The sequence below is a fragment of the Sphingomonas sp. genome (assembly GCF_041661825.1).
GTDB lineage: Bacteria > Pseudomonadota > Alphaproteobacteria > Sphingomonadales > Sphingomonadaceae > Sphingomonas.
In genome coordinates this window covers 1-112,481 of record NZ_JBAZTU010000004.1, presented here as the reverse complement: position 1 = coordinate 112,481, position 112,481 = coordinate 1, and the positions used below count along the sequence as shown (strand labels likewise).

106 protein-coding genes, 1 other RNA gene and 1 riboswitch (1 of these 108 running past the window's edge) are annotated in these 112,481 nt (G+C 66.4%); of the genes, 61 read left to right on the top strand and 46 right to left on the bottom strand.

Annotation, left to right across the window (positions count from 1 at the left end; genetic code table 11):
* Positions 1 to 971: the 5' portion of a hypothetical protein gene (locus WC729_RS19095; protein ID WP_372855721.1), read on the bottom strand. The gene continues 697 nt to the left of window position 1, outside the view; only the first 971 of its 1,668 coding nucleotides appear in the window; the start codon lies at positions 969 to 971; its stop codon lies beyond the left edge, outside the window.
* Between the two features lie 597 nt (positions 972 to 1,568).
* On the opposite strand from WC729_RS19095, the gene WC729_RS19090 reads away from it, so the two are divergent.
* Positions 1,569 to 2,129, top strand: coding sequence for a hypothetical protein (locus tag WC729_RS19090; RefSeq protein ID WP_372855719.1), 561 nt, complete (start codon positions 1,569 to 1,571; stop codon positions 2,127 to 2,129).
* 352 nt (positions 2,130 to 2,481) lie between these two features.
* On the opposite strand, the gene nudC is transcribed toward WC729_RS19090, so the two are convergent.
* From nudC to WC729_RS19075, 3 genes are read right to left on the bottom strand one after another with little or no spacing between them, the layout of a single operon-like run.
* Entirely contained in the window at positions 2,482 to 3,348 is an 867-nt protein-coding gene (gene nudC, locus WC729_RS19085) for an NAD(+) diphosphatase (RefSeq protein ID WP_372855717.1), read from the bottom strand.
* Positions 3,349 to 3,358: 10 nt separating this feature from the next.
* Positions 3,359 to 4,729 carry a serine hydrolase domain-containing protein gene (locus tag WC729_RS19080; protein ID WP_372855715.1) on the bottom strand — a complete coding sequence of 457 codons (1,371 nt, stop codon included), beginning with the start codon at positions 4,727 to 4,729 and terminating at the stop codon, positions 3,359 to 3,361.
* Positions 4,726 to 5,766: an A/G-specific adenine glycosylase gene (locus WC729_RS19075; protein ID WP_372855713.1), complete on the bottom strand. Its 1,041-nt coding sequence runs from the start codon at positions 5,764 to 5,766 to the stop codon at positions 4,726 to 4,728. The genes WC729_RS19080 and WC729_RS19075 overlap by 4 nt, the downstream gene beginning before the upstream one ends.
* Before the next feature lie 14 nt (positions 5,767 to 5,780).
* On the opposite strand from WC729_RS19075, the gene WC729_RS19070 reads away from it, so the two are divergent.
* From WC729_RS19070 to WC729_RS19035, 8 genes are all read left to right on the top strand, one after another.
* Positions 5,781 to 6,329 (top strand): DUF721 domain-containing protein, encoded by a 549-nt coding sequence (locus WC729_RS19070; RefSeq protein WP_372855711.1) that lies wholly within the window; start codon positions 5,781 to 5,783, stop codon positions 6,327 to 6,329.
* Positions 6,329 to 7,006 carry a thioredoxin domain-containing protein gene (locus WC729_RS19065; protein ID WP_372855709.1) on the top strand — a complete coding sequence of 226 codons (678 nt, stop codon included), beginning with the start codon at positions 6,329 to 6,331 and terminating at the stop codon, positions 7,004 to 7,006. The genes WC729_RS19070 and WC729_RS19065 overlap by 1 nt, the downstream gene beginning before the upstream one ends.
* A 29-nt stretch (positions 7,007 to 7,035) precedes the next feature.
* Entirely contained in the window at positions 7,036 to 7,788 is a 753-nt protein-coding gene (locus WC729_RS19060) for a thioredoxin domain-containing protein (RefSeq protein WP_372855707.1), read from the top strand.
* A 22-nt stretch (positions 7,789 to 7,810) separates the two neighbouring features.
* Positions 7,811 to 11,212, top strand: a complete 3,402-nt coding sequence (gene smc / locus WC729_RS19055) for a chromosome segregation protein SMC (protein ID WP_372855705.1) — start codon at positions 7,811 to 7,813, stop codon at positions 11,210 to 11,212.
* Between the two features lie 157 nt (positions 11,213 to 11,369).
* Entirely contained in the window at positions 11,370 to 11,909 is a 540-nt protein-coding gene (locus WC729_RS19050) for a hypothetical protein (protein ID WP_372855703.1), read from the top strand.
* A gap of 4 nt (positions 11,910 to 11,913) precedes the next feature.
* Positions 11,914 to 13,266 carry a peptide MFS transporter gene (locus WC729_RS19045; protein ID WP_372855701.1) on the top strand — a complete coding sequence of 451 codons (1,353 nt, stop codon included), beginning with the start codon at positions 11,914 to 11,916 and terminating at the stop codon, positions 13,264 to 13,266.
* 16 nt (positions 13,267 to 13,282) lie between these two features.
* A complete protein-coding gene (locus WC729_RS19040; protein WP_372855699.1) occupies positions 13,283 to 13,462 on the top strand; it encodes a DUF4169 family protein in 180 nt (59 codons plus the stop codon).
* A gap of 264 nt (positions 13,463 to 13,726) precedes the next feature.
* Complete coding sequence (locus WC729_RS19035; protein ID WP_372855697.1) at positions 13,727 to 15,730, top strand: AAA family ATPase; 2,004 nt, start codon at positions 13,727 to 13,729, stop codon at positions 15,728 to 15,730.
* A gap of 14 nt (positions 15,731 to 15,744) precedes the next feature.
* Here the strand turns inward: WC729_RS19035 and WC729_RS19030 are convergent, their stop codons facing one another.
* A complete protein-coding gene (locus WC729_RS19030) occupies positions 15,745 to 16,914 on the bottom strand; it encodes a hypothetical protein (protein ID WP_372855695.1) in 1,170 nt (389 codons plus the stop codon).
* Between the two features lie 9 nt (positions 16,915 to 16,923).
* On the bottom strand, positions 16,924 to 17,607 hold the full coding sequence (locus WC729_RS19025) for a helix-turn-helix domain-containing protein (protein ID WP_372855693.1): 684 nt from the start codon (positions 17,605 to 17,607) through the stop codon (positions 16,924 to 16,926).
* 169 nt (positions 17,608 to 17,776) lie between these two features.
* Here WC729_RS19025 and WC729_RS19020 point away from each other — a divergent pair, with 169 nt between their 5' ends.
* The 3 genes from WC729_RS19020 to WC729_RS19010 all read left to right on the top strand — a co-directional run bounded on the left by WC729_RS19020 (position 17,777) and on the right by WC729_RS19010 (position 19,805).
* Positions 17,777 to 18,724: a LysR family transcriptional regulator gene (locus WC729_RS19020; protein WP_372855691.1), complete on the top strand. Its 948-nt coding sequence runs from the start codon at positions 17,777 to 17,779 to the stop codon at positions 18,722 to 18,724.
* A gap of 112 nt (positions 18,725 to 18,836) precedes the next feature.
* Positions 18,837 to 19,547 carry an SDR family NAD(P)-dependent oxidoreductase gene (locus WC729_RS19015; protein WP_372855689.1) on the top strand — a complete coding sequence of 237 codons (711 nt, stop codon included), beginning with the start codon at positions 18,837 to 18,839 and terminating at the stop codon, positions 19,545 to 19,547.
* A gap of 24 nt (positions 19,548 to 19,571) precedes the next feature.
* Positions 19,572 to 19,805 (top strand): 4-oxalocrotonate tautomerase family protein, encoded by a 234-nt coding sequence (locus WC729_RS19010; protein WP_372855687.1) that lies wholly within the window; start codon positions 19,572 to 19,574, stop codon positions 19,803 to 19,805.
* A gap of 114 nt (positions 19,806 to 19,919) precedes the next feature.
* Here the strand turns inward: WC729_RS19010 and WC729_RS19005 are convergent, their stop codons facing one another.
* Positions 19,920 to 20,516, bottom strand: coding sequence for an alpha/beta hydrolase (locus WC729_RS19005; RefSeq protein ID WP_372855685.1), 597 nt, complete (start codon positions 20,514 to 20,516; stop codon positions 19,920 to 19,922).
* Positions 20,517 to 20,807: 291 nt separating this feature from the next.
* Positions 20,808 to 21,154, bottom strand: a transfer-messenger RNA (tmRNA) gene (ssrA, locus tag WC729_RS19000).
* A 41-nt stretch (positions 21,155 to 21,195) separates the two neighbouring features.
* On the opposite strand from ssrA, the gene WC729_RS18995 reads away from it, so the two are divergent.
* Positions 21,196 to 21,627, top strand: coding sequence for an Rrf2 family transcriptional regulator (locus tag WC729_RS18995; RefSeq protein ID WP_372855684.1), 432 nt, complete (start codon positions 21,196 to 21,198; stop codon positions 21,625 to 21,627).
* A gap of 37 nt (positions 21,628 to 21,664) precedes the next feature.
* Here WC729_RS18995 and mscL read toward each other — a convergent pair whose 3' ends face one another.
* A complete protein-coding gene (gene mscL, locus WC729_RS18990; protein ID WP_372855683.1) occupies positions 21,665 to 22,096 on the bottom strand; it encodes a large conductance mechanosensitive channel protein MscL in 432 nt (143 codons plus the stop codon).
* An 81-nt stretch (positions 22,097 to 22,177) separates the two neighbouring features.
* Between mscL and WC729_RS18985 the strand changes: the two genes are divergently transcribed.
* The 5 genes from WC729_RS18985 to WC729_RS18965 are packed head-to-tail and all read left to right on the top strand — an operon-like array spanning position 22,178 to position 25,308.
* The gene (locus tag WC729_RS18985; protein ID WP_372855681.1) at positions 22,178 to 22,762 is read left to right on the top strand and encodes a LemA family protein; all 585 of its coding nucleotides are present in this window, start codon (positions 22,178 to 22,180) and stop codon (positions 22,760 to 22,762) included.
* Between the two features lie 23 nt (positions 22,763 to 22,785).
* Positions 22,786 to 23,271: a YgcG family protein gene (locus tag WC729_RS18980; protein ID WP_372856629.1), complete on the top strand. Its 486-nt coding sequence runs from the start codon at positions 22,786 to 22,788 to the stop codon at positions 23,269 to 23,271.
* Positions 23,268 to 24,116 (top strand): YgcG family protein, encoded by an 849-nt coding sequence (locus WC729_RS18975; protein WP_372855679.1) that lies wholly within the window; start codon positions 23,268 to 23,270, stop codon positions 24,114 to 24,116. The genes WC729_RS18980 and WC729_RS18975 overlap by 4 nt, the downstream gene beginning before the upstream one ends.
* Entirely contained in the window at positions 24,116 to 24,796 is a 681-nt protein-coding gene (locus WC729_RS18970) for a TPM domain-containing protein (protein ID WP_372855677.1), read from the top strand. The genes WC729_RS18975 and WC729_RS18970 overlap by 1 nt, the downstream gene beginning before the upstream one ends.
* Positions 24,793 to 25,308, top strand: a complete 516-nt coding sequence (locus tag WC729_RS18965) for an NUDIX hydrolase (protein WP_372855675.1) — start codon at positions 24,793 to 24,795, stop codon at positions 25,306 to 25,308. Before WC729_RS18970 ends, WC729_RS18965 begins: the two co-directional genes overlap by 4 nt.
* Positions 25,309 to 25,318: 10 nt before the next feature.
* On the opposite strand, the gene WC729_RS18960 is transcribed toward WC729_RS18965, so the two are convergent.
* Genes WC729_RS18960 through WC729_RS18945 form a run of 4 tightly spaced genes read right to left on the bottom strand, consistent with a single transcriptional unit; the run spans position 25,319 to position 28,796 of the window.
* Positions 25,319 to 25,663 (bottom strand): nuclear transport factor 2 family protein, encoded by a 345-nt coding sequence (locus WC729_RS18960; RefSeq protein ID WP_372855673.1) that lies wholly within the window; start codon positions 25,661 to 25,663, stop codon positions 25,319 to 25,321.
* On the bottom strand, positions 25,660 to 25,941 hold the full coding sequence (locus tag WC729_RS18955) for an ETC complex I subunit (RefSeq protein WP_372855671.1): 282 nt from the start codon (positions 25,939 to 25,941) through the stop codon (positions 25,660 to 25,662). The genes WC729_RS18960 and WC729_RS18955 overlap by 4 nt, the downstream gene beginning before the upstream one ends.
* A 30-nt stretch (positions 25,942 to 25,971) precedes the next feature.
* Positions 25,972 to 28,446 (bottom strand): ATP-dependent helicase HrpB, encoded by a 2,475-nt coding sequence (hrpB, locus tag WC729_RS18950; RefSeq protein ID WP_372856628.1) that lies wholly within the window; start codon positions 28,444 to 28,446, stop codon positions 25,972 to 25,974.
* Complete coding sequence (locus tag WC729_RS18945) at positions 28,443 to 28,796, bottom strand: hypothetical protein (protein ID WP_372855669.1); 354 nt, start codon at positions 28,794 to 28,796, stop codon at positions 28,443 to 28,445. Before WC729_RS18945 ends, hrpB begins: the two co-directional genes overlap by 4 nt.
* Before the next feature lie 30 nt (positions 28,797 to 28,826).
* Here WC729_RS18945 and WC729_RS18940 point away from each other — a divergent pair, with 30 nt between their 5' ends.
* Positions 28,827 to 29,825 carry a cation diffusion facilitator family transporter gene (locus WC729_RS18940; protein WP_372855667.1) on the top strand — a complete coding sequence of 333 codons (999 nt, stop codon included), beginning with the start codon at positions 28,827 to 28,829 and terminating at the stop codon, positions 29,823 to 29,825.
* 10 nt (positions 29,826 to 29,835) lie between these two features.
* Here the strand turns inward: WC729_RS18940 and WC729_RS18935 are convergent, their stop codons facing one another.
* Entirely contained in the window at positions 29,836 to 30,849 is a 1,014-nt protein-coding gene (locus WC729_RS18935) for a polyprenyl synthetase family protein (protein WP_372855665.1), read from the bottom strand.
* Between the two features lie 127 nt (positions 30,850 to 30,976).
* Between WC729_RS18935 and WC729_RS18930 the strand changes: the two genes are divergently transcribed.
* The 3 genes from WC729_RS18930 to WC729_RS18920 all read left to right on the top strand — a co-directional run bounded on the left by WC729_RS18930 (position 30,977) and on the right by WC729_RS18920 (position 34,532).
* Positions 30,977 to 31,261, top strand: coding sequence for a chorismate mutase (locus WC729_RS18930; RefSeq protein WP_372855663.1), 285 nt, complete (start codon positions 30,977 to 30,979; stop codon positions 31,259 to 31,261).
* Positions 31,262 to 31,489: 228 nt separating this feature from the next.
* Positions 31,490 to 31,720: riboswitch (cobalamin riboswitch) on the top strand.
* A gap of 111 nt (positions 31,721 to 31,831) precedes the next feature.
* A complete protein-coding gene (metE, locus tag WC729_RS18925) occupies positions 31,832 to 34,141 on the top strand; it encodes a 5-methyltetrahydropteroyltriglutamate--homocysteine S-methyltransferase (protein ID WP_372855661.1) in 2,310 nt (769 codons plus the stop codon).
* Positions 34,128 to 34,532: an acyl-CoA thioesterase gene (locus WC729_RS18920; protein ID WP_372855659.1), complete on the top strand. Its 405-nt coding sequence runs from the start codon at positions 34,128 to 34,130 to the stop codon at positions 34,530 to 34,532. The genes metE and WC729_RS18920 overlap by 14 nt, the downstream gene beginning before the upstream one ends.
* A gap of 230 nt (positions 34,533 to 34,762) precedes the next feature.
* Here WC729_RS18920 and pnp read toward each other — a convergent pair whose 3' ends face one another.
* From pnp to rimP, 14 genes are all read right to left on the bottom strand, one after another.
* Positions 34,763 to 37,153, bottom strand: a complete 2,391-nt coding sequence (gene pnp, locus WC729_RS18915) for a polyribonucleotide nucleotidyltransferase (protein ID WP_372855657.1) — start codon at positions 37,151 to 37,153, stop codon at positions 34,763 to 34,765.
* Positions 37,154 to 37,377: 224 nt separating this feature from the next.
* Positions 37,378 to 37,647 carry a 30S ribosomal protein S15 gene (rpsO, locus tag WC729_RS18910; protein ID WP_299913478.1) on the bottom strand — a complete coding sequence of 90 codons (270 nt, stop codon included), beginning with the start codon at positions 37,645 to 37,647 and terminating at the stop codon, positions 37,378 to 37,380.
* 14 nt (positions 37,648 to 37,661) lie between these two features.
* Positions 37,662 to 38,672: a tRNA pseudouridine(55) synthase TruB gene (gene truB, locus WC729_RS18905; RefSeq protein WP_372856627.1), complete on the bottom strand. Its 1,011-nt coding sequence runs from the start codon at positions 38,670 to 38,672 to the stop codon at positions 37,662 to 37,664.
* Positions 38,669 to 39,358 carry a site-2 protease family protein gene (locus tag WC729_RS18900; protein ID WP_372855655.1) on the bottom strand — a complete coding sequence of 230 codons (690 nt, stop codon included), beginning with the start codon at positions 39,356 to 39,358 and terminating at the stop codon, positions 38,669 to 38,671. Before WC729_RS18900 ends, truB begins: the two co-directional genes overlap by 4 nt.
* Before the next feature lie 42 nt (positions 39,359 to 39,400).
* Positions 39,401 to 39,775, bottom strand: coding sequence for a DUF6491 family protein (locus WC729_RS18895; protein ID WP_372855653.1), 375 nt, complete (start codon positions 39,773 to 39,775; stop codon positions 39,401 to 39,403).
* A 33-nt stretch (positions 39,776 to 39,808) separates the two neighbouring features.
* The gene (locus WC729_RS18890) at positions 39,809 to 40,390 is read right to left on the bottom strand and encodes a thymidine kinase (RefSeq protein WP_372855651.1); all 582 of its coding nucleotides are present in this window, start codon (positions 40,388 to 40,390) and stop codon (positions 39,809 to 39,811) included.
* Between the two features lie 29 nt (positions 40,391 to 40,419).
* Positions 40,420 to 40,581 carry an AbrB/MazE/SpoVT family DNA-binding domain-containing protein gene (locus tag WC729_RS18885; RefSeq protein WP_372855649.1) on the bottom strand — a complete coding sequence of 54 codons (162 nt, stop codon included), beginning with the start codon at positions 40,579 to 40,581 and terminating at the stop codon, positions 40,420 to 40,422.
* A gap of 53 nt (positions 40,582 to 40,634) precedes the next feature.
* A complete protein-coding gene (gene rbfA, locus WC729_RS18880) occupies positions 40,635 to 41,042 on the bottom strand; it encodes a 30S ribosome-binding factor RbfA (protein ID WP_372855647.1) in 408 nt (135 codons plus the stop codon).
* Complete coding sequence (locus WC729_RS18875) at positions 41,039 to 41,440, bottom strand: hypothetical protein (RefSeq protein ID WP_372855645.1); 402 nt, start codon at positions 41,438 to 41,440, stop codon at positions 41,039 to 41,041. The genes rbfA and WC729_RS18875 overlap by 4 nt, the downstream gene beginning before the upstream one ends.
* A 1-nt stretch (position 41,441) precedes the next feature.
* Positions 41,442 to 44,150, bottom strand: a complete 2,709-nt coding sequence (infB, locus tag WC729_RS18870; RefSeq protein WP_372855643.1) for a translation initiation factor IF-2 — start codon at positions 44,148 to 44,150, stop codon at positions 41,442 to 41,444.
* A 16-nt stretch (positions 44,151 to 44,166) separates the two neighbouring features.
* Complete coding sequence (locus WC729_RS18865; RefSeq protein ID WP_372855641.1) at positions 44,167 to 44,874, bottom strand: DUF448 domain-containing protein; 708 nt, start codon at positions 44,872 to 44,874, stop codon at positions 44,167 to 44,169.
* A 65-nt stretch (positions 44,875 to 44,939) separates the two neighbouring features.
* Positions 44,940 to 45,167 carry a 4-oxalocrotonate tautomerase family protein gene (locus WC729_RS18860; RefSeq protein WP_372855639.1) on the bottom strand — a complete coding sequence of 76 codons (228 nt, stop codon included), beginning with the start codon at positions 45,165 to 45,167 and terminating at the stop codon, positions 44,940 to 44,942.
* A gap of 6 nt (positions 45,168 to 45,173) precedes the next feature.
* A complete protein-coding gene (gene nusA, locus WC729_RS18855; protein WP_372855637.1) occupies positions 45,174 to 46,790 on the bottom strand; it encodes a transcription termination factor NusA in 1,617 nt (538 codons plus the stop codon).
* Positions 46,790 to 47,383: a ribosome maturation protein RimP gene (gene rimP / locus WC729_RS18850; protein ID WP_372855635.1), complete on the bottom strand. Its 594-nt coding sequence runs from the start codon at positions 47,381 to 47,383 to the stop codon at positions 46,790 to 46,792. The genes nusA and rimP overlap by 1 nt, the downstream gene beginning before the upstream one ends.
* A 254-nt stretch (positions 47,384 to 47,637) precedes the next feature.
* Here rimP and WC729_RS18845 point away from each other — a divergent pair, with 254 nt between their 5' ends.
* Complete coding sequence (locus tag WC729_RS18845; protein WP_372855633.1) at positions 47,638 to 48,789, top strand: PQQ-dependent sugar dehydrogenase; 1,152 nt, start codon at positions 47,638 to 47,640, stop codon at positions 48,787 to 48,789.
* Between the two features lie 76 nt (positions 48,790 to 48,865).
* A complete protein-coding gene (locus WC729_RS18840) occupies positions 48,866 to 49,999 on the top strand; it encodes a PQQ-dependent sugar dehydrogenase (protein WP_372855631.1) in 1,134 nt (377 codons plus the stop codon).
* Positions 50,000 to 50,002: 3 nt separating this feature from the next.
* On the opposite strand, the gene WC729_RS18835 is transcribed toward WC729_RS18840, so the two are convergent.
* Genes WC729_RS18835 through WC729_RS18825 form a run of 3 tightly spaced genes read right to left on the bottom strand, consistent with a single transcriptional unit; the run spans position 50,003 to position 51,269 of the window.
* Positions 50,003 to 50,458 (bottom strand): hypothetical protein, encoded by a 456-nt coding sequence (locus WC729_RS18835; RefSeq protein ID WP_372855629.1) that lies wholly within the window; start codon positions 50,456 to 50,458, stop codon positions 50,003 to 50,005.
* Positions 50,455 to 50,832, bottom strand: a complete 378-nt coding sequence (locus WC729_RS18830) for a PaaI family thioesterase (RefSeq protein ID WP_372855627.1) — start codon at positions 50,830 to 50,832, stop codon at positions 50,455 to 50,457. The genes WC729_RS18835 and WC729_RS18830 overlap by 4 nt, the downstream gene beginning before the upstream one ends.
* Positions 50,829 to 51,269, bottom strand: a complete 441-nt coding sequence (locus WC729_RS18825; protein WP_372855625.1) for a PaaI family thioesterase — start codon at positions 51,267 to 51,269, stop codon at positions 50,829 to 50,831. Before WC729_RS18825 ends, WC729_RS18830 begins: the two co-directional genes overlap by 4 nt.
* 124 nt (positions 51,270 to 51,393) lie before the next feature.
* Between WC729_RS18825 and WC729_RS18820 the strand changes: the two genes are divergently transcribed.
* Both WC729_RS18820 and WC729_RS18815 read left to right on the top strand, forming a co-directional pair.
* Positions 51,394 to 52,932, top strand: coding sequence for an acyl-CoA synthetase (locus WC729_RS18820; RefSeq protein WP_372855623.1), 1,539 nt, complete (start codon positions 51,394 to 51,396; stop codon positions 52,930 to 52,932).
* A gap of 24 nt (positions 52,933 to 52,956) precedes the next feature.
* Complete coding sequence (locus tag WC729_RS18815) at positions 52,957 to 53,739, top strand: crotonase/enoyl-CoA hydratase family protein (RefSeq protein WP_372855621.1); 783 nt, start codon at positions 52,957 to 52,959, stop codon at positions 53,737 to 53,739.
* A gap of 23 nt (positions 53,740 to 53,762) precedes the next feature.
* Here the strand turns inward: WC729_RS18815 and WC729_RS18810 are convergent, their stop codons facing one another.
* The 3 genes from WC729_RS18810 to WC729_RS18800 all read right to left on the bottom strand — a co-directional run bounded on the left by WC729_RS18810 (position 53,763) and on the right by WC729_RS18800 (position 56,308).
* Entirely contained in the window at positions 53,763 to 54,212 is a 450-nt protein-coding gene (locus WC729_RS18810; RefSeq protein WP_372855619.1) for an acyl-CoA thioesterase, read from the bottom strand.
* Between the two features lie 133 nt (positions 54,213 to 54,345).
* Positions 54,346 to 55,128, bottom strand: a complete 783-nt coding sequence (locus WC729_RS18805; RefSeq protein ID WP_372855617.1) for an SDR family NAD(P)-dependent oxidoreductase — start codon at positions 55,126 to 55,128, stop codon at positions 54,346 to 54,348.
* A gap of 10 nt (positions 55,129 to 55,138) precedes the next feature.
* Positions 55,139 to 56,308 carry an acetyl-CoA C-acetyltransferase gene (locus WC729_RS18800; RefSeq protein ID WP_372855615.1) on the bottom strand — a complete coding sequence of 390 codons (1,170 nt, stop codon included), beginning with the start codon at positions 56,306 to 56,308 and terminating at the stop codon, positions 55,139 to 55,141.
* 106 nt (positions 56,309 to 56,414) lie between these two features.
* On the opposite strand from WC729_RS18800, the gene WC729_RS18795 reads away from it, so the two are divergent.
* A complete protein-coding gene (locus WC729_RS18795; protein WP_372855613.1) occupies positions 56,415 to 57,080 on the top strand; it encodes a nitroreductase in 666 nt (221 codons plus the stop codon).
* 93 nt (positions 57,081 to 57,173) lie between these two features.
* Positions 57,174 to 58,373: an MFS transporter gene (locus tag WC729_RS18790; RefSeq protein ID WP_372855611.1), complete on the top strand. Its 1,200-nt coding sequence runs from the start codon at positions 57,174 to 57,176 to the stop codon at positions 58,371 to 58,373.
* Between the two features lie 22 nt (positions 58,374 to 58,395).
* On the opposite strand, the gene WC729_RS18785 is transcribed toward WC729_RS18790, so the two are convergent.
* Complete coding sequence (locus WC729_RS18785) at positions 58,396 to 58,662, bottom strand: hypothetical protein (protein ID WP_372855609.1); 267 nt, start codon at positions 58,660 to 58,662, stop codon at positions 58,396 to 58,398.
* A 68-nt stretch (positions 58,663 to 58,730) separates the two neighbouring features.
* Entirely contained in the window at positions 58,731 to 60,206 is a 1,476-nt protein-coding gene (locus WC729_RS18780) for a DEAD/DEAH box helicase (RefSeq protein WP_372855607.1), read from the bottom strand.
* A gap of 273 nt (positions 60,207 to 60,479) precedes the next feature.
* Here WC729_RS18780 and WC729_RS18775 point away from each other — a divergent pair, with 273 nt between their 5' ends.
* Together WC729_RS18775 and WC729_RS18770 are read left to right on the top strand one after the other, a co-directional pair.
* Positions 60,480 to 61,673 carry an ATP-binding protein gene (locus tag WC729_RS18775; RefSeq protein WP_372855605.1) on the top strand — a complete coding sequence of 398 codons (1,194 nt, stop codon included), beginning with the start codon at positions 60,480 to 60,482 and terminating at the stop codon, positions 61,671 to 61,673.
* Between the two features lie 80 nt (positions 61,674 to 61,753).
* Positions 61,754 to 62,095 carry a response regulator gene (locus WC729_RS18770; RefSeq protein WP_372855603.1) on the top strand — a complete coding sequence of 114 codons (342 nt, stop codon included), beginning with the start codon at positions 61,754 to 61,756 and terminating at the stop codon, positions 62,093 to 62,095.
* Between the two features lie 32 nt (positions 62,096 to 62,127).
* Here the strand turns inward: WC729_RS18770 and WC729_RS18765 are convergent, their stop codons facing one another.
* On the bottom strand, positions 62,128 to 63,282 hold the full coding sequence (locus WC729_RS18765; protein ID WP_372855601.1) for an acyl-CoA dehydrogenase family protein: 1,155 nt from the start codon (positions 63,280 to 63,282) through the stop codon (positions 62,128 to 62,130).
* 118 nt (positions 63,283 to 63,400) lie between these two features.
* On the opposite strand from WC729_RS18765, the gene WC729_RS18760 reads away from it, so the two are divergent.
* Positions 63,401 to 64,402 carry a fumarylacetoacetate hydrolase family protein gene (locus tag WC729_RS18760; protein ID WP_372855599.1) on the top strand — a complete coding sequence of 334 codons (1,002 nt, stop codon included), beginning with the start codon at positions 63,401 to 63,403 and terminating at the stop codon, positions 64,400 to 64,402.
* Between the two features lie 94 nt (positions 64,403 to 64,496).
* Here the strand turns inward: WC729_RS18760 and WC729_RS18755 are convergent, their stop codons facing one another.
* Positions 64,497 to 67,841, bottom strand: a complete 3,345-nt coding sequence (locus WC729_RS18755; protein WP_372855597.1) for an error-prone DNA polymerase — start codon at positions 67,839 to 67,841, stop codon at positions 64,497 to 64,499.
* A 57-nt stretch (positions 67,842 to 67,898) separates the two neighbouring features.
* On the opposite strand from WC729_RS18755, the gene WC729_RS18750 reads away from it, so the two are divergent.
* Positions 67,899 to 68,186 carry a type II toxin-antitoxin system Phd/YefM family antitoxin gene (locus WC729_RS18750; protein ID WP_372855595.1) on the top strand — a complete coding sequence of 96 codons (288 nt, stop codon included), beginning with the start codon at positions 67,899 to 67,901 and terminating at the stop codon, positions 68,184 to 68,186.
* Entirely contained in the window at positions 68,183 to 68,590 is a 408-nt protein-coding gene (locus WC729_RS18745; RefSeq protein WP_372855593.1) for a type II toxin-antitoxin system VapC family toxin, read from the top strand. Before WC729_RS18750 ends, WC729_RS18745 begins: the two co-directional genes overlap by 4 nt.
* Before the next feature lie 2 nt (positions 68,591 to 68,592).
* Here the strand turns inward: WC729_RS18745 and WC729_RS18740 are convergent, their stop codons facing one another.
* Positions 68,593 to 70,089 carry a DNA polymerase Y family protein gene (locus tag WC729_RS18740; RefSeq protein WP_372855591.1) on the bottom strand — a complete coding sequence of 499 codons (1,497 nt, stop codon included), beginning with the start codon at positions 70,087 to 70,089 and terminating at the stop codon, positions 68,593 to 68,595.
* A gap of 277 nt (positions 70,090 to 70,366) precedes the next feature.
* Positions 70,367 to 71,119, bottom strand: coding sequence for an ImuA family protein (locus tag WC729_RS18735; protein ID WP_372855589.1), 753 nt, complete (start codon positions 71,117 to 71,119; stop codon positions 70,367 to 70,369).
* 122 nt (positions 71,120 to 71,241) lie between these two features.
* Between WC729_RS18735 and WC729_RS18730 the strand changes: the two genes are divergently transcribed.
* From WC729_RS18730 to WC729_RS18695, 8 genes are all read left to right on the top strand, one after another.
* Positions 71,242 to 72,045 (top strand): glutaminyl-peptide cyclotransferase, encoded by an 804-nt coding sequence (locus tag WC729_RS18730; RefSeq protein ID WP_372855587.1) that lies wholly within the window; start codon positions 71,242 to 71,244, stop codon positions 72,043 to 72,045.
* A gap of 296 nt (positions 72,046 to 72,341) precedes the next feature.
* The gene (locus WC729_RS18725) at positions 72,342 to 73,631 is read left to right on the top strand and encodes a thiamine pyrophosphate-dependent enzyme (RefSeq protein WP_372855585.1); all 1,290 of its coding nucleotides are present in this window, start codon (positions 72,342 to 72,344) and stop codon (positions 73,629 to 73,631) included.
* A 62-nt stretch (positions 73,632 to 73,693) separates the two neighbouring features.
* Positions 73,694 to 74,698 (top strand): alpha-ketoacid dehydrogenase subunit beta, encoded by a 1,005-nt coding sequence (locus WC729_RS18720; RefSeq protein WP_372856626.1) that lies wholly within the window; start codon positions 73,694 to 73,696, stop codon positions 74,696 to 74,698.
* 1 nt (position 74,699) lies between these two features.
* The gene (locus WC729_RS18715) at positions 74,700 to 76,040 is read left to right on the top strand and encodes a dihydrolipoamide acetyltransferase family protein (protein ID WP_372855583.1); all 1,341 of its coding nucleotides are present in this window, start codon (positions 74,700 to 74,702) and stop codon (positions 76,038 to 76,040) included.
* Positions 76,041 to 76,042: 2 nt separating this feature from the next.
* Positions 76,043 to 76,696, top strand: coding sequence for an MAPEG family protein (locus WC729_RS18710; RefSeq protein WP_372855581.1), 654 nt, complete (start codon positions 76,043 to 76,045; stop codon positions 76,694 to 76,696).
* Between the two features lie 51 nt (positions 76,697 to 76,747).
* Positions 76,748 to 77,467 carry a hypothetical protein gene (locus WC729_RS18705; RefSeq protein ID WP_372855579.1) on the top strand — a complete coding sequence of 240 codons (720 nt, stop codon included), beginning with the start codon at positions 76,748 to 76,750 and terminating at the stop codon, positions 77,465 to 77,467.
* A gap of 85 nt (positions 77,468 to 77,552) precedes the next feature.
* Entirely contained in the window at positions 77,553 to 78,338 is a 786-nt protein-coding gene (locus WC729_RS18700) for a pyrroline-5-carboxylate reductase (protein ID WP_372855577.1), read from the top strand.
* Positions 78,339 to 78,910: 572 nt separating this feature from the next.
* Entirely contained in the window at positions 78,911 to 79,042 is a 132-nt protein-coding gene (locus WC729_RS18695) for a hypothetical protein (RefSeq protein WP_372855575.1), read from the top strand.
* A 241-nt stretch (positions 79,043 to 79,283) separates the two neighbouring features.
* On the opposite strand, the gene WC729_RS18690 is transcribed toward WC729_RS18695, so the two are convergent.
* Positions 79,284 to 80,549 carry an acetyl-CoA C-acyltransferase gene (locus WC729_RS18690; protein WP_372855573.1) on the bottom strand — a complete coding sequence of 422 codons (1,266 nt, stop codon included), beginning with the start codon at positions 80,547 to 80,549 and terminating at the stop codon, positions 79,284 to 79,286.
* Between the two features lie 125 nt (positions 80,550 to 80,674).
* Here WC729_RS18690 and WC729_RS18685 point away from each other — a divergent pair, with 125 nt between their 5' ends.
* From WC729_RS18685 to WC729_RS18675, 3 genes are read left to right on the top strand one after another with little or no spacing between them, the layout of a single operon-like run.
* Positions 80,675 to 81,004: an ArsR/SmtB family transcription factor gene (locus tag WC729_RS18685; protein WP_372855571.1), complete on the top strand. Its 330-nt coding sequence runs from the start codon at positions 80,675 to 80,677 to the stop codon at positions 81,002 to 81,004.
* Positions 81,001 to 81,435 (top strand): SRPBCC domain-containing protein, encoded by a 435-nt coding sequence (locus WC729_RS18680; RefSeq protein WP_372855569.1) that lies wholly within the window; start codon positions 81,001 to 81,003, stop codon positions 81,433 to 81,435. The genes WC729_RS18685 and WC729_RS18680 overlap by 4 nt, the downstream gene beginning before the upstream one ends.
* Entirely contained in the window at positions 81,435 to 81,986 is a 552-nt protein-coding gene (locus WC729_RS18675) for an SRPBCC family protein (protein ID WP_372855567.1), read from the top strand. The genes WC729_RS18680 and WC729_RS18675 overlap by 1 nt, the downstream gene beginning before the upstream one ends.
* Positions 81,987 to 82,110: 124 nt before the next feature.
* Here the strand turns inward: WC729_RS18675 and WC729_RS18670 are convergent, their stop codons facing one another.
* Complete coding sequence (locus WC729_RS18670) at positions 82,111 to 83,307, bottom strand: acetyl-CoA C-acyltransferase (RefSeq protein ID WP_372855565.1); 1,197 nt, start codon at positions 83,305 to 83,307, stop codon at positions 82,111 to 82,113.
* Positions 83,308 to 83,511: 204 nt separating this feature from the next.
* On the opposite strand from WC729_RS18670, the gene WC729_RS18665 reads away from it, so the two are divergent.
* From WC729_RS18665 to WC729_RS18655, 3 genes are all read left to right on the top strand, one after another.
* Positions 83,512 to 84,207, top strand: coding sequence for a response regulator (locus WC729_RS18665; protein ID WP_372855563.1), 696 nt, complete (start codon positions 83,512 to 83,514; stop codon positions 84,205 to 84,207).
* Entirely contained in the window at positions 84,204 to 85,760 is a 1,557-nt protein-coding gene (locus WC729_RS18660) for an ATP-binding protein (protein ID WP_372855561.1), read from the top strand. Before WC729_RS18665 ends, WC729_RS18660 begins: the two co-directional genes overlap by 4 nt.
* A gap of 136 nt (positions 85,761 to 85,896) precedes the next feature.
* Positions 85,897 to 87,072, top strand: coding sequence for an NAD(P)/FAD-dependent oxidoreductase (locus WC729_RS18655; RefSeq protein ID WP_372855559.1), 1,176 nt, complete (start codon positions 85,897 to 85,899; stop codon positions 87,070 to 87,072).
* 415 nt (positions 87,073 to 87,487) lie between these two features.
* Here WC729_RS18655 and WC729_RS18650 read toward each other — a convergent pair whose 3' ends face one another.
* Together WC729_RS18650 and WC729_RS18645 are read right to left on the bottom strand one after the other, a co-directional pair.
* The gene (locus WC729_RS18650; RefSeq protein ID WP_372855557.1) at positions 87,488 to 88,411 is read right to left on the bottom strand and encodes a sensor domain-containing diguanylate cyclase; all 924 of its coding nucleotides are present in this window, start codon (positions 88,409 to 88,411) and stop codon (positions 87,488 to 87,490) included.
* 83 nt (positions 88,412 to 88,494) lie between these two features.
* The gene (locus tag WC729_RS18645; protein WP_372855555.1) at positions 88,495 to 89,238 is read right to left on the bottom strand and encodes an HAD-IIB family hydrolase; all 744 of its coding nucleotides are present in this window, start codon (positions 89,236 to 89,238) and stop codon (positions 88,495 to 88,497) included.
* Between the two features lie 143 nt (positions 89,239 to 89,381).
* Between WC729_RS18645 and WC729_RS18640 the strand changes: the two genes are divergently transcribed.
* The 7 genes from WC729_RS18640 (at position 89,382) to WC729_RS18610 (ending at position 96,373) form a co-directional block, all read left to right on the top strand.
* Positions 89,382 to 89,762 (top strand): hypothetical protein, encoded by a 381-nt coding sequence (locus tag WC729_RS18640; RefSeq protein WP_372855553.1) that lies wholly within the window; start codon positions 89,382 to 89,384, stop codon positions 89,760 to 89,762.
* Between the two features lie 90 nt (positions 89,763 to 89,852).
* The gene (locus WC729_RS18635; protein ID WP_372855551.1) at positions 89,853 to 91,547 is read left to right on the top strand and encodes a DEAD/DEAH box helicase; all 1,695 of its coding nucleotides are present in this window, start codon (positions 89,853 to 89,855) and stop codon (positions 91,545 to 91,547) included.
* A gap of 174 nt (positions 91,548 to 91,721) precedes the next feature.
* The gene (locus WC729_RS18630; RefSeq protein ID WP_372855549.1) at positions 91,722 to 92,120 is read left to right on the top strand and encodes a hypothetical protein; all 399 of its coding nucleotides are present in this window, start codon (positions 91,722 to 91,724) and stop codon (positions 92,118 to 92,120) included.
* A 245-nt stretch (positions 92,121 to 92,365) separates the two neighbouring features.
* Positions 92,366 to 93,466, top strand: coding sequence for a histidinol-phosphate transaminase (gene hisC / locus WC729_RS18625; protein WP_372855547.1), 1,101 nt, complete (start codon positions 92,366 to 92,368; stop codon positions 93,464 to 93,466).
* Positions 93,466 to 94,179: a haloacid dehalogenase type II gene (locus WC729_RS18620; RefSeq protein ID WP_372855545.1), complete on the top strand. Its 714-nt coding sequence runs from the start codon at positions 93,466 to 93,468 to the stop codon at positions 94,177 to 94,179. The genes hisC and WC729_RS18620 overlap by 1 nt, the downstream gene beginning before the upstream one ends.
* A gap of 72 nt (positions 94,180 to 94,251) precedes the next feature.
* Positions 94,252 to 95,367 (top strand): DUF47 family protein, encoded by a 1,116-nt coding sequence (locus WC729_RS18615; RefSeq protein ID WP_372856625.1) that lies wholly within the window; start codon positions 94,252 to 94,254, stop codon positions 95,365 to 95,367.
* Between the two features lie 7 nt (positions 95,368 to 95,374).
* Complete coding sequence (locus WC729_RS18610; RefSeq protein WP_372855543.1) at positions 95,375 to 96,373, top strand: anion permease; 999 nt, start codon at positions 95,375 to 95,377, stop codon at positions 96,371 to 96,373.
* Positions 96,374 to 96,375: 2 nt separating this feature from the next.
* Here WC729_RS18610 and WC729_RS18605 read toward each other — a convergent pair whose 3' ends face one another.
* Positions 96,376 to 96,633: a hypothetical protein gene (locus WC729_RS18605; protein WP_372855541.1), complete on the bottom strand. Its 258-nt coding sequence runs from the start codon at positions 96,631 to 96,633 to the stop codon at positions 96,376 to 96,378.
* Positions 96,634 to 96,863: 230 nt separating this feature from the next.
* Between WC729_RS18605 and WC729_RS18600 the strand changes: the two genes are divergently transcribed.
* The 6 genes from WC729_RS18600 to eutC are packed head-to-tail and all read left to right on the top strand — an operon-like array spanning position 96,864 to position 105,527.
* The gene (locus WC729_RS18600) at positions 96,864 to 97,433 is read left to right on the top strand and encodes a TetR/AcrR family transcriptional regulator (RefSeq protein WP_372855539.1); all 570 of its coding nucleotides are present in this window, start codon (positions 96,864 to 96,866) and stop codon (positions 97,431 to 97,433) included.
* A gap of 53 nt (positions 97,434 to 97,486) precedes the next feature.
* A complete protein-coding gene (locus WC729_RS18595; RefSeq protein ID WP_372855537.1) occupies positions 97,487 to 98,659 on the top strand; it encodes an efflux RND transporter periplasmic adaptor subunit in 1,173 nt (390 codons plus the stop codon).
* A gap of 5 nt (positions 98,660 to 98,664) precedes the next feature.
* A complete protein-coding gene (locus WC729_RS18590; protein ID WP_372855535.1) occupies positions 98,665 to 101,856 on the top strand; it encodes a multidrug efflux RND transporter permease subunit in 3,192 nt (1,063 codons plus the stop codon).
* Positions 101,849 to 103,300 (top strand): efflux transporter outer membrane subunit, encoded by a 1,452-nt coding sequence (locus WC729_RS18585; protein WP_372855533.1) that lies wholly within the window; start codon positions 101,849 to 101,851, stop codon positions 103,298 to 103,300. The genes WC729_RS18590 and WC729_RS18585 overlap by 8 nt, the downstream gene beginning before the upstream one ends.
* Before the next feature lie 21 nt (positions 103,301 to 103,321).
* A complete protein-coding gene (locus WC729_RS18580; RefSeq protein ID WP_372855531.1) occupies positions 103,322 to 104,788 on the top strand; it encodes an ethanolamine ammonia-lyase subunit EutB in 1,467 nt (488 codons plus the stop codon).
* Entirely contained in the window at positions 104,781 to 105,527 is a 747-nt protein-coding gene (gene eutC / locus WC729_RS18575; protein WP_372855529.1) for an ethanolamine ammonia-lyase subunit EutC, read from the top strand. The genes WC729_RS18580 and eutC overlap by 8 nt, the downstream gene beginning before the upstream one ends.
* 23 nt (positions 105,528 to 105,550) lie before the next feature.
* On the opposite strand, the gene WC729_RS18570 is transcribed toward eutC, so the two are convergent.
* Positions 105,551 to 109,777, bottom strand: coding sequence for an SIR2 family protein (locus WC729_RS18570; RefSeq protein WP_372855527.1), 4,227 nt, complete (start codon positions 109,775 to 109,777; stop codon positions 105,551 to 105,553).
* A 356-nt stretch (positions 109,778 to 110,133) separates the two neighbouring features.
* Between WC729_RS18570 and WC729_RS18565 the strand changes: the two genes are divergently transcribed.
* Positions 110,134 to 111,978 (top strand): DUF885 family protein, encoded by a 1,845-nt coding sequence (locus tag WC729_RS18565; RefSeq protein ID WP_372855525.1) that lies wholly within the window; start codon positions 110,134 to 110,136, stop codon positions 111,976 to 111,978.
* Positions 111,979 to 112,481 lie beyond the last annotated feature (503 nt).

Below are 112,481 nucleotides of genomic sequence, written 5' to 3'. Positions count from 1 at the left end.
CGCTCATAGCCTGAACCCGCGCGGATTGCCGAACCGGGGTCTTCGACATAGCCGACCGCGGTGATGGCGTGGCCATCGGGCTCCTTCCCGTGTGGCGGCAACCCAAGAATCACAGGAAGCCCGGAATCGAGATATCGCAGGAGTACCTCGATCGACTTTTCCTGGTCAGCCTCGTCGCCCAGCTGAGCTGGGTCAGCAGACTGACTCGCCTCAATCTTGCCCCCCGCGACATGTTCAAAGATATCGCAAAGCGGCTGATGCCCCATGGCGCGTAACGCGCGCGTAATGTGGAGCGGGTTCAGCCCGCTTGAGCCATGCGGCAGCGACTGGCTTAAATCAGCGTCGGTCGGCGTGGTGGCAAATTTGGTGATCTGGCTGATCGAATGCCACGCCGACTGGCGATGTCTTTCGTGGATCGGTCGGCTGGCCATCCAGATCGCGGCCTGTGCGCATGCCCCAATTCGCCGATCTTGTTGAATGAAAGGCGCACCTTTCGCCTCGAGTTCAGTCGCGAGAAGATGTGTATCGACCTTGGAGCGTGAGGCCCGGCGTACAATGAGCTTGGGTCCAAGATCGGGGAACGGAAGCATCGTTCGGCCGATCGGGCCTTGGCGTATTGGCCGGACAACGACGAATCCGAGATACCCGTATTTGTCGGATTTGGTCGCCGCCTGCTGCGCGAAATCCTCCGCAAAAAGTCCGCTGGCGTCCTTTTCAAACAGGTGCAAGCGCTGCGTGTGGCGCGGATAGGATTTGAAAGCTGAGGAGTAGAAGGCAACGAAGTCCGCGGAGTAGTCGCGATCGATATAGGGTTCTTCGATCAGCAAAAAATTCGCCCCCAGGCCAACGATGTGGTCGAACATCGGCCTCGCGCAGCGGCTATCTGTATCGCCGCCAAGCAGGGTTAGAAGGACCTTCTTTCCCTTTTCGTCGAGCGTTACTGCTTTGAGATTGATCCGTTGGTCGCTCAACTACTGCCTGTTTTATAATGGACGGGCTTAGCGGAACGCAAAGCGGGCGGCCGTCGCGAAGACTCGGCCCGCGCGCGCCTCCACACGATTGATGCGCTCAATCGTCTGTTCCGACACACGGTATGCTCCACTTGGGCTGCTAAGCACGACGTCCTCCCCAGAGCTGCGCGGCGCTATTGGCCGGCAGACCATCTCTTGCGGCTTTTTCAAGCTCGGTCCCCTTTTTGAGATGTTTTTCGATTTGCTCATCGTTTCACCTCTATGTCAACTGTACTGACGAATCGGAAATGGCTCCGGTACCGGGCCCGCCCTGACAATGCGATTGTCAGACGGGCGCAAGAGTGGCGGTGTTCAAAACCGTTTGGGCTTGCGAACCTGGTCGCGGGTACTTATAACGTTTGTATGGCAAACAGAAGGCCCGTAACTAGCGCACCGCTGTTTGGTGCAGCCACTCCGTCGCAGATTCGGGACATTCAGTCGCGAATTCAGAGTGCGACTGCGAGGCATGGCCGCAGCGCGGAGAGCGCCCGTGCCATGCTCGAAAAGGTCGGAGCACTTCCGACGGAGCCGACTCACAGCTGAACACGCGAGGGCTCATTGCAACGTCTCTCGGCCGCGTTCGTCCTCGCTTACCATGGGTGTGACGAGACCGTTGCGCAGCAGCTGATCGCAGGCACGCCATTCGAGGAAAGCGCCAACACCTGGGATTGGCTAGGTGGTGGCATCTACTTCTGGGAAGGCGATCCGGTTCGAGGGCTTGAGTGGGCCCATGAGCTGAAAAGGCGCAATAAGGTCCAAAATCCTGCCGTGGTCGGCGTCGCACTCGATCTCGGTCTATGCCTCGACTTAATGACACGGAAATCGGTTCAGGTGCTTGGCTCAGCCTATGCCGGCCTAGAAAAACTCGCTCTAATAAGCGGTTCCGCGTTGCCGGAGAATAGCGGCCCTCTGCGCCGCGATCGCGATTGCGCGGTAGTAAACTATCTCTATGAAACAATGCCTGATCCCAAATTTCAGACCGTGCGTGCGGCTTTCCCGGAAGGTGAAGAACTGTATCCCGGAAGCGGCTTCGTCACAAAGTCTCACATCCAAATAGCCGTCCGTGACCACTCCTGCATAAAAGGCGTATTCCGCGTGCCACCTGACCAGCTCGTTTAGCGACGCTCGCCAGTTGCGGCGACGCGCCAGCCGCCACGACAAATTCTGGCGGTTGGGCTGGATTCGCTGGCCGCTTCGGCAAGATGCATCAGATTAGCGCATGGCAGGTGTTCGAGTGTTGATTGCTACGCGATCAGCAAGGGTTGGGCGCTAGAACGTTTTCAAGCTGCCTGGAGCGGCCAGTGACCGGAAAGCGCGGCAGAAAGAAGCCAGAGCGATTCGACCCTAGTCGGGCACCCTCCAAGCGATTGCCTGCCTTACAGTTCGGACGTCTATCTTTTTCCCCAGCCCCTTCCCGTTCACGAGGCGAATGGTCCCCCTCCCCGAGCAAGCTCGGGGAGGAATTAAGGGCTTACGCGTTCGCCCACTCCGTCAGCAGCGTAAACGCAATCGCATAAGGCGGCGGCGGCAGGAACGCGCCTTCGCCGCCGGCCAGCACCCTGAGCACTTCCTCGCGCGACACCCAGATCGCGTCTTCCAGCTCGTGCTTGTCGATCGTCAGCGCGTCGTCCTCGGCCATGCCGACACAGGCGATCATCAACGATGAGGGGAAGGGCCAGGGCTGGCTGGCGATGTAGCGCACGTCGGTCACGCGCACGCCGGCTTCCTCCATGATCTCGCGCGCGACGGCTTCCTCGATCGATTCGCCCGGCTCCAGGAAGCCGGCCAGCGCCGAATAGCGCCCTGCCGGCCAGGCCGGTTGGCGGCCGAGCAGCGCGCGGCCGGCATGTTCGGCGATCATGATCACCACCGGGTCGACGCGGGGGAAATGCTCGGCGTGGCAATTGGGGCATTTGCGGCCCCAGCCGGCGCGGTAGATGTGGGTTTCGGTCGCGCAATTGGCGCAGAAGCGGTGGCGCGTGTGCCAGTCGAGCAGGCTGCGCGCCGCGGCATAGGTCGCGGCCTCGCCCGGCGCGATCCGGTCGAGCAGGCCGAACATGCGCATCGGGCGGCCGGCGGGCGGCTTCATGCCCGGGGTCAGCGCGGCGAAATGGGGCTTGCCGTTGTCGAGCCCGAGCAGCAGCAGGTCCGATCCCTCGGGCGCATCGGCCAGGTTGGTCCAGACCAGCCGGCCTTCGCCGTCCAGCTCGGGTTCGAAATCGTTGAGCACGAGCAGCTTCGCGCGCCAGTCTCCCATCGCGGCGGCGAGCGCCTCCGGGTCCTGGCGAAGCGGATCGGCCCGGTCGAGCGTGCTGCCGGTGAAGCCTGGTGCGATCATAAGGGGGAACTCACTTGTAGCGGGCGAGATCGGTCATCAGCGCGGCGACGGCGTCCTTGCGCATCGACCATTGATCGGCGGGGAAGAAATTGACCATGATCGTGCCGCGCATCTTCCGTGTCGGATCGACCCAGGCGACCGTGCCCGCGGCACCGCCCCAGCCATAGGTTCCCTTGCCGGGGCCGCCGGGCTTGTCCGCGAGCGTGACGGAGCCACCGGCGCCATAGCCGCTCGGCGGCGCGAGGTCGGCGCCGTCCGGCATTGGGGTGTAGGTGACGCCCGGGGGCAGCAGGTTCGACATCATCAGCGCCGCGGTCTCGGGTTTCAGCACGCGCACGCCGTCGAGCGTGCCGCCATCCTGCAGCGTGTGGAGAAAGCGATCATAATCGCGCGCCGACATGACCAGCCCGGCGCCGCCATAAGGAAAGCTCGGCGGGGAGAGCCAGACCGAGCTGGCCGCCGGATCGATCGGCAGGCGGGCCTTTTCGTCGATGGTCGACACGTCGAACGAGCGCCCGGCCGAAAGCTGTTTCATCGCCTCGCGCTGGTAGATGTAATTGGTGGCGAAGCGGCCGACTTCGCTTTGCGGGACCGTCCAGTAGCTGGAGGTCATCTTGAGCGGATCGAAGATGCGTTTCTGCACGAAACTGTCGAACGGCATGCCGCCCGCGACCTCGATCACCCGGCCCATCACGTCGAGGCCGATCGAATAGCTCCATTTCGTGCCGGGATCGGCGATCAGCGGGGCCTGGGCGACGCGGTCGGCGAATGCTTCGAGCGACGGCGGGCGGGTCTTGCGCGCGGCGGCATCGAGCGGGCCGCTGAGCGCGCCGGGGGTGAGGCCGAGCCGGTTATATTCGTCGAGCAGCGGCCCCTTGGTGACGATCGAATAGCCGAGGCCCGCGGTGTGCGTGAGCAGGTTGCGGATCGTGATCGGGCGGGCGGCCGGGCGGCTGTCCAGCGTGGCCGAGTTGAGCTGCACGCGCATGGTCTTGAAGGCGGGGATGAAGTCGCTGACCGGCTGATCGAGCCTGATCTTGCCTTCCTCGAGCAGGATCATCGCGGCCATGGCGGTGACTGGCTTGGTCATCGAATAGACGCGCCACAGGCTGTCGGGGCCGGCCGTAGCGGCGCTGGGCTCGTCGGCGATCTTGCCGGCGCTGACGAACACCGTCGGCAAATCGCCCATGCCGAACGCGCCGACGATGCCGGGCATCTTGCCGGTCGACACATAGGAATCGAACAGCGCCTGCGTGGCGGGAAGGGGGGACTGGCTGGCCGGAGCGGCGCGCTGGGCCTGGGGGGCTGCTTCATAAGCGAAGGCCCCGCCGGCCAGGAGTGCGATCAATGCGCTGCCGGATACCAATGCCCGAAATCTCATTCCGCTCTCCTTATGGCGCTTGCGGCCTTGGCGAATACAGTCGGCAACCCCGCCGATTCGATGTCGGCGATCGGCCACCATTCTCCGGCATTCGAATGCGCTTCGGCTCGCGCGACCGCAAGCGCGAGTTCGAGCCGGAAATGCGTGAAGACATGGGCGACTGTCCCATCCCGCATCGTCCAGTCGGCGGCGATCGGCGGGTCTTCGAGTCCGGGCGGGGCGGGGGACCAGGGGCCGGTCGGCAGCGCAAGCATGCCGCCGAGCAGGCCCTTGGGCGGGCGGCGCACCAGCAGCACCTGGCCGTCGCGCTCGGCCCAGAAGATCGTGCCGTAGCGCTGGGGTTTGGCGGCCTTGGCCTTCTTTTCGGGGAAAGACTCGGGGTCGCCCGAGGCGAAGGCGCGGCACGACGGGGCGAGCGGGCAGATCAGGCAGCTGGGATTGCGCGGGGTGCAGATCGCCGAGCCGAGATCCATCATCGCCTGGGCGAAATCGCCCGAGCGGGCATCGGGGGTGATCGACTCGGTGGCGGCGCGGACCTCGGGCATGGCGCCGGGTAGCGGGGCGGTGATCGCGAAGAGGCGGGCGACGACGCGGGCGACATTGGCGTCGACCACCACCGCGCGTTCGCCGAACGCGATCGCGGCGATGGCGGCGGCGGTATAGGCGCCGACGCCGGGCAGGGTGCGCAGGCCTTCTTCGGTGGCGGGGAAGTGCCCGCCGGCCGCCACGACGGCGCGGGCGCAGGCGATCAGATTGCGGGCGCGGGCATAATAGCCGAGCCCCGCCCAGGCGGCCATTAGGTCGGCGTCGCTTGCGCTCGCCAGCGACTCGACATCGGGCCAGCGCGCGACGAATTCCTCGAAGCGCGGGCGGACGGTTGCGACCGTGGTTTGCTGCAGCATGATCTCGGACAGCCACACCCGGTACGGGTCGGCGCGCGGCGCGCCGGGCGGGCTGCGCCACGGGAGTCGGCGTGCGTTCAGGTCGTACCAGGCAAGCAGCAAATCAGCGATGTCGGAAGGAAGCTTGGCGGGCACGGCATCGCTATGGCATGGACAGGATAATGAGCAAGCGCGTCCCCGCTCCCAAGCCCGAACCGAAAGCGGAAAAGCCGCGCGGCGGTCGTGCGCGCGCGGTGTCCGAGCTGCTGCCCGATGTCGGGCGCGCCGCCTTCCGCAAGTTCGGCTTCGTGCAGAGCGCGATCGTCAGCCGCTGGCCGGAGATCGTCGGCAGCCGTTATGCCGGGGTCTCGGCGCCCGAATCGATCAAGTTTCCGCAGGGCGAACGGACGAATGGCACGCTCAACCTGGTCGTGCGCGGGGCGCATGCCACGATGATGCAGCATATCGCGCCGGAGATCGTCGAGCGGGTCAATCGCTTCTTCGGCTATGGCGCGATTTCTCGCGTCAATATTCGCCAGGGCGATGTCGCCGCGCCGCGCGTGCGGGCCGCGCCGCCCTCGCTCAAGCCGATCCCGGTCGAGCTGGGCGCGAGTCTCCGCACCATTGCGGATCCTGAATTGAAGGCGGTGCTCGAAGCGCTGGCGGCGGGTGTCGCCGCGACGCGCGGGGCGCCGGTGGTCGGCCAGCCGGAGGAATGATGAAGCAGCTACGTTTCCTGCTGGCGCTGGTCGCGCTCGGGTTCGGATCGATCGTCCTGGCGCAGGGGCGCGACTGGACGACGGTCGTCGGCAAATCGGCCAATGGCAGCTTTGTCGTCGGCAATCCCAATGCGAAGGTGAAGCTGGTCGAATATGTCAGCTATACCTGCCCGCACTGCGCGCATTTCATCGCCGAATCGGGCGCGGTGCTGCGCGGCAAGCTGGTGCGGTCGGGATCGACCAGCGTCGAGCTGCACAATGCGGTGCGCGACCGGCTCGATCTGACCGCCGCGCTGCTCGCGCGCTGCTCGGGTCCGAAGGGCTTTTTTGCCACGACTGACGCGATCTTCGCGGCGCAGGACGATTGGGTGCCGCGCGGATCGCGCTTCGAATCGATCAACGACGCGCGCATCTCGTCTTATCCCCGCCCGGCCCAGTTCCGTGCGCTGGCGGATGGATCGGGGCTGAGCGACCTGATGCGCAAGCGCGGCATGACCGATGCCGGCATCGAGGCTTGCCTCAACAATGAGGCCGAGCTGGCCGTGATCGTGAAGAACACCGATACCGCCTGGGCGAAGATCCACGGCACGCCGGCGTTCGAGCTCAACGGCAAGACCGTCGACACCACTGAATGGGCCGTGCTGGAGAAGAGCCTCCGCGCGGCCGGCGCCAAGTGATTCAAGACATTTCAACACGGAGAGTCCCCATGAAATTCCGCATTGCCTATGCCGTCCTGCCGGCCCTGATCCTCGCCGGCTGCGGTTCGGGCGGGACCGGCGGCAACAGCAGCGCACCGGCCGCGGCCCCCGTGGCGGCCGTTCCGGCGCCGGCCGGCAAGGCCTGGGTCGACACCGTCGAGAAGACGCCCGAGGGCGGCTATCGCATGGGCAACCCCAATGCCGCGGTGAAGCTGATCGAATATGGCTCGCGCACCTGCCCGCATTGCGCCGTCTTCGACGCCGAGGGTTTTCCCGCGCTGAAGAGCGGCCCGATCGCGTCGGGCAAGCTGTCCTATGAATTCCGCGACTATCCGATCCACGGGAGCGGCGATATTCCCCCGATCCTGCTGGGGCATTGTGTCGCGCCGGATCAGTTCTTCCCGATGCTCGATCAGATGATGCTCTCGCAGCAGCAGCTTCTGGGGGATGGCAGCAAGCAGGTTCCCGAGGCGGACCAGGCCAGGCTGGCGAATGCATCGCCGGAGGAAGTCGCCACCTATTTCGCGCAATTCTACGGCTATCTCGATTTCGTGAAGCAGCGGGGCGTCCCCGACGCCAAGGCGCGTGCCTGCCTCGCCGACAAGGCGATGCTGACGGAGATCGCCAAGAACACCGACGCGGCGAACCAGCAGTACAAGATCCAGGGCACGCCGACCTTCATCGTCAACGGCGATGTCGTGCCCGACGTGGCCGAGTGGAAAGCACTCCAGCCGGCGCTGAAGGCAGCGGGCGCGCTGTAACGACGGGGCAGGGGGCAGCCCGGTGCAGATCAAGCGGCTCAGGCTGACAGGCTTCAAAAGCTTCGTCGACCCGGCTGACTTGCGCATCGAGCCCGGGCTGACCGGCATTGTCGGGCCGAACGGCTGCGGCAAATCGAACCTGCTCGAGGCCCTGCGCTGGACGATGGGCGAGACGTCCGCCCGGTCGCTGCGCGGCGCGGGCATGGACGATGTGATCTTCGCCGGCACCTCGACCCGGCCCGCGCGCGACTTTGCCGAAGTCTCGATCCTGACCGAGATCACCGGCGAGGAGACCGAAGTCGTCCGCCGGATCGAGCGCGGGGCGGGCTCGGCCTACCGGATCGACGGGCGCGACGTGCGCGCGAAGGACGTCGCCCTGATGTTCGCCGACGCGGCGACCGGGGCGCACAGCCCGGCTTTGGTCAGCCAGGGCAAGATCAGCGCGGTGATCGCGGCCAAGCCGGCCGAGCGCCGTGCGATGCTGGAAGAGGCGGCCGGGATCGCCGGCCTGCATGTCCGCCGCAAGGATGCCGAGCAGAAGCTGCGCGCGACCGAGGCGAACCTGACCCGGCTCGACGAAGTGATCGCCGACCAGGACGCGCGCGCCGCCGCGCTGAAGCGCCAGGCGCGCCAGGCGGAGCGGTATCGCCAGCTTTCCGACGAGATCCGGGTGGCCGAGGCACGGATGATCTTCGCGCGCTGGCGCGATGCGTCGTCGGCGGCGGATGCGGCCAAGGCGGAAGCTGCGTCGGCCGAGACGCGCGTGGCCGAGGCAGCCGAGGCGCAGCGTGGTGCGGCGGCCTATCAGAGCGAAGCGACCGAGAAGCTCGCCGCTGCCCGGGCCGAGGCGCAGGGCGCGCGCGACCGGGCGAGCGATGCGGGACACCGGCTCTCGGCGCTGCGTACCGAACATGCCGCGGCCGAACGCCGCCTGGCCGAGTTGAGCGACAGCCGTACAAGGCTGACCGAGGACCGGGCGCGCGAAGGCTCGCTCGCCAACGACGCGGCGGAGGCGATCGCCCGGCTGGCCGACGAAGCGAAGGAGCTCGAGTCGCGCATCGCCGAAGCGGCGACACGCTCGCCCCAGCTCGATGCCGCGCTATCCGAGGCCGAACGTGCCGCGCGCGATGCCGAGGTGGCGCTGGCCCAGGCGCTGGCGGCGCAGGCGAGCGAGGCGGCGGATGTTCGCGTGGCCGAAGCGGCGCTGGCGGCAGCGCGGAACCGGGCCGAGCGCAGCGAGCGTGATCTTGCGCGGGTGACGGCCGAGGCGAAGGCGCTGGGCGATCCGGCACCGTTGGTTGCCGAGAAGAACAAGGCGGCGGAGACGCGCGCCCAGGCGCTGCGCCATATCGAGTCGGCGCGCACCGCGCTGGCCCGGGCGGATGCGAGCGAGCGCGAGGCGATCGGATCGCGCGACCGGGCGCAATCGGCCCGCGCCGGCGCGCATGCTGAACTGAGCGCGCTCGACAGCGAGGCGGCGGCGCTGGCCAAGGCGACGCGGCGCGACGGCAAGGACCGGCTGCTCGACCAGCTTCGCGCGGAGCCGGGCTATGAGCGTGCGCTGGCGGCGGCCCTGGGCGACGATCTCGAAGCCGGGCTCGATGCGAGCGCCGAACGCTATTGGGCCGGGGCCGCGCCCGCGCCGGGCGATCCTTCGGGGCCTTCGGGTACCGTCGCACTGGCGACTCACGTCACGGCGCCCGCGGCGCTGGCGCGGCGTCTGGCGCAGGTCTTTGTCGCCGACAGTGATGGCGGGCAGGCGCTTGCAGTCGGGCAAAGGCTGGTGACCATGGCCGGGTTGTTGCGGCGCTGGGACGGTTATGTCGCTAAGTCCGGCGGCGCCGAGGCAGCGGCGCGGCTCGAACGGATGAACCGGCTGCGCGCGATCGAGGCGGCGCGGCCGGCGGCAGTGCGCGCGGTTGATGCCTGCGATGCGGAGCTGACCCGGATCGACGAAGCGATCGCCGAAGCGCGCCGCGCCGCCGTCGATGCCCGTCGGCTGCTCGAAGGCGCGGAGACCAACGCCCGCGATGCCGCCCGTGCGGAGGACCGCGCCGCTGCCCAGATCGAACGGATCGAGGCGCAGCGCGCCGATCTCGACACGCGCCGCCAGCGCATCGTTGCCGAGAATGAAGAAGCGCAGGGCGAGGTGAAGCGCGCGACGGAGGTGAAAGCGGCGCTCCCAGACGGCAGCGCGACGCGCGAGCGAGTCCGGATATTGTCGGGCGAAGCGGAAGCGAAGCGCACCATTGTCGCCACCGCCCGTGCCGATCGCGGTGCACTGGAACGCGCGATCGGGCAGGATCGCGAGCGGCTCGCGGCGGGCAATGCCGAGAGCAAGGGCTGGAAGAACCGCGCGGGCGAAGCGGCACGGCGCATCGCCGAAATGGACAAGCGCGATGCCGATCTGGCGGCCGAAGCGGAGACGCTGGCCGGCAAGCCCGCCGAACTCGCTGCCGAGATCGCCGGGCTCGAACAGGCGCATGGCACGCTGCGTGCCGAAGCCGAGACGGCCATGGCCGCCGAGCGCGAGGCCGAGGTGGCGTTGCGCCTGACCGAGGAAGCCGCCCGCGCCGCGGCCGAGACCTTGGCCGAGGCGCGCGAGGCTCGGGCTGGGGCCGCAGCGCGGGCGGACAACCAGGAAGCGCGACGGATCGAGATGAACCGCCTCGCGGGTGAGCGCTTCCATTGCCCCTCGGTGCTGCTGCCCGAGCGCGTCGGGTTCGAACCGGAGAAAGTCGGCCAGCCTCAGGACGAATCGACCGCGCACGACAAGCTGCTGATCGATCGCGAGCGCATCGGCCCGGTCAATCTCGTCGCGGAAACCGAGCTGGCCGAACTGGAAGCAGCGAGTGTCGGCAATGCCGCCGAACGCGACGAACTGGGGCTTGCGGTCAACCGGCTACGCGGCTCGATCGGGACGCTCAATCGCGAGGGGCGCCAGCGCCTGCTGGCCGCGTTCGAGGCGGTCGACGGGCATTTCCGCCGGCTGTTCACGACGTTGTTCAACGGGGGTCAGGCGCATCTCGAACTGGTCGATTCGGACGATCCGCTCGAAGCCGGGCTCGAGATCATGGCGCAGCCGCCGGGCAAGAAGCTCCAGTCGCTCACCCTGCTCTCGGGCGGCGAGCAGGCACTGACCGCGGTCGCGCTGATCTTCGGCCTGTTCCTGACCAACCCCGCCCCGATCTGCGTGCTCGACGAAGTCGACGCGCCGCTCGACGACGCGAATATCGAACGCTTCTGCGACCTGCTCGACGCGATGACGCAGGAAACCGCGACGCGCTATCTGATCGTCACCCACAATGCCGTGACGATGAGCCGCATGCACCGGCTGTTCGGCGTGACGATGATCGAACAGGGGGTCAGCCGCCTGGTATCGGTCGATCTGGGCGGCGCGGAATCGCTGCTGGCTGCGGAGTAAATTCCCTCTCCTTCCAGGAGAGGGAAGGGGCCCATCGCAAAGCGATGGGAAGGGTGAGGTTGACATCACTCAGGTCCCGCACTCAACCTCACCCCGCGCTGCTTCGCAGCTTGCCCCTCTCCTGGAAGGAGAGGGGAGAATGGCTGGAGCAATGCCGATGCGCACCCTTCCAACCCTCCTCGCGGCGCTGCTGCTCTCCGGCTGCTGGTGGGAAGGCCCGGTCTTCTACCCGCCCGATCCCGCAGCCGAACAGCCGCTCCAGCCCGGGCTCTACGAGGTCACCGACTCCGACGGGAAGGTCGAGCGGACCCGCATCGTCCGTGCGCCCGATGGCAGCCTGGTTCCGGGGCCGGAGGAGCGGAAGAAGGACAACAGCAAGCTGTTCTTCGTTCGCCTGCCCGTGCCGGGTCGCGACCTGTGGATCAGCGAGATGATCTCGACCGATCCTGCCAAGGCTGGCGCGGCTTATGGCCTGGTCGAACCGCGCGGCGACATCATCACGCATAATATCGTGATCGACTGCGACAGCACCGCCGACCTGGTTCGTGCCGCCGGTGGCGTGGTCGAGGAAAAGGAAGGCGCGAACCTGACCTGCCGTTTCAACGATGCGGCCTCGCTCGAACGGGCATTACGCGCCTATGCGGCGGAGCATCCCGTGCTCGACCAGGAGCTCGGATTGAAGCGCGTCGGAGACTGACTGAATGACCGTACGGACTGACGACACCGCCTTTCTCGGCCACCCACGCGGCCTCGCCTATCTCGCTTTCACTGAGGCATGGGAGCGGTTCAGCTATTACGGCATGACCGCGCTGCTCGCGCTCTACATGGTCCAGCAGCTGCTCACGCCCGGCCATGCGGAGAATGTCCTCGGCCTTGGTGCGCTGCGTCACCTGCTCGAGTGGCATGGCGCGATCAGCAACCAGGCCTTCGCCTCGCTGATCTTCGGCTGGTATTCCGGCCTCGTCTATTTCACCCCGATCCTTGGCGGCATGCTCGCCGACCGGCTGCTCGGTACGCGGACGACCGTCGTGCTGGGCGCCGTGCTGATGAGCGCGGGGCATATCGCCATGGCGTTCGACGCCAGCTTCCTGATCGCGCTGGCGCTGCTGATCGCCGGGTCGGGCTGCCTGAAGGGCAATATCTCGGCGCAGATCGGTCAGCTCTATGCGCCCGAGGAGGAATCGCGGCGGACTCAGGGCTACACGATCTTTTCCGCGGGCATCAATATCGGCGCGGTCGGTGGGCCCCTGGTCTGCGGCGGGCTCGCTGCGGCTTATGGCTGGCATGTCGGCTTCGGTGCAGCGGGCGTGCTGATGATCGTCGCGCTGATCACCTATCTCGCGGGCACGCGGCACATCCCGGGCGGGCGGACGCGCAAGGAGCACATCGTCTATCCGCCGCTCACGCGGGAGGAATCCGTCCGTACCTGGCTGCTGATCGCGGTGATCCTTCTCACCGTGCTCCCCAACATCGCTTATCCGATGATCTGGAATATCGGCGTGGTATGGATCGACGGCCATGTCGATCTCGCCACGCCGTTCGGCACGGTGCCCGCGAGCTGGTTCAACTCCGTCGATGCCTTTGCCAGCGTTATCGCCGTGCCGCCGCTGGTCGCCTTGTGGCGCTGGCAGGCGGCGCGCGGGCGGGAGCCGGGCGATGTCGCCAAGATCGGTATCGGCTCAGGCCTGACTGGCGTATCGGCCGGGATCTTCGCGGTCGGATGCCTGCTGGCCGGCCCGGATGGCCGCGTGCCGGTTTACTGGGCGCTGCTCGGCTATGCCGGCATGGGCGTCGCGTTCCTCTATTTTTGGCCGGTGCTGCTGGCGCTGATCTCCCAGGCGGCCCCGCCCCGGGTGAACGCCACGCTGATGGGTGGCGCTTTCCTGTCCTTCTTCGTCGGCAGCGTGATGATGGGTTGGATCGGCAGCTTCTACGACCAGATGAGCCCGGCCGCTTTCTGGACGCTCGACGCGGCGATCGGCCTGGCCGGCGGGCTGATCGTGTTGCTGATCGCCCGGCCGCTCACCCGGGCGCTGGCGCCGCCCGCCGCCTGACTGCTATCACCAGCTTATGGCCGAGATCATCAACCTCCGCACCGCCCGCAAGGCCCGCGCCCGTGCCGACAAGGAGGCGGCGGCCTCAGCCAATCGCCGGGCATTCGGGCAGACAAGGGACGAGAAGCGGGCGTCGCGCGAGGAGCAGGCGCGCATCGACCGCACCCTCGACGGCGCAAAACGCGACCCCGATTGAGTCCGTGCAACTGGTCGCATCCGTTACGATCTTGACGAAACCCGCGCACGCGCCTAGTGCGCCACCCGCCCCAATGTCGGGGTGCAGGAAGGCTGACATGTTCGCCACGGCAATCATATTCGGGCTTGAGCCCGCCGCCGTCCGGACCTCGCCGAAGCGCTAGTCGCGCCCGGCCGGGTCGTTGGACCCGGCATGTTCAAATCCCAAAACTTAAGGTTCGCAAACCGACGCCACGCGTCCGTTTGCGGCACATGGATGAGACACATGGGCACGACGGTGACGTCGCGGCGCCTGGCGACGATGCTGCGCGCGACTTTGACGAAGGATGGGCGGGCCGGTCAGGCGCTGCTCGCATGGGTGGAAGAGCATAAGTCGGTCTTCTGGCCGGCGCCGAAGCCGCGCGTGAAGGACACGCCCAAAGAGGGCGGGCGCAAGATCAGCTGGTCGAAGCTGTCGACGATGCTCGCCGACATGGCGGAGGACCCGTTGACGCCCGAGCTGGCTGAAGCGGCGGAGAATATCGGGGCGGTGCTGAGCCTGAACGATCAGGACAGGGCCGTGCTGGAGGCAGGGCTCGCGCTCTCCTTCCATCCCCGTATCGCGCGGCTGCGCTGGGCGCTGGAGATGGCGCATGAGGACATGGCGCGCATCGCCGGCATGCTGGCGGGCGCCGACGCGGTCCATGCCGGTACCGTCGCGCGCAACAGCATGGCGGTGCAGCTCGGTCTGTTCGAGGTGGACATGGCGCATGGCGGCGGCGTGTCGTTCGATGCGAGCTGGTGGTTTGAAAGCCTGCTCGCGCGTGGCGGGCATGATCCCGAGCGGCTGATCGAGGCGCTGGCGGGCAAGCGCCAGGTCTCGACGCTGTCGCTCGGCGATTTTCCGGCGATGCAGGGCGATGTCGATTTCGTCGCGCGGCTGCTCGCCGGCGCGGTGGAAACGCGTGCGCCCGGCATCAACGTGCTGCTCCACGGTCCGCCGGGGGTCGGCAAGACCGAGCTGGCGCGCGCGCTCGCCGGGCATGTCGGCGCGGCCTTGTTCGCGGTGGGCGAGGCCGACAGCGACGGCACCGAGCCGCGCCGGCACGAGCGCGTCGCGGCGCTGCTCCGTGCGCAACGGGCGCTCCAGCGCGACGAGCGCGCGCTGCTGCTGTTCGACGAGCTGGAGGATCTGATCGGCGATGCGAACAAGGTCGATGGCGGCAAGCGCTTCGCCAACCGGGCGGGGTCGAAGATCTTCGTCAACCGCATGCTGGAGACGAACGGCGTGCCGATCATCTGGACCAGCAATGCGATCGACAATGTCGATTCGGCCTATCTCCGCCGGATGAGCTTCGTGCTGAAGCTCGATCATCCGCGCGGGAGCGAGCGTGACCGGGTGCTGGCGCGCATGGCGGCGATGGAGGAATGCGCGATCGGCGAGGACCTGAGCGTGCTGGCGCGGCAGGCGCCCGAAACGCCCAGCGTGGCGCGGGTCGCGATGCGCGCCGCCCGGATCGCCGGCGCTGCCGCGGGCGATGACGAGCGCGTCGCGCGGGCGCTGGTCGGGTCGCTGCGCGGCCAGGCGGTGACTCTGGCTGAAGCGTCGGGAAAGGTCGATCTGTCGCTGTTCGAATGCGACACGCCCGTCGCCGGGCTGGTCGAGCGGCTGACGCGGCCGGGCGCGGTGCAGGCCTTCTCGGTATTGCTGGCGGGGCCGCCGGGCACGGGCAAGACCCAGCTCGCGGGCGAGGTGGCGGAGCGACTCGGCCGGCCGCTCGCCACTCGGCGCGCGTCCGACCTGTTGTCGAAATGGGTCGGTGAGACCGAGGCGAACATCGCGGCGGCCTTTCGCGAGGCGGCGGCGGAGGGCAGCGTGCTGTTCTTCGACGAAGCGGATTCGCTGCTGTTCGACCGCAAGACCGCGCGGGTGAGCTGGGAGGTGACTCAGGTCAACGAGCTGCTCACCTGGCTCGACCGCCACCCGCTGCCGGTGTTCGCCGCGACCAACGATCAGGCGCGGCTCGATCCGGCCGCGCTCCGGCGTTTCACCTTCAAGCTCGCGCTGCAGCCCTTGTCGGCGGCATCGGCGGCACGCGCGTTCGAGCGCTTCTTCGGCTGCGCGGCGCCCGCCGGGCTCGCCCGGCTGAGCGCGCTCACACCCGGCGACTTCGCGGTCGTCGCAAGGCAGGTGAAGGTGACCGGGCCGCTTCCCGCGGGCGACCTGCTCGCCCGGCTCGAGGCGGAACTCGCGGTAAAGCCGGGCAGCATGGCGACGATCGGCTTTTGAGGAAGCCGATCCGCCTAGCTCCTGGTTTCCGCTGGCAGCGGCCACAGCGCATCGACTGGCCGCTCCAGCACGCGCGCGGCAACCGGATGGAACGCCGCCGGCGCCAGCCGGCCCTTGGCCGCGGCGTCGGCGAGCCATTGCTCGATCGACCCGCCAACGCGGATCCAGCGATCCTGCCGCAGCAGGCCGTAAAAGCCGGCCGCCAGCACATGCATGCCGTCGTCCGACCGGTGCCAGCGATCGGCCGGATTACGTGCGACACCCAGCGCTTCGCTGATCAGCTGGTCGAGCGCCTGGACGAGATCCTCGTTCAGCATGCCTTCCAGACTGGTGTAGCCCCAGCGCGGATCATGCTCGCGGACGATCTTCGTGATCAGCGGGTCGCGCCCAAAGATCGCGAGCGCGGCGGTGGCGGCCGGGCCGTCCATCCGGACCGGCGGGTGCAGCATCTCGTGCGCGGCGATCCGTACCGTGGTGGCCGTGTCATACTCGGCCGATTGCAGGAACATCTGGCCCTGCACCTTGATGCCGTGCGGCTTGCAGAACTGCAGCAGGACGATCTGGATTTCGGGGTCGAAGGTCCGGCCGGTCAGTTTTTCCTGCAGCGAGATCACGTCGAAATCCTTGAGCGCGCGCGCGACCTCGCCAATCCGCGCCTCCAGCCCGGCACCCATCCGCCCGGCCCGGAAGGCGGCAAAGCCTGCCGCGCGCATCGCGCTGAAGATCGCGTCGAGGCGCGGCGCCGCTGCCTCGAACCACGCCCAGTCCTTCGCCTCCCAATAGGGGCTGGCCTTGTAGCTCGGCAGGATCAGCGTGCTGCGTCCGCGGAGCGCGGTCAGCAGCGAATCGATCGTCGCGTCGTTGCCGTTCGCGGAGAACAGCACGGACAGGGTCGGGCCGAGCAGCCCGAAACCGGCTGTCCCTGCCTCTGCCCACAGCTTGGGAATATCGTTTCGCACTGCCTCGGGCAGTTTCGGTGCGAAGGCGGCGACATCCTCGCCATAGATGTCGGTGTAGAGCTTGGTGCCCGACAACGGCCCGAGAAAGGCGATCGCGTCGAACCCTTCGGACGACCGCACCTTCCATTTCGTGCGGTTGACCCGGGCCTGGCCCAGGGCTGGCGAGGTGATGGTCGAGGCAAGCAGCGCCGCAAGGGCGCCGGCGATGAAGGAACGGCGATGCATGCCCCTTCGCTAGCGGGGTTGGCCCGGGGTCTCTTGTACGGACTTGACCCTCAGCCGGTTCGGCGTGCTGCCGGTCAGCGCGACCATGGCATGAGTCAGGTGCGCCTGGTCGGCAAATCCGGTCTCGGCGGCGAGCGACGCGATCGACCCCTGCCAGCCAGGCAGCAGGCGCACGGCGCGCAAGGCGCGTTGCTCGAGGCGATAGCGCTTCGGGCTCGTTCCATAAGCACGCCGGAAGCCCCGGCTGAGCGATTCCGGCGCGAGCCCCAGGCTGTCGGCCCAGTCGGCGAGATGGCGATCTGGCTCCTCCGCCAGCGCAGCCGCGAGCAGATCCGGCCAGTCGTTCAGCCGCGTCGACGATGGCTCGAACATCGCGCGCAGCAAAGCGGCCGCGCCGTGCGGGTCGCGTTCGGCGAGCCGCGCCACCGCGTCGGGATTTTCGACCACGCCCATCGCCGCATCGATGCCCGGCCCGAGCAGCGGCAGGTTCAGCACGCTGGCGCCTGCGCGATCGAATCTATCCTGATGCGATTCATGCGCGCCGTGGATCACCGCATGACCCGCCTCGACCCGCACCCGGCCGCGATCCCCGGCCTCGATATAACCACCCGCCAGCACCAGCGCGACATAGCCCTCGCTATGGCGATGCCGCGCCATATGCTCGAACGCGCCGTGACGGGTGACACCGGTCATTGAGGATCCTTCGATTGCTCCCCGCAAGCTAGCATGGTGATCTTGATCCCAAAATCGGTGGACGTTCGAACGGCACGGATTACCGGCCGGGCGCACGGTGTATCCTTGTCTGAATGGGCAGAATGTCGGACGATGGTGCTCCACTATTCCGCCAACCGGAAGGATCGGCATGGACCGGATCGATGCGATGAAGGTCTTCGTCGCCGCGCTCGAAGAGGGCAGTCTTGCCGGTGCCGGCCGGCGGCTCGGGCGGTCGCCCGCCGCGGTCAGCCGCGCGATCGCTTTCCTGGAGAACCATGTCGGTGCCGAACTGCTGCATCGGACGACGCGCTCGATGAAGCTCAGCGAAGCGGGCGAGCGCTATGCCGCGGCGTGCCGGCGCGTGCTGACCGATCTCGAAGAGGCGGACCTGAGCGTCGCGGACGAACGCGCCGCCCCGCGCGGCGTGCTCACGGTGTCGGCGCCGCCGATCAGCGGCGAGGAGATATTGCGCCCGATCGTCGACGCCTATCTGGAAGCCTATCCGGCGGTGTCGGTGAACCTCGTCCTGCTCGATCGCCACGCCAATCTGGTCGAGGAAGGGATCGATATCGCGCTCCGCGTCGGCGAGCTGCCGGATTCGTCGATGATCGCGGTCCGGATCGGCGGCGACGTCAAACGCGTGATCGTCGCCTCGCCGCGCTATCTCGCGGCCAATCCGCGCATCGTCGAGCCCGGCGACCTGGCCCGCCACCGGATCGTCACCACCACGCATTTCGGGCAGGAGGCCTGGATATTCCCGCCGGCCGCCGGCAGCTCGGTCCCGCGCTCGATCCATTTCAGGCCTAGGCTGGTGGTCAACAGCGTGCGCGCCGCGCTCGCCTCGGCGGTCCAGGGCATCGGGGTCACGCGGCTCTATACCTATCACGTCGCCGAACAGGTCGAGCAGGGCGCGCTGCGCATCATCCTGCGCGATGCCGAGCCGCCGGCCCTGCCGGTCCATCTGCTCACCCCGCATGGTCGCACCTCGGTACCCAAGGTCCGCGCCTTCATGGATTTCGCGGCCCCGCGCCTCCGCGCCGAATTCGCCCGCCTGTCGGCCCAGGCCGGGGCTTTGGCGGCGAATTCTTCCGTTTAACGGAAGAGTATCCACCGAACAGCGAATATTCTGCCGGATATCGCGCGGTCCTAAATGATGTCCACCGGCGGCACCCCGCCAGCCGGAGCATCATTTCGAGGCCCATTTTCCCATGAACGAAGCACAGAAAGTCGCCGTCGTCACCGGCGCATCGCAGGGCATCGGCGCCGCGCTGGTCAAGGCCTATCGCGACCGCAATTACCGCGTGATCGCCACGTCGCGCTCGATCGAGCAGGGCAATGACCCCGATATCGTCGCCGTCGCCGGCGATGTGGGCGATCCCGCCACTGCAAAGCGAGTCGTGGCAGAGGCGCTGTCGCGCTTCGGCCGCATCGACACGCTGATCAACAATGCCGGCATCTTCATCGCCAAACCCTTCACCGACTACACGGCCGAGGATTTCGCGGGGAAGGTCGCGACCAACCTGGCTGGCTTCTTCCATGTCACCCAGGCGGTGGCCGCCGAGATGCTGCAGCAGGGCAGCGGCCATATCGTCAGCATCACGACCAGCCTGACCGACAACCCCATCGCAGGCGTGCCGACCGCGCTCGCCAATCTCACCAAGGGCGGGATCAACTCCGCGACCAAGGAATTGGCGATCGAATATGCCCAGCAGGGCATCCGCGTGAACGCGGTCTCGCCGGGCGTGATCAGGACGCCGATGCACGCGCCGGAGTCGCTCGACTTCCTCGCCGGCCTTCATCCGATGAAGCGGTTGGGCGAGATCCGCGATGTGGTCGACGCCGTGCTGTACCTCGAATCCGCCGGCTTCGTGACGGGTGAGATTCTGCACGTCGATGGCGGCCAGAGCGCCGGTCATTAAGGTTCAGCACAAGGAGAAGTCACCATGCCGATCGTCACCATCCAGATCACGCGCGAGGGGGCCGGCCCCGGCCGCGACTCCGTCACCGCCGAGGAAAAGGCCGCCCTCATCGCCGGGGCAAGCCAACTTCTGCTCGATGTCCTTCACAAGCCGGTCGAGTGGACCTTCGTCGTGATCGAGGAAGTCGATACCGAAAATTGGGGCTGGGGCGGCTTGCCGGCCCTGGAATATCGCAAGCGCCTGGCGAGCGGCGGCTGACCCGGCCCTAGCAGCGAAAACCCAGCTGGATGAATCGCCCCCTACCTTTCCCCGGGTTTCATGAAGGTGCCAGCTTCATGGAACCCGACGGAAAGGCCCGATCCTGGCGATCGGTTACCGAACGCTTTCGAGCCGCGCCGCCACCGCCGTGTCGAGTGCGGTGCCGGTGCCACTGGTCGCCGCGGCGTCGAACAGGCCCAGCAACTGCAACAGCCGGTCCTCGGCCGCCGTCCCGCCGCCACGCCGGTTGCTCGGGTGAGATCCCGGTACCGCGCCGGCATCGACGAAACGGCTGCCCCAATTATCGGCCAGCGCCAGCACCTGCTCGATCATCGACGACGGGTCGCTCGCGACGACGGAGGGGAAGGGCAATTTGGTCGCCGGGCTCACGCGCGCCTTGGCCGCGATCGCCGCCTGGCCGAAGCCGATGCTCAGCGGCGACAGGAACACCGCGCCGCGGATATGCTCGAGATAACTGCGCGGCGAGAGTTGCGCCCACCACGCCACGGCCAGGCAGGCCACGCCCTGGGCAAGCAGGACGATCGGCTCGCGCGAGCGGGTCATCGCCGTATCGAGCTGCTGTGCCCAGCGACCGCTATGGAATTTCGAGAGGTCGAGCTCGACCTTTTGCACGGGCAGCGAGAGCGTGGGATCGCCGCGTGCCACGATCAGGATTGGAAGCGGACGGTCGGCAGACGAATCAAGGTCCATGACAGCTCTCCCGGTATCGGGCGTAGCCGCGGCCGCTTTTTTTGAGCGTGCCGACTCGACTTCGCCCCCGTCCACAACGCTATTCCTACTGGCCGGGTGGGCAATAGGCTTGCGCCAGAATGAAGGCAGGTCGAGCCAAGCTGCCGGGAGTCCGGCGGCGCGCCGCGCAGAGAGGAAACAACCACTGCTCTGGCTGCTTCAGGGGAGGAGCCACGGGGCGTCCCCATGGGGAGAGGTTCAAGAAAAAAGGAAAGTGGGGAGCTTCTGTTGCTCGGTGCCCCCCGTACCGCCGGTGTCCGCTTCTGTTGCCCGGTGCGGCCCGAACCGCGCTTTCGTCCTTAGTAAACTAGACCGTTAGGTCCGGTTTACGCGGCAATCGCGAGTGCTTCGTTATCGTTAGCACTTGTGGTTTTGAGCCTTTTACAGGTTACTCAGCCCGGGCAAAAACAGCGCTTTTCAATACACGTCGATCCTGGTTCGACCCCGTCATGACCGGTCCCGAAGGGCCGGTTGTGGTGGAGTCGCCGGGTACTGCCCCCGGGTCCGCTGCATCTATTGTACGCCGCAATTTATCACCATAGCCGACGGCGAACCGGCGGCATGCTCAATATAGGCGTTGTAAACATAATGAAAAGCCCGCCTTTCGCTCGCCACAATATGAGTCCATATCGGTCATGCTATGTTGACTCAGCGTTCCCGTTACGCGCTCCGCGCGATGATCTTTCTGGCTGAGGCGCCCGCGGGCGGTCCCCCCATCCCGATGAACCGTATTGCGGCTGAGGCGAATGTCCCGCGCAAGTTCCTCGAGCTGATCCTGGCCGATCTGCGCGAGGCAGGCTTTCTGCACAGCCACCGCGGCAAGATGGGCGGTTACTGCCTGTCGCGCCCGACTCACCTCATTTCGCTCGGCGAGATCATCCGCGTGATCGAAGGGCCGCTTGCGCTGGTGCCCTGCGTCAGCCGTACCGCCTATCGTCCCTGCCGTGACTGCAAGGACGAGGCGAGCTGTGCCATCCGTCATGCGATGGCCCGTGTGCGCGACGAGACCGCGCGCATCCTCGACGGCACCAGCCTGGCCGATTCCCGCGCCGAGGACCTCGCCGCGGCATAAACCCTTCCCTCTCCCGCAAGGGGAGAGGGCGTGAGGCTCAGCGCTTCTTCAGTTCGTCCCGGATCTCGCGCAGCAGCGTGACGTCCGCCGGCTCGGCGGCGGGCTCGGCAGGTGCTTCTTCCGGCTTCGCGATCAGCTTGTTCGCGGCGCGCACGATCAGGAAGATGATGAAGGCCAGGATCAGGAAATTGACGGCCTGGGTGATGAACGCGCCATAGCCGAACACCGGCACGCCGGCCTTTTTCAGCGCGGCATAATCGGTCGATCCGGCCAGCGCCTCGGGTACCTTGCCCAGCACGACGAAATAGCTGGAGAAGTCGAGCCCGCCGAAGATCTTGCCGATCACGGGCATCAGCACATCGTCGGTCAGCGAGGTCACGATCTTGCCGAAGGCGGCGCCGATGATCACCGCCACGGCGAGATCCAGCACGTTGCCCCGGGCGATGAATGCCTTGAACTCCTTGAACATGCGACGCCTCCATCCGATTTCACTTCCGCGTGCCTAGGCTAGTCGCCTATCATGGGCGCGCAAGGGTTGGAGGGATTGTTCATGAAATACCGTGCCGTCTTCGCGCTGATGTCCGCCATCGCGCTCTCCGCCTGCGGCCTCAACAGCGTCCCCACGGCCGAGGAAAACGCCAAGGCGCGCTGGGCCGATGTGCAGAACACCTATCAGCGCCGCGCCGATCTTATTCCCAATCTCGTCGCCACGGTGAAGGCCGCCGGCGCGCAGGAAAAGGATATCCTGGTGCAGGTGACGCAGGCGCGCGCCTCGGCATCGCAGGTCAAGCTGTCGGGCGACGATCTCACCGATCCGGCCAAGGTGGCGGCCTATGAGCGGGCGCAGGCCGGCGTGACGCTGAATCTCCAGCGCCTGCAGGAGGCCTATCCCGAGCTGAAGAGCCAGGGCAATTACACGACCTTGATGAGCCAGCTCGAGGGTACCGAGAACCGCATCACGATCGCACGCAAGGACTATAACGACGCGGTGCAGGCCTATAATACCCGTATCCGCACCTTCCCTGACGCGATCGGTGCGAAGGTGTTCTACGGTTCGAAGCCAATGGCGCCCTTCCAGGCGACCACACCGGGCGCCGAAACGGCCCCGACGGTCAATTTCGGGAACGCCAGCTGATCCGATCGCTCGCCCTGTTGCTGGTGCTGACCGGGTGCGGAACATCCGCCCCGGCCAAGCCCGTCGCGCCCGCGGGATATGATTTTCCGACTCTGTCGGATCGCGTCGTCGATGCCGCGAATCTCATACCGGCCTCGTCGCGGTCTTTGCTGTCCGACAGGTTGGCGAAGCTCGAAAAGGACACCGGGCACCAGTTCGTCGTCGTCACGGTCACTGGTCTGGGTGGCCACACGATTGAGGATTACGGGGTTACCATGCTGCGAAGCTGGGGCATCGGCCGCAAGGGCATCAACGACGGCGTGATGCTCATCGTCGCGCCGAACGAGCGCAAGGTTCGTATCGAGGTCGGCTACGGCCTCGAGAAGGCACTGCGCGACGAAGAAGCGAAGACCATCATCGACACCGCGATCCTGCCGGCATTTCGCGCGGGCGACTATCCGCGCGGCATCGCCGTCGGGGTGGACGGCGTGATTCGTGAGATAACGCCTGCACAAAGGCTCGCCGCATGAACCGTTTCCTTCGCCTGATGCTGGCAGTGGCCTTGACGCTGCTCTTTGGGCTTCAGGCTGCGTCCGCCCAGACCATTCCCAAGCTCACTGGCCGGGTGGTCGACGACGCCAAGCTGCTGTCGCCCGAGCAGGCGGCTCAGCTAACCCAATTATCCGGCGACATCGAAAAGGCATCGTCGCGCCAGTTCGTGGTCGCGACGATCCCGGATCTCCAAGGCTATCCGATCGAGGATTATGGCAACAAGCTGATCCGCGGCTGGGCCATCGGGCAAAAGGGCGCGAACAACGGCATTATCCTGATCGTTGCCCCGAATGAACGCAAGGTCCGGATCGAGGTGGGCTATGGCCTTGAACCGATCATGACCGACGCGCTGTCGAGCATGATCATCAACGAGACGATCCTGCCGAGATTCAAGGCCGGGGATATGGCCGGCGGCATTGTCGCCGGAGCCGAAGCGGTCAGCGAGCAGATGAAGCTGCCGCTCGAGGCTGCGGAGGCGCGGGCCGTGCAGCAGGTGAGCAAGCCCGCCGCACGGTCCCGATCGAACGACAGCGGAACCAGTATCCCGTTCGTCGTGATCTTCTGGATCATCGTGGTCGCGTTCATTGTCCTGTCCCGTTTCCGGCGGGGTACGAGCGGTCGGCGCTATCGAAGCGGCGTCGCTCCGGTGATCCTGTGGGGGCCGGGGCTGGGTGGTGGATCCGGCGGCGGCTGGGGCAGCGGCTGGAGCAGCGGCGGCGGTTCCGACTGGGGCGGTGGTGGCGGTTCCGACTGGGGCGGCGGCGGAGGCTTCTCGGGCGGCGGCGGCTCCGGCGGGGGCGGCGGGGCGTCGGGGAGCTGGTGATGGCGCGAATCGAGCATTTGAACGCCGAGGGGCACAAGCTGGTCGCCGATGCGGTCACCCGCGCAGAAGAAGGTACTGACGGCGAGATCGTGACGATCGTGAGCGAGCGATCGGACCAGTACCATGATGCTGCTCTCCATTACGCCTTTGCCGCGGCGCTTGCGGTGATCGCGCTTGCGGCGATGAGCCCGGGAACGTTCGAGGCGAAATTCGCCTGGTTCTCCAACGGCTGGGGCGAGGTTAGTGCTCGCACTATCCTCTTCTCGGTGCTGATCGCCGAGACGATCGTTTTTCTGATCGTCCGCTACGCGCTGGCCTGGGCGCCGTTGCGCATGGCCCTGACCCCGCGCGCCACGCGGGCGCGGCGCGTGCGGCGGCGGGCGATCCAGTATTTCAAGGTCGGGGCGGAACGCCGCACCCAGGCGCGCGTCGGCATCCTGCTCTATCTCTCGCTCGACGAGCGCATGGCGGAGATCGTCGCTGACGAGGCGATCCACAAGGTAGTGCCGGCCGAGCGCTGGGGCGACGCGATGGCAGCGTTGGTCGACGAAGTACGTCTCGGCCGCCCGGCCCAGGGCATGGCCGCGGCGGTCGCGCAGATCGGCACGATCCTGTCCGAGAATTTCCCCAAGACCGAAACCGACCGCAACGAACTTCCGGACAGGTTGATTGAGCTATGAGTGAACCCGCCGAGACGGTCTGGGCTGGCAAATACATCGTCGTGAAGAAGCAGGGGACCTGGGAATATGTCTCCCGCGCGCGCGGCATCCAGGCGGCGGTGATCCTCGCGATCGACGACGGCGAGGTGATCCTGGTCGAGCAGTACCGGGTGCCATTGGGCAAGCGCTGCATCGAGCTTCCCGCGGGCCTGGTCGGCGACGAGGAGGAAGGCGAGGCTCCCGAGGCGTCCGCCGCGCGCGAGCTGGAGGAAGAGACCGGCTATCGCCCGGACAAGGTCGAGACGATCGGCTATTTCCAGTCTTCGCCCGGCATGGTCTCGGAAGGTTTCACCCTGGTGCGTGCGACCGGGCTGACCAAGGTGAGCGAAGGCGGCGGGCACGGCGATGAGGACATCACCGTCCACCGCGTGCCGCTGGATGGGATCGTCGATTTCGTCGCGGCCAAGCGGGCCGAGGGCGTCGCGATCGACGTTCGGATGTTCCTGCTGCTGAGCCCGTCGATCCTGGGGTGACGTCGCAGGGCTAGGCCTTCTGCGCCGCCTCGAAACTGAGCCGGTCCCAATAGCCGCGCTGAAGCGCGATATGGCCGTCGATCACATGGAAGAAGCCGCAGCCGCGCAGGCCGTTCGGGTCGCGCCATTCCAGGATCGCCCATTCGCCGTCCTCGAACAGGTTTTCGGGCACGCATTCCATCGTCGCAGCGGCGAATTCGCGTTCGAACATCGCGCGGATCGCGTCGCGGCCATGGACGGGTTCGAGCGCTACCTGGTGATTGGTCGCATCGGGCCGGTACAGGGCGGCCAGTGCGTCGACATCGGCATTATTGAAAGCGGCGATCCAGCGCCGCACCAGCAGCTTGGGCGTCACCGGAAATTGTCGGCATAGGCCTGGAGCTTGAGTTTCCGTTCGGGCGCCGCGATCACGGTGAAGGCCAGGCCTTCGCGCTCGGCATAGGCGATCGCCGCTTCCTGCGTGGGGAAGCCGAGCCGGACCTGCTCGCGCGTGTCGCCCGAACCTGCCCAGCCGGTCAGCGGGTCCGGGCGCTTGGCTTCGGCGGGCGAGAATTCGAGCAGCCACGCATCGGTGCGCGCGCGGCCCGATTGCATCGCGTTCTTGGGGCGCTGGTAGATGCGGGCGGTGGCCATGGTCTTGTCCTCGAAACTCTCCTGCGCCCTCTATCGCGGTTGGGCGCGGCGTGCATCCGCATTTTTCGTCCGGGTAGTCGGCGCCGCCCCGGCGGGGTCGTCGGGCCAGGGATGACGGGGATAGCGCCCGCGCATCTCCCTGGCGACTGCGGCCCAGCTGCCCGCCCAGAAACCGGGCAGGTCGCGCGTTGTCTGGATCGGCCGGCCGGCGGGCGAGGTGAGGCTCAGCACCAATGGCACGCGCCCGCCCGCGATGCTGGGGTGGGCCGCGAGGCCGAACAGCTGCTGGGGGCGGAGCTCGACCCGGGGGCCGCCTTCGGCTGCATAGTCGATCGGGTGGCTGGTCCCGGCGGGCGAATGGAAATGCGTCGGTGCCAGCGTGTCGAGCGTCCTGAGCGTATCCCAACCGATCACCGCACGCAGCGATTCGGCCAGCACGCCGGTATCGAGTGCGTCGAGGCGCCTTTTGCCAGCCAGCAGCGGAACCAGCCATTCGTCGGCGCGGGCGAGCAGGTGCGCTTCGTCGATCTCGTCCACTGACCCGCCTGCCTCGCGGACAAAGGCGATGCGATCGAGCAGTGCGCGGGCCGCCTCGCTCCAGGGCAGCAGGGAGAAGCCGCCGGCTTGCACACCGGCGAGCAAGGCAGCAGCGATCTCCTCCGGATTGGCGTTTGAATCCGGCCCGCTTGAGAGCCGGATCGCGCCGAGGCGACGTTCGCGCAACGCCTGCACCCCGCCGGTCGCCGGATCGAAGCGGACGCTGCGCCGGGTTTCGATGCGGTCGCCGAAGAGCGACTCGACCGTGGCGAGGTCGATCGGCGCGGCGGAGAGGATGCGCGCGCCGGAGGCCATGCCTTGCGTTTCGGCGACGGCGAGCCATTCGTTGCGGGCGAGCGAGGAGGTGGGATCGAGCTTGAACCCGCGTCCGCCCGCCGAGGCCCAGGTCTCGCCGCTGGAGTCGCGGCGCTTGGCGATGCGGTCGGGGAAAGCGAGAGAGACCGCGACGGCTACTGCTTCTCCTCCTCCCGCTCGCGGGTCGGGGGTGAGAGGGACCAGGAGAGAGGCCCACCGCTTCGCCAATTTCCGTCCGCCTTCGGCTCGTGGTCCGCGTTCCGTGCGCCAGCGCCTGAGGCGACTCTCCAGGTCCACATCATTGCCGCCGAGCCCGCGCTCACCGAGCAGCACTGCAACCTCGGCCGCCGTCCCGGCCAGCCCGATCTCGCCGGCGCGCACCAGCATGTGCCCGAGTCGCGGCGGCAGCGGCAGGCGAGCGATGGCTTTGCCATGCGGGGTCGGCCGGCCATCCGCGTCGATCGCCTCCAGCACGGTCAAGCGGCTGCGCGCCTCGTCGATCGCGGCGGCGGGGGGTGGGTCGAGCCAGGCGAGGGTACGCGGATCGGCCACGCCCCACAGGGCGCAGTCGAGCGTCAAGGCCGACAGGTCCGCTTCCAATATCTCGGGCGGATCGAAGCGCGGGAGGCCGGCGGTCGCCGCTTCCTCCCATAGCCGGTAGGCGACGCCTGGCATCTGCCGCGCGGCGCGACCGGCACGCTGGGTCACGGCGGCCTGGCTCGCCCGTTCGGTGACGAGGCGGGTCATGCCGGCCGCCCGGTCGTAGCGCGGCCGACGGGCCAGCCCCGAATCGACCACCACGGAGATGCCGTCGAGCGTCAGGCTGGTCTCGGCGATCGAGGTGGCGAGCACGATCTTACGCCGCCCCTGTGGGTCGGGTGCGATCGCGGCGCGCTGGGCGCCGGGGTCGAGGCTACCGTGCAGCCGGTGCAGCACGATGTCGCCGCCCAGCCCGTCGATCCGCTCGGCGGTGCGCTCGATCTCGGCCACACCGGGCAGGAAGGCAAGCACACCGCCTGTCTCTTCGCGCAGCGCCAGTTTGATTGCGCCCGCGACTGAATCTTCGATCCGCGCCTCCGCCGCGCGGCCGATATGGCGGAGCGTCAGGGGGTGGCTGCGGCCCTCGCTTTCGATCACCGGCGCGCCGCTCATCAGGGTCGAGAAACGCGCGCCATCGAGCGTCGCCGACATGGCGACGATCCGCAGGTCGGGCCTGAGCGCACCCTGCGCATCGAGGGCGAGCGCCAGCCCGAAATCGCTGTCGAGGCTGCGCTCATGCACTTCATCGAACAGCACCGCGGAGACGCCGGCCAGTTCCGGATCGGCCTGGATGCGGTTGACGAAGATGCCCTCGGTGACGACCGTCACGCGCGTCTCGGCCGAGCGCTTCGAATCCATCCGCGTGGCGTAACCGAAGGTCTTGCCGACCGGCTCGCCCGCCAGCATCGCCATGCGCTCGCCCGCCGCCCGCGCAGCCAGGCGCCGCGGCGAGAGCAGGAGGATTTCGCCGGTGCACCATGGCTCGCCGAGCAAGACAGGCGCCACCGCCGTGGTCTTGCCCGCACCCGGCGGCGCGACCAGCACGGCGTTGGACCCGACCCGCAACGCGGCGAGCAGGTCCGGCAGCACGGCATGGATCGGGAGGGAAATCAGCGGAATTCCTGCGTCACGACGATCTCGCCGATGATCGCCGCGTTGAACGCGGGCAGGTCCTCGGCCGGGATCCAATATTCCAGATGCGCGCGGCCGCCCGCTTCCTGAACGGCATGCGCGTCGAGATAGTCCTTCCGCACCTCGAAGCGCGTGACATAGCCCGATCCACTCGCCTTCACGTTCCAGTCGCGCGCGATCTTCACGGCATAGGCCTCGGTCAGCACCGGATAGAAGATCGGCTGTTCGGGCAGACGCGGCGGGAAGGCGCGGAAGCCTGATTGCTCGATCAGGGCCAGTTCCTTCGGCCCGACGGGTCGCCACAAGGTGACGGTTTCGATCTCGTCGCTCATTTCGATGTCCTAGCATATCGCGGGCGAGCGATGGTACGTCCCTGGCAACAGACGGAGAATCGCGTGGCCGACCACAGCCATCATCACGGCCATTCGCATAGCCATAGCCATGGGCATCACGGCCATTCCCACGCGCCTGCGTCCGGCCATGACCGCGCCTTTGCTATCGGCATCGCGCTCAATCTGGGCTTTGTCGTCACCGAGGCGGCGTTCGGTTTCATCGCGGATTCGGTCGCGCTGCTGGCGGATGCGGGGCATAACCTGTCCGATGTGCTGGGGCTGGCGGTCGCCTGGGGTGCGGTCGCGCTGGGGCGCAAGGCGGCGACGAAGCGCTTCACTTATGGACTGAAGGGCACGACGATCCTCGCCGCGCTGACCAACGCGCTGCTGCTGCTCGTCGCGCTCGGGGCGATCGTGCTGGCGGCGGCGCAGCGCATGGCCGCACCGGCGCCGGTCGAGGGCGGCACCGTCGCGATCGTCGCGGCGATCGGCATCGTGGTGAATGTCGCGACCGCCCTGTTATTCGTGCGCGGGAGCAAGAACGACATCAACATCCGCGGTGCCTTCCTGCACATGGCGGCCGATGCGGCGGTGTCGGCGGGCGTGGTGGTCGCCGGGCTTGCCATCCTGTGGACCGGCGAGCTGTGGATCGATCCGATCGTCAGCATCGCCATTGCCGCGCTGATCTTCTGGCAGACCTGGGGCTTGCTGCGCGAATCGGTCGAGATGTCGCTCGGCGCGGTGCCGCGGCAGATCGATTACGACAAGGTGCGCATGTCGCTGCGCACCTTGCCGGGCGTCGCGCGGGTCCATCACGTCCATATCTGGCCGATGAGCACGACCGAGACGGTGCTGACCGCGCATCTGGTGATGCCCGACGGCCATCCGGGCGACGCGTTCCTGGGCGAAGCGCAGGAGATGCTGAAGCACCGTTTCGATATCGGCCATGCGACGTTGCAGGTGGAGATCATCGGCAGCGAGAGCGACCCGCTACCCTGTGCACCGGCGGTGGAGACTCACCGGCACTGACCGGCGCGGCCTAGTAAGCGCGCGCCACCGCGAATTCGACGGCTTCGACCATCGCGTCCTTGGCCTGGCTCGGGGCGAAGCTGCCGATCGCGTCGATCGCGCGCTGGCCGTAATGGCGCGCCCGGGCGAGCGTGTCGTCGACCGCGCGGGTCGAGCGGATCAGCGAGACCGCGTGCGCAAAATCCTCGTCGCTGGAACGGTGCCCCTCGATCGCGGCCTTCCAGAACGCCCGGTCCTCGACGCTGCCGCGCGCATAAGCGAGGATGACGGGCAAAGTGGACTTGCCTTCGCGGAAATCGTCGCCGGCGTCCTTGCCCATCGTGCCCGCGTCCGAGACATAGTCGATCGCGTCGTCAACGAGCTGGAAGGCGATGCCGAGATTGCGGCCATAAGCGTCGAGCGCCATTTCCTCGGCCTCGGGGCGTTCCGCGACGACCGCGGCGATGCGGCAGGCGGCGGCGAACAGGGCGGCTGTCTTTGCGCCGATGATGTCGAGATAGCGTTCCTCGCCGATGTCGATCCGGCGCGCGGCGGTGAGCTGATTGACCTCGCCCTCGGCGATGATCGCGCTGGCGCCCGACAGGATCTTCAGCACCTTGAGGCTGCCGTCCTCGACCATCAGCTCGAACGAGCGGCTGAACAGGAAATCGCCGACCAGCACGCTGGCCGGATTGCCCCAGATGAGGTTGGCGGTGCGCTTGCCGCGGCGCAGGTCGGATCCGTCGACCACATCGTCGTGCAGCAGCGTGGCGGTGTGGATGAACTCGACCGCGGCGGCGAGGCGGTGATGCCGCGCGCCGGTATAGCCCAGCAGGCGCGCGCTCGCGAGCGTCAGCATCGGGCGCATGCGCTTGCCGCCGCCGGCAATCAGGTGACCGGCCAGCTCCGGGATCAGCGGGATCTCGGACTGCATCCGCGACAGGATCACGGCGTTGACGAGGTTCAGGTCGCCAGCAACCAGTTGCACCATCGGTTCGAGCGACGGCTGGCGCTGGGCATCGAGGCGGTGGATCGTGGCGCTCATGGTGCCTGCGATGTGGCCGCATGGCCGGGCAAAGGCAAGCCTTTGCGGGCGTGAACGTCAGCCTTTCGGGGTTGCGTGTCGCCGCGCCTATCCGCAAAAGGCCCGGCGAACTGGTGGGGACGGCAAGGTGACCGACGAAACGCTCAGCGGCTATCGCCAGAGCATCGACAATATCGACGCGGCGCTGGTCTTCCTGCTCGCCGAGCGGTTCAAGGTGACTCAGGCAGTCGGCCGCTACAAGGCGACCGCGGGGCTGCCCCCGGCCGATCCGGGCCGCGAGGATGCGCAGATCACCCGGCTGCGCGGGCTGGCCAAGCAGGCGAACCTCGATCCCGATTTCTCCGAGAAATTCCTGCGCTTCATCATCGACGAAGTGATCCGCCACCACGAGCGGGTGCGCGACGAGGGATAACGCGGCGGAGATCGCCGCGACCTCGGCGCCCGGGCCGATGCCGGCGTGTGACAAAATTCGGTGCCGATTTCTGCGCCCCTGTTGGATTTTCACGAGGGAGAAGGCCGCGAAAGCGCGCCTTTTCTGTTGGAGACTTTTGTCACACCCCTGGAGGGGTACGCGCATTTTGCATCATATAACGATATAAAGAATTCTTTATATGATGCTTGACGCGGCGCGCGCGATGGCTATCCTTGTGACTGTCGAGGTTCTCCGTCCGGTTGTCGGGCGGAGCTAAGACGGGAAGCCGGTGACGGCGCGCGCTCGCAAGGGTTCGCGTCCATTCCGGCGCTGCCCCCGCAACTGTGAGCGGTGAGCGGCGATCCATTTCGTGTCACTGGTCCAGGCAAGGGACCGGGAAGGCCGGATCGTCGCATCGACCCGCGAGCCAGGAGACCTGCCTCGTCAGATAACGTCCTCCGGCGGGGTGTCCGGTCAGGCCGCGTGCAGCACCGCGCCCTGGCTTGCCATGGGGCGTCGGCCCGTTGTCGCGCGTCCGGCCGTCACCTTGCCCAACGCAAGGCCAAGACGATGACCATCTCAGTCGCAACCCTCGGTTTCCCCCGTATCGGCCCGCGCCGCGAGCTGAAGTTCGCGCTTGAAAGCTTCTGGTCGGGCAAGTCCGACGCCGACGCGCTGTCCCTCGCCGCACAGGGCCTGCGCGCCGCTGCCTGGGCGCGGCAAAAGGCACTGGGTGCCGACATCATCCCCAGCGGCGATTTCTCGCTCTACGATCATGTGCTCGATACCTCGGCGATGCTCGGCGCGGTCCCGGCACGTTATGGATGGAGCGGCGGCAAGGTCGGCCTCGACACCTATTTCGCCATGGCTCGTGGTGCTCAGAGCGCGAAGGGCCATGAAGGCTGCGCGCACGGGCTGGACAGCACGGCGCAGGAAATGACGAAGTGGTTCGACACCAACTATCACTACATGGTGCCGGAATTGAGCGCGGGGCAGGCCTTCGCGCTGTCGTCGAGCAAGGCGGTGGACGAATTCCTCGAGGCCAAGGCGCTCGGCTATCACACACGGCCAGTGCTGCTCGGGCCGGTGACCTGGCTGACGCTCGCCAAGGGCAAGGATGTCGCGCCGCTGGCACTGCTCGAGGCGGTGCTGCCGGTTTATGAGGAAGTGCTGGCGCAGCTCGCCCGCGCCGGCGCCGACTGGGTGCAGATCGACGAGCCCTGCCTGGTGCTCGATCTCGACGACGAGCAACGCGCCGCGCTGCGCCAGGCGTATAAGCGCCTTTCAGTGAACGGGCCGAAGGTGATGCTGGCGACCTATTTCGGCGCGCTCGGCGACAATCTGGAGCTGGCGACCGACCTGCCGGTGCACGGCCTGCATATCGACCTGGTCCGCGCGCCGGAGCAGCTCGACGCGGTGTGGCAGCGCGCCCGGCCCGACCTGCTGCTGTCGCTCGGCGTGATCGACGGGCGCAATGTCTGGCGCGCCGATCTCGACGCGCTGATCGAACGGATCGCGCCAATCGCGGGTGAGCGTAACCTGGTGCTCGCGCCGTCCTGCTCGCTGTTGCACGTGCCGGTCGATCTGGCGATCGAGACGGCGCTCGATGCGGAAGTGAGGCAGTGGCTTGCCTTTGCCGTGCAGAAGATCGGGGAATTGTCAGTGCTGGCGCAGGCGCTGAACCAGGGCGCCGAGACGGTCGCCGAGCCGCTGGCCCTGGCCCGCGCGGCGGTGGAAGCGCGCAAGACCTCGCCGCTGATCCACAATCCCGCAGTCGCGGCGCGGCTCGCGGCGGTCGATCTCGACATGAGCAAGCGCACCTCGCCCTTTGCCGTACGTCGCACGGCGCAGCAGGCGCGGCTTGGCCTGCCGAGCTTTCCGACGACGACGATCGGCTCCTTCCCGCAGACGCCGGAAGTGCGCAAGGCGCGCGCCGCGCACATCAAGGGCGAGATCGACGACCTGGCCTATGAGCAGTTCCTGCGCATCGAGACCGCGGCGACGGTCGAGTGGCAGGAGAAGATCGGCCTCGACGTGCTGGTGCACGGCGAGTTCGAGCGCAACGACATGGTCCAGTATTTCGGGGAGCAACTCTCCGGCTTCGCCTTCACCCGCAGCGCCTGGGTGCAAAGCTATGGCTCGCGCTGCGTGCGGCCGCCGATCCTGTTCGGCGATGTCGCGCGGCCCAAGCCGATGACGGTCGAATGGTGGCGCTATGCCCAGTCGCTGACTGACAAGCCGATGAAGGGCATGCTGACCGGCCCGGTCACGATCCTCAACTGGTCGTTCGTGCGCGACGACCAGCCGCGCAGCGCGAGCTGCCGCGAGATCGCGCTGGCGATCCGCGACGAGGTGATCGATCTGGAAGCAGCCGGTGCGGCGGTGATCCAGATCGACGAGGCAGCCCTGCGTGAGGGTCTTCCGCTGCGCCGCGCCGACTGGCAGGCCTATCTCGACTGGGCGGTCGAATGTTTCCGGCTGACCGCGTCGGGCGTGCGCGACGACACCCAGATCCACACCCATATGTGCTATTCGGAATTCAACGACATCCTGCCCTCGATCGGCGCGATGGACGCCGACGTCATCTCGATCGAGACCGCCCGGTCGCAGATGGAGTTGCTCGATGCCTTTGCCGATTATGCCTATCCCAACGAGATCGGGCCGGGCGTGTACGACATCCATGCGCCGCGCATCCCGGCCGAAGCCGAGATGACCGAGCTGCTGACGCTCGCGGGCAAGCGGCTGCCGGCGGAGCAGCTCTGGGTGAACCCGGATTGCGGCCTGAAGACGCGTAAGTGGGAGGAGGTCCGTCCCGCGCTGATCGCAATGGTCGCGGCGGCGCAGCGCATGCGCGTGCGGGGCGCTTATGACGCTGCCTGAAGCCATGCCGGAGGAGCAGCCCGCCGTCCGCGTGACGGCGGTGCCTGCCGACGCCAATGTTTACGGCGATATCTTCGGCGGCTGGCTGATGAGCCAGATGGACCTCGCCGCTTCCTCGGTCGCCTCGCGTCATGCGGGCGGCCGGGCAGTGACGATCGCGGTGGAGGGCATGGCCTTCCACCGCCCGGTCTTTGTCGGCGACGAGGTGTCGGTGTTTGCCCGGCTGATCAAGGTCGGGCGGACCTCGATGCGAGTCCAGGTCGAGGCCTGGGCGCGCGACCGGCATTCGGAGGCAGCGAACAAGGTGACCGAGGCGGAGTTCGCATTCGTTGCGGTCGGGCAGGATCGGCGGCCGCGGCCGGTTCGGGCGATGGTTCTCACTCCTCCCTGAAGGGGAGGGGAAGGGGGTGGGTGCGCGCGTCTGCGCGCCTAAAGAATCCTTGCGCCCAGTCCATAGCGGCGGGCCGGGCATCGAGCCCGCCCCGCCGCTCACCCCCCTTGCCCCTCCCTTGAAAGGGAGGGGTGAAGAAGGAAGTCCCGTCCGGCGACGGTACTCCGCCCAACAAAAAAGGGGCCCGGTTTCCCGGGCCCCTTTTCTTGTCCTTGCGGAACCGGGATCGCTTAGTCGCGGTCGCCGGTCAGGAAGGCAGGTGCGAATTCCGGCGCGGGGCCGTCATCGTTGCCGCCGCCCGAGCGCTCGGGACGGGGACCACGGTCACCGCCGCCATCGCGACGCGGACCACGATCACCACGGTCGCCACGACCGCCGTCACCGTCGCGGCGCGGGCCGCGGTCACGGCCACCGCCGTCGCCACGCGGGCCACGGCCGCCGTCACCGTCACGGCGGGGCCCTCGCGGACCACGATCGCCGCGGTCACCGCCTTCACGGGGCTCGCGGGCAGGACGGGTGTCCTCCAGCTCGGCACCGGTCTCCTGATCGACGACGCGCATCGACAGGCGAACCTTGCCGCGCGGATCGATCTCGAGGACCTTGACCTTCACGGCCTGGCCTTCGCTCAGCGCGTCGCTGACCTTCTCGACCCGCTCGTTGCGGATCTCGGAGACGTGGACGAGGCCGTCCTTGCCGCCCATGAAGTTCACGAACGCACCGAAATCGACCAGGTTGACGACCTTGCCGTCATAGATCTTGCCGACTTCGGCTTCCTCGACCAGGCCCTTGATCCACTTGATCGCGGCTTCGATCTGCGCCGAATCCGAGGAGCTGACCTTGATCACGCCCTCGTCATCGATGTCGACCTTGGCGCCAGTGGTGGCGACGATCTCGCGGATGACCTTGCCGCCGGTGCCGATGACGTCACGGATCTTCGACTTGTCGATCGTGATCGTCTCGATGCGCGGTGCGTGCGCCGACAGCTCCTCACGGGTGTGATCGAGCGCCTTGGCCATTTCGCCCAGGATGTGGGCGCGGCCTTCCTTGGCCTGGCTCAGCGCGACGCGCATGATCTCTTCGGTGATGCCCGCGATCTTGATGTCCATCTGCATCGTGGTGATGCCCTCGGACGTGCCCGCCACCTTGAAGTCCATGTCGCCGAGATGATCCTCGTCGCCCAGGATGTCGGACAGGACGGCGAAGTCCTTGCCTTCGAGGATCAGGCCCATCGCGATGCCCGAGACCGGGCGCTTCAGCGGCACACCAGCATCCATCATGCTGAGCGAACCGCCGCACACCGTCGCCATCGACGACGAGCCGTTCGACTCGGTGATGTCGGAGAGAACGCGGATCGTGTAGGGGAACTCGTCCTTCGATGGCAGCACCGGGTGCAAAGCGCGCCAGGCGAGCTTGCCATGGCCGACTTCACGACGGCCCGGCGCACCGAAGCGGCCGACTTCACCGACCGAATAGGGCGGGAAGTTATAGTGAAGCATGAAGTGCTCGTAGGACAGGCCGGTCAGCCCGTCGATCATCTGCTCGCTGTCGCGCGTGCCGAGCGTGGTGGTGCAGATCGACTGAGTCTCGCCGCGCGTGAACAGCGCCGAGCCATGCGTGCGCGGCAGGAAGTGCACCATTGCCTCGATCGGACGGATCTGGGTGGTGGTGCGGCCGTCGATGCGCTTGCCGTCCTTCAGGATGGCGCCGCGAACGATCTCGGCTTCCAGCTTCTTCATCAGCTTGCCGGCGGCCATCTGGTCCTGCGGGGCCGCGTCGGCGAACGCCGCCTTGCCCTTGGCGCGGGCTTCGTTGAGCAGATCCGAACGCTTGGACTTGTCGGTCACCTTGTAGGCGGCGGCGATGTCCTTGCCGATCAGCTTCTTGAGCTTGTCCTTGGCGGCCGACAGATCGGCCTGCTCGGCCATTTCCCAAGGCTCCTTGGCGGCCTGCTCGGCCAGGTCGATGATCGCGTTGACGGCTTCGCGGCAGGCCTTGTGGGCGAACTGCACGGCGCCGAGCATCACGTCTTCCGACAGCTCCTTGGCTTCGGATTCGACCATCATCACGGCGCCACCGGTGGCGGCGACGACGAGGTCGAGATCGCCTTCCCTGGTCTGCTCGAGGGTCGGGTTCAGGATATATTCGCCGTCGATATAGCCGACGCGTGCTGCGCCGATCGGGCCCATGAAGGGCACGCCGGAGATGGTGAGGGCGGCGGAAGCGGCGACCATCGCGAGGATGTCCGGCTCGTTCTCGCCGTCATAGCTCAGCACCTGGGCGATGACGTTGATCTCGTTGTAGAAGCCTTCCGGGAACAGCGGGCGGATCGGGCGATCGATCAGGCGGCTGGTCAGCGTCTCCTTTTCGGTAGCGCCGCGCTCACGCTTGAAGAAGCCGCCGGGGATGCGGCCCGATGCCGAGAATTTTTCCTGGTAATGGACGGTGAGCGGGAAGAAATCCTGCCCTTCCTTGACGGAGCGTGCAGCGGTGACCGCGCACAACACGACGGTTTCGCCAAGCGTCGCGATGACGGCGCCATTGGCCTGGCGGGCAACGCGGCCCGTTTCCAGCGTGAGGGTCTTGCCGCCCCACTGGATGCTTACGGTTTTGGTATCGAACATTTTATTTCCTTCAACTCCGGCCGCCAAATGCGTGCCGGGGCCTATGTGCGGGCTTGACCGGCCCGCGCGGTTTGAGGTCTTTCACGGCCTCCGGACAATCAGCCGAATTGCGTCCTGTCCTTTTTGTCCCCTTGATGGGGTCCAGTCTCGTTGATGAGCTGGCGGCCCCGCGCGTGGCGGGGTTTATTTGAGATATGAAAACGGCGCCCGAGGGCGCCGGTTTCTTACTTGCGAAGACCGAGCTTCGCGATGAGATCGGTGTAGCGCGCACCGTCCTTATGACGGAGATAGTCGAGCAGCGACCGACGCTTGTTGACCATCATCAGCAGCCCGCGGCGCGAATGATTGTCCTTCTTGTGGTCCTTGAAGTGTTCGGTCAGGTTGCGGATGCGCTCCGTGAGGATCGCGACCTGAACTTCGGGGGAACCCGTATCGCCTTCGGCGCGGGCATGGTCCTTGACGAGCGCTTCCTTGCGCTCCTGAGTGATCGACATCGTGATCCTTTCGCTTAGAGGTTGAAACCGCGAACGACGCGGACCTCGCGGTCCAGAACTTCCACCAGAGCGACCGGAACATCGTCCGATATCGCGAAGTGGAGGCCATCGTCTGCGGCGGTCCCGATCAACACCCGCCCCTGTCGGAGCAGCCCTGCCTGATCGGGGGTGAGGGATAGAGCCGGGATGTCGTCCAGCCCCGCCCTCAATGGCAGGAGTTTGTCTTCAAGGGCGCGCCCATGACCGAGTTCGTCCAGTTTGTCCAGCGATATCGAGTCCGCCAGGGTGAACGGACCGGCCTTGATGCGGCGGAGCATGGTGACGTGGCCGACCGTTCCGAGGGCCAGCGCGATGTCGCGCGCGAGGCTGCGGATATAGGTGCCCTTCGAAACATGGGCGGTGAGCGTAGCCTCTTCCAATTCCTCCCCGGCACGGGGAGGGGGACCATTCGCCTCTTCCGGCGAATGGTGGAGGGGGGCTTCCCCAAGCGTTCCGTCTGCGGAGCCCCCCTTCCACCATCCTTCGGATGGTCCCCCTTCCCGTGCCGGGGAGGAGTTTAGGGCGTGGATCGTCACCGCCCTACTCGCCAGCACCACCTCTTCGCCGGCCCGTGCCAGATCATAAGCGCGCTGGCCGTCGACCTTCAGCGCGGAATAGGCCGGCGGTACCTGCTCGATCGGGCCGGTGAAATGGGGCAGCACTGCCTCCAGCTCGGCCAGCGTCGGCCGCACATCCGATCGCGCGATCTCGGCGCCCTCAAGGTCAAGCGTATCCGTCTGCACCCCGAAGCGGATCGTGAAGTCATAGACTTTGTCGCTGTCGAGCATCCGCCCGGCGAGCTTGGTCGCCTCGCCGATCGCGATCGGCAGCACGCCGGTCGCGAGCGGATCGAGCGTGCCGCCATGCCCCACTTTCAGCTTGCCGTAACCGCCCGCGCGGAGCGCGCGCTTGACCGCCGACACGCCCTGGGTCGAGCCAAGCCCGAGCGGCTTGTCGAGGATGATCCAGCCGTGCACCGAACTCAGACCGAGAGGCCGGCCGACCCGAGCAGGAAGCGGATCAGCGCCCAGGCCGGCGGGCCGATCAGGCGCCCGACCACATTCGCGTTCGGCGCGATCATCGGCAGGATCACCAGCAGGAAGATCAGCAGCAGGAAACCGTAGCGGCCGATCTTCGCATAGTGCGCGGCGAGCGGTCGGGGCAGCAGGCCCTGAACGACATGGCCGCCGTCGAACGGGGGGATCGGCAGCAGGTTGAAGATCGCCAGGAAGACATTGATCATCACGAAGTTGATCAGATTGTCGGACAGGAACGCGCTCGCGCCGGTCGGCGTGCCGCCCGGCCACAACGCGACGAAGATCGCGATGGCGATCGTGCCGATGAGGGCGAGCAGGAAGTTCATCCCCGGGCCGGCCAGCGCAACCAGCATCATGTGGATGCGCGGGTTGCGCAACCGGCTGGCGACGACGGGCACCGGCTTGGCCCAGCCGAATACCGGCAGGTGCGCGATGGCGAGCGACAGGGGCAGCAGGATCGTGCCGATCGGATCGACATGGGTGACCGGGTTGACCGACAGACGTCCGAGCCGCTTCGCGGTCGGATCCCCCAGCGCGTTGGCGACCCAGCCATGCGACACCTCGTGCAGCACGATCGCGATGATCAGCGGAATGATCCAGACCGCGGCGGAATAGATCATGGAGGTGATGTTCATCGTCTGCATCTAGCGATGCGACCGGCCATTCGCCAGCGGTCCTCAGCCCTTCTTCGGTTTCTTCGCCTTTTTCGGCGGTGGACCGCTCGTCACGAGCTGGTCGATCCGGCATTCCTGGCCGTCGACCAGCAGCGAGCCGTAGCGGTCGAGCGATGTCGATCCACTGGTCTTCACACCGATGCGCGTTGCGAAGGACAGGCCGAGGCACGGCCCCAGGATCGTCGCATGATACCATTTGCGCCCGCGATCCTGAAGATAGACCGCGCGGTCGCCATCGGGCTGGAAGTCCTGGATCCCGTCGAACTGAACGAAGGGGATCGATGCCGGCTTGCCGGTTTCGGGCGGCGTGGTTTGCGCAAGCGCGCCAGCAGCGCACAGGGCTGCAAGGGGCAGGGCAAGCAGGGTGCGGGTGAGCATCGCGACGTTTCCTCGACTCGGGGTAGCTGAGATTTACGCCAGTCCGGCTGTACGCTCGATGAAGTGCCGCCGGCACATCGCAACATAGCGGTCGTTGCCGCCGATCTCGGTCTGGGCGCCCTCGCGGATGGGATTGCCCTCGGCATCGACGCGCATGTTCATCGTCGCCTTGCGGCCGCATGCGCAGACCGACTTTATTTCGATGAGCGAATCCGCGATCGCCAGTAGTCGCGCCGATCCCTCGAACAATTGCCCCTGGAAATCGGTGCGCAGGCCGTAAGCGAGCACCGGCACCCCGTGGAAATCGGCGACCGTCGCAAGCTGATCGACCTGTGCCGCGGTCAGGAACTGCGCCTCGTCGACCAGCACGCAAGCGGGCGGCTCCTCGCCCTCGCGCACGACGATCGCGGCGAGATCGGTATCGCGTTCGAACGCGATCGCATCGGCGCCGAGCCCGATCCGCGAGGTGACGGTGCCCGCCGCGAACCGGTCGTCGATCGCCGCGGTGAACAGCAAGGTCCGCATGCCGCGCTCGCGATAGTTGAAATCGGCCTGGAGCAGAGTGGTCGATTTCCCGGCGTTCATCGAGGCATAGTAGAAATAGAGCTTGGCCATTGTTCAGGTCCGGCAGTCAAACCGACCGGTCACGCGCCCGTTTCCGAAGGCGGCGCAGGCTTTGCCTCAATGCGACCGTCCGGATGCTTGATCCACTCGACTTTTGTGCCCGCAGTCCAGCCGAGGTTTTCCCGAACAGCTTTGGGAATCGTGATTCTGCCGCGTGTCGACATGTGGATGGAGGTTGCCATGGTATCGAGCATAGCGCGCATCAGCTTGTCGGCAAGTGATCAACAGCTAGCCGTCAAGCGTCGTCGCCGTCAGGCTCAGCGAGGTCACGCGCCACATGCGGGTCGCGCAGCAGCTTGTCGATATGGCTGCCCTCGTCGAAGCTTTCGTCGGCGATGAACTTCAGCTTCGCCGCATACCGCGTGTTCACGCGCGCCGCGACCTCGCGCTGGAGATAGGCGGTGTTGGTGCGGAGCGCCTTCAGCACCGCTTCCTCCTGCTTGCCGAGCAGCGGCTTGATGAACACCGTGGCGTGGCGCAGGTCGGGCGACATGCGCACCTCGGTGACCGTCACGACATGCTTCGCCAGCACCTCGTCATGCACGTCGCCGCGCGCGAGGATGTCCGCCAGCGTGTGGCGCACCTGTTCGCCGACGCGGAGCAGGCGGACGGAGCGGGTCTCGGGGGTTTCGGCGGGTTTCATTCCATCACCATACATTCGGGGGGCAGCGCCAGCCCGATCAGGCTGAAATCGCGGTAGCTGATCTTGACCGGGTCGCCGCCCCAGCGCGGCTTCCATTCCGGCGCGCGCTTGATCGGTACGCCGGACAGGTGGCTGATCGTCAACGCGCGCGGCCCCGTCCAGCGCAGCACGACGCAATCATGCTGATGGCTCTGGTACACGGCCTCGCGCGTGAAGGGCTGACCCGATTGCAGGAAGACATAGGTGTCCTTCCTGTCGAGCACCGGCGCATCATATTCGGCGGTCGCGATATATCGGCGGTCGGGCGATGCCGCCTGCTGCCATGCGATCGTCGGCTGGCCGCAACCGGCCAGCGCGAGCCCGAGGGCAAGCGCCGGGCCGGTCCGCACCATTCGCATCTTACAGCGTCCGTTCGCGCAGCTCGACTTCATAGGTTTCGAGGAAGTCGCCCGGCTTGATGTCGGTGTGGCTGGCAAAGGTCACGCCGCACTCCAGACCCGCACGAACTTCGGCCACGTCGTCCTTGAAGCGCCGCAGCGACGCGATTTCACCATTGTAGATGATGACGTCGTCGCGCGTGATGCGGGCCTTGAGCGCCTTGCGGATATAGCCCTCGACCACCAGCAGACCGGCGGCACGGCCATGCTTGCCGGCCGAGAAGACCTCGCGGATTTCGGCGCGGCCGACGACCGTTTCGAAAGCCTCGGGACCAAGCTCGCCCGCCATGCCGGCGCGGATGTCGTCGATCAGGTCGTAGATCACGTCATAATATTTGAGCGCGACCTTCTGCCGTTCGGCGATCTCGCGCGCCTTGGCATTGGCGCGGACGTTGAAGCCGATGATCGGCGCGCCCGACGCGCCCGCCAGGGTGACGTCGCTCTCGGTGATGCCGCCGACGCCCGAGTGCAGCACCCGGGCCTTGATGTCGTCGGTCGAGATCTTGTTGATCGAGCTGACGATCGCTTCGACCGAGCCTTGCGTATCGGCCTTGACGACGAGCGGATATTCGATCGCCTGCTTGTCCTTGAGCGCGGAGAACATGCTCTCCAGGCTGGCCGGGGCAGAGGTCGTCCGCTTGCTGGTGATGACGCTCTGGCGATATTCAGCGACTTCGCGGGCACGCGCCTCGTTCTCGACGACCGTCAGCTGATCGCCCGCGCGCGGTACGCCGGACAGGCCGAGCACCTCGACCGGCATGGACGGACCGGCTTCCTTGATTTGCTGGCCCTTGTCGTTGGTCATCGCGCGGACCTTGCCGCTCTCGGCGCCGACGACGAACACGTCGCCGACCTTGAGCGTACCACGGTTGACGAGGACCGTCGCGACGGGGCCGCGGCCCTTGTCGAGCTTCGCCTCGATCACGGTGCCTTCGGCATCGCGGTCCGGATTCGCCTTCAGCTCGAGCAGTTCGGCCTGAAGCTGGATCTTCTCGACCAGCTCGTCGAGACCGGTCTTCTTGAGCGCCGAGACTTCGACATCCTGGACGTCGCCCGACATCTCCTCGACGACGACTTCATACTGAAGCAGCGCCTCGCGGACTTTCTGCGGATTTGCGTCGGGCTTGTCGACCTTGTTGATCGCCACGATCATCGGCACGCCGGCCGCCTTGGTGTGGTTGATCGCTTCGATCGTCTGGGGCTTCAGGCCGTCATCGGCCGCCACCACCAGCACCACGATATCCGTGACGTTGGCGCCCCGCGCACGCATTTCGGTGAAGGCCTCATGGCCCGGCGTGTCGAGGAAAGTGATCTTCGACTTGTCCTTCAGGGTGACCTGATAGGCGCCGATATGCTGAGTGATGCCGCCGGCTTCGCCCTTCACCACATCGGTGCCGCGGAGCGCGTCGAGCAGCGAGGTCTTGCCGTGATCGACATGGCCCATGATCGTCACGACCGGCGGACGCGGCACGGCGGCGCCGTCCTCTTCCTCATGCGTGTCGTTCGCGAGATCGATGTCCGAATCGCTGACGCGGGTGATGTTATGGCCGAATTCGGTCACCAGCAGCTCGGCGGTGTCCTGGTCGATCGTCGCGTTGATCGTGACGGGCATGCCCATCTTGAACAGTGCCTTGACCAGGTCGGCGCCCTTTTCCGCCATGCGGTTGGCGAGCTCCTGGACGGTGATCGCTTCCGGCACGACGACGTCGCGGATCTGCTTGGCCTGCGCTTCGCGCGGGCCGCCCATCCGGCGATGTTCCTTCTCGCGGGCACGCTTCAGCGCGGCGAGCGAGCGGGCGCGAGCACCGTCGCCATCGCCGAGCGCACGGTTGACCGTGAGCTTGCCGGCAGTGCGGCGATCGTCGCCCTTGCGGTCACGCTGCTGCGGGCGGCCAGGGCCGTCATTGCTCGGCGCAGGACCAGCGGGGCCGGGGCGCTTGGGCGCGCCTGCAGGCGACGCAGCCGGCGTTGCCGTCGTCGCAGCGGGGGCGGCAGCCACGGGCGCGGGCGGCGGACGCGGGCGTTCGGGGCGCGCGACCGGGGTGAAGCGGCGCGGCGCGGGCATGCTCGGATCGAGCGATACGGTGAGCGGCTGCGGCGGTGCAGCAGGCGCGAATGGTGCGGCGGGCACAGGGGCCGGAGCCGCTGCGACAGGTGTCTCGGCCGTTGCGGGCGTGGCTGCCTCGACGGGGGCCGGCGCGGGCGCAGGCTGCTCGGGGGCGGCCGGAGAATCGGGCGCATCGCCGGCACGGCGATTTTCCTCGGCGCGGCGGCGCTCTTCCTCGACGGCCTCGAGGCGATCACGCTCTTCGCGGCGGCGCGTTTCCTCGAGCGCGTTCATCCGCGACTCGTCGGCCTCGCGCAGCAGCTTGGTCTGCAGTTCCTGGCGGGACAGCAGTGAATTGGCGGGCGAGACGGGCGCCGGGCGCGGCGGTTCGGGCGCGCGCACCGGGGCGGCGGCGACCGGTGCGGGTGCCGGCGCTTCCTCGACCACGGGCGCTTCCGGCTCGCCGGGGCGCCGCAGGACACGCCGGCTCTTCACTTCCACGACCACGGTGTTGGAGCGGCCATGGCTGAAGCTCTGCTTCACCTTGCCCGTCTCGACCGTGCGCTTCAGCCCCAGCGGCGCGCGCATGCCCAGTTTCGGCTTTTCGTTGTCGGTATCGCTCACTCAAATTCCTCGTAGATCAATCTTCGGCCGTATCGGACACGCCACTGTCCGTCGGCTCGGTTTCAAACGGCGTTGCGCCCTGCGAGACCGTTTCGCAAGGCGCTGTACTCGGGTCAGGGCCGATAAAATGCAGCCAGCGATGGAGCGCTTCGCCCACCCGCTTCGCCGCATCGGGATCAGTCAGGCCGACATGTACCACATTCTGCCGTCCTAGTGCCACGGCCAATATGGTGCGTGACACCGGCAGCGCCAACCCCCTGAGCCCGCTGCCTTCCTCGTCCTTTCCGACGCGCCAGGCCTGGTCGAGCTTGCGGTTGCCGTCCTCGCCCGCATCGGACGCGTGGAGCAGCAGGTGAAGCTTGCCGGAACGGGCGGCGGTCTCGATCCTTTCGGTGCCGATCAGCAGCCCGCCGGAGCGGGATTCGAGGCCCAGCCGGTCAAGCGCCGCGCGTTCCAGCGCGGCCTCGATCAGGGCGGGCAGATCGTCGGGAATGAGCACCGGGCCGGTCTTGAACGCGCGAGCGAGCGCGCCTTTGAGCTTGCCCTTGGCCATCGCGGTTTCGAGCTCGGCCTTGGTCACGCCGATCCAGGCGCCGCGGCCGGGGGCCTTGGCGCGGACATCGGGCAGGACATGGCCGTCGGGCGACAGCGCGAGCCGCACCAAGGCGGCGCGCGGGGCGCGGTCACCGATCAGGATGCAGCGGCGGATCGGGTCAGCCTTCATCGCAGCCCCTCCTTGCAAGGGAGGGGAGAGAGAAGAGCCCGGTACCTGTCTGAAGCCCTAGCGCGTCATTGTGAGGGAACCGCATGCGCGTCCTCCCTCTTCGGCGCATCGCGGTCTGCCAGAAGCAGCCCGCCAGCGCCGTAATTCTCCGTGGAGATTTCCTCGATCACGATCTGCACCGCGCCCGCGGGCTTGCCGAGACGCGTGACCAGCGAGCGCGTCACGTCAGCGACGATCCCCGCTTTCTGGTCGTGCGTCGCGGTGCCCGCGATCCGGATGCTAACGAACGGCATCTGCGCTTACGCTTCCTCGTCCGTGGTCGCGGCTTCGGCGGCAGGTGCTTCCTCGTCCTCGAACCAGTGCGCGCGGGCGGCCATGATGATCTCGTTGCCCTGCTCTTCGCTCAGGCCATATTCGCCGAGCACGCCACCCTTGTCCTCGGGGCGCTTGGGGGCGTCCTCGTTGCGGCGGCGCGGTTCCTGGCGCTTCTTCTGCACCAGCTCGTCCGTCGCGAGATCGGCCAGATCGTCGAGCGTCTTGATGCCCGCCTTGCCGAGCGTGACCAGCATCGCTTCGGTGATGTACGGCATTGCGGCGAGATCGTCGGACACGCCCAGATCACGGCGGAGCGTGCGATTGGCTTCCTCGCGGCGCTCGAGCGCCTCGGTCGCGCGGCTCTGCAGTTCGGCGGCGAGATCCTCGTCGAAGCCTTCGATCGAGGCGATTTCGTCGGCCTCGACATAGGCGACTTCTTCCAGCGCGCCGAAGCCTTCGGCGACGAGCAGCTGGGCCAGCGTCTCGTCGACGTCGAGCTCGGTCTGGAACATCTCGGTGCGCTCGAGGAATTCCTTCTGGCGCTTCTCGGACGCGTCGGCCTCAGTCAGGATGTCGATCGCCTTGCCGGTCAGCTGGCTGGCGAGGCGGACATTCTGGCCGCGGCGGCCGATGGCGAGCGACAGCTGATCGTCGGGAACGACCACCTCGATGCGGTCCTCTTCCTCGTCGATAACGACGCGGCTGACCGAGGCCGGCTGCAGCGCGTTGACGACGAAGGTCGCGGTGTCGGGCGACCAGGGAATGATGTCGATCTTCTCGCCCTGCATTTCCTGCACGACGGCCTGGACGCGGCTGCCCTTCATGCCGACGCAAGCGCCGACCGGATCGATCGAGCTGTCGTGGCTGATGACGCCGATCTTGGCGCGGCTGCCCGGGTCGCGGGCGGCGGCCTTGATCTCGATGATGCCGTCATAAATCTCGGGCACTTCCTGCGCGAACAGCTTCTTCATGAAGTCGGGATGCGCGCGGCTGAGGAAGATCTGCGGGCCGCGGTTCTCGCGGCGCACGTTCAGGATCAGCGCGCGGATGCGATCGTTGACGCGCACGATCTCGCGCGGGATCTGCGCGTCGCGGCGGATGACACCTTCGGCGCGGCCCAGGTCGACCACGACGTGACCGAACTCGACGCGCTTCACCACGCCAGTGATGATCTCGCCCATGCGGTCCTTGAATTCTTCATACTGGCGCTCGCGCTCGGCATCGCGCACCTTCTGGAAGATCACCTGCTTGGCAGCCTGCGCCGCGATGCGGCCGAATTCGATCGGGGGCAGCGGATCGACGATGTAATCGCCGACGACCGCGCCCGGCTGAAGCTTCTGCGCTTCCTTCAGGTTCACCTGCTTGAAATAGTCATCGACGGCCTCGACCACTTCGACGACGCGCCACAGGCGCAGATCGCCCGAGGTCGGATCGAGCTTCGCACGGATGTCGTTCTCGGCGCCGTAGCGGGCACGGGCGGCACGCTGGATCGCGTCCTCCATCGCCTCGATCACGATGCCCTTGTCGATCATCTTCTCGGCGGCGACGGCATTCGCGATCGCGATCAGCTCGGCCTTGTTGGCGGAAACGGCGGTGGCCATCAGTCTTGCCCTTCGTTCATGATATCATCCGGGTTGCTCTCGGCGAGGCCGTCAGTTTCTGGCGGCCCCTCTTCTTCGAATTCTTCTTCCTCGACACCGTCCAGCGACAGCGGGCGGGTGGAGGCGATCAGCGCGTCGGTCAGCAGCAGCTTGGCGTTCGCGACCTGATCGAAGCCGATCGTCATCGGCTCATGCTTGTTCACGTCGATGGTGATGCGCCCGTCCTCGACGCCCTTCAAGAAGCCGGTGAGCTGTTTGCGGCCATCGACCGGTGCCGTCAGATGGATGCGCGCCTCATGCCCCGCCCAATCCTGGAAATCGGCGAGCCGGGTGAGCGGTCGGTCGATCCCCGGCGAGCTGACCTCGAGGCGATAGGCCTCCGCGATCGGATCCTTCTCGTCGAACAGGTCGGAGATGCGGCGCGACAATGCGGCGCAATCGTCGATCGTCAGCTGGCGAGTGTCGGGCCGCTCGGCCATCACCTGCAGGGTCAGGTCGTCGCGATTGCCGAACATCTTCACACGCACGAGATCGAATCCCAAGGCGTTCGCCTCGGGCTCGATCAGTTGTGCCAGCTTCGCGGTGTCCGTCATCAGGTTCGAAACATGCCTTCTCGCCGCCGGGACCGTGTGGCCCCGACCTCTTCACCTATAACGATGTAGAGAATTGAGAGCGCGATATACGGCGGGTTGGCCCCCGCGGCAAGGCCCCCTTTCCACGAGGCGGAAAGTGGCAGGCGCCCTGCCTTGATCCTTCGATCCGATCCTATAGGCTATGCCCCAACTCGCCGCCTGCGGACGTGCGCGACTCGCCGGGCGATGACTCAAGAAACGAGAGGCTGCCCGGCATGACCCGATTTTCCTCCTACGCAACCCTGGCGCTGTGTGCGGTCATCGCCACTGCCTGCTCGGCTTCGACCGCGCCGGCGCAGGATGCGGCAACCACCGCTGCCAAGCCCTTCACCGAAACCGTGATGGCGGACTTCGAATCGCCCTGGGCAATGACCTTCCTGCCCGACGGCCGGCTGCTGGTGACCGAGAAGGCCGGCAAGCTGCTGATCGTCTCCGCGGATGCGAAGCGGGTCGCGACGCTCGCGACGATCCCCGGCGTCGACAGCGCGGGCCAGGGCGGCTTGATGGACGTGATCCTCTCCCCTGGCTTTGCGAAGGATCGGCTGGTCTATTTCAGCTATTCGGAGGCGCGCGATGGCGGCAAGGCGGTTGCGCTCGCGCGCGGCCGGCTCGACGAGAAGGGCGCGGCGCCGGCGCTGGCCGACGTTGCGGTGATCTTCCGCGCCAGCCATGCGGTCGAGGGCAACGGCCATTATTCGGGCCGCATCGCCTTTTCGCCCGACGGCCAATATCTGTTTTTCACCAATGGCGAGCGCCAGAAGTTCGATCCCGCCCAGGACCTGACCATGACCTTGGGCAAGGTGCTGCGCCTCACGCCGGACGGCAAGCCGGCACCGGGCAATCCCTTTGCCGGACAGGCGGGCACGCGGCCGGAGATCTGGTCCTATGGCCACCGCAACCTGCTCGGCATCGCGTTCGATGCGCAGGGGAATCTGTGGGAGCAGGAAATGGGGCCGAAGGGGGGTGACGAGGTCAATTTGATCCAGCCGGGCAAGAATTACGGCTACCCCAAGGCCTCGAACGGCAGCCATTATGACGACCGGGACATCCCCGACCACGCACCCGGCGACGGCTTCGAAGCACCAAAGGTGTGGTGGAATCCATCGATCTCGCCGGGCGGGATGATGATCTATTCGGGAAACATGTTCCCTGCCTGGAAGGGCGACGCGTTCATCGGCGGCCTTTCAAGCCAGTCTTTGCTGCGCATCGACCTGGACGGCACCAACGCGAAGAAGGGCGATCAATGGCCGATGGGCAACCGCATCCGCGAAGCGGAGCAGGGGCCCGACGGCGCGATCTGGCTGATCGAGGACGGCACGCGCGGCGCAGCTGGACGGCTGATCAAGCTTACCCCGGCCAAGGCCTGACACTATAACCTACTGAGTGCAGCGATCCGGTCGCCGGATCGTTGCGCCGACACCTCCCCATGAAAGTCCGCCCGGCATGACCCGATTCTCCCTGTACGCCTTGCCTCTTCTCGCCCTGGCCTGCGCCACCTCCGCGAGCGTCGCGCAGGATGCCCCTACCGCGTTCAAGGTGCCCGATGGTCTGCCCTTCGCGGTGAGCGATCAGGGCCAGTTCGACACGCCCTTCGCGCTCGCCTTCCTGCCCGATGGCCGCATCCTCGTCACCGAGAAGCCCGGCAAGCTGAAGCTGCGGGCAACCGATGGCAGTGTGAAGGAGGTGGCGGGCGTGCCGACCGTGGCGCCGGGCGGGCAGGGCGGCATGCTCGACGTCGCGCTCGCGCCCGATTTTGCCAGGAGCCACACCATCTATCTGTCCTATTCGGAGCCGCGCCCGAACGGCCGGAGCCTCGCGCTCGCCCGCGCGACCCTGAAGGACGGTGCCGCGCCGAGCCTCCAGGGGCTGACGGTGATCTTCCGTGCGGGCTCCGACGGCACGGGCGAGCAGTTCGGCGGCAACATCGCCTTCTCGCCCGACCACAAGCTGCTGTATCTCTCGACCGGCGAGCGCCAGCGCTTCACCCCGTCGCAGGACCCCGATCAGGCGATCGGCAAGATTCTGCGCCTGACGCTCGACGGCAAGCCGGCCCCGGGCAACCCGAGCTATGCGGCCGGCGGTGCGCGCGCGGAAACCTGGTCGATCGGCCATCGCAATCCTTATGGCCTGTCGTTCGACAAGGACGGCCGACTCTGGGAAATCGAGATGGGGCCGAAGGGTGGCGACGAGGTCAATCTGATCCAGCCCGGCAAGAATTACGGCTGGCCCAAGGCGTCGAACGGCAGCAATTATGACGACACGCCGATCCCCGATCATGCGCCGGGCGACGGTTTCGAGCCGCCCAAGGTGTGGTGGAATCCGTCGATCTCGCCGGGCGGCTTGATGATCTATTCGGGCGCGATGTTCCCGGCCTGGCAGGGTTCGGCCTTCATCGCGGCGCTGTCGGGACAGGCGCTGATCCGCATTTCCCTCAATGGCGACAATGCGGCCAAGGCCGATCAATGGAACATGGGCATGCGTATCCGCGATGTGGCCCAGGCGCCCGACGGTGCGATCTGGCTGCTGCAGGACGGCCGCGGCAATGCGGGACATCTGATGCGGCTGACGCCGCGCTGAGAGTCAGCCGCGCAGCCTCTTCAGATGCGCATCCGCCTCGGCAATGCCTGGATTGCCGGGTAAGCCGGTCATCTCCTCGAACAGCGCGTCGAGTTCCTCGTACCGCGCCCGCGCCTGGATCCAGAAGATCCAGGCGGTGTCGCTGTCCTGGATCGCTTCAGCCTGGAGCGCGGCGCTGCGTAGCGCGTTGGCCACGTCGAGCGGCGGCGCATCGGGCGCGGCGCGGTAGAGTGCGAGCATCTCCGTGATCGCGGCACCCGCTTCGTCGGGCCGGTCTGCCTCGACCAGGATGTCGGCGACGTGGCGAATGGCATGGGCGAGCGCGGCCGTGTCGCCGACGTCGCGCAGCAGCGAAACCGCGCGGCGCTGGCGGCTCAATGCTTCATAATGATCGCCGGCGTCACGCAGGCGTTGCGCCTCGCGGGCATAGGTCGCTGCCTGTGCCCGCGTGTCGCTCACGGCCGCGCGATCAGATAGTTGAGCCGTGCCGCGGCGATCGGCTTGGTGCGATCGTCCTGCCAGGCCGTCGCCTCGACATTGGCGACGCGCGTGCCGAGCCGGGTCACCACGCCCTGTGCCCGGGTCGGCTTGTCGCGCCCACCACGCATGAAATCGACGGTGACGTTGATCGGCTTGATCCGGCCGCCGCCTTCCTCTGCGAGCGCCTGACGCACCGCGACGATCGCCGCCATTTCCATCAGCCCGCTGATCGCGCCGCCATGCAGGAAGCCTGGCCGCCCCAGCACCCCGTCCGCGAACGGCATGATCAGAACGCCCTCGTCATCGGGATCGACGGTCAGTCCGAGCAGATCAGCATAGGGCGGCAGCGTCACAGATAGCCCCCCGGTGCCATGAACGTGCCGGCGACATGCGCGAGCGGATCGTCGGGGTCGCCGTCATGCGCCTGGCCGCGCACGAACGCGATCGAGCGCGAGATGCGATAGCATTCGCCGCGCCCGATCACCGTCTTGCCCGGTGTCGCCGGCCGCAGATAATCGACGCGCAGATCGAGCGTCGCGTGCGGGCGGAACGCGTTGAGCTTCAGCCACACCGCCATGCTCGTCGCCATGTCCATCATCGACAGGATCGGGCCGGACGCGATCACGCCGGTTTCGGATTCGCCGATCTGGTCGATGCTGTAGGGAAGCTGGAGCTCGACCCACTCGGCACCGTGCGCATGATAGTCGAGGCCGAGCAGCCTGCCATGGCCGCCCGCGCCGTTGCGCAGGAAGCGTTCGGGGTCAAAACGAAAGGCGTCGTTCGTCGTCATTCACCATTCCCTACCGCAGTGCAGCGTAATCCGCAAAGCCGTCCAATGATGCATATTGGATGATTGCCCGGCTGGGCGAGGCCGTCTAGCTTCGGTTGCAAAGAACAACCAATAGGAGAGGCGGGTGCATCCCAGCGTCCATGGCGCCGAGACGCCGGACAAGCCTGCGCTGATCGTGGCGGAGACGGGCGAGACGGTGAGCTATGCCGAGCTCGACCGCCGATCGAACCGTGCGGCGCACCTGTTTCGCTCGGCCGGCCTTGCGGTCGGCGACACGATCGCGCTGTTCCTGGAGAATGTGCCCGAATTCTACGATGTCGCCTGGGGCGCGCAGCGTAGCGGCCTCTTCTACGTCTGCATCTCGACCAAGCTGACCACGCCCGAGGTCGATTATATCGTCCGCGACAGCGGGGCGAAGCTGGTCGTTGCCTCGGCCGGCCTGGAGGTCGTGGAACCGCTCGCTGCGGCGCTGGCCGGCATCGCGCTCTACACGATCGGCGGGGCAGTGGCGGGTTGGTCGAGCTGGGAGCAAGCGGCCGCAGCGATGCCTGACACCCCGATCGCCGATGAACGCGCCGGGATCGACATGCTCTATTCTTCCGGCACGACCGGTCGGCCCAAGGGCGTGCGCGTCGCGCTGCCGGAGGATTCGGCCATCGCCGCGCCGAACGTGCTGACGATGCTCGCACGCGGGCTCTATGGCCTGGGGCCTGACACGATCTATCTCAGCCCGGCGCCGCTCTATCATGCGGCCCCCCTGCGTTGGTCGATGACGGTGCTGCGGCTCGGCGGCACCGTGGTGGTGATGCAGCATTTCTCGCCGCTGACCGCGCTCGCTGCGATCGAGACGTACGGCGCGACGGCGAGCCAATGGGTGCCGACGCATTTCGTGCGCATGCTGAAGCTGAGCGAGGAGGATCGCAGCCGCTTCGACCTGTCGACGCTCAGGGTCGCGATCCACGCCGCAGCGCCCTGCCCGATCCCGGTCAAGGAAGCGATGATCGCCTGGTGGGGGCCGGTGCTGTACGAATATTATGCCGGGTCCGAAGGCAATGGCCTGACCACGATCAATTCGGAGCAATGGCTCGCGCACAAGGGGTCGGTCGGCAAGGCGGCTTATGGCGTGCTGCACATTTGCAACGAAGCGGGCGAGGAGCTTGGGCCGGACGAGGAGGGGCTGGTCTATTTCGAGGGCGGCGGCCAGTTCGAATATCACAATGATCCCGGCAAGACCGCCGAAGCACGCAATGCGCAGGGCTGGACCACGCTGGGCGATATCGGCCGGATCGATGCCGAGGGCTATCTCTACCTCACCGACCGCAAGAGCTTCATGATCATCTCGGGCGGGGTGAACATCTATCCGCAGGAGATCGAGAACCGACTGATCACGCATCCCCGGGTGGCGGATGTCGCGGTGATCGGCGGGCCGTGCCCGGAGATGGGCGAGCGCGTGGTCGCAGTGGTGCAGCCGGTCGACATGGCGGAGGCCGGGCCCGACCTGGCGGAGGAACTGACCGCCTGGTGCCGCGCCGAGCTGTCGGGCGTGAAGACGCCGCGTCAGATCGATTTCACCCAGCAATTGCCGCGCCATGCGACGGGTAAATTGTACAAGCGCCTGCTGCGCGATCGCTATTGGGGCGTCGGCGGAGGCCGGATTGTCTAATTTTGGAAAGCTGAGGAAGAACCGATGAACGACCGTGTCTCGATCACCGTCGCCGATCATGTCGCCGATGTCCGCCTGACCCGCGCCGACAAGATGAATGCGATCGATCCGGCGATGTTCAAGGGCATCGCCGCGGCGATCGACCAGTTGAACGGCATGGCCAGCGTCCGCGCGGTCGTGCTGTCGGGCGAAGGCCGCGCCTTCTGCGCCGGGCTCGACATGCAGAGCATGGCGGGCGGCGGATCGGGGATCGATCTCGGCAGCCGGCGGCCGGATGGCGCCAATCTCGTGCAGCAGGTGTCCTGGGGCTGGCGCATGCTGCCGATGCCGGTGATCGCGGCGGTGCACGGCGTGGCGCTGGGCGGTGGGTTCCAGATCATGTCGGGTGCCGATATCCGCATCGCCGCGCCGGGCACGCGCCTGTCGATCCGCGAGGGGCATTGGGGTCTCGTGCCCGACATGGCTGGCATTGCCCTGTGGCGGACGCTTGCGCGCGACGATGTGCTGCGCGAGCTGACCTATACCGCGCGCGAATTCACGGCCGAGGAAGCGCTGGGCTATGGCTTCGTCACGCGCCTGGCCGACGACCCGCATGAGGCGGCGATGGCGTTGGCGCACGAGATCGCCGGGCGCAGCCCGCATGCGGTGCGTGGGAGCAAGCGGCTGTTCAACCTTGCCGCCGATGCCGATCCCAAGGCGATCCTCGACGCCGAGACGGTCGAGCAGTTGCGCGTGATCCGCCAGCCCAATCAGGTCGAGGCAGTGATGGCCAATATGGAAAAGCGCCCGCCCAGGTTCAAAGACTAGGGGGTTTCAAAGATCAGGGCGCTTCAAAGATTGGGCAGCGGCGCGGTGCTTTGGATCCGGTATTTTTCCAGCCCCGCGCGAAACTCGTCCGGCAAGCGGGTCGCGCCCGATGCTGCGCTCATCACGATCGCGGCATCGCACGTGGCGATGGCGAAACCCTGCTGGAACGCAGTCGACAGGATCTGCCAGCTGCGGGTGCCGATCTCGCCGATGCCGGTCGCGATCTCGACATCGGCGGGGAAATTGCCCTCGGCGAGATAATTGATCTCGATCCGCGCGACGAGCCAGCGATGCCCTTTCCAGCCGGACAGCCCCATCGCCTGGTTGAAGCGCACCCGCCCGCTCTCGAACAGGGCGGCCATCGCGACATTGTTGATATGGCCGAGCACGTCCAGATCCTGGAATCGCGTCTGGATCGTCTCGCTGTGCGGATAGGCGGATGGGTTCAGCCGGGATGGATCGGGACGGGCCATGCTTAATTCCCTTCCCGCTCGCGGGAGGGGCTAGGGGAGGGCATGTCAGCAAAAGGGAGGTCGCGTGCGATGACAGGCCCTCCCCCGACCCCTCCCGCAAGCGGGAGGGGAGATAGATCGGGGAGGAGAAAAATCACCGCGGCGCCATGCGGATGGCGCCGTCGAGGCGCACATCCTCGCCGTTGAAATAACTGTTCTCGATCATCGCCAGCGCAAGCTGCGCATATTCGGGCGCGTTGCCGAGGCGCTTCGGGAAAGGCACCGACGCCGCCAGATTGTCCTTCACCTGTTGCGGCGCGCCCTGCAGCAGCGGGGTATTGAAGATGCCCGGCAGGATCGTGTTGACCCGGATGCCCTCGCCCATCAGGTCGCGCGCGATCGGCAGCGTCATGCCGACGACTCCCCCCTTCGACGCGGAATAGGCCGCCTGGCCGATCTGGCCGTCCTCGGCCGCGACGCTGGCGGTCATCACGATCGCCCCGCGCTCGCCATCCTCGCCCGGCTCCAAGGTCAGCATGCCCGCCGCCGATTTAGCCACGCAGCGGAAGGTGCCGACCAGGTTGATCTGAATGAGCCAGTTGAACGCTTCGAGCGAGAAATGCTTGATGCTGCCGTCTTCCTTGGACCGGCTGGCCGTCTTCATGGCGTTACCGGTGCCGGCGCAGCAGACCAGGACGCTCTCCTGCCCGTTCGCCGCGCGCGCCCTGGCGAAGCCGGCATCGACGCTTTCGTCGGAGGTCACGTTCACTTCGCAGAACACGCCGTCGATCTCGGCTGCGACCTTCTCGCCCTTCTCCGCCTGGAGATCGAAGATCGCGACCTTCACGCCCCTGGCGGCAAGCGCCCGCGCGGTCGCCTCACCCAGGCCGGAGGAACCGCCGGTAACGACGGCGGCGATGTTGGTGTCGAGTTTCATGCGTCTCTCCTCAAACCCGCTCGACGATGGTGACGTTGGCGATGCCGCCGCCCTCACACATCGTCTGCAATCCGTAACGAAGCCCGCGCGTGTGCAGCGCATGGACCAGGGTCGCCATCAGCTTGGTGCCCGACGCGCCGAGCGGATGGCCGAGCGCGATCGCGCCGCCATTGACGTTCAGCCGCGCCGGGTCGCCGCCGACATGCTTCAGCCAGGCGAGCGGCACCGGCGCGAACGCCTCGTTGACTTCGTACAGGTCGATATCCTCGATCTTCATGCCCGCCCGCTTCAGTGCCTTGTCGGTCGCGAACAGTGGCTCCTCGAGCATGATCACCGGATCGCCGCCGGTGACGGTCAGGTTGTGAATCCGCGCGAGCGGGGTCAGGCCGTGATCCTTGAGTGCGCGTTCGCTCACCACCAGCACGGCGCTCGCGCCGTCGCAGATCTGGCTGGCATTGGCGGCGGAGATCACCCCGCCTTCCTGCAGCAGCTTGACCGAGTGGATGCCCTCGAAAGTCGCGTCGAAGCGGATGCCTTCATCGATGGTGTGGCAGGCCTCGCCCTCGGGCGTGACGATCTCGAGCCCGACGATCTCGTCCTTGAAATCGCCACGTTCGGTCGCGGCGGCGGCGCGGCGATGGCTCTCCAGCGCGTAACGGTCGAGCGCATCGCGATCGAAGCCGTATTTCTCGGCGATCATCTGTGCACCGAGGAACTGGCTGAACTGGACGCCGGGATAGCGCGCCTCCTGGCGCGGTGACTTGGATTTGCCGAGGCCCGCCTGCGCGAACAACATGCCGGTCGAGCCCATTGGCACGCGCGTCATGCTCTCGACGCCCGACGCGATCACCACGTCCTGCGTCCCGGAAAGCACTGCCTGCGCCGCGAACTGGATCGCCTGTTGGGAGCTGCCGCATTGCCGGTCGATCGAGACGGCGGGCACGCTTTCGGGCAGCTTCGATGCCAGCACCGCGCCGCGCCCGATCTGGAACCCCTGCTCGCCGCCCTGGCTCACGCAGCCCATGATGACGTCCTCGATCGCGGCGGGGTCGATACCGGACCGGTCGACGATCGCGTCGAGTACTGCGCCGCCCATATCGGCCGGATGCCACCCCGCGAGCCTGCCGCCGCGCTTGCCGCCAGCGGTGCGTACCGCCTCTACGATATAGGCCTCGGCCATGCTCCGCTCTCCATCAGGTTCGTATTTGCAACCCACTCTTGCCCAATCCCGGCGGGTCGGCAAGGGTGGCCGGGCGTACCCGATCGTCGAAATATGGAGATGCAGGATGAATGTGACGGATGCCGTAGCGGCACGGCGATCAGTCCGCGGATTCCTGGAAACGCCGGTCGAGGCAGATGTATTGAAACGGATCGTGACCAAGGCGGCACGGGCGGCGACCGGGGGCAATCTCCAGCCCTGGCATATCGATCTGGTGACGGGCGAGTCGCTGGCCAGGCTCAAGGCAATGATGATGGCCAAGCTGCTGTCGGGCGAGACCGAGGAGCATGCCTATGCGATCTACCCGCCGAGCCTGACTGCGCCCTATCGCGACCGGCGCTTTGCGGTAGGCGAGGCGATGTATGCCGAGATCGGCATCCCGCGCGAGGACAAGGCGGCACGGCGCTTGTGGTTCGCACGCAACTTCCAGTTCTTCGGCGCGCCGGCTGCGTTGTTCTGTACCGTCGACCGGCAGATGGGGTCGCCGCAATGGGCCGATCTCGGCATGTATCTGCAGAATGTGATGCTGCTGGCGGTCGAGGCAGGGCTGGCGACCTGCGCGCAGGAATGCTGGGCGGTCTATCCGGAGACGATCACCGGGTTCCTCGGCACGCCACCGGAGCGGATGCTCTTTTGCGGCATGTCGATCGGCTATGAGGATGAGAGCGAGCCGGCGAACCGGTTGCGGACTGCGCGCGCACCTGAGGGGGAATGGCTGACGGTCCGCTCCTGATTCCTTGTCCGCTTCGCGCGGGCGGAATAAAACGCATCCCTCCATCCCAACTCTGCAATTGACGCTGCACTGCAGCATCGCCACCTGTGGCCGATGCTTGATCCGACCGCGCCGGCTTTGCTCGCCGAACCCGCCACCCCGGCCCACCGCGTCGGCCTGACGCATCTTGCGCTCGCGGTCGGCGGCTTTGCGATCGGCACGACCGAATTCGCGACGATGAGCCTGGTCCCGGATTTCGCGCGTGACCTTCATATCGACGCGCCTACTGCCGGCCATGTCATCAGCGCCTACGCATTGGGCGTGGTGGTGGGGGCGCCGACCATTGCCGTGCTCGCTGCGCGCATGTCGCGCCGCACGCTGCTGATCCTGTTGATGAGCTTCTATGCGCTCGCCAACGTCCTGACCGCCTTCTCGCCCAGTTACGCCGTGATGATGGGCCTGCGCTTCCTCAGCGGCCTGCCGCACGGCGCCTATTTCGGCATCGCGACTCTGGTCGCGGCCTCGCTGGTCCCGCCGGGCAAGCGCACCCAGGCAGTAGCGCGGGTGCTGCTCGGGCTGACGGTAGCGACGATCGCCGGGGTGCCGCTGGCCAATTTCCTCGGCCAGACGATCGGCTGGCGCTGGAGCTTCGCGATCGTCGGTGCGCTCGCGCTGCTGACGGCGGCGCTTGTCGCGATCTACGCCCCGCGCGACTTGCCGGACAGGACGCGCAGCCCGCTCGCCGAGCTCGATGCGCTGAAACGCGGGCAGGTGTGGCTGACCCTCGGCGTCGGTGCGATCGGGTTTGGCGGGTTGTTCGCGGTCTATACCTATCTCGCCTCGACCCTGACAGAGGTCACCGGCGTGTCGCCGCTGATGGTCCCGGTCGCGCTGACGGTGTTCGGCGTGGGCATGACGGCAGGGAACCTCGTGATCCCGCGTTTCGCTGACCGCGCGCTGATGCCGACGGCCGCGGGGCTGCTGGTCTGGAGTTTCGTGGCCCTGGCGCTCTATCCGCTCGCCGCGCTGAATTTCTGGACGATGCTGGTCGATGTCTGCGCGATCGGTGTCGGCGGGGCGCTGGGGACGGTATTGCAAACCCGACTGATGGACGTATCGGGCGACGCGCAGGCGCTGGCCGCGGCGCTGAACCATTCGGCGTTCAATGTGGCCAACGCGCTGGGGCCATGGCTTGGCGGGCTGGCGATCGCGGCAGGGTTTGGGTGGACGTCGACCGGCTGGGTCGGGTGCGGGCTCGCGCTTGGCGGGCTGGCGATCTTGGCGGTGTCGGTAAGCCTGGAGCGGCGGCGCTGACCCTTCCCTGTGCGGCGAGGAACTAGAGTATCACCGTTTCCGGCTTCGCTTCTTCCAGGGCCGCCAGCACCATCCGTTCCCACACGGCCGCATCGCCAGCAGCCGCCATCGTCGCATCCGGCGCCCGCAACGTGTGCAGCACCGCGACGGCGTCGCGCAGATGATCTTTCCACGCGCGCTCGACCAGGTCGGCGGCGGATTCGGCATCGCCCTCGGCATTGGCGCTGATGCGCTGGCCCGCGAGCACGCGGGCGATGCGTTCGGCGATGGTGGTAGTGGCGACGTCCATGCTGGTCTCCTCGGGTTTCCCCGTCTCAACCCCTCAGGACGTCGCTGGTATCCTTGGGCCGGTATCCCTCAGCCCGCTGCGGGCGAACGGCGACCGCCGCCCGAATGGTTGCGGCCCTGACCACCGGGGCGGCCGCCGCCACCGGGACGGCCCTGGCCGCCGGGACGGCCGCCGCCGTTCGGGCGACCTGCGCCCGCATTGTAAGGACGACCACCCTCGGGCCGAGCGCCCTGCGGACGGCCGGCACCTTCGGGACGTGCACTCTGCGGGCGGGCCTGGCCTTCGGTGCGGGCGCCGGTCGGGCGTGCGGCATGAGTTGCACGCGGCGGCGCACGGTGGCGGCCCGAATCGTCGCGCCGACGATCGTCGTCCGACCCAGCCGGGCGTGCCGCCTTGATCTTCGCTGCTTCGGCGGTGAAGCCTTCGGGCAGCGGCATCGGGGTCGCCTTGACTCGCGTCAGCTTCTCGATGTCGCGCAGATACGAACGCTCGTCATCCGCCACGAAGCTGATCGCCACGCCCGACGCGCCGGCGCGCGCGGTGCGGCCGATGCGGTGGACATATTGCTCGGGCACATTGGGCAGCTCGAAGTTGAACACATGGCTCACGCCCGACACGTCGATGCCGCGCGCGGCAATGTCGGTCGCGATCAGCACCTTGACCTTGCCGGCCTTGAACTCGCTGAGCGCGCGCTCGCGCTGCGGCTGGCTCTTGTTGCCGTGGATCGCATTGGCGGCGATGCCGGCATGGCCGAGCAGCTTCACGACGCGGTCGGCGCCGTGCTTGGTGCGGGTGAACACCAGGCAACGCTCGATCTCCGGGTTGCGGAGATGGATGGTGAGCAGCGCCTGCTTTTCCGACTGGTTGACCAGGGTGGCGTACTGATCGACGCGCTCGGCCGTGGTCGCGACGGGCGCGACCTTCACGGTCGCCGGATCGTTCAGGAACTGGTCGGCCAGCTCGCGGATCGCGTTGGGCATGGTCGCCGAGAAGAACAGGGTCTGGCGCTGGCGCGGCACCATCTTCACGATCTTGCGGAGCGCGTGGATGAAGCCGAGGTCAAGCATCTGATCGGCCTCATCGAGGACCAGGATCTCGAGCGTCGCGAGGCTGACGAAGCGCTGTTCGATCAGGTCGAGCAGGCGGCCCGGCGTTGCGACCAGGATGTCGATGCCGCGCGCCATGTCCTGGCGGTTCTTGTTGATGCTGGTGCCGCCGAACACGGTCGCGACCGACATCTTGGAGAATTTGCCATAATCGCGCGCGCTGTCGGCGATCTGGCTGGCCAGCTCGCGCGTCGGCGCGAGGACGAGCATGCGGCAATGCGTCGGCAGCACGTTCTTGGGCGCATTGACGAGGCGCTGGATGGAGGGAAGGACGAACGCGGCGGTCTTGCCGGTGCCGGTTTGCGCGATACCGAGAAGGTCGCGGCCGTCGAGCAGGGTCGGGATCGACTGCTTCTGGATCGGGGTGGGGGTGGTGTAGCCCTTGGCTTCGAGCGCGCGGACGAGCGGCTCGGCGAGGCCGAGATGTGCGAAAGACATGAGAATTATAGTCCAATATTAGCCGGGCTCGCGAGTCCGGCGGACGCACGAGTGGCGGGGGAGAATGACACCCCGCGTGAAAAGGGAAGCCCGTTAAAAACGACCGAGGCGGAGCCTGGACCCTAAGGTCCGATCACGCTGCATGACGCCTCGATACGGCGCATATGCATGTTGCGGTGCAAAAAGTCAATATCGGTGGGGAAACGGTTGATCCGGATCAGCGATGAGTCGCGTGACGTGCCCGCGGATCGCGCCTAGGCTAATGCGGTGCAGATGGGGGATCTTGCTCAGCCGACGGCGTTCGAGCTCGATATCGCGGCGATCAGGCGGATCGATGCGGTGCCGACGATCCTCGACGTCGTTTGCCGCACCACCGGCATGGGCTTCGCGGCGGTCGCGCGTGTCACCGAGGACCGCTGGATCGCCTGCAGCGTGCGCGACGACATCGCTTTCGGGCTGGCGCCCGGCGGCGAGCTGGAGGTCGAAACGACGATCTGCAACGAGATCCGCGAAAGCCGCGAGCCGGTGATCATCGATCACGTCGCCGAGCATCCCGATTTCTGTCATCACCACACGCCCGCCACCTACGGCTTCCAAAGCTATATCTCGATGCCGATCCTGCTGCCCGACGGGCGTTTCTTCGGCACGCTCTGCGCGATCGATCCGCGTCCGGCGCAGGTGAACAATCCCGAAACGATCGGCATGTTCCGTATGTTCGCTGACATGATCGCCTTCCATCTCGACGCTCAGGCCCAGATCGAGCGGAGCGCGGCGACCCTGCTCGACGAGCGCAGGACCGCCGAGCTGCGCGAGCAGTTCATTGCGGTGCTCGGCCATGATCTGCGCAACCCGCTCGCCTCGATCGATGCGGGCACGCGTCTTCTTGCGCGCGACCCGTCACCCGAACGCGCGGCGAAGGTGCTCGGGCTGATGCAGAGCAGCGTCGCGCGCATGGCGGGGCTGATCGACAATGTGCTCGATCTCGCGCGCGGCCGGCTGGGTGGCGGGCTGACGCTCCAGCGCGCGCCGGTCCAGCTCGGGCCGGTGCTCGGGCTGGTGATCGAGGAATTGCGCGCCAGCCATCCGACGCAGCAGGTCGAGGCAGTGATGGACCTCGACACGGAGGTCGATTGCGACCGCGGCAGGATCGCGCAGCTGCTGTCGAACCTGCTCGGCAACGCGCTGACCCATGGTGCCGCCGAACAGCCCGTAATGGTGCATGCCGCGACGCGCAGCGACGTGTTCGAACTCTCGGTCAGCAATGCGGGCGAGGAGATTCCACCGGCTGCGATCGAACGCCTGTTCCAACCCTTCGCCCGCGGGGCGGTCCGCCCGGACCAGGCGGGGCTCGGCCTCGGCCTCTATATCGCCTCGGAAATCGCCCGGGCGCATGGTGGTTCGCTCAGCGTTGCGTCGTCGCCGATGCAGACGCGTTTCACCTTCATCATGCCCCTGATCGGGACCTGATAAAAATAAACCTCCCTGACTCGTACCCGTTTCTGTTTGTGGTACGTTAACATTTGTTAGGGAGATCGCCGGTGTGTCACGTGCTGATCATTGAGGACGAGGCATTGATCGCCCTCGATCTCCAGGAAATGTTGTCGGGCGCGGGCGCGACGACCTTTTCCTTTGCCGAAACCGAGGGCGATGCGATCGAGGCGGCGCGGTTACTTCGGCCCGATGTGATCATGTCCGACGTGATGCTGCGCGAGGGCACCGGCCCGCAGGCGGTCGCGGTGATCCAGGACGAAATGGGGCCGCTCCCGGTGATCTTCGTCACCGCCACGCCTGCATCCTGCAGCAGCTGCGATCCGCCTGCGATCGTGCTGGGCAAGCCGGCGATCGACGCGAAGGTGCGCGAAGCCTTCCGAGCCGTGGCGCCCTGCTGACTCCGATCATGCCCCCTGGGAGGGTATGATGATCAGAGCGACCGCCCGATCAACTCCTTCATGATCTCATTGGTCCCGCCATAAATCCGGCTGACCCTTGCCCCGCGCCAGGCCCGCGCGATCGGGTACTCATTCATGTAGCCGGCACCGCCATGGAGTTGGAGGCACTTGTCCATCACCTCCCATTGCAGCTCGGTATGCCACAGCTTGGCAGCGGCGCCCTCGGTCGGGGTCAGCTCGCCGGCGAGGTGGCGCCTGATCGCCCAGTCGAGATGCGCCCAGCCGACCTGCAGCTTCGCCTTGAGATCGGCCAGCACGAAACGGGTGTTCTGGAAGTCGAACACCACGCCGGCGAACGCCTTGCGGTCCTTGGTGAAGGCAACCGTCTCGTCGAACGCCTTTTGCGCCGAGGCCTGCACCCCGACCGCGATCGACAGCCGCTCCTGCGGCAACTGGCTCATCAGATAGATGAAGCCCTTGCCCTCCTCGCCCAGGCAATTGGTCATCGGCACGCGCACGTCCTCGAAGAACAGCTCCGAGGTGTCGGCGGCGTCCTGGCCGATCTTGTCGAGGTTGCGCCCGCGCTTGAAACCCTCCCGATCGCTCTCGACCAGGATGATCGACATGCCCTTATAGGCTGGCTTGGCGTCGGGATCGGTCTTGGCGACGACCAGGATCAGGTCGGCATTCTGGCCATTGGTGATGTACGTCTTCGACCCGTTGACGACATAATGGTTGCCGTCCTTCTTCGCCGAGGTGCGGATCGATTGCAGGTCGGAACCGGTGCCCGGCTCGGTCATCGCGATGGCGGTGATCGTCTCGCCCGAGACCAGGCGCGGCAGCCACTGCTTCTTCTGCTCCTCGGAGCCGTACTGGACGATATAGTCGCAGACGATGTCGGACTGGAGCGAGAAGCCAAGCGGGGTGCCGGCGTACGAGATTTCCTCGTCGATGATCGCGTTATAGCCGAAATCCAGGCCCAGCCCGCCATATTCCTCGGGCACCGTCGGGCACAGCATCCCGATCGCGCCGGCCTTGGTCCAGATCGCCTTGTCGACGATGCCTGCCTCTTCCCATTCGGTGACGTGCGGCACCGCTTCTTTCTGCAGGAAGCTGCGCACGCTCTGGCGGAACGCCTCGTGATCCTCGTTGTACGCGAAGCGGCCGGGCACGGTGTCGAGCGACATTCTTCTCTCCTGATCTGCTTTGGGAAGAGGTTGCGGGCAGTTTACGCGAACGTCAAGCTCGCTTGCGCTCGACAGCGGGGTCGATCGGACTATGCTTCCGGGAAACACAGGAGAGCGCATGAAACTGGCCAGCCTCAAGCATGGACGCGACGGCAAGCTTGTCGTCGTTTCGAACGATCTGGCCTGGTATGCCGATGCGGGGCACATCGCCCCCACGCTGCAGGCGGCATTGGACGATTGGGATCGGCTGCTGCCCGATCTGCGCAACTTGGCGACCGATCTCGAGCATGAGATGATCCCGATGCGGCGTTTCCATGAACATGGCGCGGCGGCGCCGCTGCCGCGGGCGTATCAATGGGCGGACGGCTCGGCCTATGTGAATCATGTCGCGCTGGTGCGTCAGGCGCGCGGTGCCGAAATGCCCGAGACCTTCTGGCACGACCCGTTGATGTATCAGGGCGGCTCGGACGGCTTCCTGGGCCCGCGCGACCCGATCCCGCTGGCGGACGAAAGCTGGGGCTGCGACCTCGAGGCCGAAGTGGTGGTGGTGACGGGTGACGTGCCTTTGGGCGCGAGCCGCGAGCAGGCGCTGGACGCGGTCCGTCTCGTGGGTCTGACCAACGACGTGTCGCTGCGCAACCTGATCCCGGGCGAACTGGCCAAGGGCTTCGGCTTCTTCCAGTCCAAGCCGGCCAGCGCCTTCTCGCCGGTGTTCGTCACGCCCGATGCGCTTGGCGACTGGTGGAAGGACGGCAAGCTCCACCGCAAGCTGATGGTCGATCTCAACGGCAAGGCCTTTGGCCGGGCCGAAGCGGCTGTGGACATGACCTTCGATTTCGGCACCCTGATCGCGCATGCCGCGAAGACTCGGGCGCTTGGGCCGGGCACGATCATCGGCTCGGGCACCGTCTCCAACCGCGATGTCGATGGTGGGCCGGGCAAGCCGATCGCTGATGCCGGCGTAGGCTATTCGTGCATCGCCGAGGTCCGCACGGTCGAGACGATCCGCGGCGGTGCCGCGGTGACGCCGTTCCTGAAAAAGGGCGACACGGTCCGCATCTGGGCCGAGGACGACAAGCGCCATCCGATCTTCGGCGTGATCGAGCAGACGGTGGAATGACTTGAATTCCTCCCCCGGGAACCGGGGGAGGGGGACCATTCGCCGGAAGAGGCGAATGGTCCCCCTCCCCGAGCAAGCTCGGGGAGGAACAAGTTCAGTGGAAATCGTGCGAGCGGATCGGGATCACCTCTTCCATCTCGCCCCCGAACAACGGCAATCTCGGTCGATCCCGCGGATCGATCGTACCGCCATGCGTCGCCCCGTCGCCGGGCATCTTCATGTTCGGCAGATCCAGATCGCCGATGCCGCGCAGCAAAGGGGTATGGTCCACGATCCGGTCGGCAACGACATGGATGACGCCGCTTTCCGATTGAACGCGGCCGACCACGCTGATCATCGACGCCGACATCAGGATGCGGCGTTGCGCCTCGAACCGGTCCTTCCACAGGATGGCATTGGCGATGCCGGTCTCGTCCTCCAGGGTCACGAACACCACGCCCTCGGCGCTGCCCGGCCGTTGCCGCACCAGGATAATCCCCGCCACCTCGACTCGGGCGCCGTCCTTCATCGTCTTGAGATCGCTGCACCGCCTGATGCGCAGCCGGTCGAGCGTGCCGCGCAGGAAGTGGAGCGGATGACTGCGCAGGGTGAGCTGAGTCGCCCGGTAATCCTCCACCACCTCCCGGCCGGCAGTGAGTGGGGTGAGCGCGACGGCTGGCTCGCGCGCTTCGGGAATGATGGCGCCCGCCCGCGTGTCGGCGGCGGTCAGCAAGGGCAGCGGCACCTGGCCCAGCCCCTTGATCGCCCATAGCGCCTGGCGCCGGTTCAGGCCCAGGCACTGGAACGCATCGGCCCGGGCGAGCTTCTCGAGCGCCGCGGGTTTCACGCCGGAGCGGCGCCAGGCGTCCTCGACCGACGTGAAGGCCCCGGTCGCACGGGCTTCAACGATCGCCCCGGCATCGTCCTCGCTGAGTCCCAGCACGATCCGCATGCCGAGCCTGATCGGCAGGAGGGTCCGCCAGTCGGCGTCGGTGCCCCAGAAGCGCGCATCGCGCGGTCGGTCGTTCGGCGTCGTCGGAACGACGATCGTGTCCCAGTCGCTGCGATTGATGCACACTGGCAGCGCCTCGACCCCATGCTCGCGCGCGTCGCGGATGATCTGGGCGGGCGCGTAGAACCCCATCGGCTGTGCATTGAGCAGGGCGGCGCAGAAGATCTCGGGATGATGGCATTTCATCCAGGACGAGGCATAGGCGATCTTGGCGAAGCTGGCGGCGTGACTCTCGGGAAAGCCGTAGCTGCCGAAGCCCTCGATCTGCTTGACCAGCCGCTCGGCGAAATCGAGCGTGATGCCATTGGCGAGCATGCCCTTGATGAGCTTGTCGCGAAATTCGCCGACACCACCCGTCTGCTTGAATGTGGCCATCGCGCGGCGTAGCCGATCCGCCTCGCCTCCGCTGAAACCCGCGCCCTCGATCGCCACCTGCATCGCCTGTTCCTGGAACAGTGGCACGCCCAACGTCTTTTCGAGAACGACGCGGAGTTTCGGGCTGGGATAATCGATCTCCACCTTGCCTTCACGCTGCTGCTCGCGCCGCTTGAGATAGGGATGCACCATATCGCCCTGGATCGGCCCAGGGCGGACGATCGCGACCTGGATCGCGATGTCGTAGAAATTGTCAGGGCGCATGCGCGGCAGCATCGACATCTGCGCCCGGCTTTCGATCTGGAACACACCGAGCGTGTCGGCCGTGCAGATCATCGCGAAGGTCTCGGGGTCCCGGTCCTGCAGCACCGGGCTGTCGAGCCGGAGATCGATCTTCTTGTGCGCGCGCAGCAGGTCGAAGGTCCGGCGCATGCAGCCGAGCATGCCGAGGCCCAGGATATCGACCTTCATCAGGCCAAGCTCCTCCACGTCGAGCTTTTCCCATTCGACCACGCGCCGGTCGATCATCGCGGCGGGCTCGATCGGCAGCAGCTCGTCGAGCCGGCCCTGGGCCAGCACGAAACCGCCGGGATGCTGCGACAGATGCCGCGGCGTGCCGATCAATTGCTTTGCCAGATCGAGCGTCAGGGCGAGCCGCTGCTCATGCGGATCGAGGTTGAGTGCCTCGACATGCTCCGGGGGCAAGCCGTCGCTCGACCAGCCCCAGACCTGTCCCGAGAGCGCCGCGGTCATGTCCTCGGACAGGCCAAGCGCCTTGCCGATCTCGCGCAGCGCGCCGCGCGTGCGGAACCGGCTGACCACCGCCGTCATTGCAGCATGGTTCTCACCATAGGTCTCGTAGATCCACTGGATCACTTCCTCGCGGCGCTCATGCTCGAAATCGACGTCGATATCGGGCGGCTCATGGCGCTCGGTCGAGATGAAACGCTCGAACAACAGCTTGTGGTAAACCGGGTCGATCGAGGTGATGCCGAGCACGAAGCAGATCACTGAATTGGCCGCCGAACCGCGACCTTGGCACAATATCTCCTGGCTGCGCGCGAACCGCACGATCGAGTTCACGGTCAGGAAATAGGGCGCGTATCCCATCTGCTCGACCAGCGCGAGTTCATGCTCCAGCAGTGTCGTATAGGCAGGCGGGATCGGCTCGGGTGCGAACCGCTCCGCCAGCGCCGTACGCGCCATTTTCGCCAGCGCGTCCTGCGGCGACCTGCCGCTGATCACCACCTCGTCCGGGTAGCGATATTGCTCCTTCAACTCGCGGAGCGAGAAGGTGCAGCGCTCGACGATCGCTTCGCTTGCGGCAATCGCTTCCGGATAGCGTTTGAAGCGTCGCACCATCTCCTCGGGCGATTTCAGGTGCCGGTCGGCACTGCGCTCCCGCCGGAAGCCGAGATCGTCGATCGTGCAGGTGTTGCGGATCGCAGTGACGACATCCTGCAACATGCGCCGCTCGGGCTTGTCGTAGAGCGCGTCCCCGGTGGCGAGCGGGGCCAGGCCGAACTGCCGCGCCTTTTCTGCCAGCAAATGCAGCCGCAGCGGATCACCCGGCCGGCGATGCTGCGTCAGGCACAGATGCCCACGCTCGCCGAACACATCCGCCATCCAGCGCAACGCGAGTTGATCTTCCGCGAAGGTCTCGGTCATGCCGGGCACCAGCGCACCTACCAGTCCCGTCGCATGTGCCGCCACATCCTCCCAATGCAGGAAGCATTGCCCCTTCTCCCCCTTCTGCGCATCCGCCCGTCCCTTGCCGAGGGTGAGCAACCGGGTGAGGCGGCTCCAGGCGGGCCGATCCTCGGGCCAGACGAGCAGGGAAGTGCCGTCGACCAGGTCGAGCCGGCAGCCGGCGACCATGCGGATCGGGTAACCCTGTTCCGTAATCTTCTCGGCAGCGACCAGCGCGCGCACCACGCCGCCGACCGAGTTGCGATCGGTGATGCCCAATGCCGGCATGCCTGCCAGCGCGGCAGCGGCGAACAATTGCTCGGGGGAAGAGGCACCGCGCTGGAAGCTGTAATGCGTCGTCACCTGAAGTTCGGAATAGGTCATTGGCGATGCGGCACGAAATGACTATATAAGATGTACATTTCATCGGGAGCAGCCGCGATGGGCAAGATGGTGAGCGCAACGGAATTCAAGGCGAAAAGCCTGAAGCTAATCGACGAGATGGAACGCAGCGGCGAGTCCTTGACCATCACGCGTCGTGGCAAGCCGTCGCTCACGCTCAGCGCGCGCAGGGCAGGAGTGCCTGTGGGGCAGAGCCTGTTCGGCTGCATGCAGGGATCGGTGAAGATCCTGGGGGACATCGTCGGGCCGATCGATCCCGATTGGGAAGCCGAATGGCTCGCCAATAATCCGGCCGAGCTGTACGCGCCGAGGACCCCGTCCAAGTGATCCTGCTCGACACGCATGTGCTGCTCTGGCTGGTCGAGGACGGCAAGCGGCTCGGCGCGGCGGCACGCAAGCGAATCGAGGCGGAGGCGGGCGACGTCTATTTGTCGGCCATGTCGTTCTGGGAAATTGCGATGCTGGCAGATAAGCGGCGCATCGCCCTTTCGATGCCCATGTCGCAATGGTCCGAACGGCTTCTTGGTCAGGGCCATTTCAAGGTCGTGTCTGTCGATCCCGCTATCGCAAGCGATGCCGGCGCATTGCCTGGGGACATTCATGGTGATCCGTCGGATCGGATGATCATTGCCACGGCGCGGTCGCTTGGTTGTCCGATATTGACGGTTGACGGACCTATTCTTGCCTATGCGGCGAGGGGCCATGTCGAGGCGATCGACGCAGGGCGCTGACATCACCCGAACGCTCCGTGCATGAACCAGGCGAGGTCGCCCGTCTCGGCGCGCTCGCCGTCGCCGCGGCGGAACAACCAGAAGCGCTGGCCGGCCTCGTCCTCCACCCGGAAATAATCCCGCACCGAATGCTGCTCGGTCGCGCGCTTCCACCATTCGCCGTGCACGCGCTCGGGGCCGTCGGCGCGCACCACGTGGTGAGTCGTGCCGCGCCAGGTGAAGCGGCGCGGCGGCTGATCGGGCAGCTCGGCGATGACATGATCGAGCAGCTCCGGGCGGCGCAGCATGCGCACCGGGCGCGGCCAGCGATGGTGCCAGGGGTGGAGATCGGGCGTGCGGTCGAGCCGGCGGACATCGGCTGCCTTGAGCGGGGCGGCAGCGCGTTCGGGCGGGTCGAGTGCGGGCGCTGGTTCGACCGATCGTTCGGGCACATCGCTTTCCACCGGCCGGGTGCGCCACAGCCGCGCATCGCCGATGCGGTTGGCCAGCGTATCGACCAAGGGCGCGATATCGGGCGGGGTTTCTTCGAGCCGCTCCTCGAACGGCACGGGGCCGAGCGGATCGGCGCGGCGCACATGCAGCGCGAGTGCGTCGATGCCGAATCCCGGTGCGATCTCCTCGATACGGCGCACGATCAGTCGCAGCAAATGCGCGGGGTCGCGATTGGGGCGGGCCAACCCGATACGCAGCCGCTGCGGCACGCCGTCGATCCGGTCCGCGACCAGCTCGATCGCCCGCGCGCCCTGGCCCGCTTGCGTGAGCGCGGCGACCAGACGCGGCATGAGCAACGCCAGCCAATGCTCGATCGCTTCCGCCGTCGCGATCGGCTCGGCGAAGCGCTGGATCACGGCGATATGCTCGGGCGGGATGACGGGATGGAGCGGCTCGCCGATCCGCCCGCTCGCCTGGTCGATCCGCAGCACCAGCATCTTGCCGAACCGGCGCGCGAGCGGCGCACGCGGCATGGCGACGAGTTCGCCGATCGTCTCGACGCCCAGCCGCTTGAGCAACTCGATCGCGCTCGGCTCAGCCCGCAGCGCGGCGATCGGCAGGGGCGAGAGGGCTGCGTCCTGCGCACTCGGCGGGCAGATCGTCACGCCGTCCCGCGGCTGATGGCCGTAACGCGCCAGTGCCCAGGCCGCACCCGTCGTATCCGCCACCGCGATCCGCGCCCGCACGCCCATCCGCGCGAGCAGCCGCACGATCCGCCGCGCCATCCGCTCTTCGCCGCCGAACAGATGCGTGGTGCCGGTCAGTTCGATGAACAGCCCGTCCTCGCCCGACAATGCGACGATCGGCGACCAGCGTCGCGCGGCGGTGAGCGCGAGACGTTCGAGATCGGCCCGGTCGCCCGCGGGATCGGCTGGGCGGATGTCGAGATCGGGCACCTGCGCGCGCGCCTGAGTCACCGCCATGCCGGCCCGGATGCCGAGCAGATGCGCGGCATGGCTGGTCGCGGCGACGAGGATCTTGCTGCCTTCGCGGATCGAGGTGATCAATGGCTCCTCCCCGGAACGGGGAGGGGGACCATTCGCTACTTCAGCGAATGGTGGAGGGGGCTCGCCCCAAGCGTACCGTCTGCGGAAGCCCCCCTCCACCAGCTGCGCTGGTCCCCCTCCCCGTTCCGGGGAGGATGAGCCGGGTGCCCCATCATCGCTTCTCAACCGCGGCAAGGTCGGCCCCTCATCCCCCCGCGCCCAGCGCGCGCCGGGGCGCCAGCCGCCGTCGCGTGGGGCCGCCTTGATATCCATGATCGGCTGTGTGGCCCGGCGCGCGTCAGGCGGCGCGGCGGTGCGTTCCGCCCGCCGCAGCCGGTCGATCGGCCAGTCGGGCAGGTAGAGCGAGGCGACCCGTTTCATCGCATGCCTCCATCGTCCATTTATGGGGTTCGCCGCCGCGCTGACGGACCAGTTCGATCCGCCAGCGCGGGCAACCGACGCCTTCGACCGGGAGCGGAGTCGAAGGCGCGGCGGCGATTCTCCAGCGCGTCACCGCGGCGGACGGCACGGCAAGCGGATTGCCGCCCTCGCGTGCATGGCGCTTGAGCAGCAGCGCGATCGTCTTGCCGCCCTCCGCCGCAAGCTGAAGCCGGCGAGTATTGGCCATAGAGGCGCTCTTCGCTTCGCCGATCACGGCGCCCAGCCCGCGGTGGCGCAGCCCTTCCTCCATCAGCGCGAGCAGCTCGGCGTCGTCAGCGGCCTCGGCATAGAGGATACGCTCGGGTGCTAGCCCCGCCTGGTAGAGCCCGGGCGCGAACAGGTCGCGCCGCCGTACCACCCACAGCACCGGGCCCCAGGCGCGCGCGGCAATCCCGGCCATGAACAGGGTCGCGGCGGCATCGTCGCCCATGCCGGGGCTGGCCGCGGCGATCTCGTGCAGGGCATCGAGCCGCAACCCCGTCGTCGCCAGCCGCGAATCGATCGCGCCGATCCCGAAGGGCAGCACCGGCCGCCGGCGCAGCCCATCCCCCTCGATTGCGCGAAGGGTCTCGCGTAAGGCAGAAAGGGCGACGGCTGACGACAAGAACACGACTCGCTGAATGAGTATGTTCTCATTTTGTTCCTGTTGGCGCAGCGAGTCAATCGGGGAGTCGAGCCTTCGCCCGGGGGCGCCCTCTTTCGCTTCCCCCATCGCCATGCAACACCGGGGCGATGTTCCATCGTGTCCTGCTGTTCGTGTTGCTTTGTCTGGCCGGTTCCGTCGCAACGGCGCAGGGTTCCATCCCGGTACAGCGTGTCGAGATCGTGAGAACCTATCCGCACGACCCCGCGATCTTCACGGAAGGCCTCTTCTATCGCGACGGCGCGCTCTATGAGAGCTCCGGATTGCGCGGCCAATCGTCGCTGCGCCGGGTCCGGATCGAGGACGGCCGGACGGAAATCCAGACATGGCTGCCTGGCGCGGTGTTCGGCGAGGGAATTGTCGACTGGGGCGACGAGATCATCGGCGTCACCTGGCGCAACGGCGCCGGCTATCGCTGGGACGCGCGGACGCTCAGCCTCCGTACCGGCTTCGATTTCGATGGCGAGGGCTGGGGCCTGACCCGCGACGGCGAGTCGCTGATCCTGAGCGACGGCTCACCCATCTTGCACTTCCTCGATCCCGCGACCTTTCAGGAGCGGCGGCGGATCCGCGTTACCGCTGGCGGCAAACCGGTCCCGCTGCTCAACGAGCTCGAATGGGTCGACGGGGAAATCTACGCCAATATCTGGAAGACCGACCGCATCGCGCGGATCGACCCGGTGACGGGCGCGGTGAAGGCGTGGATCGATCTGGCCGATGTCGATCGGCTCGGCGGCGGGCAGGACAGCGAGGATGTGCTGAACGGCATCGCCTGGGATGCAGCGGGCAAGCGCCTGTTCGTCACCGGCAAGCGCTGGTCGAAACTGTTCGAGATCCGCCTGTTGCCACCCGGTCCGGTCGTTCAGGCGGTGCGGAGCGTGAAGACCCGGTAACGCTTGAGCGCGAAGCTCATCAGCGGCGTCACGAACAGCATCGCCGGCCCGATTGACTCCTGTCGACCCACAAACGCCGGCCCGACCTGCATTTTTGCACGTCAAGCCGAATGGGCGGGCATATGTGGCTTTCCTTGCGGAAAACGTCTTGCGACAGAATGGTCAACCCTTCGTAACGGTCGGCACAGCGGCGCCCCTCGCCAAGTGCTTTGAAATTTTATAACAAGGCCCCCGAACGGCGACTCCGTGCGTTGGCCTCATGCAAACGCGCGAAACGCGCCCTGATTGGAGAGAGCATGGCAAGCGACAGTCCGCGCGCCAATTTACAGCCATTGTCGCTCTATGTGCCGGAACCCAAATTCCGCCCCGGCGACACGGTCGATTTCACTGAGGTCGCGATCCCTGTGGCCGGCGACGCCCGCCGGCCCGACACCGCCGACCGCGCCGAGACCTTCATCGACCTCGCTTATGAGCTGGTCCGCGTGCTCGACGACGAGGGCAATGCCGTCGGCCCGTGGAACCCCCGCCTGTCGCCCGATACGCTCCGCGCGATGCTCCGCTCGATGGTGCTGGTCCGCGCGTTCGACGAGCGCATGTTCCGCGCCCAGCGCCAGGGCAAGACCAGCTTCTACATGAAATGCCTCGGCGAGGAGGCCGTCGCTGTCTCCGCTGCCTTCGCGCTCGATTACGAGGACATGTGCTTCCCGTCCTACCGCCAGCAGGGCCTGCTCATCGCGCGCGGCTGGTCGATGGTCGACATGATGAACCAGATCTACTCGAACAAGGGCGATCGGCTTCAGGGCAAGCAGTTGCCGATCATGTATTCGGTCAAGGAAGCCGGCTTCTTCTCGATTTCCGGCAATCTCGCCACGCAATATCCTCAGGCCGTCGGCTGGGCGATGGCCTCGGCGGCGAAGGGCGACACGCGCATCGCCGCCACCTGGTGCGGTGAGGGCTCGACCGCCGAGGGCGACTTCCACTCCGCCTGCACTTTCGCCAGCGTCTACCGCGCGCCGGTGATCTTCAACGTGGTCAACAACCAATGGGCGATCTCGAGCTTCTCCGGCTTCGCCGGCGCTGAATCGACCACCTTCGCGGCGCGCGCGATCGGCTATGGCATCGCAGGTCTCCGCGTCGACGGCAACGACGCGCTCGCCGTCTATGCCGCCACCGCCTGGGCCGCTGAGCGGGCGCGGACCAACCAGGGTCCGACCCTGATCGAGCACTTCACCTATCGCGCCGAAGGCCATTCCACCTCGGACGATCCCGGCCAGTATCGTTCGGCCGGCGAGCCCACGGCCTGGCCGCTCGGCGATCCGATCAAGCGTCTCAAGGATCACCTGATCCATATCGGCGAATGGGACGAGGATCGCCACGCCGCACAGGACCTCGCGCTCGCCGAGGAGGTGAAGCGTGCGCAGAAGGAAGCCGAACAGAACGGCATCCTCGGCCACGGCCTCCACCAACCGCTGGACACGCTGTTCGACGGCGTGTTCGAGGAGATGCCCTGGCATCTGAGGGAACAACAGGCACAGATGCTCGCGGAAGAAACCGCCTCGGGCCGGCCATGGGCACGCAAGTCATGAGCGACATCACTGATCCCGCCGACATCATAGCCCCTGAAGGTAACGAAGACGGCACTGCCCGCATGAACATGATCCAGGCGATCAACTCGGCCATGGACGTGATGATGGCCCGCGATCCCGATGTGATCGTGATGGGCGAGGATGTCGGCTATTTCGGCGGCGTGTTCCGCGCGACCGCGGGCCTCCAGGCGAAATACGGCAAACAGCGCGTGTTCGACACGCCGATCACCGAATGCGGCATCATCGGCGTCGCGGTCGGCATGGGTGCGTACGGGCTTCGGCCAGTGCCCGAGATCCAGTTCGCCGATTACATCTACCCGGCGCTCGACCAGCTCGTGTCGGAGGCGGCGCGGCTGCGCTACCGTTCGGCCGGCGAATTCACCTCGCCGATCACGGTGCGCTCGCCCTTCGGCGGCGGCATCTTCGGCGGCCAGACGCACAGCCAGTCGCCCGAGGGCATCTTCACCCACGTCTCCGGCGTGAAGACGGTGATCCCGTCGACGCCATACGATGCCAAGGGCCTGCTCATCGCGGCGATCGAGGACAATGATCCGACGATCTTCTTCGAACCCAAGCGCATCTATAACGGCCCGTTCGACGGCCATTGGGATCGCCCCACCAAGAACTGGTCGCTTCATCCCGCGGGCGAGGTGCCGACCGGCTATTACAAGATCGAGCTGGGCAAGGCGAAGATCGTCCGTGCCGGCGAGGCACTGACCATCCTGGCATACGGCACCATGGTCCATGTCTGCCTCGCGGTGGTCGAAGAGGCTGGGGTCGATGCCGAGATTATCGATCTGCGCACCTTGGTGCCGCTCGATATCGAAGCGATCGAGGCCTCGGTGAAGAAGACCGGCCGCTGCATGATTGTGCACGAGGCGACACGCACCAGCGGTTTCGGGGCCGAACTCTCTGCGCTCGTCCAGGAACGCTGCTTCTACCATCTCGAAGCGCCGATCGAGCGTGTGACCGGCTTCGACACGCCCTATCCGCACAGCCTGGAATGGGCCTATTTCCCCGGGCCTGTCCGCATCGGCGAAGCGCTGAAGAAAGTGATGAAGGACTGACATGGCACGTTTCACGTTCAAGCTTCCCGACATCGGGGAAGGCATCTCCGAGGCGGAGATCGTCGCGTGGCACGTGGCCGTGGGCGATCGTGTGGAAGAGGATCAGGGCCTCGCCGACATGATGACCGACAAGGCGACGGTGGAGATGGAATCGCCGGTCGCGGGCGTCGTGGTCGAGCTGGCCGGAGAGGTCGGCGACCAGGTGTCGATCGGTGCGGCGTTGGTGGTGATCGAGACGGACGCTGCCGAGGGCACGATCGAGCCCTCGCCGGAGACGGTGGCGGATGTCGCGCCGGGCGACCTGCCGGCGGAAGAGACCAGGACTGAGGAAGTCGAAGAGCAGTTCGAAGCGGAAACCCCGGGTGCGGAAGTGATCGACGCTCCCCAACCGTTCGTTTCGAGCGACGTCGAGAAACCGGCCCCGGCACCTGAGCCCGTCGCTGAATCCGCATCTGCCACAGCGAGCGCCCGTGTCCTCGCCTCTCCCGCGGTCCGCGCTCGCGCAGCCGATCTCGGCGTCGATCTCGGCTCGGTGAAGTCGGAAGGCGACCGCGTCCGCCACGCCGATCTCGACGCCTTCCTGCGCTACGGCTCGGGCCAGGGCTATCACGCCCCGCATGCATCGCGTGCTCGCGCCGATGAACCGATCAAGGTCATTGGCATGCGCCGGCGCATCGCCGAGAACATGGCCGCCTCGAAGCGCGCCATCCCGCACTTCACGTATGTCGACGAGATCGATGTCACCGCGCTCGAGGACATGCGCGCCGATCTCAACGCCAATCGCGGCGGCCGGCCCAAGCTGACCATGCTGCCCTTGATGATCGTCGCGATCTGCAAGTCGATCCCCGACTTCCCGATGATCAATGCCCGCTATGACGACGAAGCCGGCGTGGTTACCCGCCACGGCTCGATCCATCTCGGCATGGCGACCCAGACCCCGGCCGGCCTGATGGTCCCGGTGATCCGCGACGCGCAGGACCTCAATGTCTGGCAGCTCGCCAGCGAGATTGGCCGCCTTGCCGAGGCCGCCCGCACCGGCAAGGCCAAGAGCGAGGAGCTCAGCGGCTCGACCCTCACCATCACCTCGCTCGGCCCGCTCGGCGGCATCGCGACGACTCCGGTGATCAACCGGCCCGAGGTCGCGATCATCGGCCCGAACAAGATCGTCGAGCGCCCCGTCTTCGCTAAGAATAGCAAGGGGGGCGACGACATCGTCCGCGCCAAGCTGATGAACCTCTCGATCAGCTGCGATCACCGCGTCGTCGATGGCTGGGACGCGGCAAGCTATGTCCAGGCGCTCAAGAAATATCTCGAGACGCCCGTCCTGCTCTTCGCCGACTGACGATGTCGAACCGCCTCGTCCCGGGATCGATCGAGGCGCAGCAGCGCACGCTCGCCATGGGCGTGGTGCTGGCGTTGCCGGTCGCGATCGGGCTGTGGTTCGTCATCGACCGTTCCATGCCGCCGGTCCCGGGCATGGCGACTCAGGCGGCGCGCTTCTACTTCGCGCTCCACTGCGTCGGCATTGCGACGCTACTCGCCCTGCTGCCGGGGATCGAGGCGGTCGCGCATGAACGGCTGGTGACGCCGGCGATCGACCCGCTGGCCGGCGCTGAATCGCGGCGGATGCGGGTCAACCAGCGCTACGTCCAGAATACGATCGAGCAGCTCTGGCTGTTCGCGCCGGGGGTGCTGATGCTCGCCGTCCAGGCGCGCGACGGCGGCTCGATGCGCGCGGTGGTCGCCTGCACCACCCTCTGGGTGCTCGCGCGCTGGGTGTTCTGGATCGGCTATCTGCTCGGCCCGCGGTTTCGTTCGGCCGGGCTGATCGGGATGGTGCAGAGCATGATGGTGCTGCTCTATTGCGTCGGCCGCTTCGGTTATCTCTGGCTCGGCTGGTGGGGTGCCGTCGCGCTGATCGCGCCCTTCGCCCTGGCCGAACTGTTCATCGTCGGCCTGCTCCGCTGGGAAAGCTGGCGCGCGCAGGATGCAGCCTGACGCACCTTCTCGCCGGTTCGCGCGTTTTCATGGCGAACCGAGGAGATTCCCATGTCCGCACCGCTCACTGACTGGAAGGTCCTGCCGCATGGCCGGCTGACCGAGGTCGCGCCGAACATCCTCACCGTCACCGGCACGATCCATATGCCGATCGGCGATTTCCCGCGCCGGATGACGATCGTCCGGCTGCGCGATAGCCGGCTGGTGATCTTCAACGCGATCGCGCTCGACGAGGAAGAGATGCGCGAGATCGAGGCGTTCGGCGACCTGGCCTGGCTGATCGTACCCAATGCGCATCACCGCCTCGACGCGGGCATCTGGAAGGATCGTTACCCGTCGCTCCGGGTCGTTACGCCGCCCGCCGCGCGCGAGAAGGTCGAGGATGCGGTGCCGGTCGATGCCATCAATGTCGATTTCGACGATCCGGATGTGACCTGGATCGTCGTGCCCGGCACGCATTCGGGCGAGTCGGCGCTGCGGGTCGACGGGGCGGACGGCACGACGCTGATCCTCAACGACATCGTCGGCAATATCCGGGACGCGCACGGCTTCAGCGGCTGGCTGCTCAAGCTGATGGGCTTTGCCGGCGACGCGCCGCACGTGCCCGGTCCGGTCAAGCTGGGCATGGGCAAGAGCAAGGCCGATCTGGCGGCACAGCTTCGCGCCTGGGCGGCGCTGCCCGGATTGAAGCGCATCATCGTCTCGCACGGCGAGACGATCGAGGATGATCCACGCGGCGCGTTGACCGCGCTGGCCGACACGCTGGAGTAGTGCCGCGCGGTGACAGCATCGCGCCAGCCTTCTACCGCTATCGCCCCGAACCTGCGGCGTCGTCCGGCGTCGATCGGAGCATGGCATGAATCTCGGTTTTATCGGCACCGGCACCATCAGCGCGGCAATCGTGCGCGGCCTTGGTCCTTCCTTCGGCGAGCGCGGCACCATTCACCTCTCGCCCCGTAGTGCGACGGTCGCCGCGGCGCTGGCGGCAGAATGGCCGCATGTGCGCGTTGCCGCCTCCAACCAGGCAGTGCTCGATGCGAGCGACGTGGTGATGCTCGCGGTCCGGCCGCAGGTCGCGCGCGAGGTGATCCCGCCACTGCGTTTCCGCCCCGACCATCATGTCATCAGCCTGATCGCCACACTGTCGCTCGAAACCCTTGGCGACCTCGTCGCCCTCGCGCGCAGCATCACCAAGGCCGTGCCGCTCCCCGCCGTCGCGCTGGGCCGCGGCGCGACTGCCATCTATCCGCCCGACCCGATCGCCGCCAGCCTGTTCGACCGCACCGGCACCACGATCCAGGTGGAGGATCCCGCCAGCTTCGACGCGCTCAGCGCCGCCACTGCGACCATGGCATCCTGGTTCGGTTTCGCGGAGTCGATCGCCGCATGGCTCATCGACAACGGCATCCCCGCCGGCGAGAGTCGCCGCTATGTCGGGGCCATCTTCGATGGGCTGGCGGCGACGGCGGCCACCATGCCCGGGCACGACTTCCCCGCACTCGCCGCCGATCATGCGACTCCGGGGGGTCTCAACGAACAATTGCTCGATCATCTGACGCAGGAAAAACTGTTCGCTGGCGTCCGCCAGGGGCTGGACGCGATCCTGGCGCGGATCGAGGGCCGCGCCGCGCCGGAATCGTGACCATCGTCTCGATCGCCATCCTTCGCATCTGCAACAGGATGGCTGCCCCATTCCGGGCAGGTCAAGGACGGGTATCGACCTAAGCTCTTCATTCCATGACATGATTTGTCATAAAAAGAACATCTATTTGTGGTTATTATTTGGTTGCATCAGCTAGCATATTCCCAAATAATAGTTGTGCGATTCGGTTTGGATCGAAATCAGTCGAAAAGATCAAATACCGGGTACGAAAACCTTCCCGGATTGTGGTGCCGTGCCGCCTGATATCAGGTCGTGCAGGCTATATGGATCGATCTGAGCAAGTATCGCCTGTCTCGCTTTCTATGATTTTCACTTTCTGGAAGGGTGGTATCATGGATTTTCGCAGTTCTGCCGGCGCATTGAAAATACGCTATGCATCCGGCCTCAGGGCCTGGACCAGGCCGCGCGTAACGCTGCTCGATCCCTGCAATATCCCTCGCGAAGTCCAGGAAGAAATCGCGCGCCAACTGAAGGACCTGCCGGTTCGGTCATAGGTCGGTCCGCCGGTGGCGCGCTTTCGTTGTTCGCGCATTGCTAGGGATCAGGACGTCATGGTTCGAGAAATTGCCGGATTCACCCTTGTCGCGTTGCTCATGCTGTCGGTGCTGGCGGGCATGGTCCTGCTCGTGAAGAGCCGGCGAAAGCGACGGACGCGGATGCCGCGGCTGAACATCCTCGATTGACCGCCAGCGGGCCGGCTTTCCGGGGCCACCCGGTCCCTCGGCCGACCTGTGCGCCTTCAGGTCCCGTCAGCGCCGATGTCGCGCGGTTCGCCGCGCAGCACCGTTCCCGTTCGAGAAGCGTTGAAAGAACAGTCCAGCCAGCACCAGCGGGAAACGTGTCGCAAGTTTCATCGGCACCCCGTCGGCAAGGCCGAAACGCAATGCCGGGCTCGGCTGCCAGCGGTGCTCAAAGTCAACGAATCTAGGGCCGCCGCAACAACGATACCGTGCCGTGCCCGCCATCGGCGCACACGCTTACCACTGCCCAGGTCCCGCTCGGTTTGTCCCACAGCTCCTTCACGGCCTGGCTGAAGTCGCGCGCACCCGTCGCGGCAAAGGGATGGCCGATCGCCACTGATCCGCCGTTCGGATTGACCCGGTCCCAGGGGAAGGGACCGAAATCGAAATCGACGCCGGCGCGGTCGCGGGTCCAGCCCGGTTTCTCGAGCGCGGCGACATTGGCCAGCACCTGCGCCGAAAACGCCTCATGGATTTCCCACAAGGCGACATCCTCATAGCGCAGCCCGTGACGCGCCAGCAGCCGGGGGATGGCGAAGCTCGGCGCCATCAGCAACCCGTCCTCGGCATGGTCGACCGCCGCGATCTCATGGTCGATCAGTTCGGCATGCGGCGTGCCCTCGGGCAGTTTCTTCAGCCCGGCTTCGGTGGCGACCCAGCAGGCCGCGGCGCCATCGGTGATGGGGGAGCTGTTGCCCGCGGTCAGCGTGCCCTTGCCGCTGGTCTTGTCGAAGGCGGGCGGCAGGCTGGCGAGCTTCTCCGCCGAGGTGTCGGCGCGCGGATTGGCGTCGCGGCTGATCTCGGGCAACGGGATGACGAGATCGTCGAAGAACCCGTTCTCCCAGCCGGCGACCGCGCGCTGATGGCTCTTCAGCGACCAGTCGTCCTGCGCCTCGCGCGAAATCGCCCAGATCTGCGCCGTCTCTTCCATATGGTCGCCCATGGTCCGCCCGGTGATGCGGTTGGCGAAGCCCTTGATCGGCAGTACCAGATCGTTCGGGGTCAGCGCCTGCAAGGCGGCCAGTGCCGTGGCCGGGTCGGTGCGGAACAGCTTCACGATCCGCTTCGACGCGTCCAGCTTCAGCCCGATCGGCGGGTTGCTCATCACTTCGGAACCACCGACCAGCGCCAGGTCCTTGTCGCCGCCGAGCATGCCCGCCGCCGCGAACGCCGCGACCATCGAGGTCGAGCAGGCCAGCACTGCGGAGAAGGACGGTACGGTCGGGTCGAGCCCGGCATCGAGCCAGATCTCGCGCCCGATATTGCTCCAGCCAAGGCTCGGGATCACCGTGCCCCAGACGAACAGGTCGGGCCGTGCGACTGCCGCCATCGCCTGGGCGACCGGCACTGCCATGGTGATCGCGTCATGGTCGGCGAGCGCCCCGCCGCCACGCCCGAACGGCGTTCGCAGACCGGCGGCGATATAGATGGGCTGGGCGAAGCGCTGCATGTCCGGTCTCCTTCGTTTCGTGGCCGATCTGGTCATGCGAAACGCTTGCCGCAAGCACCCGCCGCCAAGAAGAATTATTCAACCAGTTAGTTGACAATGGCGTTGCTACGGCCATATTAAACCATATGGTTGAACGACTCGACATCACCTTCGCCGCGCTCGCCGATCCCACAAGGCGTGCGATGCTTGCCAGCCTCTCGGGCGGCGAGCGCAGCATCGGGGAACTGGCCGCACCGCATGCGATGAGCTTTGCCGGCGCCTCGAAACATGTCCAGGCACTGGAGCGAGCCGGGCTGGTCGAGCGCCGCAAGGCCGGCCGGCAACAGCTGTGCCGCCTGAAGGCCGAGCCGCTGCGCGAAGCCCAGGCCTGGCTGCGGCAATGGGAGGCATTCTGGAACGAGCGGCTCGATATCCTCGATGAGCTGCTCAAGGCCGAAAAGGAGAGAGCGGAATGACCGCACCCGTTATCCTTACCGTCACCCGCGATTTCGACGCGGCGCCCGAAGCCGTGTTCGACGCGTGGCTCGATCCCGCAAAGGCGGGCAAGTTCCTGTTCAAGACGCCCGACGGCGAGATGCGAACGGTCGAGATCGACGCGCGTGTCGGCGGCCGCGCGCTGATCGTCGAGCGCCGCGCCTCGGGCGATGCCCATCACCGCCTGAAATATGAGGTGATCGATCGTCCGCACCGCCTCGTCTTCCTGTTCGCCGCTGATCCGGCGGAGGAAGGCGCATGGACTCGCGTGTCGATCGAGATCGCCGCGAAGGGGCAGGGCGCGACCCTGATCCTCACGCACGCAATGGACCCTGAATGGGCCGCTTACGAAGACCAGACCCGCAAGGGCTGGACAATGATCCTCGACACGCTCGCTACCATATTGGAGTAATGACCATGTCCACCCTCGACTATCCTGCCATCGAAAAGACCGCCCCCGGCACCATCCGCCTCGAACGCGTGCTCGACGCGCCGATCGACACCGTTTGGCGTTATCTGGTCGACGCCGATCTGCGGGCGCAATGGTTCGCCGGCGGCACGCTCGAGCCGCGCGTCGGCGGCGCGGTCGATCTCGTCTTCGATCACGACAATCTCTCGGCCGACGACGTGCCCTACCCGGAGAAATATTGCGAACATCGGGGTGCCATCTCCCATGAGAAGGTGACGGCGTTCGAGGCACCGCATCTTGTCGCCTGGAGCTGGGACGGCGCCAAGGAAGGCGAGGCGCGGTTCGAGCTGACCGCGATGGGTGACAGGACGCGGCTGGTGCTGACCCACAGCGGCATCTCGGGTCCCGCCGGCCTGACCGATTTCGGCGGCGGCTGGCATTCACATCTGGCTGTGCTGGAGACGAAGCTGTCGGGCGGTACGGTACGCGACTTCTGGGCGCTGCATGCGGAATCCGAACGGCTGGTCAAGGAGGCTTTGAGTCAGGACGCCTGACCCAACCCATCATCGTCATGCCGGACTTGTTCCGGCATCCATGCTTCCGCGAGCGCAACCAGCGTTGCGTTTGCGGCACCATGACCCCCGGAACAGGTCCGGGGTGACGGGTGGCATCGTTACTTCAAACCACCTCGAACAACCCCGCGGCCCCCATGCCGCCGGCAGTGCACATCGACACCACCACATAGCGCACGCCGCGCTTGCGCCCCTCGATCAGCGCATGGCCGACCAGCCGTGATCCGGTCATCCCGAACGGGTGCCCCACCGCGATCGCGCCGCCATTGACGTTGTACGTCTCGGGATCGATGCCGAGATGGTCGCGGCAATAGAGGCACTGGCTCGCGAATGCCTCGTTCAGCTCCCACAGTCCGATATCCGCCACCGACAGCCCGGCCCGTGCCAGCAACTTCGGGATCGCGAACACTGGCCCGATGCCCATCTCGTCCGGCCCGCATCCCGCCGCCTGGAAGCCGCGATAGATGCCCAGGATCTCCTTGCCCTCGGCTTCGGCGGTCTTCCGGTCCATCAGGATCTGCGCCGAGGCGCCGTCGGACAGCTGGCTGGCATTGCCCGCCGTCACGTTCGATCCAGGCCCGGTGAACTCGCCGCCCGGCCATACTGTCTTCAGTCCACGCAGCGCCTCGAGCGTCGTCCCGGCGCGGATGCCTTCGTCCTGCGAGACGGTCACCGACTCGACTCCGGTGCGGTTGCCCTCCTTGTCGAACACGGCCTTCTCGACCGTGATCGGGGCGATCTCTTCCTTGAACGCACCCCGTTCCAGCCCGGCCGCCGCGCGCTGCTGGCTCTGCGCGCCATAGGCGTCCTGCGCGTCGCGGCTGATGCCGTAGCGCTCGGCGACGATCTCGGCGGTCTCGATCATCGGGATATATGCGGCCGGCTCCTGCGCGATGACTGACTTGTTGATGAAGCGCGGCGCATCCTTGGTCACCGTCAGGCTGATCGATTCCATGCCCCCGGCCAGCGCCACGTCCATCTCGTCGCACATGATCGACCGCGCCGCGAGCGCCACCGCGGTCAGCCCCGATCCGCATTTCCGGTCGAGCGTGAACGCCGGCACGCTCTCGGGCAGATTGCCCGCGAAGATCGCCATCCTCCCCGCATTGCCGCCCTGCGTCCCCCATTGGCCGCCGACCCCCCAGAACACCTCGTCGATCCGCGCCGGATCTACTCCCGCACGCTCCACCGCCGCATTCATCACATGCCCCGCGAGCACCGGCGCCTCAGTGATGTTGAACGCGCCGCGATAGGCCTTGCCGATCGGGGTACGGGCCGTGGCGACGATGGCGGCTTCACGCATGGAGAGTCCTTTCGAGGATCGGGTATGGTGAGCGCTCTAGGCGCGATGGAGGGGTTTGGGAAGGCCGCGCGTCTGCACAATTTCTCCACATGCGCCGGATGAGCAGTCGACGACGCGCGCCTAAACCCCACCCGTCACGCCGGACTTGGGCATGACATGGAGTAAGTCGTTGACCGCCAGACCCGCAGGATCACAATGAAACCCATGAGCCACCGCATCCTCGTCGTCGACGACGACCCCCATATCCGCGAGCTGCTGGTCTTCGCGCTGGGCAAGGCCGGCATGCAGCCGAGCGAAGCCGCGGACGGGCAGGAAGCGTTCGAGGCGATCGGCCGGGAAATGCCCGACCTGATGGTGCTCGACATCAACATGCCGCGCCTCAACGGCCTCGACCTGTGCCGGCGCCTGCGCGCCGCGGGCGGGGCAGGGGCGGGGCTGCCGATCCTGTTCCTCTCTTCGCGCGACGACGAAATCGACCGGATCGTCGGCATCGAGATCGGCGGCGACGATTATGTCGTGAAGCCCTTCTCCCCGCGCGAGGTCGTCGCCCGGGTCGGTGCCATCCTCAAGCGCGGCGTGCCGCCGCCCGAGCCGGAGAATGTCGTCCGCAACCGCCTGACCCTCGATACCGATGGCTGGGAAGCGCGCTGGGACGGCGCGCCGGTGCCGCTGACCGCGACCGAATTCCAGCTCCTGCTGCTGCTCGCCGCCAATCCGGCCAAGGTCTATACGCGGGACGCGATCATCGATCGGCTGCATGGCCCCGGCTTCGCCATCACCGATCGCACGATCGACAGCCATGTCCGCAATCTGCGCGCGAAATTCGAAGCCCTGTCGGTGGGGGCCGACCTGATCGAGACCCGCGCCGGCATCGGCTACCGGATCGGCGCCTGTCATTGATCGGAGCGCTCAAGACCTTCGCCAAGGCGCATTGGCCGAAGCTCAAGCTGCGCTCGATCCTGTTCGGCACCCTGTTGTTCGTCGCGGCCCTGCCCGGCGTCGCCGCCCTGTTCCTCCGAGTCTACGAAAACACCATCGTCCAGCAGACCGAGGCCGAGCTGATCTCGCAAAGCGTCGTGCTGGCATCGGCGTATAAATCGGCGTGGCGGAACGGCGTGCCCGATACGTCGCGCCGCCTGCTCGCGCCCGAGATCCCGACGATCGACCTGCGTACCATGCCCGTCCTGCCGCCGCGCCCGGCCGAGACGCGGCGCGGCCTGCCGGATCGCCACGCCGCACTCGTCTCCTGCATCCTGATGCCGATGGCGAGCGACGCCGCGGCGGTGACCCTGACCGCGACCCGTCTGCTCGACGCGAACGGCATCGTCGTGCTCGGCCGCGACGACGTGATGCTGAATTACGACAATCTGCCCGAGGTCCGCACCGCGCTCGCCGGCAGTCCGCGCACCGTCTTGCGTGAGCGCAGCCGCAATGAGGCGCGGAGCTGGCTCGCCGTGTTCAGCCGCGCTTATGCGATCCGCGTGCACCACGCCCGGCCGGTGATCGACCAGGGCAGGGTGGTCGGCGTGGTCATGCTGTCGCGCACGCCCCGCGGGCTGTTCGTCGGCCTCTACCAGGATCGCGGCAAGATCCTGCTCGGCATCGGCCTGATCTTCACGACTCTGCTGGTGCTGGTTGCCCTGCTCTCGCGCGGCATCGCTCGCCCGATCGACGCACTGGCCCGGGCAAGCGAGGATGTCGCGCGAGGCCGGGTCGATGTGCCCGAGACGCCGGTCACCGCTGCGGTGGAGATCGCGCAACTCTACGACAATTTTCGTGCCATGGCCGACCGGATCGAGCGCCGCTCGCGCTACCTCAAGGATTTCGCGGCGGCGGTCAGCCACGAGTTCAAGACGCCGCTGGCGGGCATCCGCGGCGCGCTGGAACTGCTCGACGAACATGGCACGGCAATGAGCGAGGAGGAGCGTCGCCGCTTCATCGCCAATGCGTCGGCCGATGCGGACCGGCTGTCGCGGCTGGTCCAGCGCCTGCTCGACCTCGCCCGCGCCGACATGGCGAGCATCGACGCCGGCGCCCGCGCCGATATCACTGCCTCGGCCCGGCGCGTGGCGGATTCCTTCCGGTCGGACAGCTTCGCCGTGCAAGTCGCCGCCGCCGATGTGCCGATGGCGCGCATCACGCCCGAAGTGGTCGAGACCCTGCTCGAAACCCTGGTGGAGAACAGCCGCCAGGCCGGCGCGTTCCGGGTGAGCATCCGTATCGAACCGGCTGACGGTGATGTCATCCTGTGGGTCACCGACGACGGCCCGGGCATCGCGGTCGCCGATCTGGAACGTATCTTCGAACCCTTCTTCACGGGCCGCCGCGAAGCGGGCGGGGCAGGGCTCGGCCTCGCCATCGCGCGCTCATTGCTGGCCGCTACCGGCGGCACGATCGTGGCGAAGGAGGTTCCGGCGGGTGCGTGCTTCCGGCTCCGTCTGCCGGTGGCGTGAACTTCCCCTCTCCCAGCGGGAGAGGGGTGGCCTGCGCAGCAGGTCGGGGTGAGGGCGACCAGCCTTGTCACCCTCACCCTTCCGCCGCTACGCGGCTCCCTCCCTCTCCCGCCGGGAGAGGGATAATGTGGATCCCATGACCCAACCCTATGACACCATCATCCTCGGCGCCGGCGCCGCCGGCCTGATGTGCGCCCTTACCGCCGGCCAGCGCGGGCGCCGCGTCCTGCTGCTCGATCACGCCGACGAGCCCGGCAAGAAGATCCTCATCTCGGGCGGCGGGCGCTGCAACTTCACCAACATCAACACCGCGCCCGACCGATATCTCTCCGCCAACCCGCATTTCGCCAAGTCGGCGCTGGGCCGCTATTCGGCGCAGGACTTCATCGACCTGGTCGATCGTCATGGGATCAAATGGCACGAAAAGACTCTCGGCCAACTCTTCTGCGACGGCTCGGCGAAACAGATCGTCGCGATGCTGCTCGACGAATGCGACGCCGGAAACGTCGCCATCGGCCTCGGCCAGCCGATCCGCGCGATCGACCATGCCGATGGCGAGTACCGCGTCACTTATGGCGACCGCACCGTCACCGCGCCCTCGCTGGTTGTCGCCACCGGAGGGCCGTCCATCCCGAAAATGGGCGCGACCGGCTTCGCTTATGATCTCGCCCGCCGCTTCGGCCTGAAAATTGTCGAACCGCGCCCGGCCCTGGTCCCCTTCACCCTGGGCGGCGAGGAAACCCTGTTCCGCTCGCTCTCCGGCGTCGCGGCTGAGGTCGTCGCGCGCTGCGGCAAGACCGCCTTCCGCGAGGCCGCCCTGTTCACCCACAAGGGCCTGTCCGGCCCGGCGATCCTCCAGATCTCCTCCTATTGGCGCCACGGCGAGTCGATCGGCATCGATTTCCTGCCCGATCTGAAGCCGAACTGGCTGGCCGAGGCAAAACGGACCAATCCGCGCACCGCTTTCCGCAAGCTGCTCGCGACCCACCTGCCGTCGCGCCTCGCCGAAACCCTCGCTGATAGACTTGGTGTGGAGGGCGACCTCGGCGCCCAGACTGACAAGCGCCTCGACGAAGCCGCCCGTCGCCTCGCCGACTGGCGCTTCACCCCCAACGGCACCGAAGGCCTGGCCAAGGCCGAAGTCGTCGCCGGCGGTATCGCCACCGACGGCCTGTCCTCGCAGACGATGGAGGCCCGGAAAGTGCCCGGCCTCTACGCGATCGGCGAGGCGGTCGACGTCACCGGCTGGCTCGGCGGCTATAATTTCCAATGGGCCTGGGCCAGCGGCTGGGCCGCGGGTCAGGTGATTTAGCTTCTGACCTTCTCCCTCTCCCCTTGTGGGAGAGGGAAGGGGCCCATCGCTCTTGCGATGGGAAGGGTGAGGGGGACACTCGCGAAAGTTCCGAACCTCACTCCCTCTCATCCGGCGCTTCGCGCCACCTTCTCCCACAAGGGGAGAGGGATAAATGCCGCGCAAGGCGTGATTCAAACGATCTTGTGAAGCTGATAAAATAACCAGCGTACCCTGTCGCTGGATCGCCCTGCTGCCGGCCGCCCCTCGATTGCCTTGGGGGCATGACAAAAGTCTCCAACACCTGCGTCCCGGAAGTGGCGGTTTCCCCTCGTATTTGTTCCACGAGACGGCCGCAGACGCCGACGAATTTTGTCACACTTTCCAACAAGACCGCGGTCGCATCAGTCGGCGTCCCGCGCACGCCGGAAATACATCACGCCGCCAATTGCCACCGGCTCCGCCCGGCGCGCTTCGCCGCATAGAGCGCTTCGTCAGCCCGGCACACCAGCTCGCGCAGCGAGATATCGCCCTCCTCGGTGCACGACACCCCGACGCTCGCGCCGATATGCGCGAAGGCCCCGTCCACTTCGTACACGGTGCCGAGCTGCTTCACGATCCGCGCTGCCGTCTTCTCCGCCAGCAGGCGATCGGCATGGTGCATGATGATGCCGAACTCGTCCCCGCCGACGCGCGCCACGAAATCGCCCTCGCGAATCTGCAGCGGCAGGCGTCGGCCGACTTCGGCCAGAACCATGTCGCCCGCCTTGTGGCCCAGCCGGTCGTTGATGTGCTTGAAATGGTCGAGGTCGATCAGCAACAGGCTCGCACTGTGCCCCAGCGGGCCGGACAGCGCCTCCTCGAAGCCGCGCCGGTTGTACAGCCCGGTCAAATGATCGGTGACCACTTGACGCTGCAGCCGGACATTGACCTCCTGCAGCGCCTGCCGCGCTTCCATCCGCTCGGTCAGGTCGACCACTTCGGAGATGAAGCGGATCGGCGTGCCGTCCTCCTCGCGCACCACCGTCGCGGTCAGCAGGACATGGACGATGCTGCCGTCCTTGTGGAGATAGCGCTTCTCCATCTGATAGCTGTCGCGCTCGCCGCGCATCACTTCGTCGAACAGATGCAGGTCGGCGCGGATGTCGTGCGGATGCGTGAAGTCGGCAAAATGCATGCCCGCCAGCTCGCCCGGCGCGTAACCCAGCACCGCCGCGAACGGCGCATTCACTTCCTCGCAGATGCCGGTCACGGCGACGATGGCCTTGCCTGTCGCCGCTGCATGGAACGCTGCCTTGAACATCTGCCGGCTGGTGCGGAGTTCCCGCTCCAATATGCCGACATCCCCATTCGTCACCATGCCCGATCCTGCAGCCTGACCGCGAAGCCTATCCGCGTTTCGGGGGACGATAGGGCGCCGGGGTTAACGAGTGATTTGCTGTCTCATTTCTGACATGCGACGATCGCTGCGATCACCGAGAGTGTATCCTCGGGATCACGCACCCGAACCGTGTCCAGCCCAAGCTCCTTGGCGGGATAGTCGTTGCCGCCCGGGAAGATCGCATCGCCGATGAACATCATCGCGTCCAGTTCGATGCCGCTCGCATCGCGCAGCTTCTTCAGGCCGTACGCCTTGTCCACGCCTTCGCGCGTGATGTCGATCGAGGTCGCGCCGCCCATGTTGATCGACAGGCCGGGCAGGCGCTTGCGCAGATCGGCCTGGATCACCTTGCGCTTGGCGAAATCGGGATCCCAATGTTCCTTCGCGTCGAGCGGCGCCTGCTGGCCGAGCGCCGAAAAGGTGATCTGGCTGCCGCGATCCTCGATCCGTTCGCCCCAGGTTTGCTCGGGCACGAAGCCGGTTGCCTTCAGCGAGGCGTCGAACGCCGCGAAGATCGCCTGTTTCTGCGCATCGTCGAACAATTCGGCATAAACGGCCGACCAGGCGCCGTCATATCGGTAGAGCTTGGTACCCGTAGTGGGCATCAGCCACAGCCGGGTCAGGTCGGCGCGGGCGGGCAGTCGGCTCGCCACCTGCTTTTCGAACTGCGGCCAGTCCCCGCCCGAGATGACCGCGACATGCGCCACGCCGAGCAGATCGGCAAGCGCGTCGCCCATCGGCTCCTGCAGCGGCTGCTTGCTCTCGGCGAGCGTTCCGTCGAGGTCGAACGCAACCAGCTGCTTCATGCCATGCTCCTGAAAAGGGTTCTGCCGCAGTGCGGCGAGACTGGGTGCAAGCGCCTCATCCCGCCGGAAGTTCCGCCGTGATTCCACGCATCTATGGAACCGTTATGGAATCGCATCGTTCGTGCCCAATAACAGGGGGCATCATGTCAGCGCGGAATATCTTCACCTGGTCGGGTCGTACGCAAACCGGGCTTGGCCTGTTCGCGGCGTCGCTGATCTATCTCGTCGTCGCCGCGCCCAACGCGGTCGCGATCGCCTTTGCGGTCGGTGCGGGCGCGTGCCTTGCGTTGACCGGCATCACCGGCGCGCGCTTCTGGCTTACCATCCTCACCCTGCTGATGCTTGGGGTCTCCGGCGCGGGCCTGTTCGCCGCCTTGGTCATCAACAGCTATGTGCTGTTGCCTGTTGCGCTCGCCCAGATCGTGGCGGTCTCGCTGATCGAGGGCCGGCCCGAGAGCGATTGGGTCGCCGACTCGACCGCCCGGCCCGGGCTGCTTTCGGCGTGGAAACGGCAGCGCATCTGACCCATTTTCGTCATGGGCGTGCTTTAATCCGGATTATCTGCTAGGGGCCCGCTTTGCCGCGACGCCGCGTGCCCCCATATCCGGAATATCATGCCCTTCTCAACGCTGCCCACGCTTCTTGCCGAAGCGCTCTCCGCCCGTGGTTACGCCGCGCCCACTCCCGTGCAGGCCGCGGTGATCGAACCAGAAGCCGAAGGCCGCGACATGATCGTCTCGGCGCAGACGGGTTCCGGCAAGACCGTCGCCTTCGGTCTCGCCATCGCCCCCCAGCTTCTCGGCGAGGACGGCACCTTGCCGCCGGCCCGCGCGCCGCTCGCCCTCGCTATCGCGCCGACTCGCGAGCTCGCGCTCCAGGTCAGCCGCGAGCTCGCCTGGCTCTATGAAAAGGCCGGCGCGAAAATCGCCACCTGTGTCGGCGGCATGGATGCCTCCAGCGAACGCCGCGCCTTGTCGCGCGGCGCCCATATCGTGGTCGGCACGCCCGGCCGCCTGCGCGACCATATCGAACGCGGCGCGCTCGATCTCGGTGCGCTCAAGGCCGTCATCCTCGACGAAGCCGACGAGATGCTCGACATGGGCTTCCGCGAAGATCTCGAGCAGATCCTCGATGCGACCCCCGATCAGCGCCGCACGTTGCTGTTCTCGGCGACCATGCCCAAGCCGATCGTGGCGCTCGCCAAGCGCTACCAGCGCGACGCGCTGCGCATCTCCACCGTCGGTGAGGATCGCGGCCATGGCGACATCAGCTATCAGGCAGTCACTGTCGCCCCGGCCGATATCGAAAATGCCGTGGTCAATCTGCTGCGCCTGCACGAAGCCGAATCGGCGATGCTGTTCTGCGCGACGCGCGACAATGTCCGCCATCTCCATGCCAGCCTGGTCGAGCGCGGTTTCGCCGCCGTCGCGCTGTCGGGCGAGCATAGCCAGAACGAGCGCAACGCCGCGATGCAGGCACTGCGCGACCAGCGCGCCCGCGTCTGCGTCGCGACCGACGTCGCCGCGCGCGGCATCGATCTGCCGACGCTCAGCCTGGTCATCCATGTCGAGCTGCCGCGCGATGCCGAAACCTTGCAGCACCGTTCGGGCCGCACCGGCCGCGCGGGCAAGAAGGGCACCGCGGTCCTGATCGTCCCGTTCCAGCGCAAGCGCCGGGTCGAGATGATGCTGCGCGGCGCGCGCATCGCGGTCGAATGGGTCAACGCCCCGACCGCCGACGACATCCGCAAGGCCGATCATACCCGCCTGCTCGAAATGCTGCTCGAGACGGTAGAGGTCGATGACGACGACCGCGCGCTCGCCGCCACGCTGATGGAGCAGAAATCGCCCGAGGATATCGCGGCGGCTTTGGTCAAGACCTATCGCGCGCGCCTGCCCGCCCCGGAAGAGATGCTCACTCAGGGCGCTGCCCAGCCTGCCGGCAAGGAGCATCACCGCGAGGGCTTCGACGATATCGTCTGGTTCCGCATGGACATCGGCCGCCGCCAGAATGCCGATCCGCGCTGGATCCTGCCGCTGATCTGCCGCCGCGGCCACATCACCAAGAATGAGGTCGGCGCGATCCGCATCGGCCCGAACGAGACGGCGTTCCAGATTCCGCGCGCCATCGCCGGCAAGTTCATGGCCTCGGTCAAGCGCACCGTCGGCGAAGAAGCCGAGGGCGGCGTCCAGTTCGAGGTGATGGAAGGCGGCCCGGAACAGGCATCGCGCGAGCCGCGTCGCCACAACGGCCCCGCTCCCGTGCGTCACCAGCCGCGGCCGACGCTCCGCAAGCGCCCCAGGAACTAACCTCTCCCCGAGGTTCACCGTCACCCCGGACTTGTTCCGGGGTCCATGGTTCCGCACACGCAACATCGGCGACGCCTGCGGGACGATGGATGCCGGAACAAGTCCGGCATGACGATAGGGGATAGGGAATTTTGCTGTTCCAGTCGGGCCGGAATCCTTCTAGTGCCCGCGCCCATGAGCAAATCAGCCACCGACGTGATGCAGGACATCGTCTTTTCCGCCGTCATCGATTCGATCGGTGCGCTGAAGGCCGCCTCGAAGGGCGTGCCCAACACGCTGCTGCGCGACCTGAATTCGGTGCATGCGAACACCACGCTCGCCGATCTGCCGCCGGAGCTTCAGGCGGCGATCGCGACGAACGTGCGTGCGGCGTTCACGCGGCTGCTCAAGGAAGGCTATAATGTCGCGCCCGCCGGCTCGGCCGCGCCGCGTACGCCGCCGCCGCCACGCCCGGTCTCGCGCGACGCCCAGCGCCACCGTCGTCCCAATGCGCCGCCGCCCAAGCCCGGCGGCAGCGACCCGACCAAACCCCGCGGCCCAAGGCCGAATCGTCCGCCCAAGCCGCGCGGCTGATCCGCCTGCTCCTCTCCCGATGGGGAGCGGTGAAACCATCAATGTGGGGGAAATGACTAGGCCGGGAGGATCACCCCCCGGCCTAACCCGCTGCCAGCAGATGTGAGCCCACAGGCAGGAGAAGCTGTATATTGGGCCTCCCCGGCCCTTTTTCAAATCTCGTATTTTTCCGTACCGCTGTGCCGAACGGCTCCGGCGGCATGCCGGCATTGCGGAGAACAAGGTTCGACCTTAGGGCACGCGGCATGACCGCACCGAAACCCAAAGACTGGATCATGGCGATCGCCCCCTATGTGCCGGGGCGCTCCACCACTGATGCCGGCGCACCGATCGCCAAGCTGTCGTCGAACGAGAATCCGCTCGGCACCAGCGAGCAGGCCCGTGCTGCCTTCCTCGCGCATGTCGGCGATCTCTACCGCTATCCCGACGCCAGCGCGGCCGAGTTGCGCGAGGCGATCGGGGCGTATCACGACCTCGATCCCGCCCGGATCATCTACGGCACCGGCTCGGACGAGGTGCTCCACCTCGCTGCCGGCGCTTATGCCGGCCCGGGAGACGAGGTCATCTTCGTCCATTACGGCTTCGCGGTGTACGAGATCGCCACGCGCCGCGTCGGCGCGACCCCGGTGGTCGCGCCCGACAAGGATTATGCGACCGATGTCGACGCGATCCTCGCCTGCGTCACCGATCGTACGCGCATCGTCTTCATCGCCAATCCCAACAACCCGACCGGCACCTATGCCCCGCGCGGCGAGATATTGCGTCTCCACGCCAACCTCCCGTCGGACGTGATGCTGGTGATCGACCAGGCCTATTCCGAATATCTGACGCCGGAAGAGGACGATGGCGGCCTCGATCTGGCGCGCCACGCGCCCAACGTGATCGTCACGCGCACCTTCTCCAAGATCCACGGCCTCGCGGCCGAGCGGATCGGCTGGGGTTACGGTTCGGCCGAGGCAGTCGCCGCGATGCACCGCATCCGCGCGCCCTTCTGCATCACCACCGCCGGCCAGAAGGCGGCGATCGCTGCACTCGGCGCGGCCGATTTCGTCGAGCACAGCCGCACGCACAATATCGAATGGCGCGCCTGGCTGGCGGGCGAGATCGCCAAGCTCGGCAATGCCGGCCTCCGCGTCGTGCCCAGCCACGCGAACTTCCTGCTCGTCCTGTTCGAAGGCAGGCTGACTGCCGAGGTCGCCTATCGCCAGTTGATGGAGCGCGGCATCATCGTCCGCTGGCTGCCGGGGCAGGGCCTCGCGCAGGGCCTGCGCATGACCATCGGCACCGAGCAGGAAACGCGCGTGCTGGCCGATGCGCTGCGCGAGATCGTCGCTTCGGAAAGCTGATGGCGGCGCCGATCGAGGCGCTGGCGTTCGACGTGTTCGGCACGGTGGTCGACTGGCGCACGAGCATCGCGCGCGAGGCGGCGTGCTTCTTCGCCGATCTCGAGCGTCCCGACATCGATCCCGCCGGTTTCGCCGATCAATGGCGCGGGCTCTACCAGCCGGCGATGGAAGAATGCCGCGCCGGCCGTCGGTCCTTCGTCCGGCTGGATGCGCTCAATCGCGAGACGCTCGACACCCTGCTCGACCGCCACGGCGTGACCGGCGCGGAAGAACAACGGCTCGACCATTTCGCCCATGCCTGGCGCCGCCTCGATCCCTGGCCCGACGCGGTCGAGGGGCTGACCCGGCTCAAGGCACGCTATCCGATCGTCACCCTTTCCAACGGCAATATCGCGCTGATGCTCGAAATGGCCCGGCGCGGCGGCTTGCCCTGGGACGCGATCCTCGGCGCGGAAGTGACGGGCGCCTACAAGCCCGAACCGCGCGCCTATCTCGGCACTGCCGAAGCGCTGGGCATCGCTCCCGCGAACCTTTGCCTCGTCGCCGCACACCATAGCGATCTCGCCGCCGCCCGCGCCTGCGGCCTTGCCACCGCTTATGTCGATCGCCCGCTGGAATATGGCGGCCGGCCCGCCCCCGACCGGCATTTCCGGCAGGAATGGGACTATCTCGCCGACAGTATCACGGACCTTGCCACCCGGCTCGGGTGTTGATCTACTGGACTTGTTCGCGCTGACGTGATTCTGAGTCCGCTGTCACAAAAGTGACACGTGGAGCCACACCAGATCGACCAGGTCGCCGCCCTTCCATATCGTATCGCCGCCGATGGCAGTGCCGAGGTGATGCTGATCACCTCGCGTGATTCGGGGCGCTGGGTGATTCCCAAGGGCAACCCGATCAAGGGGCTGGCCTCGCACGAGGCCGCCGCCGCGGAAGCGTTCGAAGAGGCCGGCGTTCGCGGCATCGCCTGCCCTTCGCCGATCGGCAGCTTCTCCTACACCAAGCGCCGCCGCGCCGGGCGCGATCGCGATCTGCGCGTCACGGTCTATCCGGTCGCCTTTGTCGAGCAGGTCGCGGACTGGCCCGAACGCCACCAGCGCGACACAAGCTGGTTCGATCTCCCCCGCGCCGCCGTTGCGGTCGACGAACCCGAGCTGAAGACACTCATTGCAGCTTTCCGAGCGCCGGTGATTCCGGCTAGTCTGGCGCAGCGCGCCCTTCCCGCGTTCCGGACCCAGGCTAGAAAGAGGATACCGATGGTCGCGTGGTTCCAGGCGCTGATGCCCAAGCAGGGCCGATTCTTCGATCAGTTCGAGGCGCACGCCGCGACCCTCGTTGCCGGTGCCGATGCGCTGGCCCGCCTGCTGCACAATCAGGGCCCGATCGCCGAGAACATCGCTGCGATCGTCGATCACGAACATGCCGCCGACGACATCACCCGCGACGTGCTGCAGGACGTCCGCCGCGTGTTCGTCACCCCGTTCGATCGGAGCGCGATCACCAGCCTGATCGGCGTGATGGACGATGCGATCGACCAGATGAACGGCACCGCCAAATCGATCGAGCTCTACGAAGTCACCAGCTTCGAGCCGCAGATGCGCGACATGGCCGGCATCGTGGTCGAGGCAGCGCGCATCACGGCGGAGGCGATCCCGTTGCTCCGCTCGCTGGGGCAGAATTCGGCGCGCCTGCACGATCTCACTGCCCGCCTGATCAGGATCGAGGGCGATGCCGACGACATCCACGATGCCGGCCTGAAGGCCTTGTTCAAGGCGCACGGTGCCACCGCGCCGATGGACTTCATCGTCGGACGCGAGATCTACAGCCATCTGGAAAAGATCGTCGACCGGTTCGAGGATGTCGCGAACGAGATCCAGGGTCTCGTGATCGATCACGCCTGAGCGCCCGGTGACGCTTTCCCTTCCCCTGCTGATCGGCCTGATCGGCGTTGCCCTGCTGTTCGACTTCCTGAACGGCCTGCACGATGCCGCCAATTCGATCGCGACCGTCGTCTCGACGCGGGTGCTGAAACCGCATCATGCGGTGCTCTGGGCCGCCTTCTTCAACTTCATCGCCTTTGCCGTGTTCGGCCAGCATGTCGCGCAGACCGTCGGCACCGGCATCATCTCCACTCAGATCGTCGATCCGCAGGTGATCTTCGCCGCCTTGATCGGCGCGATCGTGTGGAACGTCATCACCTGGATGCTCGGCATCCCCTCGAGCAGCAGCCACGCGCTGATCGGCGGCCTGCTCGGCGCGGGCATCGCCAAGGCCGGGCTCAGCGTCGTCGTGTGGGCAGGTGTGTTGAAGACGGTGGTCGGCATCTTCGCTTCGCCCGCGGTCGGCCTGGGGCTCGCGCTGGTGCTGGTGCTGATCGTCGCCTGGACCAGCCTCAAGCTCACCCCGCTCGGTGTCGACAAGCGTTTCCGCAAGCTGCAGCTCCTGTCGGCGGCGGCCTATTCGCTCGGGCATGGCGGCAATGATGCGCAGAAGACGATGGGCATCATCACCGTCCTGCTCTTCTCGCAGGGCATTTATCACGGCGAGTTCCATGTGCCCTTCTGGGTGGTGCTCGCCTGCCAGGCGGCGATGGCGTTCGGGACGATGTCGGGCGGGTGGAAGATCGTGCACACCATGGGCTCGAAGATCACCCGGCTGACCCCGGCTCAGGGCTTCTGCGCGGAGACCGGCGGCGCGATTACCCTGTTCATGGCGACCTTCGGCGGCGTGCCGGTGTCGTCGACTCACACCATCACCGGCGCGATTGTCGGGGTGGGCGCGGCGCGGCGCTTCTCCGCGGTGCGCTGGAACGTCGCCAGCAACATCGTCATCGCCTGGTTCGTGACATTGCCCGCCGCGGCACTGGTCGCCGCGCTGACCTGGTGGATTACGGGGCTGTTCCTCTAGGACTATCTGTCGCAGGAGACGTTGCACGTTCCCGTGCCGCGACGCGCCAGGGCCGCACTGGCACTTGCCTCCGTTCGATTGTTCAACTCGTCCCATTCCAGCTTGGTCAGGCAGAAGCGCCTGGCCATGATCGTGCCGGTCGGCACGATCATCCGGCAGATCTTCCTGCTCGTATCTACTGGCGCCGACGTGACACCCTGGGGCGACTGGCCCGAAGCAGCGGCAGCCGCCGCGATGATCGCCGGCATCATGTACATCATTCGAATCTCTCCCTGTTCGACTGGGTCGAGCGATATCCCGGTCCCAATCGCGCACCGTCCCCTTTTCCGGCTGAACGTCATATCTGAGCGGCTCTGCGCCTGATCTCGATCGGCAGTCGGATGGAGCGTCCCCCGGTCCGGCGAGATTCGTCCAGAAACACAAGATCGTTTGACTCCGTCGTTCCTGAAAGATACCGGACGGTCGGTTTTAACGGCCATCGGTTTTCGTCATGATCCCACCCTCGGGCTATGAACGGCGCAAGGACCCTGAAAAGGTCCGGCTCGCCCTTACCTTGGCGGCAGCGCACCTGATTGCGGAGCGGGGCCTGTCCCGCCTGACGGTCGACGCCGTCGCCAAAGCCGCCGGGGTTACCAAGGGCGGCCTGTTCCACCATTTCCCGTCCAAGCAGGACCTCGTCCTTGGCGTGCTCGGTGCGATGATCGACTTCGCCAACGAGACGCTGGAAGCGATGATGGCGACCGATCCGGAACCGCATGGACGCTTCACCCGCGCCTATCTCAAGGGCGTGTTCGCCGACCAGAAGCTGGGCGGACACACCTCGTCCCGGACCTTGTGCCTGGCGATGCTCGCCGATCCCGATCTGCAGGATGGCTGGGGGAAATGGGTCGAGGGCCGCATCGCGCTCCATGCGGCGACTGACGACAACCCGGCCTGCGCGCTGGTCCGCCTCGCCGCCGACGGCGCCTGGCTGAACTCGCTGCAGCACCCGACCGACCCGCCGCCGCTGCCGGCCGAAGTGTTCGAGATGCTCATGAGCCTCACCTACCCCAGTCGCTGATCGCACCCAAACCCGATCCCCCTTTTACCGGCCGCTCAACCCGGAGTTTTTCCGTGACCAACACCATCTTCCGCCGCATCGCTTACGGCCCGTTTCTCCTCGCGCTTGCCTCGTGCGGCGGAGGCAATCCGCAACAAGGCGGCGCCGGGGGAGGAGAGATGGGGGCAGGGCCACCCCCACTGGTCGTCGCGATGACCGTCCGTGCGCAGCAGGTGCCCAATATCGTCGAGCTGCCCGGGCGGATCGAGGCAGTGCGCACCGCCGAGGTACGTGCGCGTGCCGACGGCATCGTCGAACGGCGCCTCTATCAGGAGGGCACGGATGTCACCGCCGGCCAGCCGCTGTTCCGCATCGACCCGCGCGATCTGGCGCAGCAGGTCGAACAGTCCCGTGCGGCGCTTGCCCGGTCGGAAGCCGCCCGGACCAATGCCGCATCGGTGGTCCGCCGCTATGCGCCGCTGGTCAGCGAACGCGCCGTCAGCGCGCAGGAATATGATCAGGCCCAGGCCACGCTGCGGCAGGAAACCGCCAATGTCGCCGATGCCCGCGCGGCACTGGCGCGGGCTCGGCTGCAGCTCGGCTACACCATTGTCCGCGCGCCGATCGCCGGTCGCGTCGGCCGCGCGCAGGTGACCGAAGGCGCGCTGGTCAGCGCGAGCCAGGCCACCCTGCTCGCCACGATCGAGCAGCCCTCGCCGATCTACGCCGTCTTCACGCAATCCAATGCGGCGATCCTCGATCTGCGCCAGGCCGGTGCCGCCAGCACGCCGCTGTCGCAGGTCGAGGTCCGCCTGGTCCTCGCCAATGGCCGCGACTATGGCCCGGTCGGCCGCCTCGATTTCGCCGATCAGGTGGTCGATCCGCAGACCGGCAGCCAGGTGCTCCGCGCCATCTTCCCCAATGGCGAGCGGCTGTTGCTGCCCGGCCAGTTCATCCGCGGCCGCATCGCCATGGGCACCAACCCCAACGGCATCCTCGTGCCCGCCAGTGCGGTTCAGATCGGCGAGCGCAATGCCAGCGTCTCGGTGGTCGGCAAGGACGGCTCGGTCGCCCCGCGCCCCGTTCAACTCGGCGGTCAGGTCGGCGGCAACTGGGTGATCAAATCGGGCCTCAAGGCCGGGGAACGCATCATCACCGATGGCTGGCAGAAGGTGCAGCCAGGGCAAAAGGTCCAGGTCAGGGGCGATCCCGCACCCGCCGCCGCGCAGCAGACTCAGGGGAACTGATCGTCATGGACAGCTTTTTCGTCCACCGCCCCGTCTTTGCCTGGGTCATCGCCGCGTTCATCGCGCTGTTCGGCACCATGGCGCTTATCAACCTGCCGATCGAGCAATATCCCTCGGTCGCGCCGCCGTCGCTGACGCTCAGCTATACCTATAACGGCGCCGACGCCGACACGATGGACAAGAATGTCACGGCCGTGATCGAGCGCGAGCTCAATTCGGTCGAGAAATATCTCTATATGTCGTCGACCAGCCGCGCGAACGGCACCGGCGAGATCATCGTCACCTTCCAGTCCGGCACCAATCTCGATGTCGCGCGCACCCAGGTGCAGGATCGGCTGAACCGCGCCGAGCCGCGTCTGCCCGAGGACGTGCGCCGTCTCGGCATCCAGATCACCGACAATTCGGCCGGCTTTCTGGAGGTCATCGGCATCCAGTCCAGGACCGGCAAGACCTCGGGGCTGGAACTCGGTGACTTCGCCTCGACCAAGATCCTGAACGAGTTGCGCCGCGTTCCCGGCGTCGGCAACGCACAGCTCTTCTCGTCCGAAAAGGCGATGCGCATTTGGCTCGATCCGGAAAAGCTCGCCGGCTTCAACCTCTCGCCCTCCGACGCGCTGGTCGCGGTGCAGGAACAGAACAGCCAGACCGCGGGCGGCGGCATCGGTGATCAGCCGCTCGGGCCGGGCGCGCAGTTCAATGCCAAGATCGTCACCCAGAACCGTTTCCAGACGCCCGAGCAGTTCCGCAACATCATCATCCGCGCCAACCCGGACGGGTCCACCGTCCGGCTCGGCGACGTGGCGCGGGTCGAAATCGGCGCGGACAATTATCAGTTCACATCGACGCTCGACGGCAAGGAAGTCGCCGGTCTCGCGGTGCAGCTCGCCACGGGCGCCAATGCGCTCGCCACGCGCGACGCGGTGTCGGCGCGCATGGCTGAGCTGGAACATAATTTCCCGCCCGATATCGAATGGTCGGTTTCCTACGACACGACGCCGTTCATCTCGAGCTCGATCGAGAATGTGATCCGCACCCTGGTCGAGGCGATGCTGCTCGTCTTCCTCGTGATGTTCGTGTTCCTGCAGAGCTGGCGTGCCACGGTCATCCCGGCGATCGTCGTGCCGATCGCACTGGCCGGCGGCTGCCTCGGGCTCTGGGCATTCGGTTTCTCGATCAACACCTTGTCGCTGTTCGCCATGGTGGTGGCGATCGGCATCCTGGTCGACGACGCGATCGTCGTGGTCGAGAATGTCGAACGTATCATGGCGGAGGAGGGGCTGTCGCCGCCGCGCGCCACGATCAAGGCGATGGGCCAAATCCGCGGCGCCATCATCGGCATCACGCTGGTGCTGATCGCCGTATTCATTCCAATGGCGTTCTTCCCCGGTTCGACCGGCGGCATCTATCGCCAGTTCTCCGTCACGCTCGCGGTCTCGATCTTTTTCTCCGCGTTGCTCGCCCTCACCCTGACGCCCGCGCTTTGCGCGACCCTGCTCAAGCCGCACAAGCACGCCCCGGGCGAAGAGCGCGTTCCGGCCGAGGGCTGGCGCGGCTATCCGCAGCGCTTCTTCAATGGGTTCAACCATGGTTTCGGGCGCGCGACGGATAAATATGTCGGCGGCGTCGGCAAGATGCTGTCGCGCCCGGTGCGCTGGCTGGCCGTGTTCGCTGCGATCTTCGCGGTGACGCTGTTGCTGTTCGGTCGCCTGCCCGGCGGGTTCCTGCCCGATGAGGACCAGGGCTATTTCCTCGTCAATTACGACGCGCCGGTCGGCGCCACGGCGGAACGCACCGCCGAGGCAGTCAAGGCGACGGAGGCGTATCTCTACAAGCAGCCGCAGTTCGAACGGATGTTCTCGGTCATCGGCTTCAACTTCTTCGGCCAGGGCCAGTCGGCCGCGCTCTCCTTCGTCATGCTCAAGCCTTATGAGGATCGCAAGGGCGCCGCGAATTCGGTCGAGTCGGTGATTGGCGGCACCTTTGGCGCAACCGCCGCCATTCCCGGCGCAACGATCTTCGCGCTCAACCCGCCGGCAATCCAGGCGCTCGGCAACGCGACCGGCTTCTCGATGAAGATCGAGGACCGTGTCGGCGACGATCCGGCAGGGTTGCAGGCGGCGATGGGCGCGATCCTGGCGCAAGCGGGCAAGAACCCGAAGCTCGCCGGCGTCAGGCCGGAAGGGCAGGCGCCGTCGCCGCAGCTCTATGTCGATATCGATCGGGTCCAGGCCCGCGCGCTCGGCCTGGCCATCGCCGACGTCAACGCCACGCTCGCGATCAGCTTCGGCTCGGCTTATGCCAACGACTTCTCGAACCAGGGCACCGTCCAGCGCGTCTATCTCCAGTCCGACGCGCCGAGCCGGATGAGCGCCGAGGACGTGCTTGACCTCAGGGTGCGCAACCAGTCGGGAACCATGGTGCCTTTCTCGGCCTTCACCAAGGTCTCCTGGACTGCGGGCGCCACTCAGCTCCAGCGCTATAACGGCTATCCGTCGGCCACCATCTCGGGCCAGGCCGCACCGGGCCAGAGCTCGGGCGCGGCGCTGGTCGAGATGGAACGCATCGCCACCAGCGCGCTGAAGCCCGGCTTCGCCTATGAATGGACCGGCACAGCGTTCGAGGAGAAACAGGCCGGCGGCCAGATCGGCCTGCTGCTCGGCCTGTCGCTGGTCGTCATCTTCCTGCTGCTCGCCGCGCTCTACAACAGCTGGGCGATCCCGCTGTCGGTGCTGCTGGTGGTGCCGTTCGGTGTGCTCGGCGCGGTGGTCTTCACCCTGCTTCGCGGGCTGTCGGCAGACGTCTATTTCAATATCGGCCTGATCACGATCATCGGCCTGGCGGCGAAGAACGCCATCCTGGTCGTCGAGTTCGCGATTGATGACGAGGTCGGCGATCGCGGTCCGCTGGAGGCCACGCTCGAGGCTGTGCGCCAGCGCCTGCGGCCGATCCTGATGACCAGCCTCGCCTTCATTCTCGGCATGGTGCCTTTGGTCATCGCGGCCGGGGCAGGGGCCGCCAGCCGCCATGCGGTCGGCACCGGCGTGATGGGCGGGATGATCACCGCCACTGCGTTCGGCATCTTCTTCACCCCGGTCTTTTATTATGCCGCGCGCAAATGGCTGTCGCGCAAGCGCAAGCCGATCGACGACGACACGTCCGATGCCGCGCCCGATCACGGAGCACCCGCTCATGCATAAGGTCCCCATCCTGATCGCCCTGGCCGGTGCCACCGCGCTTGCCTCGTGCAACTTCGCGCCGGCCTATCGCCAGCCGGTCGCGCCGATCTCTGCGACCTTCCCGCAAGGCGACGGGCAAGGCCAGGCAGGCGCGCGGGCCGCGACCGATATCGGCTGGCGGGATTATTTCGGCGATCCGCGCCTCCAGGCGCTGATCGCCGCCGCGCTCGCCAACAATCGCGATCTGGCGCAGTCGGTCGCCCGCGTCGCCCAGGCCCGCGCGCAATATCGCATCCAGGATGCGGAGCGCCTGCCGCAGGTCGATCTCCAGGCCGGCGCCTCGCGCAGTCGCACCCCGCTCAACTCGCTGGCCTTTCCCGGGGGCAGCTCCGGCTCGGGTGGCTCGGCCGATTCCTTCACCCTCAACCAGTTCACCCTCGGCGCTTCGGTCTCCAGCTTCGAGCTCGATTTCTGGGGCCGCGTGCGCAACCTGTCCGAGGCGCAGCGCCGCGAATATCTCGCGACCGTCGAGGCGGAGCGCGCCTTCCGCCTGTCGCTGATCGGGCAGGTCGCCGCCACCTATCTCCAGATCCGCGCCGGCGAAGAACAGATCGCGCTGGCCGAACGCTCGGTCACCGGCCGCCGCGAAGGGCTGCGCATCGCCCGCATGCGCATGGATGCCGGGGTCACGTCGACGGTCGATTACGATCAGGCGGCTTTGCTCGTCACCCAAGCCGAAACCGAATTGGCCGAGCTTCGCCGCACCACCGCGCAATCGGAAAGCCTGCTGACCGTGCTTGTCGGCGGCCCGATGGCCGATACGCTGCCCGCCGCACGCCCGCTGTCGGACCCCGATCAATATACCCATCTCGAACCCGGCTTGCCCTCGGCGCTGCTCGAGAATCGCCCCGACATCCGGCAGGCCGAACAACGCCTGCGCGCGGCCAATGCCAATATCGGCGCGGCGCGCGCTGCGTTCCTGCCGCAGATCTCGCTCACGGGCCTGCTCGGCTTCATCTCGCCCCAGCTCGGCAGCCTGATCTCGGGGGACTCGTTCCAGTATCAGGCGGCCGCGAACGCGACCCAGCCGATCCTCACCTGGGGCAAGGCTTCCGCCGGCATCGCGCTCACCAAGGCGCAGGCCGACGAACTCGTCGCCGCTTATCAACGCGCGGCACAAGGCGCCTTCAAGGAAGTCGCCGACGCGCTCGTGGCGCGCCGCCAGTACGCCGAACAGATCGAAGCGCAGGTCCGCAGCGTGGAGGCCCAACGCCGCCTCGCCCGTGTCGCACGCCTGCGCTACGACAATGGCCTGTCGATCTATCTCGAGGTGCTCGACGCCGAACGCAATCTCTTCTCGGCCGAACAGCAGCTGCTCGCCCTGCGCAGCGCGCAATTGCAGAGCGAAGTATCGCTCTACGTCGCGCTCGGCGGTGGCCTCAAGGAAAGGGCCGGGGCGGGCTGAGGCGCGCCCGCGCGGTTTTCCTTGCGCGACGGGCCGATCCGGATAGCGTCGTGCCTCTCGTCATGGCCCGGATCGGGGAGATGCGCGCTGCCAAGCCATCACATCGACCTTGCGGACTCGCGCTATCGCTTCGCCGATCTGCGGCATGTCCTCGCCGCCGCGAGCCCGTTGCGTTCGGGCGACATCCTGGCCGGCGTGGCGGCGGAGAGCGCCGAGCAGCGCATTGCCGCGCGCTATGTGCTGGCAGATCTGCCGCTCCCGGTCTTTCTCGACGAAGCGGTTGTCCCGTACGAAACCGACGAGATCACCCGGCTGATCCTCGACAGTCATGACAAAATGGCCTTTGCCCCCATCGCCTATCTGACCGTGGGCGCCTTTCGCGAATGGCTGTTGTCGAACGACACCGACGGCGCGGCCATCGCCGCCGCAGCGCCCGGCATCACGCCGGAAATGGCCGCCGCAGTCTCCAAGCTGATGCGCAACCAGGATCTGATCGCGGTCGCGCGGAAAATCCGTGTCGTCACGCGCTTCCGCAACACGCTCGGCTTGCCCGGCCGGCTCTCGGTCCGGCTCCAGCCCAACAGCCCGACCGACGATCCGACCGGCATCGCCGTCTCGATCCTCGACGGGCTATTGATGGGCGCGGGCGATGCAGTGATCGGCGTCAACCCCGCCACCGACAATATCGAGACGACCGCGACCCTGCTCCACCTGCTCGACGAGATCCGCCAGGTTTACGCCATCCCGACTCAATCCTGCGTGCTCGCTCATGTCACCACCACGCTCGACCTGGTCCGCCGCGGCGCGCCGGTCGACCTGTGCTTCCAGTCGATCGCCGGCACGCAAGATGCCAATCGCGGCTTCGGCGTCGATCTCGCCCTGCTGGCCGAGGCGCAGCAGGCGACTCTGTCGCTAGGGCGCGGCACGATCGGCACCGACGTCATGTACTTCGAAACCGGGCAGGGCTCCTGCCTCTCCGCCGACGCGCATCACGGCGTCGACCAGCAGACACTCGAAGCGCGCGCCTATGCCGTTGCCCGCGCCTTCAGCCCGCTGCTCGTCAATTCGGTCGTGGGATTCATCGGCCCGGAATATCTCTACGACGGCAAGCAGATCGCCCGCGCCGCGCTGGAGGATCATTTCTGCGGCAAGCTGCTCGGCCTGCCGATGGGCATGGATATCTGCTACACCAACCATGCCGAGGCGGATGGCGACGACATGGACTCGATCCTGACTCTGCTCGGCGTCGCCGGCGTCAATTTCATCATGGGCGTGCCCGGCGCTGACGATGTGATGCTCAATTATCAGTCCACCAGCTTCCACGATGCGCTGTACCTGCGCGAGGCTCTCGGCCTACGCCCCGCGCCGGAATTCGAGGCGTGGCTGGCCGGCATCGGCCTGCTCTCGCCCGAGGGCCGCATCCTCGATGCCGCCCCGCATGCGCTCGCCGCCGATCGCATTCCGGCGCTGAGGGGCCTGCTTGGCTGATCCCCCGGTCCCCGCGCTCGCCTGGCGATTGCGCAGCCTGACCCAGGCCCGCGTGGCGCTCGGCCGCGCCGGCCAGGCATTGCCGACCCGCGCGCTGCTCGATTTCCAGCTCGACCATGCCCGCGCCCGCGACGCGGTCCACACGGCGCTATCGGTGAAGGGCTTTGCCGAAGCGATCGGCCGTCCCGTGACCGAGGTGCGCAGCCGCGCGAAGGATCGGTCCGACTATCTCAAGCGCCCCGATCTCGGCCGCCAGCTCGATCCGGACGACGCAGCGAAGCTTGCCCGTAACGGTGGAACCCTGGCGATCGTCGTTGCCGATGGCTTGTCGGCAACCGCTATCCATAACCACGCCGCCTCAATGGTGCTGGCGCTGGTCGATCGCCTGCCCGGCTGGTCGATCGCGCCCGTGATACTGGCCCGCCAGGCGCGCGTCGCGCTCGGCGATGCGATCGCCGAGGCGCTTGGCGTCGATCTCGTCGTGATCCTGATCGGCGAACGCCCCGGCCTGACCGCGCCGGACAGCCTCGGGGCGTACATCACCTGGCAACCGCGACCGGGCAGGCGCGACAGCGAACGCAACTGCGTCTCCAATATCCGCCCGCCGCATGGCCTTTCCTACGGCGCGGCAGCCGATACGATCGCGCGGCTGCTGCGGGCGGCACGGGAGCAGGGGAGGACCGGGGTGGAACTGAAGGATGGGGCAGAGCGACAGCCTCCGCTCCGGGATGGGTCATAAGACGGCACGCTCTCGCGTCGCGGCTAGAAATTGCGACGACCGGATCGGTCGGAACTGCTGATCGCGATTGAAATGCGCGGGATATCGGTAATGACCTGTGCCGCTTCCTCGATCGCGGTCTGATAGCGCTGCCGCGTCGCCATCTTGATACAGGTCCGTGCGAGGTGCTCGGCTGTCACGGGGTGTCCGCGTGCGGCCATTACCTTGGCGATCAGCGCTCTGAGCGAAATCTTGCGCAATTCCATGCCGTAACGCGTCGCGACCATCATGGCGTCGGTCGCATATCGCAGTGCCCCGTCAAAATCCGACATCTGCAATCGTGCCTTGGCCGTTGCCATGGATGCCTCGCACCGCACGCGATGGACATCGGTGTGGATCGCATAGGTCAGTGCTTCCTCCAGATAGCGGTGGGCCCGCTGGCGTTCATGGGGAAGAGTTGGTTCGGTCTTGAAGAGTTGCGTATCGGCCCAGGTCACCTGAAGCCGATGTACGATATCCATCTGCACGGCCGACTGCGCCAGATTCAGGGCGCGCTCCAGGGTCAGCAAATGCTCTTTCGGATCGTTCGTGCTGCCAAACGCGTTGGCCCGAAGCCGTTCGAAATAGGCTTGGGCGCGCACCTCCGAAAGAGCTGAAAGCAAGCCGCACGCGGCCTTGTATTTGTCGAGCGCCCGGTCGGCTCGGCCGCGCAGGTGCAGGCACCAGGCCTGATATCCGGTAGCGATTGCAATGGCGAGCTTGTCCTCGCGCAGTTGATTTACGAAGGACTCCCTGCTGCTCTCCCGGATTATCTCCTCGCATTTGCGCTCGGCTACGCCGATGTCGCCCATCTCGATATCGACCGTCAGCTGGTTGAGCCTGATACGGCGCCAATTATGGGCCCGGTCGTCTCGCTCGACCCATTGGCGATTGACGGTCATCGCCTGGTCAAACGAGCGCCGGGCTTCGTGCAGGTCGCCCATTGCCAGCCGCACGACGCCGCGCTCGTTGTGGAGCCAGACGAGTTCGTCCGCATAAAAGGGGTCGATATTGCCGAAAGCCCTTTGAAAGACCTGCAGCGCCTCTTCGGCCTTTTTTACCCTGTCTGCATCGTTTGCGATGTCCTTGATCCACAAATCGTGGATCCCCTTCTTCAGGCTTTCGCGCGCGATCGACATTTTGCCATAGGCGTCGATCAGGTCGTCGAGCCTTTCCGCATGTTCGAGCAGCACGCCGTCGCGCCCTTCGCGAATGAGGCGGTCGCCGCTATCCAGCGTGAGCAGGCCGGTCGTGGAATAATAGCTTCGCACCAGGGCCAGCGCGGCCCGCAAGGCGCGGGCATGGCGTGCGCTGCACAGACGCTCGATTTCGGACAATTGCTCGTCCGTGACAGGTCTGCGGCTTGCGCCGCACGCAGCCGCGGCGCTCGCGAGCGACTGACGATAGTCCTCGGGCGCGATGCCCAGATTGGCGGCGTGTGCCGGCAGGGACGATGCCGCGCCGGGGACGATCCGGTAGGACCCTATCAGGCGATCGATCGCATCTCCGAGTTCGTCGTGGATATCCGTGTCGGGGATATCGCCGTCGATCGGCTGGGCGACATAGAGCGACATGTTGAACGCGGTCGACAGCTTGGCTTCGCTCAACGGGATGCCATAACGGTAACGCAGTTCGGTCAGCAGCGATCGATGAAGCGCGTAACGCGGCGCATCCGGATCGTACGGCGGTGTCGGATTCCTGTAGGGAGCGAGCGGCAGCACCAGACGCTGCGACCACAGCGCCTTCAACGTCTCCTCCACCAGTGCGCGATCCTTCAGCGCCGGCATCATCTGGAGGATGTCGATCTCTATCGGCAGGCCGATAAAGGCAAGCGCCTTGAGGATTTCGCGCGCAGTCGCGATATTGGAAGGAGAGGCGCTTTCCCCCAGAATCTTGCCCAGGGTGACTTCGTCGAAGATTGCGCCGAACAGGGCTCGCCGCAATTCGGTGGAATCGCCGCTGATCCGGCCTGGCTGGTTGGCATGATAGCGTGCGACTTCTTGCCGAAGCGGGGCCGGCATTTCGCCCGGTGTACGCATATGGCGCTTCGCCATCTGCCATACCGAATTCAGGTATCGACCCGGAATATCGGCCTGGTCATCTCGTTGATCGGCTCCAGCGTTGAGTTCGTTGAAATCCCATATCTCGGCGTTGATTCCCTCCATGTATTTTCGGACGCGCTCGGTCCCGAACATGATCCAACGCGCCCGGCGGTCTGAAGACTTCGGGTCCAGCCCGGCCGTATCCGTTTCCGGCAGCTCGAACGGGCGACTGGCAAGCGCCAGCAACTCGTCCAGTTCGGCGCTGAGCGGCTGGCCGGCGATGTCGAAGAATCGCTCCATCCCATTCATGATCACCAGCGCTCTGGGATCGTCGCGGCCGACGTCGCCATTCAGCGCGAGCCGCCGGAAGAAAACCCGGCGACTCTGTCCGGGCAACGCGCCGGGGGCGGCCTCCAGCCGTTGATCGAAAGTATGTGAGAAGAATCGAGCCAGGCCGTCCAGGACCGTATCGGTATCGAAGGTAAAACCACCATTTATCAGCATGCACTGGGCGACGGACTGGAGGCAGAGATCCTGGGCATTCGCATTGGAGATTGTCCGCGCGACGCTGCCTTTCCCGCAGCCTTGCGATCCGATGATGCACAGGATTCGTGCCGTTTGCGACTTCTCGATGATCTTGGGAAGCCAGTCGGCCGATTTCGGCGCCTCGTCTGAAATGACATTCCACAAGACGACGGGCCGAGGTGGCTCGGCCTGAGTCGCACCCAGAACGCGCCCCTCCATGGACCGCCAGCTGCGGCCGACATGCCGTTCCCGGACGGCAGGGTTGCAATAGGCATCCGCCGCATCGCCGATCCCGCGGGTCAGCAGGTCGATGCCGTGTTTCAGGTCGTGCAAATCCTGCCGGTTGGAAATGTCGGGCTCGTCGAAATCGACTTCCTCATCGAGCCGCGTCGAGGAGATTTTCTCGCAGAACTGGTCGCTCGCCACCTTGGAACGGGGGGATTGCGGAACATAGATATGGTCGGGGTCGTGGTCGCGGAGCGGCTCAAAATCAGTATCGAAGATCGTCAGGACGCCCAGTCGGCGAAGATAGTCGATCCGCTTCGCGGCGATCTGGTCCGGGTTCAGCTGTTCGGGCCTGGCGGACCATAGAAGAAAGGTCGGCGCCACGCGTTGATAGGGGTTGTTGCTGATGAATTCCTGCATCTCGCTGTTGAGTTCCGTCTCCCCCATGCCGAGGCCGACGAACAGGATTGGATTTCCGCCCATCATCATGCGCTTGGCGAATTCGAAGGGGCCGCGATTCAGGTCGTTGCGGCGATACAGATTATCATAGTCGCGCTGGCTTGCGATGATCGTGCGCCAGTTGCAGGCACGGCCATGGAGATGCATGACATGTCCGTCGACATCATCGGTCCCGACCGCAAACTCGATCATCCGGTCGATGCGCTCGCGATTGAGCAGGTCGCTCTCGATCGCCCAGCCATCCGCGAACACCCGCCGGATACGGCCGCTTCCCAGATCCCAGGAGAAATTCTCGCCAGAGGCTCGGCGCAGCGCCGCCAATTGGTTGAAAGGAGAGGTGAACGACCCGTCAGCGCCCTCTCTTGGCTGGTCACCCAACATGGCGATGCGCTCGATCTCGAAATCATAGGACGGCGTGGCGAAGCGGCGAATACCCAAGGCATTCCAGAGCGCGGCCGGAACGTTGAAGCGCTCGTCGAATTGGCCGGGATCCACACCCGATCCGGGGCGGTCGATCCGCCATCCCCTTTGCGGCACGCGAAATCGGAGTGCCAGGGCGGCTCGCATCGCTTCCCGCAGATTCTCGCAATGGTCGAGCGGCCAGCGGCTATTGCTGAGAACCGCATTCGGCCATTCGGGCTCGGCCGGGCCAAGCTTCTCCAGTACCTCCTCGATCAGGCTCATGCCCACCGGCGTGGTCCAGGTCCTGGCGGCGCTCCGCTCCTCGAAGCGCTTGATGCGCGCCGACGCTTCCGAGACATCGCGGATCGAAGCGCCGCTATGCTCGACCGCGTCGCCCGCCAACGCCGAAAACGCCATGCGAAGCTGTTCCCAGCTGCCATAGCCGAAAGCTTGGGTCGCCATCGATCCGGTGAACGCAATCATCCTGCCGGTGGATAATGCGCGAAAGAACTCCAGTCGCGCTCGCTGCGCTAACTTGTTGTCTTCGAGGTAGTATTTCTTGAGGTAGTTGGATCCCACAAGCAGCCCCTCCCCATATTGACCATTATATTGAACGAAGATCGGTCACGAACAACGATTCTTGTCCTGCGTCCGCGGGAATATTGGTCCGTTGTGGAGTCATTTTGTGGATATTGGCTATTTCTATCGACAATACCCGGATCGATACTCGCCGATATTGAGCAAAATCATCGGCTGTTTCGGAGAAGCCATCGGGTGGAGTTCTTTGGAGCGGGGTCTTTTTTTGTCCCCGTCGCAATGCCGGAATGGCCGCAACCGGCCTTCGACTGCAGCGTTCAGTGTTTTTGCGCCGGTTGGCCCCCTAGCCGCAGCTCCATTCCCTCGATACCTTTCGCGTCACACCGGACGGGGCGATCATGATCCAGACGACAAGACGCGAATTTCTCACTGGCGCGGGCGCGCTCGGCCTGACGGCGGCACTTCCGGCCTGGGCGACGGCCGCCGCCGGCCCGGCCGACGCAACGGCCCAGGCGCTGCTCTCGGCATTGGCCGAGGACCTTCTCGCCGACTCCCCCGAATATGCCCTGTCGCTCGGCATCGACCGGGGCGATCGCGCCGCGCTGCACGGCCGCTTCATGGACCGCAGCATCGCGGGGGATCGGGCTCGCGCGGCCCGTTGCACCGCCCGGCTCGGCCAGATGCGCAAGCTCGACCGCACTGGTCTGTCGCCGTCGACCGCGCTCGATCTCGACACCGCCCAGGCCGCCTATGCCCTGGCCGAGGAGGGCTGGCGCACCATGCCGGTCGGCGCGAATGCCGTGCTCGATGCCAATGTCAGCTATCGCAGCTCGCCCTATATCGTCACCCAGCTCGGCGCCGCTTATTCGGACCTGCCCGATCTGCTCGAGAACAAGCATGATGTCGCCGGTGCCGCGGATGCCGACGCCTATCTGTCGCGGCTGGAAAGCTATGCGACTGCGCTCGATGGCGAAACCGGCCGCATGCACGCCGATGCCGCCAGGGGCGCGATCCCGCCAGTGCTGGTGATCGACATCACCGCCGGCCAGTTGAAGGGTATCCGCGGCACCCCCGTCGCCGACTGGGCGATCGTCAAAAGCTTCGGCGAGAAATGCGCGAAGTCCGGCCTGCCCGCATCCTATGCCGAGCGCGCCGCGACACTCTGCACCGACAAGGTCTCGCCGGCGCTCGATCGTCAGATCGCCGCCTTTGCCGATCTCCGCAAAAATGCGAGCGAGATCCCCGGCGTGTGGCAACGCCCGCATGGCGACGATTATTATGGGTGGCTGGTCAAGGCCGGCACGACCACCAACGCCACGCCGGACGAGATCCACGCACTCGGCCTCGCCCAGAACAAGGCGATCAATGCGGAGATCGACACGCTCCTCAAAGGCCAGGGCCTGACTCAGGGCAGCGTGGGCGACCGGCTGACCGCGCTCAGCAAAAGGCCCGACCTGGTCTTCAGCAATGACGATGCCGGGCGCGAGAAGCTGCTCGCCTATCTCAACGGCCGCATCGCCGATGTCCGCACGCGCCTGCCGCGCGCCTTCGGCAATCTGGTGAAGGGCAATCTCATCATCAAACGCGTGCCGCCCGCGATCCAGGACGGCGCACCCAACGGCTATGCCGGGCCGGGCTCGATGGATGGCTCGCAGCCCGGCATCTATTACATCAACCTCAAATCGACCGAGACCTGGCCGCGTTACTCGTTGCCGACGCTCTGCTATCATGAGGGCATTCCCGGCCATGTCTGGCAGGGCGAGTACAGCTACCGCCTGCCGCTGATCCGCTCGCTGCTCGCCTTCAATGCTTATTCGGAAGGCTGGGCGCTCTATGCGGAACAGCTTGCGGCCGAACTCGGCGCCTATGACGAGGATCCGCTCGGCCGCATCGGCTATCTCCAGTCGATGAACTTCCGCGCCTGCCGGCTGGTGGTCGACACCGGCATCCACGCCAAGCGTTGGACCTTCGACCAGGCGCTTGCCTGGTTCCAGCAGGCGACCGGCATGCCGCTCGGCCAGCTCACCGCCGAGCTGCAGCGTTATTGCGCGATGCCCGGCCAGGCCTGTGGCTACAAGATGGGCCATAACGAGATCAATCGCCTGCGCGACAAGGCAAAGGCGGCGCTCGGCCCGCGCTACGATCTCAAGGCCTATGACGATGTCGTGGTGGAGACGGGCAATGTGCCGCTGACGCTGCTCGAGCGCGTGGTCGACGGCTATATCGCCAGGGCCAAGGGGTAGGGGGAGCGCCTCTTCGAGTCGAACAGGCCCGACTCACCTGAATCGTCGTGACAGTGCCGGAGAGTGTCAAAGCGGTTGATCGAGGGGCAACGTCCATCCGGGTCGCTGGCCCTTGTTTTCGGTGGTCCGAGCCGGAAATCGCCGGAAAAACAGGGGAATCCGGAGGTAGGCAGCGGTCGAACACGCAGTGACGGCGCCCCGGGCGGGGACAAACGACGCCGGATGACGGATAAAAGTCACTTCGATGCATTTTGTGCTTGCGCGGTCGAAAAGTCGCCCATATAGAGCCCCCTCACCGCAGCGGTGGCCGACACGGTCGCTTCTGAGGTTACCATAAACCAGGCGCTGAACCGCCCCGATAAAAAGGGGTTTGGAGTGGCGTCGGGCTTTTGCGCTCTTTGACATTGTTGGTACAGATGAAGGGACATGTGGGCGGCGGCTCCGGGTCTTGCATTCAAGGTGCAAGGAGCTCGGTTAAATTAGGCCGTTCCTATATGTCCTTA

What these genes read in the sequence shown, in the direction of transcription:
- nudC (WP_372855717.1), bottom strand. Translation starts at nt 3,348, where the DNA reads ATGATCGCACCAGGCTTCACCGGCAGCACGCTCGACCGGGCCGATCCG.
- WC729_RS19080 (WP_372855715.1), bottom strand. Translation starts at nt 4,729, where the DNA reads ATGAGATTTCGGGCATTGGTATCCGGCAGCGCATTGATCGCACTCCTG.
- WC729_RS19070 (WP_372855711.1), top strand. Translation starts at nt 5,781, where the DNA reads ATGGACAGGATAATGAGCAAGCGCGTCCCCGCTCCCAAGCCCGAACCG.
- WC729_RS19065 (WP_372855709.1), top strand. Translation starts at nt 6,329, where the DNA reads ATGAAGCAGCTACGTTTCCTGCTGGCGCTGGTCGCGCTCGGGTTCGGA.
- WC729_RS19060 (WP_372855707.1), top strand. Translation starts at nt 7,036, where the DNA reads ATGAAATTCCGCATTGCCTATGCCGTCCTGCCGGCCCTGATCCTCGCC.
- WC729_RS19050 (WP_372855703.1), top strand. Translation starts at nt 11,370, where the DNA reads ATGCGCACCCTTCCAACCCTCCTCGCGGCGCTGCTGCTCTCCGGCTGC.
- WC729_RS19045 (WP_372855701.1), top strand. Translation starts at nt 11,914, where the DNA reads ATGACCGTACGGACTGACGACACCGCCTTTCTCGGCCACCCACGCGGC.
- WC729_RS19040 (WP_372855699.1), top strand. Translation starts at nt 13,283, where the DNA reads ATGGCCGAGATCATCAACCTCCGCACCGCCCGCAAGGCCCGCGCCCGT.
- WC729_RS19035 (WP_372855697.1), top strand. Translation starts at nt 13,727, where the DNA reads ATGGGCACGACGGTGACGTCGCGGCGCCTGGCGACGATGCTGCGCGCG.
- WC729_RS19030 (WP_372855695.1), bottom strand. Translation starts at nt 16,914, where the DNA reads ATGCATCGCCGTTCCTTCATCGCCGGCGCCCTTGCGGCGCTGCTTGCC.
- WC729_RS19025 (WP_372855693.1), bottom strand. Translation starts at nt 17,607, where the DNA reads ATGACCGGTGTCACCCGTCACGGCGCGTTCGAGCATATGGCGCGGCAT.
- WC729_RS19020 (WP_372855691.1), top strand. Translation starts at nt 17,777, where the DNA reads ATGGACCGGATCGATGCGATGAAGGTCTTCGTCGCCGCGCTCGAAGAG.
- WC729_RS19015 (WP_372855689.1), top strand. Translation starts at nt 18,837, where the DNA reads ATGAACGAAGCACAGAAAGTCGCCGTCGTCACCGGCGCATCGCAGGGC.
- WC729_RS19010 (WP_372855687.1), top strand. Translation starts at nt 19,572, where the DNA reads ATGCCGATCGTCACCATCCAGATCACGCGCGAGGGGGCCGGCCCCGGC.
- WC729_RS19005 (WP_372855685.1), bottom strand. Translation starts at nt 20,516, where the DNA reads ATGGACCTTGATTCGTCTGCCGACCGTCCGCTTCCAATCCTGATCGTG.
- WC729_RS18995 (WP_372855684.1), top strand. Translation starts at nt 21,196, where the DNA reads ATGTTGACTCAGCGTTCCCGTTACGCGCTCCGCGCGATGATCTTTCTG.
- mscL (WP_372855683.1), bottom strand. Translation starts at nt 22,096, where the DNA reads ATGTTCAAGGAGTTCAAGGCATTCATCGCCCGGGGCAACGTGCTGGAT.
- WC729_RS18985 (WP_372855681.1), top strand. Translation starts at nt 22,178, where the DNA reads ATGAAATACCGTGCCGTCTTCGCGCTGATGTCCGCCATCGCGCTCTCC.
- WC729_RS18975 (WP_372855679.1), top strand. Translation starts at nt 23,268, where the DNA reads ATGAACCGTTTCCTTCGCCTGATGCTGGCAGTGGCCTTGACGCTGCTC.
- WC729_RS18970 (WP_372855677.1), top strand. Translation starts at nt 24,116, where the DNA reads ATGGCGCGAATCGAGCATTTGAACGCCGAGGGGCACAAGCTGGTCGCC.
- WC729_RS18965 (WP_372855675.1), top strand. Translation starts at nt 24,793, where the DNA reads ATGAGTGAACCCGCCGAGACGGTCTGGGCTGGCAAATACATCGTCGTG.
- WC729_RS18955 (WP_372855671.1), bottom strand. Translation starts at nt 25,941, where the DNA reads ATGGCCACCGCCCGCATCTACCAGCGCCCCAAGAACGCGATGCAATCG.
- WC729_RS18945 (WP_372855669.1), bottom strand. Translation starts at nt 28,796, where the DNA reads ATGAGCGACGAGATCGAAACCGTCACCTTGTGGCGACCCGTCGGGCCG.
- WC729_RS18940 (WP_372855667.1), top strand. Translation starts at nt 28,827, where the DNA reads ATGGTACGTCCCTGGCAACAGACGGAGAATCGCGTGGCCGACCACAGC.
- WC729_RS18935 (WP_372855665.1), bottom strand. Translation starts at nt 30,849, where the DNA reads ATGAGCGCCACGATCCACCGCCTCGATGCCCAGCGCCAGCCGTCGCTC.
- metE (WP_372855661.1), top strand. Translation starts at nt 31,832, where the DNA reads ATGACCATCTCAGTCGCAACCCTCGGTTTCCCCCGTATCGGCCCGCGC.
- WC729_RS18920 (WP_372855659.1), top strand. Translation starts at nt 34,128, where the DNA reads ATGACGCTGCCTGAAGCCATGCCGGAGGAGCAGCCCGCCGTCCGCGTG.
- pnp (WP_372855657.1), bottom strand. Translation starts at nt 37,153, where the DNA reads ATGTTCGATACCAAAACCGTAAGCATCCAGTGGGGCGGCAAGACCCTC.
- rpsO (WP_299913478.1), bottom strand. Translation starts at nt 37,647, where the DNA reads ATGTCGATCACTCAGGAGCGCAAGGAAGCGCTCGTCAAGGACCATGCC.
- WC729_RS18900 (WP_372855655.1), bottom strand. Translation starts at nt 39,358, where the DNA reads ATGAACATCACCTCCATGATCTATTCCGCCGCGGTCTGGATCATTCCG.
- WC729_RS18895 (WP_372855653.1), bottom strand. Translation starts at nt 39,775, where the DNA reads ATGCTCACCCGCACCCTGCTTGCCCTGCCCCTTGCAGCCCTGTGCGCT.
- WC729_RS18890 (WP_372855651.1), bottom strand. Translation starts at nt 40,390, where the DNA reads ATGGCCAAGCTCTATTTCTACTATGCCTCGATGAACGCCGGGAAATCG.
- WC729_RS18885 (WP_372855649.1), bottom strand. Translation starts at nt 40,581, where the DNA reads ATGGCAACCTCCATCCACATGTCGACACGCGGCAGAATCACGATTCCC.
- rbfA (WP_372855647.1), bottom strand. Translation starts at nt 41,042, where the DNA reads ATGAAACCCGCCGAAACCCCCGAGACCCGCTCCGTCCGCCTGCTCCGC.
- WC729_RS18875 (WP_372855645.1), bottom strand. Translation starts at nt 41,440, where the DNA reads ATGCGAATGGTGCGGACCGGCCCGGCGCTTGCCCTCGGGCTCGCGCTG.
- WC729_RS18865 (WP_372855641.1), bottom strand. Translation starts at nt 44,874, where the DNA reads ATGAAGGCTGACCCGATCCGCCGCTGCATCCTGATCGGTGACCGCGCC.
- WC729_RS18860 (WP_372855639.1), bottom strand. Translation starts at nt 45,167, where the DNA reads ATGCCGTTCGTTAGCATCCGGATCGCGGGCACCGCGACGCACGACCAG.
- nusA (WP_372855637.1), bottom strand. Translation starts at nt 46,790, where the DNA reads ATGGCCACCGCCGTTTCCGCCAACAAGGCCGAGCTGATCGCGATCGCG.
- rimP (WP_372855635.1), bottom strand. Translation starts at nt 47,383, where the DNA reads ATGACGGACACCGCGAAGCTGGCACAACTGATCGAGCCCGAGGCGAAC.
- WC729_RS18845 (WP_372855633.1), top strand. Translation starts at nt 47,638, where the DNA reads ATGACCCGATTTTCCTCCTACGCAACCCTGGCGCTGTGTGCGGTCATC.
- WC729_RS18840 (WP_372855631.1), top strand. Translation starts at nt 48,866, where the DNA reads ATGACCCGATTCTCCCTGTACGCCTTGCCTCTTCTCGCCCTGGCCTGC.
- WC729_RS18825 (WP_372855625.1), bottom strand. Translation starts at nt 51,269, where the DNA reads ATGACGACGAACGACGCCTTTCGTTTTGACCCCGAACGCTTCCTGCGC.
- WC729_RS18815 (WP_372855621.1), top strand. Translation starts at nt 52,957, where the DNA reads ATGAACGACCGTGTCTCGATCACCGTCGCCGATCATGTCGCCGATGTC.
- WC729_RS18810 (WP_372855619.1), bottom strand. Translation starts at nt 54,212, where the DNA reads ATGGCCCGTCCCGATCCATCCCGGCTGAACCCATCCGCCTATCCGCAC.
- WC729_RS18805 (WP_372855617.1), bottom strand. Translation starts at nt 55,128, where the DNA reads ATGAAACTCGACACCAACATCGCCGCCGTCGTTACCGGCGGTTCCTCC.
- WC729_RS18800 (WP_372855615.1), bottom strand. Translation starts at nt 56,308, where the DNA reads ATGGCCGAGGCCTATATCGTAGAGGCGGTACGCACCGCTGGCGGCAAG.
- WC729_RS18795 (WP_372855613.1), top strand. Translation starts at nt 56,415, where the DNA reads ATGAATGTGACGGATGCCGTAGCGGCACGGCGATCAGTCCGCGGATTC.
- WC729_RS18790 (WP_372855611.1), top strand. Translation starts at nt 57,174, where the DNA reads ATGCTTGATCCGACCGCGCCGGCTTTGCTCGCCGAACCCGCCACCCCG.
- WC729_RS18785 (WP_372855609.1), bottom strand. Translation starts at nt 58,662, where the DNA reads ATGGACGTCGCCACTACCACCATCGCCGAACGCATCGCCCGCGTGCTC.
- WC729_RS18780 (WP_372855607.1), bottom strand. Translation starts at nt 60,206, where the DNA reads ATGTCTTTCGCACATCTCGGCCTCGCCGAGCCGCTCGTCCGCGCGCTC.
- WC729_RS18775 (WP_372855605.1), top strand. Translation starts at nt 60,480, where the DNA reads ATGGGGGATCTTGCTCAGCCGACGGCGTTCGAGCTCGATATCGCGGCG.
- WC729_RS18765 (WP_372855601.1), bottom strand. Translation starts at nt 63,282, where the DNA reads ATGTCGCTCGACACCGTGCCCGGCCGCTTCGCGTACAACGAGGATCAC.
- WC729_RS18760 (WP_372855599.1), top strand. Translation starts at nt 63,401, where the DNA reads ATGAAACTGGCCAGCCTCAAGCATGGACGCGACGGCAAGCTTGTCGTC.
- WC729_RS18755 (WP_372855597.1), bottom strand. Translation starts at nt 67,841, where the DNA reads ATGACCTATTCCGAACTTCAGGTGACGACGCATTACAGCTTCCAGCGC.
- WC729_RS18750 (WP_372855595.1), top strand. Translation starts at nt 67,899, where the DNA reads ATGGGCAAGATGGTGAGCGCAACGGAATTCAAGGCGAAAAGCCTGAAG.
- WC729_RS18730 (WP_372855587.1), top strand. Translation starts at nt 71,242, where the DNA reads ATGTTCCATCGTGTCCTGCTGTTCGTGTTGCTTTGTCTGGCCGGTTCC.
- WC729_RS18725 (WP_372855585.1), top strand. Translation starts at nt 72,342, where the DNA reads ATGGCAAGCGACAGTCCGCGCGCCAATTTACAGCCATTGTCGCTCTAT.
- WC729_RS18720 (WP_372856626.1), top strand. Translation starts at nt 73,694, where the DNA reads ATGAACATGATCCAGGCGATCAACTCGGCCATGGACGTGATGATGGCC.
- WC729_RS18715 (WP_372855583.1), top strand. Translation starts at nt 74,700, where the DNA reads ATGGCACGTTTCACGTTCAAGCTTCCCGACATCGGGGAAGGCATCTCC.
- WC729_RS18710 (WP_372855581.1), top strand. Translation starts at nt 76,043, where the DNA reads ATGTCGAACCGCCTCGTCCCGGGATCGATCGAGGCGCAGCAGCGCACG.
- WC729_RS18705 (WP_372855579.1), top strand. Translation starts at nt 76,748, where the DNA reads ATGTCCGCACCGCTCACTGACTGGAAGGTCCTGCCGCATGGCCGGCTG.
- WC729_RS18700 (WP_372855577.1), top strand. Translation starts at nt 77,553, where the DNA reads ATGAATCTCGGTTTTATCGGCACCGGCACCATCAGCGCGGCAATCGTG.
- WC729_RS18695 (WP_372855575.1), top strand. Translation starts at nt 78,911, where the DNA reads ATGGTTCGAGAAATTGCCGGATTCACCCTTGTCGCGTTGCTCATGCTG.
- WC729_RS18690 (WP_372855573.1), bottom strand. Translation starts at nt 80,549, where the DNA reads ATGCAGCGCTTCGCCCAGCCCATCTATATCGCCGCCGGTCTGCGAACG.
- WC729_RS18685 (WP_372855571.1), top strand. Translation starts at nt 80,675, where the DNA reads ATGGTTGAACGACTCGACATCACCTTCGCCGCGCTCGCCGATCCCACA.
- WC729_RS18680 (WP_372855569.1), top strand. Translation starts at nt 81,001, where the DNA reads ATGACCGCACCCGTTATCCTTACCGTCACCCGCGATTTCGACGCGGCG.
- WC729_RS18675 (WP_372855567.1), top strand. Translation starts at nt 81,435, where the DNA reads ATGACCATGTCCACCCTCGACTATCCTGCCATCGAAAAGACCGCCCCC.
- WC729_RS18670 (WP_372855565.1), bottom strand. Translation starts at nt 83,307, where the DNA reads ATGCGTGAAGCCGCCATCGTCGCCACGGCCCGTACCCCGATCGGCAAG.
- WC729_RS18665 (WP_372855563.1), top strand. Translation starts at nt 83,512, where the DNA reads ATGAGCCACCGCATCCTCGTCGTCGACGACGACCCCCATATCCGCGAG.
- WC729_RS18655 (WP_372855559.1), top strand. Translation starts at nt 85,897, where the DNA reads ATGACCCAACCCTATGACACCATCATCCTCGGCGCCGGCGCCGCCGGC.
- WC729_RS18650 (WP_372855557.1), bottom strand. Translation starts at nt 88,411, where the DNA reads ATGGTGACGAATGGGGATGTCGGCATATTGGAGCGGGAACTCCGCACC.
- WC729_RS18645 (WP_372855555.1), bottom strand. Translation starts at nt 89,238, where the DNA reads ATGAAGCAGCTGGTTGCGTTCGACCTCGACGGAACGCTCGCCGAGAGC.
- WC729_RS18640 (WP_372855553.1), top strand. Translation starts at nt 89,382, where the DNA reads ATGTCAGCGCGGAATATCTTCACCTGGTCGGGTCGTACGCAAACCGGG.
- WC729_RS18635 (WP_372855551.1), top strand. Translation starts at nt 89,853, where the DNA reads ATGCCCTTCTCAACGCTGCCCACGCTTCTTGCCGAAGCGCTCTCCGCC.
- WC729_RS18630 (WP_372855549.1), top strand. Translation starts at nt 91,722, where the DNA reads ATGAGCAAATCAGCCACCGACGTGATGCAGGACATCGTCTTTTCCGCC.
- hisC (WP_372855547.1), top strand. Translation starts at nt 92,366, where the DNA reads ATGACCGCACCGAAACCCAAAGACTGGATCATGGCGATCGCCCCCTAT.
- WC729_RS18620 (WP_372855545.1), top strand. Translation starts at nt 93,466, where the DNA reads ATGGCGGCGCCGATCGAGGCGCTGGCGTTCGACGTGTTCGGCACGGTG.
- WC729_RS18605 (WP_372855541.1), bottom strand. Translation starts at nt 96,633, where the DNA reads ATGATGTACATGATGCCGGCGATCATCGCGGCGGCTGCCGCTGCTTCG.
- WC729_RS18600 (WP_372855539.1), top strand. Translation starts at nt 96,864, where the DNA reads ATGATCCCACCCTCGGGCTATGAACGGCGCAAGGACCCTGAAAAGGTC.
- WC729_RS18590 (WP_372855535.1), top strand. Translation starts at nt 98,665, where the DNA reads ATGGACAGCTTTTTCGTCCACCGCCCCGTCTTTGCCTGGGTCATCGCC.
- WC729_RS18585 (WP_372855533.1), top strand. Translation starts at nt 101,849, where the DNA reads ATGCATAAGGTCCCCATCCTGATCGCCCTGGCCGGTGCCACCGCGCTT.
- WC729_RS18565 (WP_372855525.1), top strand. Translation starts at nt 110,134, where the DNA reads ATGATCCAGACGACAAGACGCGAATTTCTCACTGGCGCGGGCGCGCTC.